The organism is Pseudomonas sp. N040 (genome assembly GCF_015637705.1).
Classification (GTDB): domain Bacteria; phylum Pseudomonadota; class Gammaproteobacteria; order Pseudomonadales; family Pseudomonadaceae; genus Aquipseudomonas.
On the sequence record NZ_JADOBE010000001.1, the window covers coordinates 341374 to 453601 of the forward strand.

The window sequence follows — 112228 nt, forward strand, 5'->3', positions numbered from 1 at the left end:
CTCTTGAGTCATTAAAAGCGGCTCTGTCGGGCGAGAGCTAAAAAACTAAAGGGGTCGGAGTGATTTATTTATATTCACTCCGACCCCTTTATGGACCGAGCTGCTGGAGCGCGGCGACACCCCACTGTTCAAGGTCGCGCGCCTGCTCGGCATCGACCTCGACCTTGTCCAGGCCGACACCCTCGCCGGGCTAATCTACGAGGCGCTGAACCGCGTTCCCGAGGAAGAGGAAGTGCTGGAAGCCGAAGGCCTGCGCATCATCGTGAAGAAGATGAAAGGCCCGAAGATCCTGCTGGCCAAGGTGCTCAGGCTGGATTGAAGCCACGGCGCCGGATTGCCCGGCCGTGACCGGTTGCCGGAAGCGGCCGCCGCGGGCCCGGCAGCACCCCTGAAGCGGCCATTCCAGAGCGGCCCGGCGCACTTCAAATAGCCACCTCCGGCAGCCCGCAGCACCTATACTGAGGCCGTCAGGTTGACTGTCGCGCGCAGGGGTTGGCTCAACTCCGTCTCTGCTTCCTGGCCATGGTTGGGTGACTGTTTTTCGACGGAGGCAAGCGCGTGCCGCGACTACTACAACGATTGCTTGCAGGCAGTGTCCAGGTTGGTCGCATCGGCCAGGGCCGGCCGGCCGCCGCTGGCGTGCTGCTGCTGGCCTTGCTGGGGCTGGGCGTGGCCGACCTGGCGCCGCTCCGGTCGGCACGCCTGGCCCTGTTCGACCACTACCAGCGCATGGCCCCACGGCAGGTGCAGGCGCAGCCGGTGGCAATCATCGAAATCGATGAAGCGACCCTCGGCGCACTGGGCCAATGGCCATGGCCGCGCAATTACCTGGCGGCGCTGATCGATGCGATTGCCGCGCACCAGCCCGCGGCCATCGGTCTCGACATCATCATGCCCGAGGCCGACCATGCCTCGCCGCAGGCGGTCGCCGAGTCGCGCCCGGATCTTCCCGAGCCGGTGCTGCAAGTCCTGCTCGATGCCGCCTCCAATGACCGCCTGCTGAGCAATAGCCTGGCCAGCGCACCGACCGTCCTCGGCGCTGCCGGGTTTTCCTTTCGCACCTCGGCCACCCTCGACGGATTGCGCACCCGGGTGCTGAACACGCCGGGCGAGAATCCGCTGCCCTGGCTGAAGAACTACCCCTATGTGCTGGCCAGCCTGCCGGAGTTCCAGGCCGCCGCGCGCGGCCAGGCCCTGATTTCCAGCGACCCGGAAGACGGCATCGTGCGGCGCATGGCGCTGCTGGCGGCGATCAACCACTCGGTGACCCCGGGCCTTTCCCTGGAAATGCTGCGCGTGGCCAGCGCCACCCCGCACCTTGTGGTGGAGAGCGGCCAACATGGCGTCGAGGCGGTGCGCGTCGGTGCCACGCGCATTCCGCTGCAAGCGGATGGCGAGGCCTGGGTGCACTTCGACCAGGGTTCGCGGCAGCGCTACATTTCCGCGCTCAGCCTGCTCAAGGGCGAGGTGGCCGGGCCGCGCATTGCCGGCAAGCTGGTGCTGGTCGGCCTGACCGGCCTGGGCCTGCAGGACATGATCACCACCCCGCTGGGTGACCGCCGCCCCGGCGTCGAAGCCCACGCACAACTGCTGGAAAGTTTCGCCGATGGTCACTTCCTGCGCCGGCCCTGGTGGATGCAGGGCGCCGAGCTGGGCCTTCTGCTGGGCGCCGGTGCAATGCTGATCGCCCTGTTGCCCGGCCAGCGCCGGCACCGCCAGCACCCGCCGCCGGGCGCCGGCAATGCGGCCCAGGCCGCAGCCGCAGCTGGCGTGGAAAAGCGCAAGCGCAGGCGCTCCAGTAGCCCTGTCCGCCCGCAACGCTTTGTCCTGGTCACGCTGTTGCTGGCGCTCCTGCTGTGGGGCAGCGGGCTCGCCCTGTTTCGCTGGAGCGGCCTGCTGTTCGATGGGCTGAACCTGTTTTTCGGGCTCGCCGCCGTGCTCGCCAGCCTGTTCTTCAGTGCCCTCATCGAGTATGAACAGCAACGCAAGGAAGCCGAAAGCGCCTTGCAGGAACAACGCCTCAAGGGCGCCAAGCTGGCCGGCGAACTGGAGGCGGCCCGACGCATCCAGCTGGGTACGCTGCCCGTGGCCAGCGAGCTGTTCGGGCAGGAAGCCCGCTTCCAGATCGAAGCCGTGCTGGAGCCGGCGCGGCAGGTGGGCGGGGACCTCTACGACTTCTTCATGCTCGATGAGCAGCGCCTGTTCTTCATGATCGGCGACGTGTCCGGCAAAGGCCTGCCGGCCAGCCTGTTCATGCTGGTGACCAAGGCCCTGACCAAAAGCACCGCCCTGCGCAGCAGCGCCGGCATTGGCAGCATCATCAACCAGACCAACCAGGAAATGGCCCGGGAAAACCCGGAGACGCTGTTCGTCACCGCGGTGGCCGGCATCCTCGACGTGCACAGCGGCAGCCTCGAACTGGTCAATGCCGGACACGACACGCCCTGGCTGATCGACCCCCGGGGCGGGGTGCGCAGCATCAGCGGCGCCGGCGGGCCGCCCCTGGGAATCATGGAAGACTTCGACTATCCGGTCATCCATCTGCAGCTCGCCATGGGCGAGACCCTGCTGCTGTTCACCGACGGCATTACCGAGGCGATGGACCGCGACAACCAGCTGTACGGGCTGGAGCGGGTCACCACCCTGCTGCAACGCGAGAACCGCAGCAATGCGCCGGACAGCCTGGCCGCCGCGCTGCGTGAAGATGTGCGCCGCTTTGTCGGCGACACCGAAGCCTCCGACGACCTGACCCTGCTGCTCGTCAACTGGAAGGGGACGGGCCTCTGCCCGGCCTAGCGGTCGGCCTGGCCGCGCCGGACAGCCGGCTTCGGCGCCAGCCTGCGCCGGCCTGGCTGGCGCCAGCCAGTCACTCGGTGCGCCAGCGTACGGCGAAGGTCAGCTGGTTGCGGCCCTCGCTGTAGCGATAGCTCAGGGCATCGGCAAAGGTGCGCATCATCGACACACCCAGGCCGCCAGGTTCGGCTTCGGCCAGCGACTGCGGGCGCGTCCTGGACGGCAGCCCCAGCGGATCGCAGGCAGTCCCCTCGTCGGATACGGTGATGGCGGCCTCCCGGCTGGCGGCAGCCTGGCGCACGGCAAAATCCAGCCGGATTGGCGCCGCCCGCGCGGCGCTGCCGCCGTGCTCCAGCACATTGGCCAAGGCTTCGTTGAGGCAGATATCCAGGCAGTTGAGTTGTTCTGCGGGCACGCCAAACTCCTCGCCTACGCTGGATACCCAGCATGCGGCGTTACGGATTTCAGCGGCAACCGCCTGGATGGTGAAGGTGGCAACAGCTTCAGCCACAGCGGCTCCTCGCGTGCGGTTCAGGCCAGCGCAGCCTTGTCGGCGTCGTCCAGGTCCTTGAACATGGGCAACAGCTGGTTGATGTTGGTGGTCTCCAGGATCCGCGCGATCAGGCCGTTGTCACCGACAAACAGCACCATGCGCCCGCCGCGGCGCTGCAGGTTCTTGGCATTGCTGATCAGCTCGCGGATGCCCATCGACGCCAGGAAGGTGACCGCCGTCAGGTCCACCACCACCCGGCGTTTCTCGCTGCAGGCCAGCTCGGCAAAGCGTGCCGAAATCTCGTCGATGCCCTGAATATCCAGGCGATTGGCCAGGAATACCCGGCGCAGGCTTGAGTCAACATCATGGTAATCAATGGTCATGGTCATTCAGCCAGAGTGAAGTGAGTCGAGCCAGCGGCTCGGCATGGGACAGCCGCTACTGCTCCGCCACGGCGTGCCGGACAGGCGACGGCCATTTACAGCATGGCCTTGAGATAACTGGAGCCCATGTTCATGCAGTCGAACACATGCAGCCCCAATTCATTGGCCAGATCGACACAGACTTCGATCCCGCGGCAGCTGTTGCCCCGCGCATCCAGCCGCGGCGAGTAGGTGGCGAAGCCGAGCTGGCGGTTGACCACGCTCATGACGCCACCACTGACCCCGCTTTTGGCCGGCACCCCCACCTTGTAGGCCCACTCGCCGGAATAGTCGTAGAGGCCGCAGGTGAACATGATCGAGAGCATGTCCTTGACCCGGTCGATGTCGTACACATCGACCCCGGTAAACGGATTCTTGCCCAGGTTGGACAGCGTGGCGCCCATCACGGCCAGGTCGCGGGTATTGACCAGGATCGAGCATTGCTTGAAGTACAGGTCCAGGGCCTGCTCGACCTTTTCCTCGACCATGCCGAAGTTGAGCAGCAGGTGGGCAATGGCCCGATTGCGGTGGCCGGTGCGCTTTTCCGACTGATAGACCGCCTCGTCCACGCTCAGCGGATGCCCGGCAGCCGCGCTGAACCTGGCCAGCAGCTGCTCCAGGGCCTCGTCGCCGTAGTGTTCGTAGAGCAGGGCGCTGACCGTGATGGCCCCGGCATTGATCATCGGGTTGAACGGCCGGTGCGAGTCCTTCTCCAGCTGGATGGAGTTGAACACATCGCCACTCGGCTCAACGCCCACCCGCGCCGAGACCTTCGCGTGGCCGTGCAGCTCGATGGCCATGCCGTAGGTGAAGGGCTTGGAGATCGACTGGATGGTGAACGGCCGGGTGGAGTCACCCGCTTCGAAGATCTGCCCGTCTGCCGTCGCCAGGCTGATGCCGAAATCATTCGGGTTGGCCTTGCCGAGCTCCGGAATATAGCTGGCAACCTCGCCAGCATTGTGCGGCAGGTGTTTGGCGTACATCTGATCAATAAGCGGCTGAAGCCAATCATTCTTCATGTTATGCCCACGCAGCAGGTCTGACTGTCAGTGAAAACCGCATGTTCCCGGGCCCGGCGCAACGCCACGCAGGCAACCGGGCAAGCTGGAAAACACGCCACTTTGCGCACTCCTTTTGTGCGCCACGCTCCCTTACCGTGCGTGCCGGTCCGCGCCGGTTCAGCGCAGATTGATTTCCACGCGGCGGTTCTTCGCCTCGGCGACCCCGTCGGCGCTCGGCACCAGCGGCTCGCGCTCACCCACCCCGACCACACTGAAATGCTGGTCAGACACGCCTTCAGCCACCAGCAGATTGCGCATGGCTTCGGCACGTTGCAGCGAAAGGGCATCGTTGTAGGCGTCATCGCCAACGCTGTCGGTATGACCGATCGCGGTGATTTCCGGCACCGCGCGCGCCTGCAGGTCCGCCTGCAAGCGCTGCAGGGTGAGCCTGGAGTCGGCCGTCAGCTGCACCTCGCCACTGACAAAATACAGCTCGTACGACGCCGGGCGTTGCGGTTGCGCAGCCAGGGCCTCGGCATAGGTCGCATTGACCGTCGCGGCGCCTTGCTCGGTCGCCAGCAGCTGCCCGTCGTCCAGCAGCACCGCAGCCGCATACGGCCGGTCCAGCAGCTGTTCGCCGGCGGCGGTTTTCACCAGCAGGGCGCTGGGGCTGCCGTCGCGGTTGGGCAACAGCACGATCTGCTCGGTCGCCGCCGGTGGCACGGCCTGGGGCGCACAGCCATTGGGCTGCACCGCGCTGCCGGTCGGGGTGTCGGCGCATTGATCGCGCCGATCGAAGACGCCATCGCCATCCTGGTCGCCGTCCTGGGCGTAGCAAATCAGGCCCAGCACCGTGCACAACGGCCAGTTGCCCTGATTCAGCCAGGCATTGCCCTCGCTGCGGGTGCTGCTGCAACCGGCCAGTGCCGCGCAGGCCAACAGCAGCGCGGCAGCCCCCCGGTAATCGCTAATTCTCGTGCTGAACAGGGGCATGGCAGACCTCATGGAAAGCTTCCGGACGGATGGGTGCTGGCAACTGCCAGCGCTACTGCGGCTTGGCCTGGATGACGAATTCGGTGCCGCGCACCCCGAGAATCGCTGTCGGGGTCCGGTAGGTCACCGCTTGCGGGGAAGCCTTCGACAACTTGCCGGAGACCACGGCCAGGGTGCCGCGCTTGAGCGAACTGTCCAGCTCGCCTTGACTGGTGGTGCTGTCAAAGACGAAGCGATTGATCGCCAGGGTCGATTGCGGGCCGGCCGAGAGCAGGGTGCCGTCCTGCAGGGTGATGCCGACCGCGCTATCCGCGCCGGTCACGATCACATCGGCCACCAGCACCGGGCTGCCGGCTTGCGCCTGCAGCGTCTGCCCGGCCCGCTGGATCGACACGGCCCCCTTGGTCGACTTGACCATTCCCGCAGCACCGGTTTCCGCAGCAAGGAGTGTGGGGACAAAGAGTGCAAGGCAGAGAACCGCACCCACTCCGCAGGCTGTAAGGCGCATGGCAAATCTCCCGTCTGAAAGCTGACCGGATATTCACAGCAATAAGCATGCCTTAACCCGGATAATCCTGCGGGAGGAGCGGGCGGATACCGCCCGGATCAAACCGGCTCGACAGGGATTGGCAGCGCGGGTTGCAGGACAGGGAGCGGGCAGCAAAGACTGTGGACATGCCCGCCCGGGGTTGGCGCATGGCATGTGCAGTCGGGGGCAATGATCGCTTTCGCGAATCAATCGGAATACCCTCCGACCCCATTAACGACCCCCCACTAACGTTTTCCGCTTGCCGGGCAGGTAACCGGCAGTATTCAATTCGCGGGCGGGCCCGGCAGGCACAGCTGGTGCATGCCCCAGGTTTTTGCCACCATCACGGAGCCTTGTATGCAAGCCTTGTTCAACCCCCTGCAGGTGGGCGCGCTGCTGCTGCCCAACCGTATCCTGATGGCCCCCCTGACGCGCACCCGCGCCGAAGCCGGGCATGTCCCCGGCGAGCTGATGGCCGAGCATTACGCACAGCGCGCCTCTGCCGGTTTGCTGATCGCCGAAGCGACCATGGTCATGCCGGGCAACTCGGCATTCAACACCGAGCCGGGCATTTATTCTGCCGAACAGATTGCCGGCTGGAAGAAAACCACCGATGCCGTGCATGCCGCCGGCGGGCGCATCTTTTTGCAGCTCTGGCACGGTGGGAGGGCCTGTCACCCACTGCTCAACGAGGGTGCCGAGCCGGTCGGACCCAGCGCCATTGCCATCACCAACGACGAACTGCATACCCCCTCAGGCAAGGTGCCGTATGTGCTGCCGCGGGTGCTGCGCGATGACGAATTGCCGGGAATTGTCGCCGGCTTCAGGCAGGCGGCGGTGAATGCCAAGGCCGCCGGTTTTGATGGCGTCGAAGTGCACGGGGCCAACGGTTACCTGCTCGATGAGTTTCTGCGTGACGGCAGCAACAAGCGCAGCGGTCCTTACGGCGGACCACTGGAGAACCGTGCGCGCCTGCTGCTGGAAGTCATTGAGGCGGTGAGCGCGGTGTATGGCAGCGACCGGGTTGGCGTGCGCATCTCGCCGCTGAACAGCTTCAACAGCATGCAGGACAGTGATCCGCTCGGGCTGACCGCCTGGCTGGCAGAGCGCCTGAATGATTTCCGGCTGGCCTATCTGCACGTCATGCGCGCCGACTTTTTGGGCCAGCAAAGCGGTGATGTGATGACCCCGGCGCGGGCACATTTCAAGGGCGTGCTGATCGGCAACATGGGTTACAGCCCTGCCGAAGCTGCAGAGGCGATTGCTGCCGGCAAACTGGATGCAGTGGCCTTTGGCGCCACCTACCTGGCCAACCCCGATTTGCCCGAACGCATCCGTGCCAGTGCCGCCCTCAACGCGCCTGATCCGGCCACCTTCTACACCCCGGGAGCAGCGGGCTACAACGACTACCCGAGGATGGTCGAGGGCAGCGCGGCCTAGCCAAAAGGAGCCAAAAGGGGGCGGAGTGATTTATTGTCTTCGCCTCTTTTGCCTGTCCCTTGCCAGGGCGGGTTGCCCCCGCCCTGCACCGCATTTTCATTCACGCCAGGCGCTTTGTTAGCCCCTTTGCCAGTTCGCCAGAGCGCCAGGTTTGCTGCAGGGCGCAGCGTTAACCGCGCCTGCCCCTCCGCGGGACTGCAGCAGGCGTTATCTGCATTTCTTCACGGCAGACTCGAGTCAACTTCGCCTTCTTCAGTCTTTTCGACGGGTGTAGCGAGTACCTTGTCAATTCGCTTGCCATCCATGTCGGCCACCTCAAACATCCAGCCGTCCCACTGTACGCGGTCGGTGGTTGCGGGAACCCGTCCCAAGAGCAACATGATCATGCCGGACACCGTGTGAAAGCGCCCTTTGTCCTCCTCGGGAACGGTCTTGAGCGCCAGACGATCCTTCATCTCGGGGATGGGGATGGCGCCATCGAGCAGCCAAGAACCATCGTGCCTTTGCACCGCCCAGGAGTCCTCCGCATTGTTGGGGGTGAACTCGCCGGTCACGGCTTCGAGGACGTCTTGCAGGGTGACGATCCCCTCTACTTCGCCGTATTCATCGATCACGAATGCCATCTGCATGCCGCTGGCGCGGAACTGCTCCAGCAACTCCATGCCGGTGAGGGTTTCCGGCACGTACACACAGGGGTGCAATTGCACGGTGAAGTCGGGTCTTTCCCCTTTGGCCAGGCAAGCAAAAGCCTGTTTGGCGTGGACCACGCCGAGCAAGTTGTTTAGCCCGCCATCACAGACCGGAAAGCGGGAGTGCTCCGACTCGATCATCATCTGGATGTTTTCTTCCGGCGTCTTGCGTACGTCGACATACACAAGGGCCGAGCGCGGGATCATCAGCGAGCCAAGCTGGCGGTCGTCCAGGCGGAACACGTTGCGCACCATCTCGTGCTGATGCTGCTCGATGACGCCGGACTCCGAACCCTCTTCGAGCATGGCGTGGATCTCTTCCTCGGTTACCCCGGAATTGCTGACCAGGCGTACGCCCATGATGCGCAGGATCGCGTGGGTCGACCAGGACAGCAGCAACACAAACGGGCGGGTCAGGAAGGCCAGGGTCACCATCGGTCTCGCCACCAGGCGGGCAATGGCTTCAGGGTTGAGTTGGCCGATGCGCTTGGGCACCAGTTCGCCGATCACGATGGACACGTAGGTGATTACGATCACCACCCCTGCAGTAGCGCCGATGCTGGCTGTGGCACTCGCCACACCAAATGTCTGCAGCCAGGTGGCTAGCGGCGCGGCGAGTACGGCCTCGCCGACGATGCCATTGAGGATGCCAATGGAGGTGATGCCGATCTGGATGGTCGAGAGGAATTTGGTCGGATCCTCGCCAAGCTTCAACGCCACGGCGGAGGCGGAATCGCCATCGGCAGCCAGCTTCATCAAGCGAGCCTTTCTGGCAGCGACAAGGGCTATTTCCGACATGGCCAACAGGCCATTGAGGACAATCAGAAAAGCCAATGCAAAAAGTTCCACGCTTGTTCTCCTGGCGCGTCTTCGGCGCACTAAACATTTATTCGAGCAGACCGATTACGGCGTCAATCGCCTTTGCCGTGCAATGCGCTCAAGCGCTGCGAGGCTAGCGTCTTGCCCGTCCAAAGCCAACATGAAAACCGGGGCGGCATTGCCGGCGCGCGGTTGCCCATCGGCTCGATGGGCCTTGAGCAGCTCAAGCACCCGCTGTTTCTTGGGGGCGAAGCACGGCGGGAGCCTGTCTTCGGGCGCTGTGCATCCAAGGAATTCGCCATGCAGGTCGCTCGTGAGTGCAGCACGCATGACGTCGTGGAAGCTGGCGAGATCAATGGGTCCGAAATGATCCAGCGGGGTGGTGCTACAACTGGGGGGCTCGGACGGGGAAGGCATTTGGATAAGTTGCTAACTGCGGGAAAAAAGCATAACTGCGATTGCCGCGTGAACCGCTGGCTTATTGTTTACAAGCTGTGTTCTTGCTTCATTTGCAGCACTAGCTGCGGGTCACAGAGCCATTCGGGTCGGCGTGACTTATTTCTATTCACCTCGCCCCCTTTGCCTGCTCGCTCGCCAGGGCGGGTGCAACCCGCCGCCCTGCACAAGCGGTCCGGCTGGCGACCAGCAAGCAACCCGGACGTTCGTCTGGCGGTAAAAGCTGCGCAGCTTCCCACCCTGCGAAAGTCTGGATGCCCCTAACAACGTTTACGTGTCCACCCGCTGCTGTAATTGACCCCTCCAGGCGTAACCAGCGCCCTCACCCCGTCGTGCGCGTCAGCTGCTCCAGCAGTTCCAGGTCGGTGTTCATCCCCGAGGTTTCGCGGATGCGCGCGAGGATCTGCCGCTTGAGGCCGAGGAACTCCGGCGCGAGCTTCATGTCCTGCTGCCGCTGCGCCGGCAGCGGCACCTCGTAGATGCTGTCGATGCGCCCGGGGCGCGGCGCCATCAGCACCACGCGGCCGCCGAGGTAGATGGCCTCCTCGACGTCGTGGGTGACGAACAGGATGGTGCTCTTTTCCAGGCGGTGCACATGGCGGATCAGGTCGTGCATCACCTCGCGGGTCTGCGCATCCAGCGCGCCGAAGGGTTCGTCCATCAGCAGGATCTGCGGCTTGGGCATCAGCGCCCGGGCAATCGCCACGCGCTGCTGCATGCCGCCGGAGAGCTGGTTGGGATAGGCCTCGCTGAAGGCCGACAGGCCCATCAGGCGCAGCAGGGCATCGGCGCGGCCGCAGGCCACCTCGATATCCGCATCGCTGCGCACGCTGTCGGACACCACCTTGAGCTGGCGGCAGAACTTGATGTTCTGCATCACCTTCAGCCACGGGTACAGGCTGTAGTGCTGAAAGACCATGGCGCGGTCGATGCCGGGACGGTCCACCGCCCGACCGTCGACGCGGATTTCACCGCTGCTGTGCTGCTCGAGGCCGCCGATGCAGCGCAGCAGGGTCGACTTGCCGCAGCCGGAGGCGCCGACGAAGGTGATGAACTCGTTGGCCTGGATATCCAGGCTTACCTCCTGCAGCGCCTGTACCGGCCGGCCCTGGCTGTGGAAGGTCTTGCTCACCTGGCGGATCTGGATCTTTGCAGTGCTCATCGGATTTACCTCTTCAGCCAGGGGAAGGCCGCGCGGCCGAGCCAGCGGAACGCCTGGTCGGTGAGCAGGCCGATGATGCCGATCAGGATGATGCCGGCGAAGATCTTGTCGGTGTGCATATAGCGCTGCGCCTTGAGGATGGCGTAGCCGAGGCCGGAGTTGGCGGCCACCAGTTCGGCCACCACCAGGTAGGTCCAGGCCCAGCCGCAGGTGATGCGCAGGGTGTCGAGCAGTGCCGGGCGCGCCGACGGCAACACCACCAGCTTGACGATTTCGCTGCGGTTGGCGCCCATGGTCTGCGCCGCCTCGATCTGCGCCATGGGCACGCGGCGCACATCCTCGGCAACCATCAGCACCATCTGGAAGAAGGTGCCGATGAAGATGATGAGGATCTTCGAGCCCTCGTCGATGCCGACCCAGAGCATCACCAGCGGAATGAACGCCACCGCCGGCATGTAGCGGATGAAGTCGGTCAGCGGCTCGAGGAACGCCTGCACCGGCCGGTAGGTGCCGATATACAGGCCCAGCGGCAGGGCGAGCAGCGCCGAGGCGCCGAAACCGCCCATCACCCGCCAGATGCTGATGCCGATATCGGCGAGCAGGCCTTCCTCGCTCCACCAGCGGCCGACCCGCGCCAGCACCGCTTCGGGGCCGGGCATGAACATCGGGTTGGCCAGGCCCAGCGCGGTATAGCCCCACCAGATCAGCAGCGGCAGGATCAGCCCGGCCGCCGCCAGGCTCCAGAGGGTGCTGCGCGGCAACTCGCCACGGATCACCCACCAGCGCGCCGGCGCCGCGCGTACGGCCGGCAGCGGGGTGGGCAAGGGTTGATGGGCGCTCATGTCAGGCACTCCTGCACAGGGAAAAATTCGGGAAGCTCGCGGCAGCGCCAGCCGCCTGCCGGCGGCCTGCCGCCGAGCGTGGACAGCACCGCCGCGCTGCGCAGCCGGGCGCTCTGGTCGGGGTCGATCCCGGCGGCCAGCAAGGCCTGGCCGGCGCGCCCGGGCAGGGTCGACAGCTCGATGCGCCATGGCTGCCGGCCGTGTCGGTGGCGGCCGAAGGACAGCTCGAAATCCAGCAGCGGCGCCGGCCCGGAGGCCTGCGCCAGCAACGCCTGCAGCGAGTCGGCGTGCGGCAGCGCCAGCGTGCGGCCGGCGGCAAACAGGAAGTAGTCGCCGGCCAGCAACAGGCAGCCCTGGCGACCATCGGCGGCCTGCAGCCATTGCCCCCAGTTGCGCCCGAGGGAATCCGGCAGGCGCTCCCAGACTTCGTGGTAGCTGCCGTCGAGGCCGTCCTCGAGCAGGTAGTCCGGGCGCTCGAAGTGCATGCGGCCGATATCGGCGCGCCCGCTGGGCGGCTGGAAATCGATCGCGCGGTGCCACTGGCAGTGCGCGCCGCTGACCTCGCTGATCCCGGCAAACCCGCCCTGGCTAGCCAGCTCGTCCGGGGTGCGCGGGGCCGGCCGGGGGATGCGCAGGTCGGCAAACAGCCGCGCGGTCTGCAGCCAGTAGACCTGCGTGGTGCAGTCGCGCAGGCCGGCGCCGGTAGTCAGGAGGGTGCGCTGCCAGACGCCCAGGTAGGCTTGCGGAACGCTGTTCATGCATGGAACTCCGGAAACTGCCGCAGGCCGCGGAAAAACGCCATGTCGTGGTTCGGCCAGAGCTCGGCGCCGGTCTCGCGGGCCAGCGCCTTGAGCTTGCGGATGCTGGCCAGGGCCAGATCCTCGCGCGCCTGCCAGAGGGTGCCCGGGGCGATTTCCTGGTCGAGGTTTTCCATCAGGTCCGCCGCATCGCCGGCGAGGATCACCGGCTTGCCCTGCGGCAGTTCGATCAGCAGCGACATGTGCCCGGCGGTATGCCCGGGGCTGTTGATGGCGCGCACCCCGGGCAGCAGATCGTATTCGTCGGTCTGCACCTTCCAGCGGTAATCAGCGGCAAAGTCATCGGCGAAATAGGCCTCGTCAGCCTGCGCACGGGCGGCTTCGAGTTCGGCGGCGTGCACATGCACCTCGGCGCCGCACACCTCGCAGAGGCCGCCGGCGTGGTCGAAATGCAGGTGGCCGAGGAACACCAGGTCGATGTCCGCCGGGGTCAGGCCGAGGCGGGCGAAGTGCGCCGGCAGGCGTTGCTCCTCGCTCATCTGCGGCGCGCCCATGGGGAAGTCGCCGTACCAGCGCTGGCGCAGCAGCGGGTCGGCGATCTTGCGGTAATCGCAGCCGACGTCGTAGAGGATCCGACCGTGGCGGGTCTCGATCAGGTAGGCGAGGATCGGCGCGTCGATCTGCGTGCCGTGGCCGCGCTGCCAGGTGGAAATCGACTTGTCATAGCGGTGGGTGGCGGTCAGCAGCGGCCACAGCCGGGTTACCTGGGTCATGTCTGCGACTCCCATTCGGCGAGGATCTGCTGGCTGTCACGCACACGGCCGAACAGCCCGCCTTCGACTTCGACCATGGCCAACGCCGCCGCATGCAACTCGGGGTAAGGTGAAGCGCAGGCATCACTGACCAGTGTGCAGGCATAGCCGCGCTCAACCGCATCACGCAGCGTCGAGGACACGCAGACCTCGGTGGTCACACCGGTGACCACCAGCGCCGTAATACCCCGATTACGCAGCAGCAAATCCAGATCGGTGCTGGCAAAGGCACTGTAGCCGGGCTTGTCGACCACCGGCTCGCCAGTCAGCGGCTGCAGTTCGTCGATCAGATCATGGCCATACTCGCCACGCACCAACAGCCGCCCCAGCGGACCCTGAGTGCCTATCGCTGCGCCCGCATTGGCGGCGCGCAAGCGCTTGCACTCGGTCAGATCGGACAAATCCGCGCGATGCCCCTCGCGGGTATGAATCACCAGCAGGCCACGCTCACGGGCCGCCGCCAGCAGGCGTTGCAAAACCGGAATCGGCGCGCGCAGCAGGCTCACATCCAGCCCTGCCAGATCGGCATAGCCACCGGGCGCACAGAAGTCGCGCTGCATGTCGATCACCAGCAGCGCCGCGTTCACAGCTTGAACTCCTTGCGCACCGCGGCGGCGATGCCGGCACAGATGTCGCCGGCCATGCGCGCACCTTTGGCGGCGGTCGAGCCCCTTGCCGAGGACAGCACGCCGGAGGCTGGCACCCACTCGGTGCGGGTCGGGTACATGTCGTAGGGCGGGAAATCGGCGGGCGGCTCGTCGGGAATCAGGTCGATGCGCACCAGCTGCGGCAGATAATGCAGCATCAGCGAGGTCTCGATCACTGCCGCGTGTTCCAGCGCGAAGCCGGGGAAGCCGTCGGGGAACACGGCAGCCAGCGTCTGCTCGGTGCAGAAGTCCCAGTGCTCCAGGCGCATGACTTCCAGCGCGGTGGCCTGACCCAGTTCACGCATGGCCAGCTGGATGCCTTCGGTGACGAACCACTGGTTCTCGTAATGGCCGTCGACCAGCACCAGCCGGGTCACGCCATGGCGGGCGAACTCGCGCACAGCATCACGCACCAGGGCGATCAGGGTCTGCCCGTCGAGGCTGGTGGTGCCGCAGAAATGCTGGCCGCCGCCGCACTTGGGTTGCGACTTGTAGCCGTAGGACAGCGCCGGTGCGACCAGCCCGCCGACCTGCGCGGCGACGTCCTCGCACAGCGCACTGGCCAGCAGCGCATCGGTACCCAGCGGCAGGTGCGGACCGTGCTGTTCGGTGGCGCCGCAGGGCAGAAACACCACCGGGGAATCTTCGCGCACACGGCGGGCGTATTCGACCCAGCTGAGCTGGTCCATGCGTACACAGGTCATGGTTTTGCCTCACAAGGAATCAGGGATTCTCGCGGCGGGCGCGCCGCCAGCAGCGCGGCCAGCAACACCAGTGCGCCGCCGCTCCATTCACGCAGGCCGAGCTCACGCTCGCCCAGCCAGGCGGCGCTGAGGACCGCCGCCAGCAGCTCGACCACCACCAGCACCGCTGCGCGGCTGGCCTCGACGTGACTGAAACCGTATTGCGCGGCGCCCATAGCGACCAGCCAGAACAGGCCGAACAGCGCGACCTGCCCCCACAGCAGCGGCGACATGGCGGGCAGGCTGACCTCCTGCAGCAGGCAGAACAGGGCACTGAACAGGGCGCTACCGACAAAGGCCACCACCGCCTTGCTCAGCAGCGGTACCTGTTCGGCGGCCCGCGTGGCCAGGTTGTTCAGGGCAAACGCCAGGCCGGCACTCAGCGCCAGCCAGTCGGCCGCTTGCAGCTCGGCAAGACTGTCGCGGCTGACGCCCAGGGTCAGGCCGATGCCGAGCATGGCCAGCAGCAGCGCGCCAACGCGCAGGCCGGTCAGCTGCTCGCCAAGCAGCAGCCAGCCGCCGAGCAGGCCCCAGACTGGCGCCAGATAGAACAGCAGCATGGCGCGCACCACATCGCCTTCGGACAGAGCGCCGACCAAGCCGGCCGTGGCCCAGCCGCCGAACACGCCGATCGCCAGCAAGCCGCGCCACTGCGCCCGCCAACCGGCGCGCTGCCAGTAAAGCAGCGGCAGCGCCAGCAGGCTGAGCAGGCCATAGGTGGCCAGCACCACCGGCATGCCGCTCAGGCCCAGTCCGGCAAAATGCTGCAGCGGCATCCAGCCCAGCCCCCAAATAATGGCGCCCAGCAGCAGGACAATTTCCGGCTTCAGCCAGCCCATGCTCAGCCCCCCATCCAGGCGCCGCCATTGGCGCCGAGCATCTGCCCGTGGAAGAAGCTGGCCTGCGGCGACAGCAGGAACAGCACGGCGGCGGCGATTTCCTCGGGCCGACCCAGACGGCCGGCCGGGATGGCGCTTTCCCGGGCGAGCATTGCTTCGCTCATGTTTTCCACCGAGACCATCGGCGTATCCACCGGCCCTGGCGCCACGCCGTTGATACGGATCGCCGGCGCGAACTCGCGGGCGAGTGCCTTGGTCAGGCCGATCACCCCGGCCTTCGCCGTGCAGTAGGCGGCATAGCGCTCACGCCCCAGCTGGCCGAGTTCGGAGGCGATATTGACGATGCGGCCACTGCCGCGCGCCTGCATGTGCCGCAAGGCCAGCCGGCAACAGCGGTAGACACCGCCCAGATCGACGCCGAGCACCTGCGCCCAGTCGTCCTCGTCGGTATCGACGAAGTCCTTTTCCAGAATGATGCCGGCGTTGTTGACCAGAATATCCAGCGGCCCGGCGGCGAGAATCTGCGCAAACATCGCGCTGACTTGCGCCGGGTCGGCGACATCGGCCGGCACCGCGGTGGCATGGCCTCCGGCCGCCTCGATCTCAGCCACCAGCCGCGCCGCCGCGTCAGCCTGCTGCAGATGGTTGAGCCACACCTGCGCACCGGCGCCGGCCAGTGCCAGCGCAATGGCCCGACCAATGCCCTGCGTCGCACCGGTGACCAGTGCGACCTGCCCCGCCAGCGGCGCGTTCAATGCATCACCTCGCCATGGCTGACCGACAACGCCTGGCCGGTCAACGGTGCGGCCAGCGGGCTGCCGAGAAACAGGAAGGTGCCGGCCAGATCCGCTGGCGTGAGCAATTCCGGCACCGCCTGCGCCGCCAGAATCAGCGCCAGCTCCTCGGCCTCGCTGCGCCCGCTGGTCCGCGCCATCACCCGCAGCGAACGCATGGCCGCCTCGGTGCCAATCCAGCCGGGGCATACCGCATTCACGCGGATGTGACGCGGGCCAAGCTCCCACGCCAGCGCGCGGGTCAGGCCGATCACCGCATGCTTGCTTGCCACATACGCGGAAAAGCCCGGCACACCCTTCAGGCCCCAGATCGAGGCCTGGTTGATCACGCTGCTGCCGGCCTTGAGCTGGTGTTGCAGCGCGCGGGTCAGGCGCAGCATCGAGGCCACGTTGTTGTCCAGCAGCGCCTGCCACTGCGCATCGGCGGCGCTGCCGATATCGCTCAGCGGCGTGACGTACTCGACGCCGGCGTTGTTGATCAGCACGTCGAGCCGCGTGTTGCCGCGCCGCGCGGCGAAGTCGGCAATCGCCACGCTGTCGCCCAGCTCAACCACTGCCGCGCTGACCCGGGTCAGCCCGGCCAGTTCGGCCGCTACAACGGCCAGTGCCTCGGCATTGCGGTCAAGCAGCTCGAGCGTCGCGCCCTGCTCGGCAAACGCCCGCGCCAGGCCGCGGCCGATGCCGCTGGCGGCACCGGTCAGGAGCACCACCTTGCCCTGATAGTCGAGGCTCATCCGCTCATACCGCCGTCAGAAAGGACACACCCACCGCCCCGTAGAAACCGTCGGCGCGCCCCGCACCCTGTTCCGCCACGCTGCCGTAATGGTCGTCGATGACCCGGCGCAGGCGATGCTGGTGAAAGCTCTTGAGCAGCAAATGCATGGGAATCACCTGCACGTAATCGCTGCCATACAGCTCGCGGTGCAGCGCCGGCAGGCGGTACCAGGGCGCCACCGGCTTTTCGTGGTGAGCGTTGTGGTAGGAGAAATTCAGCAGCAGCAGATTGAGCACCGGCCAGCGCAGCGAGACCACATTGCTGTAGGTGTTGTGCTGCTCGTAGGCACGGTCGCGCACTTTGTCTGCAGGGATGGCGCCGCCGTCCTCGAGCACCGCAAAGGCATCGTAGGTGTGCTGATAGGCATCGGCGAAGCGCAACACCGTGAGCATCAGCATCCAGGCCACGCCATACAGCAACAGGGCCTTGAGCGAGACACTGGCGACCAGCGCAAACAGCGCAGCGCGAATCAGCAGCACGCCCAGCACCTTGCCGCGGCGGGCGCGGTGCTTGGGGTTGTCGGTAATGAACGGCAGGGCGATCACATAGAAGTGCATGATCAACTCGACCGCCGGGATATAGGCCCACTCCAGCGCCAGCACCAGACGACGCAGCCAGGCCGGTCCCTGGTTGAGGAAGGCCTTGGTGTCGAAGGTGATCACATCGGCACGGTCGACGTGATGGCGCATGTGCTTGCGCCGCAAATCCTGAAAGCCGGCGTAGCAACTGCCACACAGCCAACTGCACAGCTCGCCGGCGCGCTCGTTGGCCTTTGGCTTGGCGAAGATGGTGCCGTGGGCGAATTCGTGGATCAGGTAGGCCGCCACCACCATGGCGTGGCCGAGCAGCAGGGTGCCGGCCGCGTTCAGCAACCCGTTAGCGGCAAACAGCAGGCTGCAGCCGAGGATGTAACCACCGAGGGCATAGGCCATGGCCAGGCTGTTGGCCAGCTTGCCATCGGCATAGCGAAATACTTGGCTGGACATGCTTCCTCCAGCAGCCCCTCACCAGCAGGTGGGAGGCTGCGGCAATGGCTTACTTGGCGAGGGTTTCGACAAATGACGCATCGAAGGTCTGGGCAAAATCCGGCACGGTCGTGATCTGGCCGTTGTCCTTGAGCAACTGGCCGATCACCGCGCCGCTGCCATAGAAGGACGAGGTGGCCGTCGATTCGGTGAAGTTGGCGCCCATCTCGGCCAGCGGAATGTTGTACACGCCGCTCATCTGTTCCCTGGCTTCAGCCGCCGAGACGCCGAGCACCTTGCCGATGATCGCGGCGGCTTCGTCCGGGTGGCTCTGCATGTAGGCCAGACCATCCAGATAGCCCTGGATCAGCGCCTTGATCTGCGCCGGTTGCCTGGCAATCACGGCCTCGTCGAACACCAGCACGTCGGTGATCAGCCCCGGCGCATCCTTGGAGGAATACACCACATGGAACTTGTCGCCGGGCATGCCGAGGATCTGCGAGACGTTGGGTTCGTAGGTGACGCCCACCGGCAGGCTGCCCGAGGCCATGGCGCCGGGAATGGCTTCCGGGGTCATGTTCACCGGGATGATGTCCTTGTCGCTCAGGCCGTTGCTCTTCAGTGCATAGGCCAGCAGGAAGTCGGAAGGCGACAGCGGGTTGAAGCCGACCTTCTGGCCCTTGAAGCCGGCCACCGAGGTGATCGACTTGTCCGCGACGATGGCGTCGCCGCCGTTGGAGAAGTCGATCGGCATCACCACGCGGTGCTTGAGACCCTTGGCCACCGAGCCGATCACCTGGTCATAGGTGAGCATGCCACCATCCAGCGCGCCACCGACCATCGCCGAGGGAATCAGCGCCGGGTCGTTGAAGAACTGCAGTTCAACCTTGAGGTCGTGGGCCTTGTACAGGTCCAGCTGATCGGCGACGTAGAAGGGCGCGTAGCCGGCCCACACCACGGTACCGATCTTCATCGTTTCGATGGCTTGGGCGGTCAGGGGGAGCAGCGCGGCAGCCGAGGCCAGACAGGCTCCGAGCAGGGTCTTGCGCAGGGAAAAGGGCTTGCAGCTGGACAGCATGGTGGTCATGGCAACGCTCCTACACAGTGAGAATCAGGCACGGGATGACAACGCGTCTCCCGGGCTTTTATCCCGCCGTGTAGCTTCAGTCCCTGAAGCCGGAGAACTCTCGGACCAGCCATCCACCGCAGTGGAGCGGAACCCTAGTTCGCCTCTGGTACAACTCCTGTGTGTGCTCGGTACGCCGGTCAGACCGGCGCGCTGCTGCATCCCGTTCAACAGGGATAAAGCAAGTCCGGTGCCAGTCTTCGACCGAGCCTCGAAGCCGACAATAAAACGCTTCCAATTCAGTGGGTTGTGCAGCAGGGCGGACGCCCTTCAGGTTGTCGCGGCGGGCGCCCCGCACCAGCACTAGGCGCGCCGCCCGCTTTCAGTGCGGCGCGCTCAGTCGCCGCCGACGGCGAAGTTGGGCAGGCTGTCGACCGGCTGGGCAAAGTCGAAGGGAATCGACTCCAGGGCCATGCCGACATTGCGCTGCACGACGAAGTGCAGGTGCGGGCCAGTGCTGTTACCGGTATTGCCGGAGCGCGCCAGCCGCTCGCCGAGCGCCACCCGCTGGCCCTCGCGGACCTGCACCGAGCCGCGCATCAGGTGCAGGTAGACGCCCATGGTGCCGTCGTCATGCAGCACCCGCACGAAGTTGCCGGAAGGATTGTTACCGCGACCACTCTGCTGGTTTTCAATCTTCACCACCATGCCACTGCGCGCGGCGACGATCGGTGTGCCTTCGGGCATGGCGATGTCCAGCGCGTAGCGGCCCTTGGGCGTGAAGTGGCTGTACTTGCCGTTGGCACCCTGGGTCAGGCGGAACGGCCCGCCACGCCACGGCAGCGGATAGGGATAGCTCTTCGGCAGCAGGCGCGGATCACCGAGCGCGTAGTGCAGCTTGGGCGTGTAGCGCAGCGGCTGTTGCGGGTCGCGCGGTGCCAGGGTCAGCAGGCGGATCTTGCTGCGCGGCGGCAGCACCCAGTGTACCGGCTTGGCCGGCACGCCAACGGCGTTGGCCACCCCGCTGAGTTCCAGCTCGATCTCCACCGGGGCGTACAGATCATTGCGCACCAGCAGGGTTTCGCCGGCTTCATGCTGCCTGGTTTCCAGCTTCACCTGCAGGTCGAGACGCTCGATCATGCGGTCGCGGAACACGAAGACCTGGGCGCCGGGCAGCGGCTGGTCGGTGTAGGTCACGTTGCCCTGCGGGTCGACGTGCTTGTAGACGGTCAGGGCAGCGGCCGGGCCGGCAACCAGCAGCAGCAGCAGGCAGAAAGTGCTCAGGCGAAATGTCATGGGGCAGGGGGCGTACTGATGATCCAGGCCCTGAAGACTAGCAGTGCCGCCCGCGGCAAGCGAGCCGGCAGCCTCCGGAGTGTGATCCAGTGCAGCGACCGGCACCGCGTGGCGTGGCGTTTTGACACGCAGGAGGGACGGACTAGGCTGAAAACAGGGCGCCCCGTGCGACCGCCTGCCGGTTCGCAGCGCCCGTCCCGCCAACTCGCGGAGGGTCACCAGCATGAACACCGCACCCTTGCACTCACCCTTGCACGCGCTCTTGATCGACCGCCCGCTGCGCGACATCTTCTGGCTCTACGGCGTGCTCCCCAGCAACCTGCTGTGGGCCGCCAGCCTCGCGGTGTATTTCAGCGCGGCGCCACTGGCCAGTGTGCTGCTCATGTTCAGCCTGCTGCTGGCCTACACCGTCTGGATCATCTGCGAGATCTGGCACTGCAGCGGCAACGTGAAAAACCCGCTCCACGGTGATATCGCCCGCCTGCTGACGGCAGCCTGGGCAATCAATACGCTGCTGCTGGTTGCCTTCCTGCTGCTGCAACGCCTCGGCTGAGGCCGCGCCTGCTGCTTGCGGCAGCCGCGGGCTGCGAGGAGAACACCGGTGCGCTCATTGCCGCTGGGAAAGGTCTACACCCTGCTGGAGCCTGGCCCGGTGGTGTTGCTGAGCACGGCGTTTGCCGGGCAGCGCAATGTCATGGCCATGTCCTGGCACTGCATGCTCGAATTCGAGCCGCCGCTGATCGGCTGCGTGGTCAGCGACGGCAACTACTCGCACGGCTTGCTGCTGCAGTCCGGCGAATGCGTGATCAATCTGCCGGGGGCGGCGTTGGCCGAGCAGGTGGTTGGCTGCGGCAACACTTGCGGTGCCGGGCTGGACAAGTTCGCCAGGTTCGGCCTGACGCCGCGGCCGGCCAGGTGCGTTGGCGCACCGCTGATCGCCGAGTGCTTCGCCAGCATCGAGTGCCGGGTGGTCGATACCACGCTGCTGGGCAAGTACTGCTTCTTCGTGCTGGAGGCCGTGCATGCCTGGATCAGTTCCGCGGCTGAACCGCCGCAGACCATCCATCACCGCGGCCACGGCAACTTCATGGTCGCCGGCGCGCAGCTGCACCTGCCATCCAAGATGAAATAGGCCGGACCTGCTGCCGGCCGTTACTCCGCGCTATCGTCAGGGCCGCTGGCCGGCTTGCTGCCCGCCAGGCTTTTGTGCCGCACATCGGTGCCGTGCACCATGTAGATCACCAGCTCGGCGATGTTGCGCGCGTGGTCGCCGATCCGTTCCAGCGAGCGCAGCGCCCAGATCACGTTGAGCACGCGGGAGATCGAGCGCGGGTCTTCCATCATGTAGGTGACCAGCTCGCGCAGGGCGCTCTTGTACTCGCGGTCAATGGTCTTGTCGTACTGCGCCACCGAGCGCGCCAGCTCGACATCGAAACGGGCAAAGGCGTCCAGTGCCTCCTGCACCATCTTGCGCACCTGGTCGCCGATATGGCGGATCTCGTCGTAGCCGCGGGTGGCGCCGTCGTCGCCGGACAGCTCCAGTGCGCGCTTGGCGATCTTGGTGGCTTCGTCACCGATGCGCTCGAGGTCGATCACCGACTTGGAAATCCCGATGATCAGGCGCAGGTCGGAGGCCGCCGGCTGGCGCCGGGCGAGAATGCGGATGCACTCCTCGTCGATCGACACTTCCATCTGGTTGATCTGGGCATCCGCTTCGCGGACACGCCCGGCGAGCGCGGCATCGGCTTCGATCAGCGAGGTCACTGCGTCGTTGACCTGTTTCTCGACCAGGCCACCCATGGCCAGCAGGTGGCTGCGCACGGCCTCGAGATCGGCATTGAACTGGGCGGAAATGTGCTGGGTGAGGCTGTCTTTATTGATCATGATTGAACCCTTGCAAACGGGTGGATGTTCTTGTCAGCTGGCCTATTCCGGCCCTTGGGAAAGCGTGTCGGGCAAGGAGGCGCCGCGCCTTTCGCGATCCCTTCGCTTCAGGCATTTCCCACATCCCTGTGGGTCACTGTACAACTCGTACGGCAAGCGGCGCCGACACAGCCCGGCGCGCTTTCCCATGGCCGGGGGCTAGCCATAGCGGCCGGTGATGTAGTCTTCAGTCTGCTTGGTCGACGGGTTGGTGAACAGCGTATCGGTGTCGCCAATCTCGACCAGCTTGCCCATGTACATGAACGCGGTGTAGTCGGACACCCGCGCCGCCTGCTGCATGTTGTGGGTGACGATGACGATGGTGAACTTGCGCTTGAGCTCGTGGATCAGCTCTTCCACCTTCAGGGTGGAGATCGGGTCGAGCGCCGAGCAGGGTTCGTCGAGCAGCAGCACTTCGGGCTGCACGGCGATGGTGCGGGCAATCACCAGGCGCTGCTGCTGGCCGCCGGACAGGCCCAGGGCGGAATCGTTCAGGCGATCCTTGGCCTCGTCCCACAGCGCCGCACCGCGCAGCGACTGCTCGACGGCCTCGTCGAGGATGCGCTTCTGGTTGATGCCCTGGATGCGCAGGCCGTAGGCAACGTTCTCGTAGATGCTCTTGGGGAACGGGTTGGGCTTCTGGAACACCATGCCGACACGCCGGCGCAGGTCGGCCACATCCACGTCACGGGCATTGATGTCCTTGCCGTCCATGCGGATTTCACCGTCGATCCGGCAGCCGTCGACCAGGTCATTCATGCGGTTGAAGCAGCGCAACAGGGTCGACTTGCCGCAGCCGCTCGGCCCGATAAAGGCGGTCACGCGCTGGCTGGGAATCTGCATCTTGACGTCGAACAACGCCTGCTTCTGGCCGTAATGCAGGTTCAGGCCGGGGACATCAATGCCCACGGTTTCATTGGCCAGATTCATGCTCTGCTGGTCGCGCTTCAGCGCACTGATGTTGATGCCGTGGGTATGCGGTTGCTGTTGCATGCTTCACTCCATTCAAGCCGTCTGCGGTTGGAACCTGTTGGGTAACCGGCAATAGGCTGATGTCTAGTGTTCCAGTGATTTGTATTTTTCACGCAGGTGGTTACGCAGGGTAACCGCCGAGATATTCAGCAAGGCGACCACCGCGACCAGCAGCAGCGCCGTGGCGTACACCAGCGGCCGCGCGGCCTCGACGTTGGGGCTCTGGAAGCCGACGTCGTAGATATGGAAGCCCAGGTGCATGATCTTCTGGTCGAAGTGCAGGTACGGGTAGTTGCCGTCCACCGGCAGTGCCGGCGCCAGCTTGACCACCCCGACCAGCATCAGCGGCGCCACTTCGCCGGCGGCGCGCGCCACGGCGAGGATCAGCCCGGTCATCATCGCCGGACTGGCCATCGGCAGCACCACCTTCCACAGGGTTTCCGATTTGGTTGCACCCAGCGCCAGCGAGCCTTCGCGCAGTGCCCGCGGGATCCGCGCCAGGCCTTCCTCGGTGGCGACAATCACCACCGGCACCGACAGAATCGCCAGGGTCAGCGACGCCCACAACAGCCCCGGAGTACCGAAGGTCGGCGCCGGCAAGGCTTCGGGGAAGAACAGGCGGTCCAGCGAACCACCCAGCACGTAGACGAAGAAGCCCAGGCCGAACACGCCGTAGACGATGGCCGGCACACCCGCCAGGTTGTTCACCGCGATGCGCACGATCTGGGTGAAGGCGTTCTGCTTGGCGTACTCGCGCAGATACACCGCCGCCAGCACGCCGAACGGGGTGACGATCACCGCCATCAGCATGGTCATCATCACGGTGCCGAAGATCGCCGGGAAAATCCCGCCTTCGGTGTTGGCTTCGCGCGGGTCATCGCTGAGGAACGACCACAGGTTGGCCACATAGCTGCCGATCTTGGCGAACACCGACATGGCATTCGGCTGCTGCGCCTGGACGATGGAGCCCAGGCTGATTTCCTTTTCCTGGCCGCTGACGTCACGCATCACCAGACTGTCACGGTCGACGTCGGTATGCAGGCGAATCAGCTCTTTTTCCAGCACCTCATAACGGGCCTGCAGCTCTGCGCGCTCGGCAGCGATGTCCGCCTGTGCGCCCGCATCCAGCTGCCCGTCTAGCTCCAGCTTGCGCGTCTGCAGACGCAGACGCTCGAGACCGTGATTGATCGCATTGATTTCTTTCTTTTCGATACGCGCCAGATCGGTGGCCAGATTGCTCGTACGCTCCAGCCGCTCCTGCAGCAGCGGCCAGACCTCGGCGCCTTCAGCCACCACTTTGCCGGCTTCCTTCAGGCTGACCGGATAGCCGTAGAAATTACCCCATTCGCGGCGTTCCAGCGCGATCAGGTCCAGCGGATAGCTCTTCTCGCTGAGCCACTCGCCGATCACCCAGGTGAAATCGCTGCCATTGATATCCCGATTGCCCACCTTGATCAGGTCGCGGGTCATGAATTCCGGGCCATCCGTGCCCACCGGGAAGCCGGCACCCTTGAGCCGCGCACGGCTGACTTCTTCCGCTTCAACCAGCTCACCGACCAGCAGGCGGGATTCCTGGCCGGGAATCGAATAACGCGCCTGCAGCAGATCCGCCGGCCAGAAGTGGCCGAGACCCCGATAAGCGATCAACAGCAACAGGCCGACGGTCATGATCACCGCAATGGATACGGCCCCACCGCTGATCCAGATGCCGGGAGCACCACTTTTGACCCAGGATTTCAGATTGTGCTGTTTCACCGAAACCTTCCTTCATCAAATTCGTTTACACGGCAGCCTTGCAGCTGCCGGGCGAGACAATTACAGGGAGGCATATTTGCCCCGCAGGCGCTGCCGGATCAGTTCAGCCAGGGTGTTCATGACAAAGGTGAACGTCAGCAACACCAGCGCCGAGAGGAACAGCACACGGTAGTGCGAACCACCCACCTCGGACTCCGGCATTTCCACCGCCACGTTGGCCGCCAGGGTGCGCATGCCTTCGAACAGGTTGAGTTCCATTACCGGCGTGTTGCCGGTGGCCATCAGCACGATCATGGTCTCGCCGACGGCGCGGCCCATGCCGATCATCAGCGCCGAGAAGATGCCCGGGCTGGCGGTCAGGATCACCACCCGCGTCAGCGTCTGCCAGGGGGTTGCACCGAGCGCCAGCGAGCCCAGGGTCAGGCCCTTGGGCACGCTGAACACCGCATCTTCGGCAATCGAGAAAATGTTCGGAATCACCGCAAAGCCCATGGCCAGACCGACAATCAGGGCATTGCGCTGATCGAACTGGATGCCCAGGTCGTTGGAAATCCACAGGCGCATGTCACCGCCAAACAGCCAGTTTTCCAGCTGCGGGCTGACGCCCAGGGCAAACCAGGCCACCAGCAACACCACCGGGATCAGGATCGCCGCTTCCCAGCCATCCGGCACGCGCTGGCGCAAGCCGGCCGGCAAACTGCTCCAGGCAAAGCCGGCCAGCAGGATGCCCAGCGGGGTCAGCAGCAGCAGGCTGAAGATGCCCGGCAGGTGGCCTTCGACATAGGGCGCGAGGAACAGGCCGGCAAAGAAACCGAGGATGACGGTGGGCAGCGCGCCCATCAACTCGATCACCGGCTTGACCTTGCGGCGCATGCCGGGCGCCATGAAATACGCGGTGTAAATGGCCGCGGCAACGGCCAGTGGCGCGGCCAGCAGCATGGCGTAGAAGGCCGCCTTGAGGGTACCGAAGGTCAGCGGTGCGAGGCTCATCTTCGGCTCGAAATCGGCCGTTGCTGCCGTCGACTGCCAGATGTACTTGGGCTCTTCATAGCTCTCGTACCAGACCTTGCTCCACAGCGAGCTCCAGGAAATCTCCGGATGCTCGTTTGCCACGGCGAACTTCAGTAACTGGTTGCCGTCTTCCAGCAGAATCCGGTTGGCGCGCGGCGACAGGGCGAACATCTCGGCGCCCTTGCCGGCAACCGTTTCGATCAGCAGGGTGCGCTGCGCGGTGCTGTGGAACACGCCCAGCTCGCCGCCAGCATTCAGCGCGACAAAGCCCTTGCGCCGCTCTTCCGGGACGATCTGGGTAATCGCCGCGTCGCCCAGCTGGAAGTCGCGGATGTGCTTGAGGCGCTGCTCGTCATCCGGGTCGCGGGCCATGAACCACTGCGCGATGCCGCCCTTGGAGTCACCGATGAGCAGCGAGATGCCCCCCAGCAACTGGCTGCTGGCCGTCACTTCCGTACTGGCATCGGTGGTCATTTCATAGCGGCCGTTGAGGGTGCGCTGGCGCAGGTTGAACACATCCATGTGCGCCCGGCCATTGAGCACGAACAGCCAGTTGCTCTGCACGTCGATGTACAGCGCCTTGATCGTCTCCTTGAGTTGCGGCAGGACAATCCGCTGCTGCTCGCGGGTGATCTCGCCGGTCATCATGTTTTCGCTTTCGCGCAGCTGCAACAGGTGCAGCTCGGCGCCGGTAGAGCCTGCCAGCAGCAGGTTGCCATCGGTTGCGGAAAGGTTCACATGCTCAAGCGGACGGCCTTTCGGATCGAGCTGGAACGGCGTTTCGCCATAGGGGTATTCGATCACCGGCGTGACGGTTTTCTGGTCGTTGGGATAACTGACCATGTAGTTGTGGCGCATGACCAGCGCTTCGCCACCGCTCAGGCCGGCAATCAGCAGCGCACTGCCGGGCAAGCCCTGTTGCAGCGACACCAGCTTGCGCTCGGCCGGGATCGGCAGCTTGACGCGCTTGAGCTCGGCGCCGGTCTTGGCATTGAAGAACACTGCCTGGCCCTGGGCGGAAACCCGCAAGGCGATTTCATTCTGCTCCTCGATCGCCAGCAGCAGCGGCTGGCCGGCCTCCTGCAGCCAGGCCGGGCTTTGCGTCTTGAGCGCGGTCAGCTCGGCGCCACGGAACAATGGCAGCACCACATAGGCCAGGTAGAAGAAGATCAGGGTGATCGTGGCCAGCACGGCGAGCCCGCCGACCAGCACGTACCAGTTGGTCAGGCGGTCTTTCAGGGCGCGGATGCGGCGCTTGCGCTGCAAGGCCGGGGTGTTGAAATCAATTCGCGATGCAGTGGGAGTAGTCATTGGAATTGCCATTCGATTAGCTGCCGGATCGATCATGCGCACACCCTAGCCGCGAAATATGACAGACAGATGACAATAGCGGCCCAAACGCTGCCGGAGAAATCACCCGCCGGAAATAGTCGAGGCCAGGATCAGACCTGGCCCCCTGCATGCGTCCTTGCCGCGGCGCCCAACTGAGCCGCCGCGCTTTCCTCTAAGTGACTTGCACAGACTTACTTGCTGAGTTCTGCCAGTGCCTTGGCGGCAACCTTGGCCGGCACCGGAATGTAGCCGTCCTTGACCACCACCTGCTGACCCTGCTGCGACAGCACCAGCTTGATGAACTCCAGCTCCAGCGGAGCCAGCGGCTTGTTCGGCGCCTTGTTCACGTAGACGTAGAGGAAGCGACCGAGCGGGTAGGTGCCATCCAGCGCATGGGCTTCATCGGCATCGACAAAGGTCGTGCTGCCGCGCTTGGCCAGCGGCAGGGCACGCACGCTGGAGGTCTTGTAGCCGATACCCGAGTAACCGATACCGTTCAGCGACTGGCTGACCGACTGCACCACCGAAGCGGAACCCGGCTGCTCGTTGACGTTGCCCTTGAAGTCACCCTTGCACAGGGCATCTTCCTTGAAGTAGCCGTAGGTGCCGGACACCGAGTTGCGCCCGAACAGCTGGATCGGCTTGTCGGCAAAATCACCGGTCAGGCCCAGGTCACCCCAGGTCTGGATGTTGCTGCCACCGCACAGGCGGTTGGCCGAGAAGATACCGTCAACCTGTTCCATGGTCAGGCCCTTGATCGGGTTGTCCTTGTTGACGAATACCGCCAGGGCATCGACTGCCACCGGAATCGCGGTCGGCTTGTAGCCATACTTGGCCTCGAAGGCCTGCAGCTCGACGTCCTTCATCTTGCGGCTCATCGGGCCGAGGTTGGCGGTGCCTTCGGTCAGCGCGGGTGGCGCGGTGGAAGAACCGGCGGCCTGAATCTGGATATTCACGCTGGGGTATTGCTTCTTGTAGGCTTCCGCCCACAGAGTCATCAGGTTGGCCAGGGTATCGGAACCGACGCTGGACAGGTTGCCGGATACACCGCTGACCTTGGTATAGGCCGGAATGGCCGGGTCGACATTGGCCATTGCGCTGGCGCTGACCGCGCCTGCGGCAACAAACGCCATACTGGTCATCAAACGCTTCAGTTTCATAGCATGCTCCTGGGAGTGTAGGGCCGGCCTGTTTTTCAGTCCGTGGCCGTACTCTACGAAGTGATTATTACAGTTGGATGACTGCTCGCACTTTTTTCGAGCCTTGCCTAAGCCACGCGGAGAACCCCATGCAACCAGTCCGTCTGCTACCCCTCGCACTACTCCTCGTCACCTGCACGGCCTGCGCGGAACAAGCCACCCTCAGCGTAGAGCAAGGCAGCGGCCCGCACCCGCAACTGCCACCACCGGTGCAGGGCGTGCTACCCACGGTGAATATCGCCAAGGCGGTCGGCTGGCCCGCCGAAGGCAAGCCGCAGGGCATCGCCGGCACCCGGGTCAATGCCTTTGCCGATGGTCTGGATCATCCGCGCTGGCTCTACCAGCTGCCCAATGGCGACGTGCTGGTAGCGGAAAGCAACAAGCCGACGCGCGACTCCGGCTTCAACTTCAGGGCCTGGATCGGCGACCTCATCATGACCCGCGCCGGCGCCGGGGTGGTCAGTGCCGACCGCATCACCCTGCTGCGCGACAGCGATCACGATGGCGTCGCCGAGCTGCGCACGACGTTCCTGGCCAACCTGTACTCGCCGTTCGGCATGGCCCTGGTCGGCAACGACTTCTACGTGGCCAATGCCGATGCGCTGCTGCGCTTTGCCTACCAGCCGGGCCAGACCGAGATCAGCGCCGCCGGCAGCAAGGTCACCGACCTGCCGGCCGGCCTCAACCACCACTGGACCAAGAACGTCATCGCCAGCCCGGACGGCAAGAAGCTCTACGTGACCGTCGGCTCCAACAGCAACATCGGCGAGAACGGCATGGACACCGAGGAAGGCCGCGCGGCGATCTGGGAAGTTGATCCGGCCACGGGCGACAAGCGCCTGTATGCCAGCGGCCTGCGCAACCCCAACGGCCTGGCCTGGGAACCGCAGACCGGGGCGCTGTGGGTGGCGGTCAACGAGCGCGACGAGATCGGCAGCGACCTGGTCCCCGACTACATCACCTCGGTCAAGGACGGCGGCTTCTACGGCTGGCCGTGGAGCTACTACGGCCAGCACGTGGATGAGCGGGTGCAGCCGCAGAATCCACAGATGGTGGCCAAAGCCTTGGTGCCGGATTACGCCCTCGGCCCGCACACCGCGTCGCTGGGCATTGCCTTCGCCGACCAGAGCAAGCTGCCCGGCCTGCAGCAGGGCCTGTTCGTCGGCCAGCATGGCTCGTGGAACCGCAAGCCGCACAGCGGCTACAAGGTGATCTTCGTGCCGTTCAAGGACGGCCTGCCGGACGGCCTGCCGGTCGACGTGCTGAGCGGCTTCCTGAATGCCGAAGGTCAGGCCCAGGGCCGGCCGGTGGACGTGCTGGTCGACCAGCAGGGCGCGCTGCTGGTCAGCGACGATGTGGGCAACACTATCTGGCGGGTCAGCGCCGAGCCGTAGGGTGGGCCTTGGCCCACCGCGGCCAACCTCCGGTTCGACCTGCTGTTTTGCGCTTTTGGTGGGCTGAAGCCCACCCTACGCCCACCCTAGGTCCGCCTTACGCCCACCCTGCGCCGCGGCGCCGGGTCAGCGCCCCTTGCTGCACAGGTACAGGCCGATGAGCAGCGCCAGCCCGCACAGCGCCGCCACGTAGTAGCCCGGCCCGAGCGGATCCCACTTGATCAGCAGCGACACCATCAGCGGCGTCAGGCCGCCGAACAGCGCATAGGCCAGGTTGTAGGAAAACGACAGCCCGGAGAAGCGCACCACCGGCGGAAACGCATTGACCATGACGAAGGGCACTGCGCCGATGGTGCCGACCAGCAGGCCGGTCAGCGCATACAGCGGGAACAGCCAGTGCGGATGCAGCGTGAGGCTGCTGTAGAAGGTCCAGGCGGACACCCCGAGCAACAGCCCGCCGACCAGCAGCACCCGCCCCGCCCCCACGCGGTCGACAATCGCTCCCGCCGCTACGCAACCGATCGACAGGAACACGATAGCCAGGCTGTTGGCCTTGAGCGCGGTGGCCGCATCGAAGCCGTAGAGCGTCTGCAGCAGGGTCGGGGTCATCAGGATCACCACCACGATGGCGGCCGACAGCACCCAGGTCAGCAGCATCGACAGCGCGATCGCCCCGCGGTGCTCGCGCAGCACCGTGCGCAGCGGCAACTCGGCGGCCAGCGCCTGGCGCTGCTGCAGCTCGGCGAACACCGGGGTCTCCTGCAGCATGCGGCGCAGATAGACGGCGCACAGGCCGAACACCCCGCCGAGCAGGAACGGCAGGCGCCAGGCCCAGTCCAGCACTTCCTGCGGGCTGTAGACACTGTTGATCAGCGTCGCGGTCAGCGAGCCGAGCAGGATGCCGCTGGTCAGGCCGGCGGTCAGGGTGCCGCAGGCAAAGCCGACATGCCTGGCCGGCACGTGCTCGGAGACGAACACCCAGGCGCCCGGCACCTCACCGCCGATCGCCGCGCCCTGCACGATGCGCAGCAGCAACAGCGCCAGCGGCGCCCAGATACCGATCTGCGCGTAGGTCGGCAGCAGGCCCATGGCCAGCGTCGGCACGCCCATCAGGAAGATGCTCAGGGTGAACATGCGCTTGCGCCCGAGCAGGTCGCCGAAGTGCGCCATGATGATGCCGCCCAGCGGCCGCGCCAGATAACCGGCGGCAAAGATGCCGAAGGTCTGGAACTGGCGCAGCCATTCCGGCATGTCCGCCGGGAAGAACAGCTTGCCGACCACCGCGGCGAAGAACACGAAGATGATGAAGTCGTAGAACTCCAGGGCGCCACCCAGCGCGGACAGCGAGAGGGTCTTGTAGTCGCTGCGCTGCAGCGGGCGGGTGGCGGCGGTGGCGCTGGAAAGCACGGAGGACATGGCGGCGGGATTCTCGCTGGGTTCTTGTTGGAATTCTGCTGTCGGACGGCCGGCAGCCGCTGCCGCACGATAGCAAACTGCGGCGGTCGCGAGCTATGCGCGCGCCCGATATACTGCGCAGCGCCCAGCCAACACAACAACAGGGCCGAGATCGTTGCGTCATGTATGAAACCGAACAAGATGACCCTGTCCCACAGGGCGAGCTGAACATGCAGATCACCGCCATGCCGCGCGAGACCAATGGTTTCGGCGATATCTACGGCGGCTGGCTGGTGGCGCAGATGGACCTGGCCGGCACCGCCATGGCCAGCCGGATTGCCGCGGGACGGGTCGCCACCGTGGCCATCGAGCGCATGGTGTTCCTGGTGCCGGTCGCGGTCGGCAGCCAGCTGTCCTTCTACACCCAGGTCATGGAGGTCGGGCGCAGCTCGATCCAGCTGCTGGTCGAGGTGTGGGACCGCGACCCGCTGTCCAGCCAGCGGCGCAAGGTCACCGAAGCGCAGTTCGTGTTCGTCGCCATCGACGCCCACGGGCGCACCCATCCGCTGCCCGTGCGCAGCTGACGGCCGCCCGCCATGCCTGCCAGCCCCGTGCATGCCTCGGTCAGCGCCAGCCTGACCCAGGCCGTGCTGCAGGCGGCCGAACGCCTCGGCGTGGCGCGCAGCGAGCTGCTCGCGTACTGCGGCCTCGGCGAAGCGCAACTGGCCGACCCGGATGCGCGTATCCCGTTGCCGGCGCAGCAGCTGCTCTGGCAGGCCGTGCAAGCCCGCGTGGCACATCCCGAACCGGGTCTGGCGATCGGCCTGCAGTTGGCGCCAGGGCCGTTCAGCGTGCTCGGCTACCTGCTGCAATGCAGCCCGACCCTGGGTGCCGCGCTGGAAACCGCGCAGCGTTACCAGCGCCTGGTCGGCGAGGGTGGCCAACTGCAGGTCAGCGATGACGGCGAGCGCCTGCAACTGATCTACCAGCCCAGCCACCCGGGACACCCGGCCAACCGCCCGCGCATCCTCGCCCTGATGGCCTGCTGGGTGCAGTGGATGCGCCCGCTGCTCAGCGACTTCCGGCTGCTGGCGGTGCGCCTGGCGCATGCGCCCCCGGCACAGCTGGAGACCTACCAGGCCTGCTTCGGCTGCCCGCTGGAATTTGCCGCCGCCGACTACGCCCTGGTGCTGCCGGCGGCGCAGCGCGAAACCCACCTGACCCAGGCCAACCCAGCCCTGCAGAGCCTGCTGCGCCAGCATGCCGAAGCGCTGCTGGCACGCCTGCCGAGTGAAAGCCTGAGTGCCCGCGTGGTCGCCCTGCTCAGCGCCCAGCTGGGCTTTGGCGAACCCGAGCGCGCAGGGCTGGCTGCCAGCCTGCAGCTGAGCGAGCGCACCCTGCAACGGCGACTGGCCGCGGAAGGCAGCAGCTACCAGCAACTGCTCAATGATACCCGCCGCCAGCTGGCCGAACGTCATCTGCGCGACGGCCAGCTACCGGCTGCGGAAATCGCCCTGCTGCTCGGCTACTCGGAGCCCAGCGTGTTCTTCCGCGCCTTCCGCCAGTGGACCGGGCTGACCCCCGGCGAATACCGCGCGCGCCTGAAACCTTGACTGCATCAGGTTTCCAGACTGCCCGCTGGCAAGTCCCGAGCTAACGGCTTTAGCTCTTCTGCAGGTTGATCCCGGGCCGTGTCTGGCTGTTTCGTCCAGTCTTCGGCTTTGCCTTGCACCTTGTCTACCTGTTCATTTAGCGCCTCGACGGACTCCCTGAGTTTTGCCTGCGCCAGTTCTTGCGCGGCCTGCTTGGCTTGACTCGCCAAGTCACGGGCAGACTGCTCCGCCGCATCACAACCGGCCAGACTGACCAGCGCCAGGCCAAGCAAACCCGCCAAAAACGTGTTTTTAAAGCTATTCATCCCAGACTCCTTTAACAAACCAGTTACCGCCGACCGCCCCGCCAGCTGATTGCTAGCGGGGTGGCGCAGCTTATTTGTCAGTGGCTGCATTGAGCTGCAGTGGTGGATCGTTGCGGGTTTTCCACAACGAGAACAGCACGCCGCCAGCCAGCAAGGTGAGGGTCACGCTCAGCGAAAATACCGGCGGGATCTTGCCGATGATGCCGACCAGGAAGATCTTCATGCCGACGAACACCAGGATCAGCGCCAGCGCATACTTCAGGTAAGCAAAGCGATGGATCAGCGCCGCCAGGGCAAAGTACAGGGCGCGCAGACCAAGGATGGCGAAGATGTTCGAGGTGTAGACGATGAAAGGGTCCTGAGTGATGGCAAAAATCGCCGGCACACTGTCGACCGCGAATACCAGATCCGCTAGTTCGATGAGAATCAGCGCCAGAAACAGCGGCGTAATCCACAGCACGCTCTTTCCGGTCGCATCCGGCTGGCGCACAAAGAAACGCTGTTCATGCAAACGGTCGGTTACCCGCAGGTGTTTACGCAGGTACTTGACCATGAAGTTGTCTGCCAGATTCGGCGTCTCATCGATCTTGGCAAACAGCATCTTCACGCCAGTGATCACCAGGAACGCGCCGAACACATACAGAATCCAGCTGTATTCATGAATCAGGGCGGCGCCCAGCGAAATCATGATGGCGCGCAACACGATCACGCCCAGGATGCCCCAGAACAGCACCTTGTGCTGGTACTGCCGCGGGATGGCAAGGAAGCTGAAGATGATCGCCATGAGGAACACGTTGTCCATCGACAGCGATTTTTCGATGAGAAAGCCCGTGTAGAAATCCATTCCGGCATCGCCGCCTTTCTGCAGCCACACCCACAGGCCGAACAACAGGCCAGCCGTGATGTAACCAGCAGACAGCAGCAGGCTTTCCTTGACGCCGATCTCGCGGTTATCGCGATGCAGCACACCAAGGTCAAACGCCAGCAGGGAAATCACAACAGTGATGAAAACCAGCCACAGCCAGGTGGTGGTGCCGAGAAAATCGGCCATTAAGAACGCGTGCAGAGCTTCCATGAGCCCCTCCTTAGTCGAAGTTGTACAAGCTGTAACTCCGACATGGCGGCGCTAGCCGTCAGAGGGGCCCGGTGTTACGCGACGCACCTTAGTAAATCCCAGCGCTGCACTCAACCATACAGATTTTGCAAAGTATTTCTGGCTGCCGAACCTGTGCTTATTCGGCAGAATGCGCGCCCTTTTCGCCTGACCGGTTTACGCGATGCCGCTGCTGACAACTTGCCCGCAACTCGCCTGTGAACGGCTCAAAGCCGGCGAACTGCTGGCGTTACCCACGGAAACGGTTTACGGACTGGCGGCCGATGCGCGCAACCAAAGCGCGGTGGCCAAGGTCTTTGCGCTCAAGGGTCGGCCGGCCAGCAACCCGCTGATCATCCATTTGGCCAGTGCTGAACAGGCACAGGAGTGGGCGCGCGATATTACTGCTGCTGCGCAACGCCTGATGAAAGCCTTCTGGCCCGGCCCGCTGACGCTGGTCCTGCCGGCGCATGCGCATGTTTCACGCAGCATCACCGCCGGGCAGGACAGCGTGGCCTTGCGCGTACCCGCGCACCCCCTGGCGCTGGAAGTGCTGCGCCGGTTTGATGGAGGACTGGTGGCACCCTCGGCAAACCGCTACATGTCCATCAGCCCGACCTGCGCCGCCCATGTGGGGCAACAGTTTGCTGACAGCGACCTGCTGATTCTGGATGGCGGCGAAAGTGCGGTCGGGCTGGAATCGACCATCGTCAGCCTGTTGCCCAACGATCAGCCCAGACTGCTGCGCGAAGGCATGCTCAGCCCCGGGCAGATAGAAGCAGTACTGGGCGCAATCCTGCTACGGGGGGCAGACAGCGCGGTGCGCGTACCGGGTCAGCACAAGAAGCACTATGCGCCGACCACACCCAGCTGGCGCTTTGCCCAGACACCCGTTGCAGACCTCGGTAACCCGCAGTACGCCTGGCTCTGGTGTGGCGAGGGCCTGGCCACTGCAGGGCCTTCCATCAGCCTGGGCAATGAGCCCAGCGCCTATGCCCAGGGCCTGTATGCCGCACTGTACCAACTTGACGGCCTCGGCCTGCAACGCCTATTGATCCAGCTGCCAACAGAGGCGCCTGCCTGGCTGGCCGTGCATGACCGACTGGCACGCGCCAGCCAGTTGCTCGCCTGAATCAGGCGACCGCCGCCTCAGATCCCAGACGCAACTGATACAGGTGCCAGGCGTCCTGATCGAGGCTGTTGATCGCGGTATCCACATAGGCGTAAGCCTTGGGGATTCCATCGCCGCTACTGAACAGGCGCAGTTGCACCTCTTGTTTGGGCAGGCGCGGATCGGTCGGCACCTCAACCCAGCAGCAAACGGTCTTGGTATAGGGCAAGTATTCGGCCTTGAGTAGCCGGTGGCCTGCAGGTAAGGACAGCGTCAAGCCATCGCGGTGATAAGGAACCTGATGCTTATGGACGGTTTTCATGGGCGCGCTCCTTGTGGGGGTACGAGTTGAAGCTAACCCTGAAGACTTATTACTGATAATCGATTATCAGGTAATTATGTATTGTCTTTAGACAATAGATCGGCTTCGCGCACAAATTGCGCAAAGGTTTCCGCCACCGGCGAAAGCCGCTTGGTGCGCCAGCGCACCAGATACCAGCGGTTGGGAATGGGAAACTGCTGCACGTCGAGCTCGACCAGATTCCCCGGCGCGGTGTGCAGCAGGGTGTGCCGCGACACAATGGAGATCCCCAGCCCGGCGGCTACCGATTCCTTGATCGCCTCATTGCTTTCGATGGTCATGCGCGGCGAACAGTGCCAGCCAAAGCGCGCAAAGTGCTCTTCGATGGCATGCCGGGTACCGGAGCCGCTTTCGCGGCTGATAAAAGGCTCGCCGGCCAGTGCTTCCCAGTTGATGGCGCGCTGGCCAGCCAACGGATGCCGCGCCGGGGCGATCACCACCAGCGGATTGTCGGCCAGCGGGATGGCGAGGATATCCAGCTGCTCGGGGGGCTGGCTGAACACATAGAGGTCATCCAGATTTTCCTGCAGACGGCGGATCACTTCCGAGCGGTTGGCGATATTGAATTGCACCTCGACCTCCGGGTACGCCTTGCAGAAAGGCCCGAGCAGGCGCGGCACCAGATACTTGGCGGTGGTCACCACGCCCAGCCGCAATTGCCCCAGCGTCATGCCGCGCATTTGTGCCAGACGCATTTCCAGGCTGTCCAGCGCACTGAAGATTTCCCGCGTGCCGGAGAGGACTTCTTCCCCGGCTTCGGTCAGGTAAAGACGCTTGCCAATCTGTTCGAACAGGCTGTAGCCCAACGCCTGCTCCATCTTGCCCAGCTGGGTAGACACCGAGGACTGGGCCAGATGCAAGTGGCGGGCTGCCTCGGTGACGCTCAGGCGCTCTGCCACTTCGCGGAAGATTTCCAGCTGGCGAAAGGTGGTCTGGCGGGTATGAAAGCGACTCTTTGTCATTGCTTATCCACGATGATTTATCGGTAACTAATCGATTATTAACAATAAATTGATTAATCGACAATGCGCCCGTCAACCTGAATCCGACGAGGCGCTTCATGTCCAGAACCCCCATCACCGTCGCCTATGGCGACGGCATCGGCCCGGCCATCATGCAGGCCACCCTGCGCATCCTCGAGGCCGCCGGGGCGCAGATCGAACCCGAGGTCATCGAAATTGGCGAGCAGGTCTACCTGCGCGGCAACAGCAGCGGCATTGCTGACAGCGCCTGGGAATCCTTGCGGCGCACCCGGGTGCTTCTGAAATCCCCCATCACCACGCCGCAGGGCAGCGGCTACAAAAGCCTGAATGTCAGCACCCGCAAGGCGCTCGGCCTGTATGCCAACGTCCGCCCCTGCGTGGCCTACGCGCCCTTTGTGCCGACCCGCCATCCGCAGATGAATGTGGTGATCGTGCGCGAAAACGAGGAGGACCTGTACGCCGGTATCGAACACCGGCAAACCGAAGAAGTCTTCCAGTGCCTGAAACTGATCACCCGCCCGGGCTGCGAGCGCATCGTGCGCTACGCCTTCGAATATGCCCGGCAGCAAGGTCGCCAGCGCGTGACCTGCTTCGTCAAGGACAACATCATGAAGATGACCGATGGACTCTTCCATCAGGTCTTCAACGAGATCGGCGCCCAGTATCCGGACATCGCCCGCGACAGCATGATCGTCGACATCGGCGCGGCGCGGCTGGCCGACACGCCCGAGCGCTTCGATGTGATCGTCATGCCCAATCTGTACGGCGACATTCTCTCGGATGTGGCAGCACAGATCGCCGGCTCGGTGGGCATGGCCGGTTCCGCCAATATCGGCGACCAGTGCGCCATGTTCGAGGCCATTCACGGTTCGGCACCGGATCTGGCCGACGATGTGGCCAACCCTTCCGGCCTGCTGCACGGCGCCATTCAGATGCTGCTGCACATCGGTCAGGCCGGGGTCGCCGAGAGCATTCACAACGCCTGGCTGCGCACGCTGGAAGAAGGGCTGCACACGGCCGACATCTTCCGCGCCGGCCAGAGCCAACAGCTGCTGGGCACCCGGGCCTTCGCTGACGCGGTGATCGAACGCCTCGGCGAGCTACCCAAAGTTCTGGCGCCGGTGACCTACAGCAACAGCGGCCCCTTGACGCTGCCCGAAGTGGTGCGCGCCAAGCCCAAGAAAAAGGATCTGGTCGGTGTCGACGTGTTCCTGCAGTGGCGCGAAGGGCCGCCGAATCAGCTCGGCCAGGCCCTCAAGCCACACGGCACGCAAGAGCTGCCGCTGCAACTGATCACCAACCGCGGCGTGAAAGTCTGGCCACAGGGTTTCCCGGAAACCTTCTGTGTCGACCACTGGCGCTGCCGGTTCAAGTCACCCGCCGAGCCGATCGGCTTCGATGATGTACTGGCCCTGCAGGTGCGCCTGCACGATGCCGGGTTCGATGTGGTGAAAACCGAGAACCTCTACAACTTCGACGGCGAAGCCGGGTTTGCTGCCGTGCACGGTTAGGGAGACAAAGATGCAGACACTGGCCTTTCTCACCAAACACGACAAGGCACCGCTGGTGGCTGACTGCCTGGCTGACATCGGCTTTGCAGTAAAGACCGTGGACAGCTTCGATACTGATCGGCTGGGTACTTTCAGCCGCGAAGTGGCGCGCACCGGCAGCGCCCATGAGACAGCCCTGACCAAGGCACGACTGGCCGCCCAACTGGCAGGAACGCGCTATGGCCTGGGCAGCGAAGGCAGCTTTGGCCGTGACCCTTACCTGCGCATGCTGCCCTGGGACAGCGAACTGCTGTGCTGGTGGGACGCCGAGCAGGGCTATGCGGTGTATGCCAGTCAGGGCGGCAGTGATACCAACTATGCCCAGCGCTGGGTCACCAGCCTGGAGGATGCCCGCGCATTTGCCAGCAAAGCCGGCTTTCCGGAGCATGCCCTGATCATCGGCCAGAGCGGCGATGGCGTTTTTTGCAAAGGCCTGCGGGACCCGGCGCAATTCGAGCAAATCGTCCTGGCCATTCTGCACACGCAGGACCGGGTCTGGCTGGAAACCGACATGCGTGCGCACCTCAACCCAAGCCGACAGGCATTGATCAAGCGCGCCGCCAATCAACTGGCCATGCGCCTGGCGATCAACTGCCCTGCCTGTCAGGCCGCCGGATATTCGGTGCAACAGCTGCAACCAGGACTGGCTTGCCTGGATTGTGCCCACCCGACCGCGCAGACGCTCAGCGAACTCTGGTTGTGCGGTGCCTGCGGTCACGCCGAGACACGTTACCGGACAGGGTTCGCCGAGCCTGGTCACTGCCCGCAATGCAATCCATGAATAAGGAAACCTCCATGCTCAAGCCCGCGCCAATGTCCTTCCCGCGCATGACCCACCTGCGCGCCCTGGAAGCCGAAGCCATGCATATCCTGCGCGAGGTCGTGGCCGAGAAGCAGAACCCCTGCCTGTTCTACTCCATCGGCAAGGACTCGACCGTACTCCTGCACTTGGCCCGCAAGGCGTTCTTTCCCGGTCCGATCCCGTTCCCGCTGCTGCACGTGGATACCACCTGGGAGTTCCGTGAAATGGGCGAATTCCGTGACCGGCTGGCAGCCAAACTGGGCCTGAACATGCTGGTGCATGTGAATCAGCAAGGCGTGGCGGCGGACATCAATCCGTTTTCGGTCGGCTCGGCCAAGTACACCGATGTGATGAAAACCGAAGCCCTCAAACAGGCACTGGATCACTACAAGTTCGATGCCTGCTTTGGTGGCGCCCGCCGCGACGAGGAAAAATCCCGTGCCAAGGAACGTGTGTTCTCCTTCCGCGACCGCCACCACCGCTGGGATCCGAAACAGCAACGGCCGGAATTGTGGAATCTGTACAACAGCCGGGTCGATCCGGGCGAGAGCCTGCGCGTATTTCCGTTGTCCAACTGGACCGAACTGGATATCTGGCAATACATCCATCTGGAGAATATCGAGATCGTCGACCTGTACCGCGCGGCCGAACGGCCGGTGCTGGAATGGCAGGGCACGCTGATCTGCATTGATGACGAACGCATCCTGCCGTACCTGAGCGCCGCCGAGCGCGCACGCATCGAAACACGCTGGGTACGCTTCCGCACGCTGGGCTGCTATCCGCTGACCGGGGCCGTGGAGTCAACGGCCCGCGACCTGCCGTCGATCATTCAGGAAATGCTCACCTGCACGACATCCGAGCGCCAGGGCCGGCTGATCGACCACGATCAGGACGGCTCAATGGAGAAAAAGAAAATCGAGGGGTATTTCTAAAGAGAGCGCGCGAGCGGCTGGCGGGCCGTTCAGGCGAGAAAATCGGCCATTAACAACGCGTGCAGAGCGTCCATGAGCCCCCTCCCTGGTCGAAGGTGTGCAAGCTGTAACTCCTACCTGGCGGTATCAGTGACCTGTGTGGTTAGTCCAGTTAGTCAATTTCGGCGTCCGCAGCCCCGATACTGCGTTACCGCTCCTCGCCATAGCCCTGCTATGCCTCGTCACGGAGCCTTGTTTCAGGACCACGGCCATCCGAACTTGAGTTAACCAACTAACCGTACAGGCCACTAACCGTCAGCGGGGCCCGGTGTTACGGGGCGAGCGCTGGTAAGCCCGAGCGTTTCACTGAACTACAAGATTTTTGCACGGTATGTCGCCCCGCCTAGCCGGCGCGCCGCGCATCCAGGCTGTAGGCCCCGGCGCCCTGCACGTAGAGCAGGAGAAAGCCGCCGGCGATGGCCAGGTTCTTCATGAACATGACCATCTGTACCTGGTCGGCGAAATTGCTGTGGAAGATCAGCGCCGCCAGCAGGCAGAAGCCGGCCAGCGCCAGCGCTACCCAGCGGGTCAGCCAGCCGATGATCAGCGCCAGGCCGCCACCAGCCTCCAGCAGGATCACCAGCGGCAGCAGCATGCCGGGCACGCCCATGCTTTCCATGTAACCCTGGGCGCCGGCATAGGCAGTCAGCTTGCCCAGCCCGGCCAGCAGAAACAGCTGCCCGAGCAACAGCCGGGCGAGCAGGGTGATTGCGTTGTTCATACACACCTCCAGTCACGGGAATGCCACTAGCAGTGGCCGGTTACCCCGGCCAGTACTCGACTGACCTTAGCAACAGCCTCGGCAGGCTGCGAATCAATGCAACCAGACTCAGGCGTAGCTGCGCAGCAGCCGCAAACGCCAGATCGCCAGCACAAACAGCAGCGACAGGATGCCACCCACCAGCAGCAGGCCATGATTAGCCGGCAGCACTTCCAGCAGCAGACCCGCACCCAGCCCGCCAGCGGCCGGAATCACCTGGCTGGTGACGGTGTAGATGCTCAGCAGGCGGCCGCGCAGTGCCGGTTCACTTTCATGCTGCAGCAGCGCTACCACCAGACTGATGGCGGTGCCGGCGCAGATGCCGTTCAGGCCCAGGCACAACAGCGCCGTGCCCAGGCTTTCACTGCTGGCCAGCAGGATCAGCCCGCCGCCGCTGATCAACGCGGCAATCAGCAGCACATGGCCCTGGCCAAAGCGTTTGGCCAGCGGCAAGGCGATGGCGCCGCCAATTAGGAAGGCCAGCGCCAGTGCGCCGAGAAACATGCCGCGCTGCATTTCCTGCAGATGCAGCACCTGCTGGGCAAAGCGCGGCAGCATGACCTGGATCGGGCCCATGGCCAGATAGATCAGGACGGCCGTGAGCAAAGCCTGCGTCAGCAACGGCGTACCCCGGGCATAGGCAAAGCCCTGACGGATGCGCTCGAACACATGGCCCTCGCCGCCCAGCGCCGGGACCTTGAGGCCGACCAGCATCAGGCTGGCCAGGCCAAACAGCAGCAAGCCGATCACCTGCACCGCGGTCCAGCCACCCTCGACCCGTGCCGCTGCCAGCAGCAAAGGCGCCAGACCAAAGCCAAGCATCACCAGCAGGTTGAACAGCACCGCCAGCCGGGCCTGTTGCAGGCCAGCCATGCGTCCGAGCAAGGCCATGCGTGCCGGCGCCAGCAGCGACCAGCCGATCCCGGTGGCGGTGGCGCCGAGCAGATACAGCTGCACGCCATAGACTTCGGCACGACTGGCTGCCGCCAGCAAGACCAGCGCGACAAAGAACGCGCCATGGGCAATCTGCGCAATGCGCTGCGGCGAGTACTGGTCGCACCAGGCCCCCGCCGGCCAGCCGAGCAGCAGCGGCACGCCAAAGCACAAACCAAAGCCGGCACCGGCCAGCGCATCACGCTGCCAGACATCCTGAGCAAACAGGATCACCGAATAGTTGGTCAGATGCCCGGCAAGAAAGCCGGCCAGACAGGAGATGAAAAAGCGCGTCAGTTCGGTGCGGCTGTAGGTCTGTGCAGGCAAGGGAGGCTCCGGGAATGAGTACAGCGCAGGGGTCACATGTAGGGTGGGTAACGGCGCAGCCTTACCCACCTTGCTCTGGTGGATAAGTCGCAAGCGACGTTATCCACCCTACAAATCTGGCTCCAGCGTTTATCGTCCCCTCACCCCTCCGGGGAGAGGGTTAGGGAGAGGGGAAAGCTGACCGGAGCCCCTCTCCCCAGCCCTCTCCCGCACGCGGGTGAGGGGGTTGGTGGCCAGTTACTTGCCGGGGGTGAGTTTGATCAGCGTCGGCTGGCCGTCTTCGATCTGCCAGCTGGGGAAGGCGCCGTTGGTTGTGTACACGCTGCCGTCTTTGGCAATTTCGATATCACGGGTAAAGGTCACCTTGCGCGTCATCGGGAAGGTCTCCCAGTCACCGCTGGCGATATCCAGCCGCATCAGGGTGTCGGAGGAGGTGCCGGTGACCCACACCTGCTGCCGCGCACGGTCGACGTTCAGCGCATAGGGCGTTTCCACGTTGTTCAGCGCGCTCGGCAGCGGGTAATCGGTGAAGCTGCCATCCGCCGGGGAGTAACGCACGATCTTGCCTTCCGGGAACGCGGTGATCCACACATCGCCCACGGCATCCACGCGCATGCGCCGCGGTGCCTGGAACGGCGTGTCGATGATCTGAACGCTGTCATCCTTGGGGTCGATCACGCCGATCGAATTGGCATGCAGGCGGGCGAACCAGACCTTGCCGTCCGGCGCGATATCGATGCCATAGGGCATCGGCATACCGGTGACACGCTGGTCGATCGGCAGCCAGTGCATCGGCAGGCCCCAGTTCATCAGCTTGCGCACCACATTACTCAGCGCCAGGCTGATCGATTCCTTGGTATCGCGCGCCGGCAGGGTATACAGGCGGAACTCGCCGGTCTTGCGGTCGAAGCGCGCCACCTGGTTGGACAGCGCCAGGGTGAACCAGACGTTGTCCTGCGCATCGATGCGCACGGTGTGCGGGTACAGGCCGTCTTCGAAGCGGTGCACCGTGAACGCCTTGGTTTCCGGGTCGAACTCGAACAGCCGGCGCTGCAGCGATGGCGTGATAAAGATATGGCCGTCCTTCGGCGATTCGGCGAAGGAGTGGATGCCGGCGGTGGTTTCCAGTTTCGGGAAGGTCTTCAGACGGCCGCTGAACATGCCGCCGATTTCATCGCCCGGATCAACCGGCGTCTTGTAGACCACGGCCTGGCCGGTCTGCGGATCAATCTCCCACAGGCGGTCCTGCAGGTTGTCGCCGACATAGATCTTGCCATTGGCCGCCAGTAGCAGGTCGTGCATCTGCGAGAAGGGGTCGCCGAGCGGCCATTCGGTGATGGTCGAGCCGGCCAGCTGGTCTTCCCAGGCCTTGGCCTTGAGCACTTTCTCCGGGTGCTCGCGCAGGTCGGTGTAACCCTTCTGAAAGGTCTCGATCAACAGCGGCTGCATCTCGCTGGAAGGCCGCGCGCCATAACCGATCATGCGTTGCAGAACCTGTTCCCACTCTTCCTTGCTGCGCTCGCGGCGCATAAAGAAGCTGCCCTGCTGGTGACAGAAGCCGCACTGCTCCAGCGCCGTTTTTTTAAGCTCTTCGTTGCCACCGAAATCCAGTGCGGCAAACCAGGCATTCGCCGGTTGCTGGGCGGCGAGGGCGGCTACATCGGTTTCCGCCTCCAGCTTCAGTTCCAGCCGCGCATTGCTGGCCACGGCGGTTTGCTGCAGATCCTTGTAGCCCGGCACCCGCACCCGCAGGTTCAGCGAACCCGGTTCCGGATAGGTGATGTGCAGCTGGCCATCGGGGCCGGCGAACCCGGTGATTTCCGGGCTGATGCGCTGCTCGGTGCGCTCGCGCGGGTAGCCATTATCGTCGGCGGCGGCGCGCAACGGCCGCTCGGCCTTGACGGTGACCATGGCCAGCGCCAGCGGCTTGCCGTCGGCGGCGGTGATGGTCAGATCCAGCGCACTGGCCGGCGCGGTGATGGCCAGCAAGGCCAGCGACAACAGACTCTTACGCATGTTTGACTCCCTGGGCATCAAGAAAGGCAATAAACGCCTCACGGCTGGTGTAGCGCGGGATGTAGCCGAACTCTTCCTTCAGTCGGCGGTTGGCCAACACCGGACGGTAGCGCAGGAAATCCAGCTGCTCCGGGCCGTACTGGGTCAGGCCGAGCGGCTTGAGCACGCGCAGGGCAAACTGCAGCAGGCCGGCGGGCAACGGGCGATAGGGCTTTTGCAATACACCGGCGATCTCGCGCAGGCTCAGTGCACCGTCACCGGCCAGATTGAAGATGCCGGAGCAGCCTTTTTCCAGACCCTTGGTGATGATGCTGACCACATCCTGGTCCCAGATGAATACGAAGCGGCTGTCGCTGCCGCTGATGCCCATCACCGCCTTCTTCTTGAACATGTCGGTGATCTGGTTGTTGACGTGCTTGCCGAGGATGGTACCCGGCCGCAGGATCAGCTGGCGCAGTTCGGGGTGCTTGACGCGGGCCGCAGCGAGCATCTCTTCCACTTCGCGCTTGTGCTTGGCGTAGGCGAACTGGTCATGCCCACGCAGCGGATCCTGCTCGTCGATCCACTCGGCGTTTTCCGGGTAATAACCGTAGGCCGCGCCGGAGCTGGTGACGATCAGTTGCTGCACACCATGCTCGACGGCTGCCTGCAGGATGCTGCGCGTGCCTTCGACGTCGATCTGGTGCAGCAGCGCCTCGCTCATGCCCGGCGGCGGGGTGACCACCGAGGCCAGGTGCACGATGGCATCCGGCTTGTGCCGGGCCACTGCGGCCATGACCGCTGCATGCTGGCTGATATCGAGCAGAATGCCCTCGACATTGCTGCGCAGGGCCTGCGCACTGAGCGGGCGAATGTCGCTGGCGATCAGCGTCCACTCCGGATGCTGCACGGCCAGGGCTTCCATAAGCTGACTGCCGATAAACCCGGCAGCGCCAGTGATCAAAACCTTCATGCCAAATGCTCCTTGTGTGGATGGGGCACGCGACCGCGCCAGATAAGAACCAGTAACAGACCGGAAACGATGTGCCAGGTACCCCAGAGCGCGGCGATCAACGCCATATCGGGCTGCGCGCCGAACTGGGTCAGAATCAGCCCCAGGGCCAGACCGGAATTCTGCATGCCGACCTCGATGGTCAACGCGCGGCGATCCGCTTCCGGCACACGCGCCAGTGTCGACGCGCCCCAGCCGAGCAACAGCGCTGCCGCGTTCTGCGCAATCACCAGCAGGAATACCAGGCCGATGCTTTCCACCAGCATCTGCCAGTTGGTATAGATGGCGATCCCCAGGAACAGCCCGAAGGCACTCATCGACAGGCGCTTGAACAACGGCAGGATCATGTGCGTGAAACGCGGAAACAGGTTGCCTACCAGCATCCCCGACAACAGCGGCAGCACCAGCATCAGGACCAGGCCCATGACAATGCCGCCGGAGTCGACGTTCAAGGCGCCCATCTCACCTTTGAGGAAAGCCGCCGTTTCCGGGTTGAGGCTGGAAATCAGCGCGAAATTCAGCGGCAGGGTGATGATCGCCAACAGGCTCGACACGCTGGTCACGCTGACCGACAGCGCGGTGTTACCGCGTGCCAGGTGGGTGATGATGTTCGACATATTGCCGCCCGGGCAGCACGCCACCAGCATCATGCCCAGCTCCAGGCCCGGCTTGAGGTCGAGGAACAGCGTCGCCAGCAGGGTCAGCCAGGGCAACAGCAGGCACTGGCAGACCAGCCCGATCAGCACCGAGACCGGGCGCTTGAGAACGAAGAGAAAGTGCGCCAGCTTCAGTTCCAGAGCCACGCCAAACATCATTGAAGCGAGCACCAGGCCAAGGACAACCTGCTGGCTTTCGTCGTAATTCATGGAAGGACTCTCGCGGGGGTATTGGCACTGCAGCAAGCGTAGTCCGCTCACACCAGCACCACAGTGGCCATAGCGGCCAAAGAGCATGGCCATTTGCGCCAGCCCCGGACAATACCGGCACCGTTAGTCGCGGCCCGGCACAACCATCTTCACGCCACGGCAGGCGCCCAGTATCCTGCCCACCCCCAACGGATTCCCTGCCCCACCATGCTGCACAAAGCCCCCTGGCTGGCGCAAAGCCGCCTTGCCATTTTCCTGCAGAAACAGCTGCTCGCCCTGATCGCCCTCAACCAGCGCTATCCGTGGGTGGTCGCCCTGTATGGCTTCCTCTCCGGGGTGGCGAGCTTCGTGATGGTCGACCGCCAGGCCCGGCTGGCCTCGCTGGTGGCCATCCTGATGCTGGCCAGCTGGCTGCTGCTGGTGCTGGAAAATGCCTTCAACCAGCACCTGGCGCGCTGGTTCGGCATCGAGCTGCCGTCCTGGCTGGCGCGCTTCGTCACCCAGATGATCCACCAGCAGAGCCTGTTCTTCGTACTGCCGTTCTTCGCCATGAGCACCACCTGGAACAGCGGCCAGCTGGTGTTTACCTGCCTGCTCGGCGCGGCGGCGCTGATCTCGATCATCGACCCGCTGTACTACGACTGGCTGGCGCCGCGCCGCTGGCTGTACCTGGCCTACCACAGCCTGACGCTGTTTGCCGTGCAGCTCACGGCGATGCCGATCATCCTGCACCAGACCACTGCGCAGAGTTACCAGCTGGCGCTGCTGAGCACCGTGCTGCTGGCGTTCCCGTCCCTGGTGGCCAGCCTGCAGCTACGGCGGCACTGGCGCTGGCTGGCAGTGCCGCTGCTGACCGCGGCACTGCTGCTGGCCGGCTGGCTGGCGCGGCCCTGGATACCGCCGGCGACGCTGCGCCTGAACGAGGTGGCGATCAGCCTGGCGCTGAACGACCAGGCCCGCGTACCGGGCCAGTCGCTGCAGCAGCTGAGTTCGGCCGACCTGCACCGCCAGGGCCTGTTCGCCTTCACCGCGATCAGCGCCCCGCGCGGCCTGGCCGAGCGCATCTACCACGTCTGGCGGCGCAACGGCGTAGAGGTCGACCGCATCGCCCTCGACATCCAGGGTGGCAGCAATGACGGCTACCGCGCCTGGAGCCACAAGCAGAACTTCCCGCAGCAGGCCGACGGCAAGTGGACGGTGGAAGTGGTCACCGATGCCGGACAGATGATTGGCGTGCTGCGCTTTGTGGTAAGCCCTTGACCTGCGTCAGTTGAGCGCAGCGCGCGCGGATTGCCGGCGCGCGTGCCGCTGGTAGACTGCGCCGATGTCGATGATCCGCCAGCAGCGCCCCGTGATTGCCCTGTTGCTGTACAGCTGCATGCTGTTCAGCAGCTTTGCCTGTGCGCTCGCGCATGGACAAAGCAGCGGCCTGCAACTCAGCGGCCTCGACCAGCGCCTGTGCAGCAGCAGCGATAGCGGCAACCCGCAACCGGCCCTGCCCGGCGCGCAGGCCATGCTCGAATGCCCGGCGTGCGCCAGCCACAGCCCGGTGCCTGCGGCCACGGGCGGCTGGATAGTCGATCTGCAGGCCTGGCGGCCGAGCCCGCCAGCAGCGTCCCCCACCCCGGTTGCAACCCTCCCGACAAGCGCCTGGCCCCCCGCCAGCCCGCGCGCGCCGCCGCTTTTCTAGCACCGCCCTGGCGGTCGCCGTGCGTCCGCCACCTCGCCCAGTCCCCGCTTGCGCCTGCCCGGCGACGCCCCTCCCGGCCGTCCCGGGTGCGCGCGCCACTGCGCGGCACTTCTGCTCCTGCACAGAGAACCAACCGATGAAATACCCGCTTTCCGCTTGCCCGGCCTGGCTGCTGGCCGGCCTGCTCAGCCCCCTGATCGAGGCCGCCGACCGCCTGCCGACGCCCCCCGCCACACCCGCCAGCACCGCCGAGGCAGCACCGCTGCTGATCACCCACGGTTCAGCCGCGGTGGACAAACCCCGGCCACCGGGCCCGCTGGCGCCGATCAATGCCCAGCAGGTCCCGCCCGCCACGTTGGACAGCCTGCGCCCGGCCAGCAGTGACAGCGCCACCCTGCTGCGCGATGTACCTGGGGTCAGCCTCAACGGTGCCGGCGGCATTTCCAGCCTGCCGGCCATCCGCGGACTGGGCGACGACCGCCTGCGCATCAAGGTCGACGGCATGGATCTGGTGGCATCCTGCCCCAATCACATGAACCCGGCACTGTCCTATATCGATCCGAGCAACGTCGGCAGCCTGACGGTGTTCGCCGGCATCACCCCGGTCAGCGTGGGGGGCGACAGCATTGGCGGCAGCATCATCGCCGACAGCCTCGACCCGGAATTTGCCGCACCCGGTGCGGACAGCATCAACCAGGGTGAAGTGGGCGGTTTCTACCGCAGCAACAACAATGCCCGCGGCGGCAATTTCTCCGCCACCCACGCTGAAGAAAACTTCAACATCAGCTACGCCAGCAGCTACAACAAGGCCGACAACTACACGGCTGGCGGCGACTTCAAGGTCAGCGAATCCACCGGCCGGGCCGGCAAGACCCTGCCACTGGATGAAGTCGGCTCGACCGCCTACGAGAACATCAATCAGATACTCAGCCTGGCCGTGCAGAACGACAACCACCTGCTCGAGCTGAAGGCTGGCGAACAGCATGTCCCCGAAGAGCTGTTCGCCAACCAGCGCATGGACATGACCGACAACACCCAGCAGTGGTTCAACCTGCGCAGCCGCAGCAACTTTGACTGGGGCGATCTGGAAGCCAGTGCCTACCACGAGAAGGTCGATCACTCGATGGACTTCGGCCCGGACAAGCGCTACTGGTATGGCGCAGCCTCCAACGTGGCCGGCGGCAACGGCAAGCCCTGCACGGTGTCCTACAACAGGATGACCTCCTGCGCCGCCGGCATGCCGATGGAAAGCGAAGGCAAGACCACCGGGGCCAAACTGCAGGCCAATATCGATCTGAGCGCCGCGGACCTCCTGCGCCTTGGCAGCGAATACCAGCGCTATCGCCTCAATGACTACTGGTCGCCCTCCGGCGCCGGCATGGGCCCGGACACCTTCGAGAATATCGACGACGGCGAACGTGACCGCACTGCGCTGTTTTCCGAGTGGGAATCCAGACCCGGCAGCGACTGGCTGACCCTGATCGGCGTGCGCTACGAAGCCGTACAGATGGATGCTGACGACGTCAACGGCTATGGCGCGCCGCCCATGGGCATGCCGATGGGCCCTGACGAGGCAGCCCAGGCCGCCGCCTTCAATGCCAGCGACCGTAGCCAGACCGACAACAACTGGGACTTCACTGCGCTGGCCGCCTACACCGTCGACAGCCATCTGGATGTGGAATTCGGCTATGCGCGCAAAGCGCGCTCGCCCAACCTCTATGAGCGCTACACCTGGGCCGGTGGCTCGATGGCGGCGATCATGAACAACACCGTCGGCGACGGTAACGGTTATGTCGGTGACATCGAGCTGAATCCGGAAACCGCCAACACCTTCTCCACCACCCTCGACTGGCACAGCGCCATGGGCGACCGCGAACTGCGCGTCACGCCGTTCTACACCCTGGTCAATGACTACATCGATGCCGTGGCCGCGCCTGACACGATGTGGGCCGCAGACCAGTTCAACGTCCTGCAATACGCCAACCAGTCTGCGCGCCTGTATGGCGTGGATGTCTCCGGCAAACTGCCACTGGCCAGCAACGAGCTGGGCAACTGGGGCTTGAATGCACTGGTGAATTACACCAACGGCAAAAACCGCGACACCGACGATGAGCTGTACAACATCATGCCGCTGAACGGCACCTTCGCCCTGACTCGGGAAGTCGCCGGCTGGAGCAACAGCTTCGAGGTGGTCGCGGTGGCTGCCAAGAATCAGACCTCGGACATCCGCAACGAAGTGCAGACGGCTGGCTACACGCTGTACAACCTGCGCGCCAGCCACAGCTGGGCGCAGGTGCGGCTGGATTTCGGCGTGGAAAACCTCACCGACAAGTTCTACTACCTGCCCACCGGCGGCGCCTATACCGGACAAGGCATCACCATGGGTATCAACAGCATTCCCTGGGGTGTAGGCGTACCGGGTATCGGCCGCTCGTTCTATACCGGGGTGAATGTGTCGTTCTGACGGCATGCACCGGTAGGGTGGAAAACGCCGCTCGCGGCTTTTTCACCGAGCGGGCAAATGGTGGATAACGCTGCGCGGCTATCCACCCACACGCCGCAATCGTTGCCTTGTTGGGCTTCGCTGCGCTCAACCCAACCTACGGAATCAGCGCGCCGGACGTAGATTGGGTTGAACCGCAACGCGGTGAAGCCCAACTGGCCGACATCACCGACGGTTCCGGATGACGGCACTCACACGGTGTTGCCGCTACTCAATCTCGGCTAACCTGTGCGCCATGCAAACTGTCACTCCCGCCGAACTGCTGCGGCTCGATCCATCCGGTGCTGCGCCCAGGCTGCGCATCAGCGGCGAATGGACCTTGCCCCATTACACCCTGCTTGAAGGGCAGATTGCTGCCTTGCGGCTGCCACTGCCTGCCGCGCAGACAATCGATCTGAGTCAATTACAAGCCCTCGATACCGCAGGAGCTGCGTTGCTGGTGCGCTTGCTCGGAGTCGAGCGTGCCCGCGCCTTGCTGAATCAACCCGAGAGCCTGCCGGCGGCGCGGCTGGCGCTGCTGGAAACGGTAGTCAGCGCACTGGAGAACGATCAGCCGGAGATGCCCGGCAAGCCAAGCCTGACGCCACTGCAAATGCTGGCCGATCTGGGCGCCAGCATGCAACGCTTTGCCGGGCAGCTGCTGGAGTTGCTCGGCTTTATCGGCCTGATCCTCGAAACCCTGCTGCGCAGCCTGCGCCACCCGCGGCGCTGGCGCGTCACGGCGCTGGTGGTGCAGATGCAGGCCACCGGCCTGAATGCGGTGCCGATCATCGCCCTGCTGACCTTTCTGGTCGGCTGCGTGGTGGCCTTTCTCGGCGCAACCGTGCTGGAACGCTTCGGTGCCAGTATCTACACCGTGGCGCTGGTGGCACTGGCATTTTTGCGCGAATTTGGCGTGCTGCTCACCGCCATCCTGCTCGCTGGGCGCACGGCCAGCGCCTTCACCGCGCAGATCGGCTCGATGAAGGCCAATGAAGAAATCGACGCGATCCGCACCCTCGGCCTCAATCCGATCGAGCTGCTGGTGCTGCCGCGGGTGCTGGCCCTGCTGGTGACCCTGCCGTTGCTGACCTTCGTCGCCATGCTCGCCGGCATCCTTGGTGGCGGTCTGGTCTGCCTGCTGACGCTGGATATTTCACCAACCCTGTTCCTCTCCATCCTGCACGATATCCCGGCACGGCATTTCTGGGTCGGCATCAGCAAGGCCCCGCTGTTCGCTTTCCTGATTGCCGCGATCGGTTGTCTGCAAGGTTTCCGCGTCCGCGGCAGCGCCGCTTCGGTCGGCGAGCACACCACCTCCAGCGTGGTGCAGTCGATCTTTGTGGTGATCCTGCTGGATGCCGTCGCCGCGCTGTTCTTCATGGAGATGCACTGGTGAACCCGCCCGCCGGCAACAACGTGATCGTCGAGGTGCGCGGCCTGTGCAACCGCTTCGGCCGCCAGGCGGTGCACGAGAACCTGGACCTGGATATCCGGCGCGGCGAGATTCTCGGCGTGGTCGGCGGCTCCGGGACCGGCAAGTCGGTGCTGCTGCGCAGCATCGTCGGCCTGCGTGCACCCAGTGCCGGCTCGGTCAGGGTGTTCGGCGAAAACCTGCAGGCCCTGGCTCCGCCGCAGCGCGCCCGGCTTGAACGGCGCTTCGGCGTGCTGTTCCAGCAGGGCGCGCTGTTTTCCTCGCTGAGCGTGGCGGAAAACATCGAACTGCCGCTGATCGAGCATGCCGGCCTGACGCGCCGGGACGCGGCCAGCCTGGCCCGGCTCAAGCTGCTGCTCGCCGGCCTGCCGGCCAGTGCCGGGGCCAAGTACCCGGCCGAGCTGTCCGGCGGCATGATCAAGCGGGCGGCGCTGGCCCGCGCGCTGGCGCTGGATCCGGACATCCTGTTTCTCGACGAGCCCACCGCCGGTCTCGATCCGATCGGCGCCGCCGCCTTCGACCAGCTGATCCTGACCCTGCGCAACGCGCTGGGGCTGAGCGTGTTCCTGGTCACCCACGACCTGGATACGCTGTACCGCATCACCGACCGGGTCGCCGTGCTGTCGCAGCGGCGCGTGCTGGTAGCCGATACGCTGGCGCGTGTCGCCGCCACCGACGACCCCTGGATCCAGGACTATTTCCACGGCCCGCGTGGCCGCGCCGCCGAGCAGGCAGCCGAACGGCTGCAGGAGCACAACTGAGATGGAAACCCGCGCCCACCACGTTCTCATCGGCCTGTTCACCCTGCTCAGCGCCGGCGCTGCCCTGCTGTTTGCCCTGTGGCTGGGCAAGTCGAGCCTGGACAGCAGCTATGACAACTACGTGATCGTCTTTCACGAAGCGGTCACCGGCCTGTCCAGCGGCAGCCCGGTACAGTTCAACGGGATCAAGGTCGGCGAAGTGGTGCGCCTGCGTCTCGACGCCGCCGACCCGAGCAAGGTGCTGGCGACCATTCGCGTCGCCGCCAGCACGCCGGTACGCAGCAACACGCGGGCCCGGCTGTCGCTGGCCGGGGTTACCGGTACGGCCTTCATCCAGCTCAGCAGCGGCGCCGGCGCCAGCCTGCCGCTGACCGCCGCCAAGGGCCAGCTGCCGCAGATCAGCGCCACGCCGTCGTCCATCAGCCGCCTGCTCAACGACGGCAGCGACCTGCTGGGCAAGATCAGCGAACTGCTGGACAACGCCAACCGGCTGTTCTCCGCGGAAAACTCGGCGAACTTCGGCAAGACCCTGAGCAATCTGGAACAGACCACCAGCGCCCTGGCTGCACAGCGCGAGGACCTGCATAAAGCCTTCGGTGACTTCGCCCGCGTCAGCGAGCAGGCCAGCAAGGCCCTGGAACAGGCGACCACGCTGCTGGCCAGCAGCAATCGGTTGCTGGAAGAGCAGGGCAGCAGCAGCCTCAGCGACCTGCAGCAGACCATGGCCGCCCTGCAGCGCAGCAGCGCCAGCGTGGAAAACCTGCTGAGCCAGAACCAGGGCGCGCTGAACCAGGGCCTGCAAAGCCTCGGCAGCCTGCAACCGGCGCTGGATGAGCTGCGCCAGACCCTGGCCAACCTGCGCGGCATCAGCCAGCGCCTCGAGGAAAACCCGGCCGGCTATCTGCTCGGCCGCGACCAAGCCAAGGAGTTTCAGCCATGACTGCGATGTCCAGCGTCCTGCGCCAGCTGGCTGCCATCGGCGCCCTGAGCCTGCTCGGTGCCTGCTCGATCCTGCCGAAAAGCCAGCCCGTGCAGGTCTACCTGCTGCCCGCGCAACTGACGGCGGCCAGCAAGGCCCCCGCAGTCAGCTGGTCGCTGCGCCTGAACACCCCGCAGGCCAGCCAGGCACTGAACAGCTCGCGCATCGCCGTGCTGCCCCAGGGCAACCAGTTCAGCACCTATGCCGCCAGCAGCTGGAGCGACCCGGCGCCGCGCCTGCTGCGCAACCACCTGCTCAACGCCTTCCAGGCCGATGGCCGGGTGCGCGCGCTGAGCACCGATGACGACAACCTGCAGGCCGACCTGCAACTGGGCGGCGAGCTGCAGGCGTTCCAGAGCGAATACCACGAGGGCAGCGTCAGCGTGGTGCTGCGCCTGCAGGCCCGGCTGGTCGACAACCAGCGGCGCATCCTCGCCAGTCAGCGCTTCGAGGTAATCCAGCCAGTCAGCGGCGACGCCGTTCCGGCGGTAGTCAGCGCCTTCGGCCAGGCCAGCGACCGGCTGGCCGCGCAGCTGCTGCAGTGGACGCTGGCGCAGGGCGCCGCTCAGCCAAAGAACCAGTAGCACACGCCGATTGCCGCCAGCACGCCGGCCAGGTCGGCAAGCAGGGCGCAGCCCACCGCGTGGCGGGCACGCTGGATGCCGACCGCGCCGAAATACACGGCCAGGACGTAGAAGGTGGTTTCGGTGCTGCCCTGGACCGTGGCCGCCACCAGCGCCGGGAAGCTGTCCACGCCGTGGGTCTGCATGGTCTCGATCAGCATGGCGCGCGCCGCGCTGCCGGAGAACGGTTTGACCAGGGCGGTCGGCAGGGCCTCGACAAAGCGCGTGTCCATGCCCAGCCCGCTGACCGCCCAGCGAATGCCGTCGAGCACTGCTTCCAGGGCGCCCGAGGCGCGCAGTACGCCCACCGCGCAGAGCATCGCCACCAGGTAGGGCAGCAGGCCCTTGGCCACCTCGAAGCCTTCGCGGGCACCTTCGACGAAGGCCTCGTACACGGGTACCTTGCGCAGCCAGCCACACAACAGGAACGCCAGGATCAGGCCAAACAGGGTGAGGTTGCCAAGCAGCGATGACAGGCTGGCCAGCGCGGTGGCGCTGAGGCCGGCGAGCAAGCTCATGAAGCCGCCGAGCAGCAGGGCGCCGGGCAGCAGGTAGGCCAGCACCAGCGGGTCCCACAGTTTCAGGCGCTGCATGAAGGCCACCGACAGCAGCCCGACCAGTGTCGAGGCGCTGGTGGCCAGCAGGATCGGCAGGAACACCAGCGTGGGGTCGACCGCACCCTGCTGCGCGCGGTACATGAAGATGCTCACCGGCAGCAGGGTCAGCGAGGAGGCGTTGAGCACCAGAAACAGGATCTGTGCATTGCTCGCCACGCTCGCACTGGGGTTGAGCTCCTGCAGCGCCTTCATCGCCTTGAGGCCGATCGGCGTGGCGGCGTTATCCAGGCCCAGGCCATTGGCGGCGAAGTTGAGGGTGATGAAGCCGAGCGCCGGATGGCCACGCGGCACGTCCGGCATCAGCCGCGCAAACAGCGGTCCAAGCAACCGTGCCAGCAGATCAACCAGGCCGGCTTTCTCGGCGATGCGCAAAAAGCCCAGCCAGAGGGTGAGGGTGCCAAACAGCAGGATCATCACCTCGACCGACAGCTTGGCCATGCCGAACAGGCTTTCCACCATGGCCGCCCACACCCCGGGATCACCACCGAGCCAGCGCGCCAGGGCGGCCACGGCGGCCACCACGAAAAAGCTCAGCCAGAGTCCGTTAAGCATGCCGGTTGACTCCCTTCAGGGTTGCCCTGCCGCGTTGAGGGCGGCGAGCAGGGCGGCGGTTTCTGCATCGGCCACGCCATCGTAGCGGGCCGGGCGGTATTTCATCTGGAACGCAGCGAGGACGTTGCGCGTCTGTTCGTCAAACTCGCCACTGAAGGCAATCGAGTAGCCGCTGGCTGCCAGTTGTTGCTGGAACCACAGGGCGTCTGGTAACGCCGTGGCGTATCCCGGCTGCAGCCTGGCCACCTGCTGCGCGTCCGGCCAGCGGATCAGCCCGGCGTCGGCCAGTTGCCGCCAGGGAAACAGCGGCCCCGGATCGACCTTGCGCTGCGGGGCAATATCGCTGTGGCCGACGATGCTGTCGATGGGCAGCTGGTGGCGCTGGCGGATGTCCTGGAGCAGGGCGATCAAGCGGTCGATCTGCGCCTGCGGGTAACCGTACCAGACGCGCCCCGCGGCGGTCTGGCGATAGCCCGGGTTGACCAGTTCGATGCCGATCGAGCTGGCATTCAGCCAGGTACGCCCGCGCCACTGGCTCTCACCGGCATGCCAGGCACGCCGCTCCTCGTCGACCAGACGGTAGATGGTCGGCGGCGTGGCGCCGATCAGGTAGTGGCTGCTGACGCCCTGGTCGGTGAGCATCTGCAAGGACTCCGGGAGATCGCTGGAGGTGTAGTGCAGCACGACGAACTGTACCCGGCTGTCCTGGCCGCGGGAGACATGCGTGGTGTCGATCGGCAAACCGCCACAGGCGGCGAGCAACAGCGTGCCCAGCGCGGCCAGCCGGACACGCCACGCGGGTGGCAGGCAGAACCGGCAGTGAGCGCGGGTGAGTTCAGCGGGCGGGGGGCTGGCAACGTTCAGCATGGGCTTGCCGCGGGTATCCATAAACAACGTCAAAACGATCCGAGCAGTCTAACTGGCCGGCCAGGCTTGTGCTGCGCCTCTTCAGCGCCAGGCTGCCGCTGGCGACCGCCGCGGGCCGGTCGATTCAATGGGCAGGCTGGAGTGCCCGGCGGGCAAACATGCTTTCCGGCAGGCGAATGTCCACCGCCACCGGCAGATGGTCGGAGATCGGCTGATCGAGCACGCGCACGCTTTCCAGGGTCAGTTCGGGGCTGAGCAGGATATGGTCCAGGCAGCGCTGCGGACGCCAGCTGGGGAAGGTGGCCGCCAGCTGCGGCGCCAGCAGGCCGAGGTCGCGCAGCGGCGAGTACAGCAGCAGGTCGGCCACGTGGGTATTCATGTCGCCCATCAGCACGATATGGCGATAACCGCCAATCAGCTCGCGGATGTAGGACAGTTGGCGGGTGCGCGCGCGACCGCCCAGGGCCAGGTGCATCATCACCACCGCCAAGGCATTGTCGCCCTCGCCCAGGCGCATGAGGATCGCCCCGCGTCCAGCCGGGCCGGGCAGCGGATGGTCTTCCAGCGCGGCTGGTTGCAGCCGGCTGAGCAGGCCATTGCTGTGCTGGGCGAAGCGTCCGTAGTTGCGGTTGAGCTGCTGGTACCAGAACGGGAAGTTGCCCAGCTGGGCGAGGCGCTCGACCTGATTGACGTAACCGGAACGCAGGCTGCCGCCATCGACTTCCTGCAAGGCCACCAGGTCATAATCGGCCAGCAACCCGGCGATCCGCTGCAGGTTGAGCGAACGCCCGGCATGCGGCAGCAGGTGCTGCCAGCCACGGGTCAGGTAATGATGATAACGCTCGGTACTGATGCCGACCTGGATGTTGAAGCTGAGCAGGCGCAGGTGCCCATTCGCCGGGAGCCCGCCCAGCGGTGTGCAGTCCGCGTTGATCCGGGCGCTGCACGGTGCAGCCACCCTTTCCGGCATCCAGCGTCGCAACATCGCTTGGCCCTTATTCCGCGGCGCGTTCCCGGTTGATCAACTGGTCAGCTACGTCCAGTGCCTGCTCAGGGCCACCTGCCATGCCTATATCGAAACGGTACTTGCCATTCACCACCAGCACCGGCACCCCGCTGATCTGGTAGGCCGCAGCCAGCTTCTTGGCTTTTTCCACCTGCGCCTTCACGCCAAACGAGTTGTAGGCCTTGAGGAAGGCGTCCTGATCAACGCCCTGGGTCGCCAGGAACTCAGCCATTTCTTCGGGGGTTGCGAGCTTCTTGCCGTCCTTGTGGATGGCCTCGAACACGGCCGCGTGGACCTGTTGTTCGACATTCATCGATTCCAGCGCCAGGAACATCTGCCCATGCACGTTCCACACGCCGCCAAACATGGCCGGGATGCGCACGAAATGTACGTCTTCCGGGAGTTTATCGACCCACGGATTCAGGGTTGGCTCGAACTGATAGCAATGCGGACAGCCATACCAGAACATCTCGACGACTTCGATTTTCCCCGGCACCGCTACTGGCACGGCACTGCCCAGCTCGATGTATTGCTTGCCTTCCTGGATTTCTTCGGCTTGCGCCGACAGGCCGAACAGACTGACACCCGCCAGGGCGAGGGAGAGGATCAATTGACGCATGGGGTACTCCTGATAAGTGGGTGCGGCTGACGGCAAGCTTGAGTGAGACAAAACCGCCGGGGAAAGGTTCGCTCATTCTAGGCGTTGTTAAATCCCGGATGCGAGCAATCCGCCAACTCGGTGCAATTCTTCTGGACAAAAAAAGGTGGCCGAAGCCACCTCTTTTGCTGCATCAGCAACGCTTAGTGCAAGCCCTGGATGTAGCTGGAGATCGCGGCGATATCCTTGTTGCTCAACTTCGCAGCGATGGCACGCATGGTCATGGTATCGCCATCGTTGGTGCGGTTGCCCTCGCGGAAATCCGTCAACTGCTTGGCCACATACTGGGCATGCTGACCGCCAAGACGCGGAAAGCCGGCCGGCGCATTACCCGCGCCATTCGGCGAATGGCAGCCGCTGCAGGCCGGCATGCCTTCGTTGAGCTTGCCGCCGCGATACAGCGCCTGGCCAGCCGCCAGCAGGGCCGGATCGGTTGCGCCAATGCTCATCGACTGGCTGGAGAAGTACGCCGCCATGTCTGCCATGTCCTGCTCGCTGACATTGGTCAGGATCCCGGTCATTTCCAGCACCTGGCGATTACCAGCCTTGATGTCCTGCAGCTGCTTGAGCAGATAACGCTCGCCCTGGCCTGCCAACTTCGGGAAATTCGGTGCAGCACTGTTGCCATCCGCACCATGGCAGCCAGCACAGACCGCCACTTTCGCCTGACCTGCAGCGGCATCACCAGCAGCCTGGGCCACGCCGGTGATGCCAAGGGTCAACAGCAGACTCACGAGTAGTTTGTTCATCAACTATTCCAACTACGGCTAAGGGTATGAATTCGGTTTGGAGGGACGCTTACTTGGACATCCAGGCAATCACTGCCTCGTAGTCTTCCGCGCTGCAGTCCATGCACAGGCCGCGCGGCGGCATGGCATTGAAGCCTTCGGTAACGTGCTTGACCAGCGTCGGCATGCCCTGCTGCAGGCGCGGTTCCCAGGCAGCCACATCGCCCTTCTTCGGCGCTTGCGGGAGCTGCCCGTTGTGGCACATGCCACAGGACTTGTTGAAAATTGCTTCTGGATCCGCTGCGGCCTGAACATTCGCAGCCAACAGCAAAGCACCTGCAGCGATTAGCATTTTTTTCATGGTCACACCTCATCGGGGGGAAGCAGAGAGATCCGGTTACTGCCGCGCAGGTCAGCCATTGCAGCGCTAGCACACAGGCTGTCGGGATAAAGCGCGCACAAATCCTGTGCCATTATATACTGGCCTCGCTTAAACGGAAACGAAACTACCCTCTGCGACGCTGCGTCGCATCCGCGGAACCCCAATGTCCATCAAGAATCCGATACTTGGCCTGTGCCAACAGGCCACTTTCATGATCAGTGCCGCCAAAGTCGACCAGTGCCCGAACGACGAGGGCTACGAAGTGGCTTTTGCCGGCCGTTCGAATGCCGGCAAGTCCAGCGCCCTGAACACCCTTACCCACGCCAGCCTGGCGCGCACCTCGAAGACGCCCGGGCGCACGCAGTTGCTGAACTTCTTCCGGCTGGATGACCAGCGCCGCCTGGTCGACCTGCCCGGCTACGGCTATGCCAAGGTGCCGATCCCGCTGAAACTGCACTGGCAGAAACACCTCGAGGCCTACCTGAGCAGCCGCGAAAGCCTGCGCGGGCTGATTCTGATGATGGACATTCGCCATCCGCTGACCGACTTCGACCGCCTGATGCTGGACTGGGCCTCGGCCAGCGGCATGCCCCTGCATGTATTGCTGACCAAGGCCGACAAGCTGGCGTTCGGGGCGGCCAAGAACGCCCTGCTCAAGGTGCAGCGGGACATTCAACAAGGCTGGGGCGAGGATGCCAGCGTGCAGTTGTTTTCCGCGCCGAAGCGCCTGGGCATCGATGAAGCCCTGGCGGTGCTGGCGAACTGGATGGAACTCGGCGCGGAAGCTGCTGCCGAGTAACCCGCAGCAATCCGCAGGCAAAAAAAACCCGAACTTCGATGGGGAGGGAAGTTCGGGCTTCAAAATCCGCACCGCCTGCGCGGTCGGAATCTGCCAACACATGAATCACCAAAGGAGAAACGAATGGCCTCAGCAGCCATTCAAAATTTCTGACCGGGGTTCTTTGTGCAAGTTCCGCGCAGCAGCGAATTATTTTGCCGAGCGCCCGTTCGACCACGCAGGCACTCAGTGCGCCTCATCCCAGTTCTGCCCGACACCCGCAGCCACCAGCAGCGGCACCGAGAGTTCGGCGGCCTGGCTCATCAATCGGCAGACACTTTCGCGCACCTGCTGCAGCAGATCCTCGCGCACTTCCAGCACCAGTTCATCGTGCACCTGCAGGATCACCTTGGCGTCCAGGCCGCTGTCCGTCAGCCAGCGATCCACGCTGACCATGGCGCGCTTCATGATATCCGCCGCCGTGCCCTGCATCGGCGCATTGATCGCCGTGCGTTCGGCGGCCTTGCGCAGGGCCTGGTTCTTCGACTGGATCTCCGGCAGATACAGGCGCCGCCCGAACAGCGTCTCGACATAACCCTGCTGTGCGGCCTGCTCGCGGGTGCGCTCCATATAGGCCAGCACACCGGGATAGCGGTGGAAGTACACGTCGATGTAGGCCTGCGCCTGCTTGCGGTCGCAGCCGATCTGCTTGGCCAAACCGAAGGCGCTCATGCCGTAGATCAGCCCGAAGTTGATCGCCTTGGCGCTGCGCCGCTGGTCGGGCGTGACCTGCTCCAGTTCAACGCCAAACACCTCCGCCGCGGTTGCCCGGTGCACGTCCAGATCGTGCCGGAAGGCGTACAGCAAGCCTTCGTCCTGGGCCATGTGCGCCATGATGCGCAGTTCGATCTGCGAATAGTCGGCCGCCACCAGCTTGTAGCCGGGCGGCGCGATGAACGCCTGGCGGATGCGCCGTCCTTCGGCGCTGCGGATCGGGATGTTCTGCAGGTTCGGGTCGCTGGACGACAGCCTCCCTGTGGCAGTGACCGCCTGATGGTAGGAGGTGTGGATGCGCCCGGTGCGCGGATTAATCTGTTCCGGCAGGCGGTCGGTATAGGTGCTCTTGAGCTTGCTCAGGGTGCGGTACTGCATCAGCACCTTGGGCAGCTCGTAATCCTGTTCAGCCAGTTCCGCCAGCACCGCTTCGGCGGTCGAGGCCTGGCCCTTGGCGGTCTTGCTCAGCACCGGCAGGCCAAGCTTTTCATAGAGGATGGTGCCGAGCTGTTTGGGCGAGCCGAGGTTGAATTCCTCGCCGGCGATGGCGAAGGCCTGGCGCTCCAGTTCGACCAGCTTGTCACCCAGCTCGACGCTCTGTTCGCCGAGCAACCTGGCGTCCACCAGGGCGCCCTGGCGCTCGATGCGCGCCAGCACCGGCACCAGCGGCATCTCGATCTCGGTCAGCACCCGGGCCAGCGGCGGCACGGCCTGCAGCTGCGGCCACAGCGTCTGGTGCAAGCGCAGGGTGATATCGGCATCTTCGGCGGCATAGGGCCCGGCCTGCTCGATGGCGATCTGGTCGAAGGTCAGCTGCTTGGCGCCCTTGCCGGCAATCTCTTCGAAGGAAATGGTCGTGTGATCGAGGTACTTCAGCGCCAGCGCGTCCATGTTGTGGCGGGTGGCGGTGGAGTCCAGCACATAGGATTCGAGCATGCTGTCGAAAGCCACGCCCTGCACGTTGATGCCATTGGCCGGATCGCCGCCAATCGCGCAGTTGGCCAGCACATTGATGTCGTACTTGGCGTGCTGGCCGAGCTTGGCCTTGTGCGGGTCCTCCAGCAACGGCTTGAGCGCATTCAGCACCTTGTCGCGATCCAGCTGCGCTGGCACACCCATATAAGAATGGGTCAGCGGCACATAGGCCGCCTCGCCAGCGGTGACCGCGAAGGACACGCCGACAATCTGCGCCTGCTGGGCATCCAGGCTGGTGGTTTCGGTGTCGAAGGCGATCAGTTCGGCCTGCTGCAAGCGGTCAAGCCAGAGCGCAAAGCGTTCGCCGTCGAGAATGGTTTCGTAGTGCTCGCTGACTGACCTGCTGGCAACCGCTTCCGCGGCAGCCGGCGCAGGTGCGGCAGCCTCCGGGCCGGGCGACTGCAACAGCTCGAACAGGCCCGCTGGTGGTGCTTGCGCGGCCTGCACCGGTGCCGCGAGCGCCTCCTGCGGCAAGGCCTCCAGCCAGCTGCGGAATTCCAGCTGGCGATACAGCTCGGCCAGCGCCGGCGCATCGACCGGGCCCATGTGCAGCGCCTCGATCCGGATATCCAGCGGCACATCCAGCTTGATCGTCGCCAGCTGGTAGGACAGGTAGGCCATCTCGCGCTGCTCGAGCAGCTTCGCCGGCAGGGTCTTGGCGCCGCGGATCGGCAGCTCGGGGACCTTGTCGAGGTTGGCGTAGAGCACATCCAGCCCGCCACCCACACCGACCAGCAGGCCCAGCGCGGTTTTCTCGCCGACCCCGGCGACCCCGGGGATGTTGTCGGCCTTGTCGCCCATCAGTGCCAGGTAGTCGATGATCAGCTCCGGGCCGACGCCAAACTTGCCCTTGACGCCCTCGACGTCGTAGACGCTGCCGGTCATGGTGTTGACCAGGGTGACCAGTGGGCAGACCAGCTGGGCCATGTCCTTGTCGCCGGTGGAGATCACCACCGCGCGGCCCTCGGCGGCGCACTGCCGGGCCAGCGTGCCGATCACGTCATCCGCCTCGACGCCCTCGATGCACAGCAGCGGATAACCGAGGCCGCGCACGCAGGCATGCAGCGGCTCGATCTGCACGCGCAACTCGTCGGGCATCGGCGGCCGATGGGATTTGTAATGCTCGAACAACTCGTCACGAAAGGTCGGGCCCTTGGCATCGAAGACCACCGCAAAGGGACTGTCCGGGTACTGCTTGCGCAGGCTCTTGAGCATGTTCAGCACGCCCTTGACCGCGCCGGTGGGCAGCCCTTTGGACGTGGTCAGTGGCGGCAGGGCATGGAACGCGCGGTACAGGTAGGAAGAACCGTCCACCAGGACGAGGGGCGCAAGACTCATGAGCGAGATCAACCATTCAGGGTGTCGGGAGGCTAGAATGCCAATATCAATCGTGGAGATGGAGCAAGGTTATCATGCGTTTACCTACCTACCTGCTGTTCAGCGGCCTGTTGGGCGCCAGTCTGCTGCTCGGCAGCCCGGCGGCCATGGCCGAAGACCCCACGCCTGGCGCCGAACCGGATGTAACCATCCGCACCGAGGGCGACAAGACCATCTCCGAATACCGGATCAATGGCTTTCTCTACGCCATCAAGGTGACGCCGAAGCAGGGCAAGCCCTACTTCCTGGTGCGTGCCGACGCCAGCGAGATGTGGATGCGCTCCGACAAGCCGGAAATGCTGGTGCCGGCCTGGGAAATCTTCAGCTGGTAACCCGCGGAGCCCGACATGTCGGTCTACACCCCGCTTGAGCGCGCTGAACTGGAGGCCTTCCTGGCCCCATACGGGCTCGGCCGGCTGAAGGATTTCCAGGGTATCGCCGAGGGCACCGAGAACAGCAATTTCTTCGTCAGCCTGGAGGCCGGCGAGTTCGTCCTGACCCTGGTCGAGCGCGGCGCTCACCGCGACCTGCCGTTCTGCATCGCGCTGCTCGAGCGCCTGCACCAGGCCGGCCTGGCGGTGCCCTATGCGCTGCCCACCACGGCCGGCGAGGCCCTGCGCCAACTGGCCGACAAGCCGGCCCTGCTGCAGCCGCGGCTGCCCGGCAAGCACATCCTGCAACCCAATGCCCACCACTGCGCGGAGGTCGGCGCCTGGCTGGCGCGCCTGCACCTGGCCACCCGCCAGCGGATACTCGAGCACCCCAGCGACCGCGGCCTCGACTGGATGCTCGACGAAGGCCCGAGCCTGGCCCTGCAACTGGAAGAGCCGGGGTTGTCGCACCTGCGCGGCGCCCTCAGCGAGATCGACCGGCTGCGCCCGCGCCTCGACCAGTTGCCGCGCGCCAACCTGCATGCCGACCTGTTCCGCGACAATGTGCTGTTCGACGGTCCGCACCTGTCCGGGGTGGTCGACTTCTACAACGCCTGCTCCGGGCCGATGCTCTACGACCTGGCGATTGCCCTCAACGACTGGTGCTCGCACGTCGATGGCCGCCTAGATGGTGCGCGCGGCCGGGCCCTGCTGGCCGCCTACGCCAGCCTGCGGCCCTTCACTGCGGTCGAGGCCGAGCTGTGGCCGATCCTGCTGCGCATCGCTTGCGTGCGCTTCTGGCTGTCGCGGCTGATCGCCGCCAGCGGCCCCCAGCGCCCCGGAGTGCTGGTCAAGGACCCTGACGAGTTCGCCCGGCGCCTGGCCTGGCGCCAGCGCAACGACCTGCCACTGCCGTTCGCCCTGTAGTCCGCCCGCGGCGATCAGCCGCGACAGCCCGCCGTGGCCGCTTCACCCGCAGCTGGAATGCCCGCAGTTGAGGCAACTGGCGCAACCGTCGAGCTGCACCACCGCGCGGCTGTTGCACTTGCCGCACAGCCGCGCCCCGGGCGGAAAGCCCTCGCCCGGCTCGGCCTGGCGCAAACCCTGGGTCGCCTCATAGGCGGCGCGCTGCTCCGCCAGCAAGCGCTGCTGTGCCGGATCTTGCGTGGCGTCCGGCAGCAGACCGATGCCGATCAGGTGCCGCTCCAGCACCGCGCCGATTTCCGCGACGATGGAGGGCATATACTGACCGCCCCGCTTGCGGTAGCCACCGCGCGGATCGAACACGGCCTTGAGCTCCTCGACCAGAAAGGTGCAATCGCCGCCCTTGCGCAACACCGCCGACATGATCCGGGTCAGGGCGACTATCCACTGGAAGTGCTCCATGTTCTTCGAGTTGATGAAAATCTCGAAGGGCCGGCGCTGTTCATGCGGCGTGCCGGGGTTGAGCAGGATGTCGTTGATGGTCACGTACAGCGCATGCTCGAACAACGGTGACTTGATCTTGTAGGTGGCGCCGTGCAGCAGGTCGGGGCGCTGCAGCGTCTCGTCCAGCTGCACCGGCGCGGCCGTTGCGGCAGCCCTGCGGGCCGGCTCGGGAGGCCGCTCGAGGACCTCGAAGGCGGTGATCTTCTGGTCGATCCGGGTGTGCATGGCAACTCCTCAATACTTGCCGTAATAGCCTTCCTTCAGGGCCTCGAACAGGTTGGCTGCGGTGTGCAACTCACCTTCGTACTCGACCTCCTGGTTGCCCGCGAGCTCGACCACGCTGCCGTCTTCCAGGTGAAAGCGGTAGCGGGTCAGCGCCAGGTCGGCTTCCTTGACCAGCACCCCCTGGAACGCCTGGGGATTGAAGCGGAAGGTCGTGCAACCCTTGAGCCCCTGCCGCCAGGCCTGCAGGTAGATGTCCTGGAAACGCTGGTAGGGGAAATCCGACGGCACGTTGACGGTCTTGGAAATCGACGAGTCGATCCACTTCTGCACCGCCGCCTGGGTGTCCAGATGCTCCTGCGGAGCGATGTCGTCGACCGTGACAAAGTAGTCCGGCAGGCTGTGCGCGCTGGCGCCGGTAGCGGGCAGAGCGTGCGCATCGACCAGCTGGCGGTAGGCCAGCAGTTCATAGCTGGACACCGTCACCTGCGCTTTGCTCTTGCGCCCCGGGCGAACCAGGTTGCGCGCGTATTGGTGGGCGAAACTCGGCTCGATACCGCTGGAGGCATTGTTGCCCAGACTCAGGCTGATGGTGCCGGTCGGGGCGATGGAGCTGTGGTGGGTGAAGCGCGCGCCACTCTGGGCCAGCGCCTCAACCAGCTCGGGCGCCACGCTGGCGAGCTGCTGCAGGTAGCGCGAATACCTGGCATGGAGAATCCGCCCGGGCACCAGGTCACCGACCCGGTAGCCATCGGTAGCCATCTCCGGACGTTTGCGCAGCATCTCGGCGCTGACCCGGAATTCCTCCAGCAGCAGGGGGGCCGGGCCCTTCTCCCGGGCCAGTTCCAGCGCCACCTGCCAGCCGACCAGCGCCATCTCGCGCGCCACTGCCTCGCTGAACTGGCAGGCCTGGGCACTGCCGTAGCGCATCCGCAGCAGCGTCAGGGCCGAGCCGAGGCCGAGAAAGCCCAGGCCGTGACGGCGCTTGGCGAAGAGTTCGTGGCGCTGCTGCGGCAGCGGCAAGCCGCTGATTTCCACCACGTTGTCGAGCATGCGGGTGAACACCCGCACCACTTCGCGGAAGCGCTCCCAGTCGAAGCACGCGGTTGCACTGAACGGTTCGCGGACGAACGCGGTCAGGTTGATCGAGCCGAGCAGGCAGGCGCCATAGGGCGGCAGAGGCTGCTCGCCACAGGGGTTGGTCGCGCGGATCTCCTCGCACCACCAGTTGTTGTTCCACTGGTTGACCCGGTCGATGAAGATCACCCCGGGCTCGGCGAAGTCGTAGGTGGAGGCCATGATCAGCTGCCACAGACGGCGGGCCTTGAGCCTGGCATACACCCGGCAGGCCACCAGACCGTCCTCACGCACCAGATAGCCTTCCTGCAGCGGCCATTCGCGCCAGATGACCTGGGCCGCATCCTGCAGGTCGAGCTCGGCACGCTCCCGGGCGTGCAACGGGAACAGCAACGGCCAGTCGGCATCCTGCTCGACCGCCTGCAGGAAGGCGTCGCTGACCAGCAGGCTGAGGTTGAACTGGCGCAGCCGCCCAGCCTCGCGCTTGGCGCCGATGAACTCGCGCACGTCCGGGTGCGCCACGTCGAAGGTGGCCATCTGCGCACCGCGGCGGCCGCCGGCGGAGCTCACGGTGAAACACATCTTGTCGTAGATATCCATGAACGACAGGGGCCCGCTGGTATAGGCGCCGGCTCCCCCGACATAGGCCCCCCGCGGGCGCAGGGTACTGAATTCGTAGCCGATGCCGCAGCCGGCCTTGAGGGTCATGCCGGCTTCCTGCAGCTTGCCGAGGATGTCCTCCATGGCATCGGGGATGCTGCCGGATACCGTGCAGTTGATCGCCGAAGCAGCCGGCCGCTGCGCCTGCGCGCCAGCGTTGGCGACTATCCGGCCCGCCGGAATGGCGCCGTTGCGCAAGGCCCAGAGAAAGCGCGGGTACCACTGCGCGCGCAGCTCGGCAGTCGTCTCGACCTCGGCCAGGGCACGGGCGACACGCTGCCAGGTGGCATCCACATCGGCTTCCAGCGGCTTGCCATCCGCGCCCCTGAGGCAATACTTGCGCGCCCAGACATCCTGGGCAACGGCCTGCAGAGCGAGGAGTTGACCCTCGGCCACGGCAGGCTTTGCGCGACTCCTGGCCATGCGCCGGCGACCTCTTTGTGGCTACTCTCCCTTACCTTAGCCGCTGCTGCCGTCGCCTGCCCGCGCTACAACTGCTGCAGGCAATCGCCCAGGGTCGCCGCCAGATTCTCCAGCAAGCGCTCGTAGCCGCGGGCATCGACAGCCACCGCGCTGCCCATGGCGTCCAGTTCGGCCAGGTGGACCGGCAGGCCGGCGCTGAGGGTCTGTGCCAGCCGCGGTTGCAGCGGCGGCTCGCTGAACACGCAGCTGGGGCCGGCCCGCTGCAGCTGCTCGCGCAGTTCGGCGACATGCCGGGCACCGGGCTGCACCTCGCTCTGGATGCCGAACACTCCGGCATGCTGCAGGCCATAGGCTTGCTCGAAGTAGTCGTAGGTCTCGTGAAAGACGAAGTAGGGCTTGCCCTTGAGTCCGGCCAGACGCGCGCCCAGCTGCTGGTCGAGGCTATCGAGGCGGACGCTGAAGGCGGCGAGGTTGCGCTGGTAGCGCGCGGCGTTGAGCGGATCGGCCAGCGCCAGGTCGGCAGCCATCCGCGCGGCGATCATCCGCGCATTCGCCGGCAGCAGCCAGAGGTGGGCGTCCAGGCTGCCGGGGCGATGCGCATGGTCGTGCGGGTCATGCCCGGACTCGCCAGCAGCATCGGCAAAATGCCGCAGCTGCAGGCCCGGCAGAGACTGCAGAGCCAGGCTCGGCCCACTGCGCGTCGCCAGCGGCTTGCCGAGAAAACCCTCCAGGTCCGGGCCGATCCAGTAGAACAGCGTGGCCTCCTGCAGGCGGCGCAGGTCCGACGGGCGCAGGCTGTGGTAATGCGGCGAGGCGCCGGGCGGCAGCAACAGCGCAGGCTGGCCGACGCCCTCCTGCACAGCGGCGGCGATCAGTTGCACAGGCTTGATGCTGGTCAGCACGCGGACCTCGGCGCGCGCCGATGCAACACAACAGAGCAGGAGCAGGGCAAAGAACAGGCGATTCACGGGATGCACCGAAAGCGGAAAAGGTTATAGAATAACGTCTCTTTTCGCCAGCGTCGCCCTGCCATGCTCAAGCCGCTTCCCGCCAGTACCCCGCTGGCCTGCCGCCCCCACGACCATTCGCGCTGTGTCAGCCACGCCCTGGCTGCCGCCGAAACGCTCTGTGCCGGTGCCGGCCTGCGCCTGACGCCCCTGCGCAAGCGCGTGCTGGAGCTGGTCTGGGACAGCCACAAGCCGCTCGGCGCCTACGACATCCTCGCCGTGCTGAGCGCGGCGGATGGTCGTCGCGCCGCGCCGCCGACGGTCTATCGCGCCCTGGACTTTCTCCTCGAGCACGGCCTGGTGCATCGGCTGGCCTCGCTGAACGCCTTCATCGGCTGCAACCACCCCGGCGAGGTGCACCAGGGCCAGTTCCTGATCTGCCGTCAGTGCCACACCGCCATCGAGCTGCAACACGGCGAGATCGCCACCGCGGTGCTGGCCAGCGCGCAGCGCGTAGGCTTCAGCGTGGAAGGGCAGACCGTGGAGATCGTCGGCCTCTGTGCCGGTTGCCGGGAGGCCGCATGAGTACGCCGCTGTTGCGCCTGCAAGGCATCACCGTGCAGTTCGCCGGGCAAGCGGTGCTGCAGGATGTGCAGCTGCAGGTCGACGCCGGCGAGATCGTCACCCTGATCGGCCCCAACGGCGCCGGCAAGACCACCCTGGTCCGCGCCGTACTCGGCCTGCTCAAACCCGACAGCGGCACGCTCTGGCGCAAGCCTCGCCTGCGCATCGGCTACATGCCGCAGAAGCTCACGGTCGACCCGACCCTGCCGCTCTCGGTATTGCGCTTCCTCCGCCTGGTGCCCGGGGTCGACCGTACCAGTGCCCTGGCGGCACTCGCCGAGGTCGGCGCCGAACAGGTGATCGACAGCCCGCTGCAGCGTATTTCCGGCGGCGAACTGCAGCGCGTGCTGCTGGCCCGGGCCTTGCTGCGCAAACCGGAGCTGCTGGTGCTCGACGAGCCGGTGCAGGGCGTCGACGTGGCCGGCCAGGCCGAGCTGTACCGGCTGATCACCCGCCTGCGCGACCGCTACCACTGCGGCGTGCTGATGGTCTCGCATGACCTGCATCTGGTGATGAGCACCACCGACCAGGTGATCTGCCTGAACCGGCATGTCTGCTGCTCAGGCCACCCGGAGCAGGTCAGCGGTGATCCGGCGTTTGTCGAGCTGTTCGGCCAGGACGCCAGGAGCCTGGCGATCTATCACCACCACCACGACCACAGCCACGACCTGCATGGCGCGGTGCGCCAACCCCATAGCCACGGCCCGGACTGCAAACACTGATCACCATGCCCGACTTTCTTCTCAACGCACTGCTCGCCGGCCTGGCGCTGGCGCTGGTCGCTGGCCCGCTCGGATCCTTCGTGGTCTGGCGCCGCATGGCCTACTTCGGCGACACCCTGGCACACGCCGCGCTGCTGGGCCTGGCGCTCGGCCTGCTGCTGGAGATCAGCCCGACCCTGGCGGTGACCTTCGGCTGCCTGTTGCTGGCCGTGCTGCTGGTGCGCCTGCAACAGCGCCAGGCGCTGGCCTCCGATACCCTGCTCGGCATCCTGGCGCCGACCACCCTGGCCCTGGGCCTGGTGGTCCTGAGCTTCATGCGCGACGTGCGCATCGACCTGATGGGTTATCTGTTCGGCGACCTGCTGGCAGTCAGCAGCAGCGATTTGCTGTGGATTGTCGGTGGCAGCGCGCTGGTCCTGCTGGCCCTCGTTGCGCTCTGGCGCCCGCTACTGGCGATTACCGTGCATGAGGAGCTGGCCCGGGTCGAAGGCCTGCCGGTCGCCGCACTGCGCCTGGCGCTGATGTTGCTGATTGCCGTGGTGATTGCGGTGGCGATGAAAATCGTCGGCGTGCTGCTGATCACTTCGCTGCTGATCATCCCGGCGGCGGCGGCCCAGCGCCATGCCCGCACACCGGAGCAAATGGCCATCGGCGCCAGCCTGCTCGGCTTGCTGGCGGTCTGTGCCGGGCTGGCGCTCTCGTGGTTCGAGGACACCCCCGCCGGCCCCTCGATTGTGGTCTGCGCCGCGTCCGGCTTTGCCCTCAGCCTGGCTTTACCCCGGCGTTCGCGCTAACCGCCAGGTTCCCCTGTGTTTTTACCACTGGCCGTTAGGGTAAACTGCCGGCCTTTGTCAGCCCGGCCGTTGCCGGGCACTACACACTCAACCCGGTCACCCCCTACATGAACGCTATACGTCCCTGCATTATCTCTCTCAGCGCCGCCGCCTTGCTCTCCATCACCCTTGCTGGCGTGGCCGCAGAAGCAATCGATGAAACCGTCCTGGCGCTGCGCAATCTGGATCAAAGTGTCGCCAGCAATCAGCTGGATCAGGCAGAAAAGCAATTGCAGGCACTGCAACAGCGCATTCCGGGCGATACCCGCCTGGAACAGGCGCAGCGTGAAATCAGCGCCAGCTATCTGCGCCAGGGTGAAAGCGCCTTGCAGAGCGGCAACCTGCCCGCCGCCACCCAGGCGCTGCAGCAGGCACAGCGGGTGATGCCGGTCGGCAATGCGCAAGCCAGCGCACTGGCCAGCGCCATCCAGCAGACCGAGGAGCAGCAAGCCGCGGCCCTTGCCGCCCAGCAGGCAGCGGAAGCCCAGGCTGCGCAGGAGAAAGCCGAGCAGGCCCGGCAGCAAAAACTGGCGGCCGAACGCAAGGCCGAGGAAGCCCGAAAAGCCGCGCAAGCGGTCGCCCCGGCAACCGCTGCTGGCGCCACCGAAGCGCCAAAGGCGGCTGTCGCGCAACTGATTGACCCGCTCGCAGCCAGCTCCACGATTGCCCTGCCCATGCTGGCAGACAAGGACAGTGATGCACTGCGCGACCTGCTGGACAAGGTCGCCGCCGACGTAGTCGCGTTCAACTGCAAGGTGAGCATCGGAGTACAACAGGGCAAGGACTATCCGTGGGTGGCGGCCCTGCTGTCGGCACGGGTGAAGAAACTGGATCCGGCGTTCGAGCTGCAAGCAGCGCAGGTGATTGATCCGGCCAAGGAGCCCGAGCTGGTGCTTAGCCCGCAGTCCTGATCGCTCAGCATTAACAAAACGCCCGCAGATCCGCGGGCGTTTTCATTGGTGGCGCAGTTACTGCTCCGCGGACAACAGCCCGGGTAGCTGCTCGAGCAGCTTCTGGTTGTTCAGCGGCTGCCGAATAAAGCCGCGTTGACGGCCGTCGGGGCCCAGCAGCACCAGATTGCCACTGTGATCGACCGTGTAGTTTTCCTGGCTGGTATCCGCCGGGATGAAAGGAATGCTGACCGCGTTGGCCAACGTCTGGATTGCCGGCAACTCGCCAGTCAGTCCGATAAAGCCGGCCTGGTAGAAGCCCAGGTATTGCTTGAGGTGCTCCGGCGTGTCGCGCTGCGGATCGATGCTGACGAATACCAGCTGCAGGTTGTCCCGCGCGGCCACTGGCAGCTTGCCGCGCAGCTCGCGCAGCTGCGCCAGGGTGGTCGGGCAGATATCCGGGCAGAAGGTATAGCCAAAAAACAGCAGGCTCCATTTGCCGTTGAGCTGTTGCAGCGCGAAGGGTGCACCATCGGTGCCGGACAGCTGCACCGCGGGTAGCGTCCGACTCTGCGGCAACAGCACGATACCCGCATCGAGCAGGGCCACCGGGTCACCCTCACCCTTGCCGTTGAGCACCTTGTTGACCGTCAGCCCGAGTACCAGGGCAATCAGCGCGGTCATCACCACCACAGTTTTTTGTACGCCAGTCATGATGTTCCTTATTGGCTGGAAGCTTGCCGACAGCAGCCGGTATCAGCTCAGAGGTTCAACAGCAGATAGTGATCAGCCAGCAAGGCGATGAACAGGGCGAACAGGTACATGATCGAATAGTGAAAAGTCTTGATCGCTGCGTGCGCGCGGCTGTCGCGGTACAGCACCCAGGCCCAGTACAGGAAGCGCGCCCCCAGCAGCACGGCGCAGGCCAGGTAGAGCAGGCCGCTCATGTGGATCGCGAACGGCAGCAGGGTCACCGCAATCATCATGCAGGTGTAGAGCAGGATGTGCACCTTGGTGTAATGCTCGCCATGGGTCACCGGCAGCATGGGAATGTCGGCCTTGGCGTATTCCTCCTTGCGGTGGATGGCCAGCGCCCAGAAATGCGGCGGGGTCCAGGCGAAGATGATGAGCACCAGCAACAGCGGCTCAGCGCTCAGCTGGCCGGTCACCGCGACCCAGCCGAGCAGGGGCGGAGCCGCCCCGGCCAGGCCGCCGATCACGATGTTCTGCGGCGTGGCGCGCTTGAGAAAGCCGGTATAGATCACCGCATAACCCAGCAGCGAGGCCAGGGTAAGCCAGGCCGCCAGCTGGTTGGTGAAGGTCAGCAACAGGGCCATGCCGGTGACTGCCAGCAGCAACGCAAAGGTCAGGGCCGCGGCCGGTGACAGCCGGCCTGCGGTAACCGGCCGCTTGTAGGTGCGCGCCATGATCGAGTCGATGCGCCGGTCGACCACATGATTGACCGCCGCCGCCGCACCGGCACACAGGCCGATGCCCAGGTTGCCGAACAGCAGGACCGTCCACGGCACCCCGGCACGGGTGGCGAGGAACATGCCCACCAGCGAGGTGATCAGCATCAGCAGCACCACGCGTGGCTTCGTCAGTTCTAGATAGTCACGCCAGAGGGCGCGTTCCTGCTGGGCTTGCAGCACTGTAGTCACGGGGTTCTCCCTTTATTGTTCTGTTCCGCCGCGCCGCCGCGAGAGGGGTGCAGGTTGGGGTCGGGTCTAGGCCGGACTCGCGTCCGCCCTGACTGCTGTCGGCTCACGCAATGCGCCAGGCGCCCGCAGACGGTAGTTGATTAGTACCAGCGTCAGCAACAGGCAGGCACCCCCAATGTTATGCGCCACCGCCACCGCCAACGGCAACTGCAGAAGCACATTACTGATACCCAGGCCGACCTGCACGGCCAGTGCCAGCAACAGCAGCCCGGCGAGTCCGGCCAGCCCCTGCTGGCGCAGCCGCCAGGCCAGCGGCAGCAGGACCAGCACGACCAGCAGGGCGCCGAGCCGGTGGGTGACATGGATAGCGGTGCGTGCATCGCTTTCGAGCTGGCCGCCCAGGTAATTCGGGCCGATGTGCTGGGTCAGGTGAAAGCCGTTGGCGTAGTCCATGGCCGGCAACCACTGGCCATGGCAGGTCGGGAAATCCGCACAGGCCACCGCCGCATAGTTGGAGCTGACCCAGCCGCCTAGGGCGATCTGCGCGATGACCAGCAGCAATCCGCTCAGCGCCAGGTAACGCAGACTGGCCGGTAGCCGCCGTGGCGGAAATCTGCCGGACAGGCGCAAGCTGAGGAGGAACAGCAAGGCGAGGGTGGTGAAACCGCCCAGCAGGTGGGCGGTCACTACCTGCGGCCAGAGCTTGAGGGTCACTGTCCACATGCCGAATGCCGCCTGCGCCAGCACGACGCCGAGCAGCAGCAAGGGCAATTTCAGCGGCTGTTGCGCGCGGCTGCGCAGGCGCAATGCCTGCAGTGCCAGCCCGAGGATCAGCAGGCCGAGAGTGCCGGCAAAGTAGCGATGGACCATTTCGTTCCAGCCCTTTTCCTCCTCCACCGGCGCCTGCGGAAAATGGGTTTCGGCATGTGCCAGCTGGGCCTCGCCCTGCGGCACACCGATAAAGCCATAACAGCCCGGCCAATCCGGGCAGCCCAGGCCGGCATGGGTCAGGCGGGTATAGGCCCCCAGCAGGACCACCAGCAGGGCCAGCAGGGTCGCCAGAACGGCCAGTCTGTAGCCGGGCTTGTGCAGTTGTATGGTCACGCTTGTTCCTCTTTGCACCCGCAAGTCCGGGCGTCTATTGATCAGCCAATATTCGACAGTTTGAGCAGATGGCGCAGGTCATTGAGGATCTGCTTGCCGTTGGCGTCCGCCGGGTAGCGCAGGACCAGATTGCCCAGCGGGTCGACGATCCACAGCTGGGCGGCCGGGTTGTCCTGCACCGCACGCGCATAGACGTCGGGATCCAGCGGATAACGCAGCAGCTGCGGGTATTCCCGCTGCAGGCGCTCGTTCAGTTCGGCCGATAGGGGGCTGGCCAGCGCCAGCGCGTGGTTCGCCCGCGAGGCGTCGCGGCCCAGGCCGATGTGAATCTGCCGCGCCAGATAGATCAGCTGCTGGCATTCGGCCGCGCAGTCCTGGGGCGCACTGACCAGCAATTGCCAGCCCTTGCCGGCGCTGAACGGCACGCCCAGCTCGACCAGGCTCTGCCGCCCGCCGATCAGTTCGCCGTGGTAGCTGCGGTCCTCGGGGATCCAGAATCGCCCGTAGAACATGGCCGTCGCCAGCAGCATCGGCCCGATGACCAGCGCCAGCAACAAGACCAGCTGCCAGCGTCCGGAACGGCGCTGTGCACTGCCTTCAGTCCGGTTCTGTGGAGAACTCGTCATTCCTTTCCCTCGCATTGCTAATACCCAGATAAATGAACAACCCCAGCAATGCCAGAGCAAGGGCAAACCACTGCACGGCATAACCGAGATGCTTTTGCGGATCCATCGCCACGACCGGCCAGTCTGCCCGATAGGCCAGCGGCCCCGGGTCCAGGCGCACCTCGAAAGACGCACCGCCACGGCCCAGCAACTGCCACAGGGCCGGGGCATCCACTGCATTGACCAGTTTCGGCCAGCCGGATGATTCGCCCTGCCCGAGCAGAAAGCCCTCCCCGGGCGGCAGGTAGACCCAGCCGGTCAGACTGAGCGGCGCCTCCGGGGTGCTGAACTGCGGTGCGATGCGCCGGTCCGGCCAGGGCAGCCAGCCGCGGTTGACCAGCAGCCAGAGGCCGCTCGGCTGGTCATAAAAAGGCTGCAGCAATTCGACCCCGGCGACCCCGGCGCGCGTGCGGCTGTCGAGCAGCACGCTATGCGCGGCATCAAAGCTGCCCTGCAGGCTGACCCTGGTGTAGGCCAGCTGCGCTTGCCGCTCCAGTGCGCTGACCGGGAGGGGCTCGGCCGCCCGCCGCGCTTCGGCGGCGGCCATCAGCACACGCTTGTCCTCGGCACGCTCGAGTTGCCAGAAGCCGAGCCAGACCAGCAGCGGGAGCAAGGCAAATACCACCAGCGAGGGCAGCAGACCCGGACGAAATCGGCTCATGCGGCAAGCCCGGAGAAGAACTGTTGCTGGTTATACTTCATACATCCCCATGTTGCGGAGCCACACCATGCTCAAAATAGCGATAGTCGTGCTACTGCTGGCCACCATCGCCAGCCTGTTCAGTGGCTTGTTCTTTCTGGTCAAGGACGAAGGGCACGGCTCGCGGCTGGTCAATGCGCTGACCGTGAGGGTGGTGCTGACCAGCATTACCGTGGCCCTGATCGCCTGGGGCTTTTACAGCGGACAACTGACCTCTTCGGCCGCCTGGTAAGCGGCGCCCGGCCCGCAGGCCCGGGCGCTAGCGGCTCACAGCACGTAGACGAAGACGAACAGCCCGAGCCAGACCACATCGACGAAGTGCCAGTACCAGCTGGCCGCCTCGAAACCGAACTGATGATCGGCGTCGAAGTGGCCCTTCATGATGCGCACCAGCATGACTGTCAGCATGATCGCACCCAGGGTCACGTGGGCGCCGTGAAAGCCGGTCAGCATGAAGAAGGTCGAGCCATAGATGCCGGAACCCAGGGTCAGGCCCAGCTCCTGGTAGGCCTCGACATATTCCGCCGCCTGAAAGCCGATGAAGGTCAGGCCCAGCAGGATGGTCAGCGCCAGCCACGCCTTGAGGGCACCACGCTTGTTGTGTTTCAGCGCATGGTGGGCAAAGGTCACGGTGAAACTCGAGCTGACCAGCAGGATGGTGTTGATCAGCGGCAGATGCCACGGATCTATGACCTCCTTGGGCGGGACAAAGGCCGCCGGATCAGGGTTCTGCAGCAACGGCCAGACGTACTCGAAGTTCGGCCAGAGCATGTTGGCAACCCCTTTGGCACCCTCGCCACCCAGCCACGGCCCGGCAAAGTGCCGGACGTAGAACAGGGCACCGAAGAAGGCGGCAAAGAACATCACTTCCGAGAAGATGAACCAGCTCATGCCCCAGCGGAACGAGCGATCCATCTGCGGACTGTACAGGCCGCCGCGGCTTTCCTTAATCACCGCGCCAAACCAGCCAAACAGCATGTAGGCCAGAAACAGCCCGCCAATCGAGAAGATCAGCGGCCCGCTGGACTCGGCACGCTGGGCGCTCATGTCATTGAACCAGGTGCCCAAGCCATAGAGGCTGGTCGCCATGCCGATGGTGGCAATGATCGGCCACTTGCTCTGGGCCGGAACGTAGTACTGCTCGTGGGTGGTCATTTTTTATTGTTCTCCTTATCGGCCCGCTACGGGAACAGGCGCTTGGCGCGCGGTGATATCGAACAGCGTGTAAGCCAGCGTGAGGTGATGCACATCCTTGGGCAGCTCACGGTCAACAATGAAACGTACCGGCATTTCGATCCGCTCGCCGGGTTGCAATACCTGCTGGGTAAAGCAGAAACATTCGGTCTTGTGGAAGAACGCCGCCGCCCTGGCCGGCGCGACGCTGGGGATGGCCTGCGCCGTCATCGGCTTGTCGGTCGGATTGAAGGCGACGAACAGCATTTCCTGGGTCGCCCCCGGATGCACGGTCACTTCATCGGCCTTGGGCCGGAACTCCCAGACCATGTCCGCCGAGTTGGTGGCGAGGAACTGCACGCGCACCTGGCGCACCTCGTCAGCCTGCTGGCTGCCCTCGTAGGCCTTGGCGGTCTTGCCGTTGATGCCGAAGGCCTGGCACATCGCGTCGTAGAAGGGCGGCAGGACGAACACGCCAAAGCAGAACATCACCACCACGACCAGCAGCAGGCGGGTGATCAGGCGGCGATTGTCCAGGGCTGCGCTCAAGGCCGTTCTCCTACTTCACTTCCGGCGGGGTCGTGAACGTGTGGTATGGCGCCGGCGAGGGCAGGGTCCATTCCAGTCCCTCGGCACCGTCCCACGGCTTGTCGCCGGCGGCCTTGCCGCCGCGGATGCACTTGATGACGATAAACAGGAAGAACAGCTGGGTGGCACCGAACATGAACGCACCCACGGTCGAAATCATGTTGAAGTCGGCAAACTGCAGGTTGTAGTCGGGAATTCGCCGTGGCATGCCGGCCAGGCCGACGAAGTGCATCGGAAAGAACGCCAGGTTCATGCCGACAAAGCTCATCCAGAAATGCAGCTTGCCCAGGGTCTCGTCATACATGTGTCCGGTCCACTTCGGCAGCCAGTAATAGACCGAGGCAAAGATGCCGAAGATCGCGCCCGGCACCAGCACGTAGTGGAAATGCGCCACCACGAAGTAGGTGTCATGGTACTGGAAGTCCGCCGGCGCAATCGCCAGCATCAGCCCGGAAAAGCCGCCAATGGTGAACAGGATGACGAAGGCCACCGAGAACAGCATCGGCGTCTCGAAGGTCATCGATCCGCGCCACATGGTGCTCACCCAGTTGAACACCTTCACCCCGGTAGGCACCGCGATCAGCATGGTGGCGTACATGAAGAACAGCTCGCCGGTCAGCGGGATGCCCACGGTGAACATGTGGTGCGCCCAGACGATGAACGACAGGAAGGCAATGCTCGCCGTGGCGTAAACCATCGAGGTGTAGCCGAACAGCGGCTTGCGCGCGAAGGCCGGGATGATCGAGCTGACGGCACCGAAAGCCGGCAGGATCATGATGTACACCTCGGGATGGCCGAAGAACCAGAACACGTGCTGGAACAGCACCGGATCACCACCACCAGCAGCACTGAAGAAGCTGGTGCCGAAGTGGATGTCCATCAGCATCATGGTCACGCAACCGGCCAGCACCGGCATTACCGCGATCAGCAGGAAGGCGGTGATCAGCCAGGTCCAGACGAACAGCGGCATCTTCATCAGGGTCATGCCGGGGGCGCGCAGGTTGAGAATGGTGGCGATGATGTTGATCGCCCCCATGATCGAACTGATGCCCATCAGGTGCACGGCGAAGATGAAGTAGGTGACGCTTTCCGGCGCATAGGTGGTCGACAGCGGCGCATAGAAGGTCCAGCCGAAATTCGGGCCGCCGCCTTCACTGAACAGGGTGCTGACCAGGATGGCAAACGCCGCGGGCAACAGCCAGAAGCTGAAGTTGTTCATCCGTGGCAAGGCCATGTCCGGCGCGCCCACCATGAGGGGCACCATCCAGTTGGCCAGGCCGACGAAGGCCGGCATCACCGCGCCGAAGACCATGATCAGGCCGTGCATGGTGGTCATCTGGTTGAAGAATTCCGGCTGCACGATCTGCAGGCCGGGCTGGAACAGCTCGGCACGAATCACCATCGCCATGCTGCCCCCCAGCAGGAACATGGCGAAACTGAACCACAGGTACATCGAGCCGATGTCCTTGTGATTGGTTGTCAGTACCCAGCGCATCAGCCCCTTGGCCGGGCCGTGATGGTGGTCATGGCCGGCATGGCCATGCGAATCGATCACTGCACTCATGTCCTTACTCCTTAGCCTGTTGGGCTGCCAGCACATCTTGCGGGGTCAGCATGTCGCCCATGGCATTACCCCAGGCATTGCGCTCGTAAGTGATGACCGCAGCGATATCGACGGGCGACAGTTGTTTGCCGAAAGCGGCCATGGCGGTACCCGGCTTGCCATGCAAGACGATGGACAGATGGTCAGCTATCGGACCGGTAGCGATTTTCGAGCCCTTGAGCGCCGGGAACATCGGCGGCAGGCCTGCGCCAGTCGGCTGGTGGCAGGCGGCACAGTTGGTCTGGTAGGCCTGCTCGCCGCGGGCATACAACTCATCCTTGGTCCACTGCTTGCTGGTCAGCTCTTTTTCGGCCAGGGCCGCCTGCTTGCGCTCGGCCAACCAGGTGGCGAAGTCTTCCTTGGACTTGACCTCGACCACGATCGGCATGAAGCCGTGATCCTTGCCGCACAACTCGGTGCATTGGCCACGGTAGATGCCGGGTTCCTCGACCCGCGTCCAGGACTCGTTGACGAAGCCCGGAATGGCGTCCTTCTTCACCGCCAGGGCCGGCACCCACCAGGAGTGGATCACATCGGCGGCAGTCACCAGAAAGCGCACCTTGGTACCGGCGGGAATGACCAGCGGCTGGTCGACCTCCAGCAGGTAGTGCTCATCCTTGGTGGTCTGGTTGTGAATCTGGCTTTGCGGCGTAGCCAGGTTGCTGAAGAACTCGACATCCTGGCCCAGATACTTGTACTGCCACTTCCACTGATAGCCGGTGATCTGGACATCCAGCTCGGACTCGGTGGTGTCGTAGATATCGATCAGCGTCTTGGTCGCCGGCACCGCCATCACCACCAGAATCAGCAGCGGCACAATGGTCCAGAGAATCTCGACAGTCGTGCTCTCGTGGAAATGCGCGGCCTTCTGGCCAAGCGAGCGGCGGTGAACGAGCATCGACCAGAACATCGCACCGAATACCACCACGCCGATGACGACGCATATCCAGAAAATAGTCATGTGCAGGTCAAAGACCGAGCGGCTGACCTCTGTTGCACCAGGCGCCATATTCACTGTCCAGGCAGCATGTGCCTGACCGAATACAGCCCACAGCATCAGGCCCATCCAAGCCCATGGATGTCGCTTCATTGCGGGTTCCCCTTATCGTTCTTGTTGTTCTTCCGGTTGCAGCTCTTCAGGCAACTGCACGGATACATCAGGTAACACACTTCGCAGACGAGTATATACAGCAAGTTCGGGTCGACAACTGTGCTTATTGCGAAAAAAACTGAAAGCTGTTTTCCCGATAGACGGCCGGCAGCCAGCCTCTCGCATACCGCCCGTTGATTTGCAGCCCATGGCCCGGCAACCCTGCTGATCGTCAGCCAATGCCGGGCGCGTCTTGAGCAAAGCCGAACCCCAGCTAAGGTTGATTGATATGCGTCTTCCGGAATGTCGGGGCAACAATGGACACGGCCAACCTGCGTCAATTGATCACCAGCGCCTACCAGCAGGAAGCAGCCACCGGTCAGCTGCGCAAGCTGCTCAGCGGTCAGCTGGACAAGCTGCACCCAGCTATCCGCCTGCCTGCAGAAAACGACCTGAGCGTGCTCACCGGGTTTGTCAGCGCCTACATCGAGCAGGTTCCGGATGTGCTGGATGCGGCCGCCAGTGTCGCCGCAGAGGCCGGCCTGGAAGCGCAGATCAAACCAATCCTGCGCATGGCCGAGGGCTTCTTTGTCCGGCCACCGGCAGTAATGGAAGGCCACTCCGGCCTGGAAAGCCTATTGGACGAGGCCTATCTGGCCCACCGCCTGGTCGAAGAGGTGAATGACCTGTTCATCACCCATCTGGGCCAGCCGCTGATTCCGCTGGATACCACCATCGCCAACCTGGTTGCCCACCGGCTGATAGGCGAACCCTTTGCCAACCAGCTGGATGAAGCCGTGCACGAGGCAATGCAGGGGTTGATCCACCAGCCGGCTTTCAGCAGCCCCGCGGTGCAAGCCTATCGGGAGATTCTCTGCAGTGCGCAAACCAGCTCCGCCTGGCAGCGCTGGCCGTGCCTGTCGCGGCAGCTCGGCATCGAACTGGAACTGGGGCAGACGTCCCGCTCAAGCCTGGCGCCGTGACGCAACGGGGGCCCGATCAGAACAGCCAATGCAGTGTGACTGCCACCAGCAAGGCCAGGCTGAAGGCGCGGTTGTGGTCGAAGGCAAAGGCCACCAGGTACAGCGGCCAGACACCGGCGGGCAGCTCCACTGGCGCCTGAGTCGGACGCGGCCGCAGGAATACCCGGATGGCCTTGATCAGCTTGGGCAGTGCCAGCCACACCAGCAGAAACGGCCAGCCGAGAATACCCAGCCACACCGCCAGGCTGATGCCTGTGTACTGCACCAGCCAGCAGGCAATGGTCAGCAGGCGGCTGGCACGCTCGCCGAGAATCACCGGCAGCGTATGCACGCGCTTGGCCCGGTCTTCCGCCAGCTTGTCGGTATGCTTGCCAAGCAGCACGGTGGTCGGTCCAAGGCCGTAGATCAGCGAGAAGCAGATCGCCGCCGCGCTGAGGGCACCGCCGGCCACATGACAGCTGCCGAGCACCATCAGCGGCCCCCAGACCAGCCAGACCGCCGGCTCGCCGAGGCCGATGTATTTCAGCGGCCAGGTGTAGAACAGCACGAAGAACATCCCGGCGAGCAGCAGGTAGAGGGTGAGCAGGTCCGTGCGCAGCACCAGCCACACGCCACAGCCAAACGCAGCCAGACCGGTCAGCAGCACGTAGCCGAGCAGCGCAGACTCGCTCAGCAAGCCGCTCTCCAGCGGCTGCGGACCGTAGCGGGTGCGAAAGTAGTTATCCCGGTCCACGCCCTTGCGAAAGTCCACCCAGTCGTTCAGCAGGTTGTTGGTGGCATGCGCAAGCGTCAGCCCGAGCAGCGCCAGCAACGCATTCAGCGGGTCAACGGCACCCTGCTGCGCCGCAAGGGCAATGCCCAGGCCGGCGGAAACCAGGGTCATGATGAACACCGCCGAGCGGCTCGCCACGAACCAGCGCTTGACCAGGCCCATGGCCTGCCAGTCCTGTGCGTCCAGGTGCGGCATGCGGGTCAGGATCGCGCCCCAGGACGGGATCACGGCGCCGGTTTCTTCAGTTTCGGGTTGGGGAAGAACTGCACCGTCTGCACCTTAGGATCCGCCGCCCTGGTGACCGGCTTGTTGACCCGCGTGCCCAGCTCGCCGGGTACCGACTGGCCCTGGGCGTTGAGCGTGTCGGCATAGCCGCAAGCCACGCACTCGCGATGCGGCACGCCATCGACGTCCCACATCATGATGCGGTCCATCGCGCTGCACGCCGGGCACACCGCCCCGGCGATAAAGCGCTTCTTTGGCGCGCTCATGCCGCCTCCTCGACCAGGCCGCTGTGGCGCAGCAACGCATCGATGCTGGGCTCGCGGCCACGGAAGTCGACAAACAGCAGCATCGGCTCCTGTGAGCCGCCGCGGGCGAGAATCGCCTCGCGGAAAGCCCGGCCGGTGTCGGCATTCAGCACACCCTCTTCCTCGAACCTGGAGAAGGCATCCGCGGACAGTACCTCTGCCCACTTGTAGCTGTAGTAACCGGCCGCGTAACCACCGGCAAAGATGTGCGCGAAGCTGTTGGCGAAGCGGTTGTAGGCCGGCGGCCGCAGTACCGAGACTTCGTCACGGATGCTTTCCAGCACCGCCATCACACTGCGGCCATCGCCGTGACTGGCGTGCAGCTCGAAGTCGAACAGTGAAAACTCGAGCTGCCGCATCATCATCAATCCGGACTGGAAGTTCTTTGCTGCCAGCATCTTCTCCAGCAGGTCCTGCGGCAACGGCTCGGCCGTCTCGAAATGACCGGAAATCAGCGCCAGGCCTTCGGGCTCCCAACACCAGTTCTCCATGAACTGACTGGGTAATTCGACCGCATCCCACGCAACCCCATTAATTCCTGATGCACCGGCGTGTTCAACGCGGGTCAGCAGGTGATGCAGGCCGTGGCCGAATTCGTGGAACAGGGTGGTGACTTCGTCATGGGTCAGCAGCGCCGGCTGGCCAGCCACCGCCGGAGTGAAGTTGCACACCAGGTTGGCCACCGGACTGATCAGCTCGCCAGTGGCGGTGCGGCGCTTGTCCCGGGCGCCGTCCATCCAGGCACCACCGCGCTTGTTGGCACGGGCATAGAGGTCGAAGAAGAAACGGCCGACGTGCTGGCCATGCTCGTTGATCTCAAACAGGCGCACGTCCGGATGCCAGCTGTCGAAACCGGACAGTTCCTTGATCTGGATGCCGTAGAGCTTCTCGACAATGGCAAACAGACCGGACAGCACCTTGTCGATCGGGAACCAGGCGCGCACCTGCTCCTGGGCGATGCTGTAGCGCTGCTGGCGGAGCTTCTCGCTGTAGTAGCCAACGTCCCAGCTGTGCAGCTCGCTCAGACCCTGCTCGGCAGCGAAGGCGCGCAATTCCTGCAAGTCACGGACCGCGAACGGCTTGCTGCGCACGGCCAGATCGCGGAGGAAATTCAGCACCTGCTCGGTCGACTCGGCCATCTTGCCGGCCAGCGACAGTTCGCTGTAATTGGCGAAACCGAGCAGCCGGGCCAGCTCCTGGCGCAGGTCGAGGATCTCGTTCATCAACGGGCCGTTGTCGAACTGGCCGGCGTTCGGCCCCTGGTCCGAGGCACGGGTGCAATAGGCAGCGTACAGCTCTTCGCGCAGGGCACGGTCGTCGGCGTAGGTCATTACCGCGTAATAGCTGGGGAACTCCAGGCTGATCAGCCAGCCGTCCAGTTCCTTGGCCGCCGCGGCCTGGGCCATCTGTGCCTTGGCCGAGTCAGTGAGGCCGGCCAGCGCCGCCTCATCGGTAAGGTGCTTGCTCCAGGCCTGGGTGGCATCGAGCAGCTGGTTGGAGAAGCTGCTGGTCAGCTCCGAGAGCCGCATCTGGATCGCGCCATAACGCTGCTGCCCGGCCGGCGGCAGGTCGATGCCGGACAGGCGGAAGTCGCGCAGGGCGTGCTCGAGGATGGTCTGCTGCGCCACGTCGAAACGGCTGGCTTGCGGACTGGCCGCCAGCGCCGCGTAGGCCTCGAACAACGGCTTGTTCTGGCCCATCTCGGTCCAGTACTCGGACAGTTTCGGCAGGCAGGCCTCGTAGGCGGCGCGCAATTCAGGACTGTTGCACACCGCATTGAGATGGCTGACCGGCCCCCAGGCGCGACCCAGGCGCGCGTTCAGTTCGTCCAGCGCCAACACCAGGCCCGACCAGCTTGGTGCGGCATGCTGGGCCTCGAGCAGCTGGCTGATGGCGGCCCGGTTGTCGGCAAGGATCTGGCTGATGGCTGGCTCGACATGCTCGGGGCGAATGGCGGAGTAGGGTGGCAGGTCGAAGTCCTGCAGCAGGGGATTACTGACAGTCACGGAATCATCCTTTGAGCGGTTGGCGCGGTGCAAACAGGCACCTGTATGGCCGCCATCTTAATTACAATCGGACAATCCCGCAGCCAGAAGGACTCTATCGTGGCAATCAGAACGTATCAGGGCATGACACCGACGCTCGGCCAGCGTGCCTTCGTCGATGCCAGCGCGGTGGTGCTGGGCGACGTGCAGCTTGGCGATGACAGTTCGGTGTGGCCGCAGGCGGTGGTGCGCGGCGACATGCAGCGCATCCGCATCGGCGCGCGGTCCAGCGTGCAGGATGGCAGCGTGCTGCACATCACCCATGCCGGGCCGTATAACCCGGATGGCTTCCCGCTGCTGATCGGTGACGAGGTCACCATCGGCCACAACGTCACCCTGCATGGCTGCACGCTCGGCAACCGCATTCTGGTTGGCATGGGCAGCATCATCATGGATGGCGCGGTGGTCGAGGACGAGGTGGTGATCGCCGCCGGCAGCCTGGTGCCGCCGGGCAAGCGGCTGCACAGCGGCTTTCTCTACGTTGGCAGTCCAGTCACCCAGGCCCGCCCGCTGAGCGACCGGGAGCGCACCTTTTTCAGCTACAGCGCCAGCAATTACGTGAAGCTCAAGGAGCTGCACCTGGCCGAAGGCTTTGACGGCTAGCCGGCCTTGTCCGCGTGCGGCTAGTCGGAATGCCGCTGGTAAATGATCTTGCGGCTGCCGTTCTCGCAACTGCCGACCACCGTGGCCTGATCCTTGACCTCGTCGTTCGCCACGATCTCGAGGGTATAGGAGGGTACCCCGGCGGCCTGGATCTTCGCCTCGATTTCAGCCTTGAGTTCGGCACAGGGTTTCGGTGCCGCCTGCGCCAGGCCGGTGCAGGCCAGCAGCAACAGGGTAATCAGGGTTCTCTGCATGATGGTATGTCCTGGAAAGAAAGCGCTGCGAAATGCGCCAGTCAGTGGCGCCCCGTAGCACAGTTTAGTCCAGCCGCCCGGTTGCTGCGGTGCGCGGCCAGCAGTTCGTGCAAGCGCTGCTGGCGAGCCGCCGGCGGCTGTTCCGCGAGGCGCTCCACCGCCGTGTAGAATGCCGGCCAGCGCCGTCCCGAGCGCTCGAACAGTTCGGCAAACGCCGGCACCCACTGCTCGTACAAGCCAAAGGGCAGCAGCTTGGCATTGTTCAGCGGCCCGTCGATCCAGGCGTCATAGCGCCCGTCACCCTGCCAGCGGGTGTCACGCAGCTGCCGGTATTCCGCCCGCAGCCGCTCGAACTCGGCCTGTTTGGCCAGACGCATCCGGGCTGCGGGTTGTCCGCTGGCATACACCCGTTCCAGCCGCGCCCGGGTATCCAGCACCAGCGTCGTCAGTTGCTGGCGGCGGCAGGCCTGCCAGGGATTGCCAGGGGCCTCTCCACGACTGGCCAGCCACTGCCGCAAGCCTTCCTGCTCGACAAAGCTGGCAAAGGATTCATTAAAGGCACTGTCGTCGCCGACATACAGCTGCTGGTGGGCCAGCTCGTGGAAGATCACTGCGGCAACGTGCTGATCGTCGCGCAGCAACATGCTGCTGAGCAGCGGGTCGTCGAACCAGCCAAGTGTCGAATAGGCTTCGACCCCGCCGATCCAGACATCCTTGCCGGCCAGCTGCTGCACGGCGGCGGCACCGCGGGCACGGCTCTGCTCATAGTAGCCGCGATAGGCCACGCAACCGGCGAACGGAAAGCACTGCTCCTCCGCTGAGAGGGAAAACTCTGCGGTGACGTAAACATTCCACAGCACCACCGGCCGCTGGATATCGGCAAACACGCGGTAACTCTGGTTATCCGGCAGGGCCAGCGCACTGCTGGCAAAACTGCGCGCCTGCAGCGCCAGCACCAGACGCTGGCGCAACAAGGCGTCGCGGGCGGGATCCGCCAGCACCTGCTCGATCGGTTCGCGCTGTTGCATCAGCTGCAAATGACCGCGGCTCACCTGGACGTAGTAATCCACTGTAGAGCAGCCGGCCAGCAGACCGCCCACAGCCAGCGCCGCAAGCTTCTGGCGGATCTGGCGTAGACCCGCTGCAATTCGGGGACGATACTTGTTGTTCATTGCACAACTGTCGTAGGCGGAGCCAGAGCATGCCACGAATACTTTTCTGCAGCCTCCTGCTACTGCTGACCGCCTGCGCCCAGGTGCGGCCGGCAGCGGATCCGGCCAAGGCCTGGATCGACCTCTACAGCATTGCCGGCAATCAGCTCAGCGCCCAGGAAGTGGATGGCCGCCAATGGAACGATGCACGCTATTTCGAAGTATCTCCCGGCAAGCACCGCCTGCAGGTACGCCTGCAGTTCGAGGTCAGTGGCGGAGGCGGGAGCGGCACCGAGAACAGCGGTGGAGGCGGGAGCGGAACACGCACCTGCATACTGGCCCTGGACTACGACCACTTCGAGGCCGGCCAGCACTACCGGCTCAAGGCGGGCACCGTTTCGCGGCGCGGCTGGCTGCGCCTGTATGACCGCGACGGCAATCTGCTGAGTCGTGGCCAGCAGCTGCGCTGTGGGGCGTTCTGATCGCGACGCGATCAGCTGTTGGCAATCCGGAAGCCGATTTTCAGGGTTACCTGGTAGTGCCCGACGCCACCATTGACGATATGCCCGCGGGTCTCCACCACCTCGAACCACTCCATCAGCTTGATGCTCTTGGCCGCCTCGGCCAGCGCACTGTTGATGGCGTCTTCGATGCTGAGTGGCGATGAACCGACCAGTTCGACTTTTTTGTAGGTGTGATGATTTGACATTGCCGTGCTCCTGCCGCGCCATGGTTCTTCAACGCTAGTCAAGGCGGCCTGTACAAGCAACTCTTGCAGGCGTGCAAGGCAGATTTTTCAGACAGTTCCTGCAATACTCAGAGCCTAGTCGCCGGCCTTGGACCGGCGTCAGCCGCTGCAAACACTCACCGGAATTTCGTCTATGACCGACACGCCTCCTGCCTTGCCCAAAGCCCGCGTCAAACCGGCCAGCAACTGGTCCGCCATCTGGGTACTACCGATCATCGCCCTGCTGATTGGCGGCTGGCTGGGCTGGAAAGCCTACACCGAGGCCGGGGTCGTGATCGACATCCAGTTCGACGGCGGTGACGGCCTGCAGGCCGGCAAGACCGAGCTGTTCTACAAGGGCATCGCGCTGGGCAAGGTGCAGAGCGTCAACCTTGACCAGAAAACCCAGAAAGTGCACGTCAGCCTCGAGGTGGATCGCCATGCCGAAGACTTCCTGCGCGAAAAGACCATTTTCTGGCTGGTGAAGCCGAATATTTCGCTGGCCGGGGTGACCGGACTGGAAACCCTGGTTTCCGGCAATTACATCGCCATCAGTCCCGGCGAAGGCAAACCCCGGCGCAAGTTCATCGCACTCAGCGATCCGCCGCCACTGGCCGATGCGCTACCGGGCCTACACCTCAAGTTGCGGGCCAAAACCCTCGGGTCGCTGACCGAGGGCAGCCCGGTCTACTACCGGCATATCCAGGTTGGCTCGGTGACCGGCTACGCCCTCGACAACAATGACCAGTCGATCCTGATCAAGGCGCATATCCGGCCTGAATACGCCCAGCTGGTGAATGCCGAGACACGCTTCTGGAACGCCAGCGGCTTCAGCGTAACCGCGGGGCTGTCCGGAGTGAAAGTGGATGTCGAATCCCTGCTCAGCGTCGCCGTAGGTGGTATCGCCTTCGACAACGACCCGTTGCCGCCTGGCGGTTTTAACCGGGAGGCCAGTAAAACGTCGCTGATGCCGCTGGATTACCCCAGCCATGAGTACCCCCTCTTTGAGAACTACCAGGATGCCCAGACGGGGGTAAGCATCGATGTGGAGCTGCCCAATTTTGCCGGCCTCGAGGCGAACAAGACCCAGGTGCGCTGGAATGGCTTCCCCGTGGGGTTGGTCAAGGGTGGCAAGGTCAGCAAAGACCTGAAGAGCTTCATGGCCGAACTGGATATCGACCCGCGAGCCAAGGCCTGGCTGACCGAGGACGCCGCCTTCTGGCTGGTGCAGCCGGAGATCTCGCTGAATGGCATCCGCGGGTTCGATGCGCTCCTGCGCGGCAACTATCTCGAGTTCAAACCCGGAGCACTGGACAAACCGGCACGCCGGCAGTTCACCGCGCTATCCGGGCCACCGGCGATCAACTTCACCACCCCCGGTCTGCACCTGATCCTGACCACCAAACAGGCAGCCTCGCTCAAGGCCGGCAGCCCCGTCATGTTCCGTCAGCTGGTGGTGGGCTCCATCACTAATGTGACACTGACACCCGACCATCAGGAAGTGCGGGTTGGTGTGCTGATCAACCCCGAGTACAGCCAGCTGGTCAACAGTTCCTCGCGCTTCTGGAATGCCAGTGGCGTCACCCTCAGCGGCGGGTTCTCGGGCTTTGAGGTCCGCAGCGAATCCTTGGCAGCCCTGGTTAACGGTGGTATCGCCTTCGAGACACCCGAGCCAAAGGCCGCTGCGGTGCATAACGGCAGCAACTTTGCCCTGCATGCCGATCAGGCCAGCGCCACCCGGGTCGCCGAAATGATCGAGCTGGAGGTGCTCAATGCCGATGGCCTGCGGGCCGGCACTCCCGTGCGCTACCGCGGCTTCCAGGTCGGCGAAGTCAATGGCGTCGAACTCAGCGCCGACCTGAAAACCCTGAAGCTGCAGATCATGCTTACCCAGGCCGCTGCACGCATTGCCCGCCAGGGCAGCACCTTCACGGTGATTCGGCCGGAACTCAGCCTGATGAAGGCCGCCAACCTGGACACCCTGATCACCGGGCCCTACATCGAGGTACAGCCAGCCAGCAACCCCGCCGCGGGCAAGCAGACCCGGTTCAAGGGTGAGGCCCTGGTCAGGGTTGAAGCGGAAAAGAAGGCCGGGCTGAACCTGAGCCTGAGCACCCTGCAACGCAAGTCACTGAAAGCCGGCATGGCGGTTACCTATCGCGGCATGGCCGTCGGCACTGTCACCGATCTTGAACTGAGCCCGGATGCTGCCAGTGTTCTGGTGCACATCCAGATCCTGCCGCGCTACGGCAAGCTGGTGTACAGCGGCAGCAAGTTCTGGAACGAAAGCGGCCTGAACGTCGACTTCTCGCTGTTCAAGGGCGCGCAGGTGCGCACTGACTCGGTGGAGTCCCTGCTGCAAGGCAGCATTGCCTTTGCCACTCCGGCAGGTGCGCTCAAGGGTGCGCCGGCGCACGCCGGGCAGGTGTTCGATCTGCACCCAGAGGCGCAGGACGAGTGGTTACAGTGGCGGCCAAGGTTCGCCCTGGATCGCTAGGCCCGGTTGCAGCCTGACGGCAGGCTAAAACCGCAAAGGGCCGGCAGGTATGCTGGCCTCTTGCGGTTTGTAGCGAGCAGAAAGCAACTCGCTCAATAGCTGTGCCCCTGCCGCAGCGATGGACTACCCAGCCAGCTCCCGACGCAACCAGTCCAGCAGGCGGCTGGCACGCGGGTCGGAACTACGTGCCGAGGTCCAGAAACTCAGGCGCGCCGGGCTCTCGACAAAGCCCCAGGGGGCCACCAGGCGACCGGCGGCCAGATCGTCCGCGACCAGCTGCTCCGGCGCGATGGCAATGCCCAGCCCGGCGACTGCGGCTTCCAGCAAGTAATACAGGTGCTCGAAGCCTTGTCCCAGACGCAAGGCTGTGGCGTCCAGCCCGCATAGCGCCAGCCATTGCGGCCAGGCCTGGGGGCGCGAAGTGGTGTGCAGCAGCGCTTCGCCCAGCAGCCGCGCTGGCGTCGCTGAGGCCAGCTCGGCAAAGCGCGGATGCCGGGGACTGAGCACCGGACCAATGCGTTCCGGCGCCAGTTCATGCACCTGCATGCTTGCCGGCCACGGCGGGGTGGCGAAGCACAGGGTGGCGTCCACCCCGGCGCGCAGCGGATCGAGTTCGCCGTCACTGGCCGACAGTTGCAGGCGCAGTTCGGGCAATTCGCGATGCAAACGGTCCAGCCGCGGAATGAACCAGCGCGCCAGCAGGCTGCCCGGACAACCCAGCACAAAGGGCGCATCGAGGGTTTGCCGTTGAATGCCGGCACACGCCGTGCGCAAGCGCTCGAACGCATCAAAAGCCACATCGCGCAGACGCACGCCAGCATCCGTGAGTTTTACGCCGCGCCCGTCCTTGACGAACAAGGTCACGGCAAGCTGTTCCTCCAACGCCCGTATCTGCCGGCTGACTGCACCGTGCGTGACATGCAGTTCATCGGCTGCAAGGCTCATGCTTTGCAATCGAGCGGCGGCTTCAAAGGCCTTGAGAGCATTCAGCGGGGGCAGTTCTCGGTTCATTTATATGTGAGTTTTTCTGACAGGTATGTGCAATCTAATCGCTTTTCTGTCTGGCTGCACGGGTTTAGTCTGCGTCCATCACTCGAATCCCTCTCCCCAGCTCCTCTCCCGCCAGGCAGGCGAGGGCAGCCAACTCCAGGAGTACGCCCATGACCTCATTCCGCAATGGCCCTGACGCCAAGGGCCTGTTCGGCCACTTCGGCGGCCAGTACGTCGCCGAAACCCTGATGCCGCTGATCCACGACCTGGCCCGCGAGTATGAAGCGGCCAAGCTCGACCCGGCCTTTATCGAAGAGCTGGCCTACTTCCAGCGCGACTACGTCGGCCGGCCCAACCCGCTGTATTTCGCCGAGCGCCTGACCGAGCATTGCGGCGGCGCGAAGATCTACTTCAAGCGTGAAGAGCTGAACCACACCGGCGCGCACAAGATCAACAACTGCATCGGCCAGATCCTCCTGGCCCGACGCATGGGCAAGAAACGCATCATCGCCGAGACCGGCGCCGGCATGCACGGCGTGGCCACCGCCACCGTGGCCGCGCGCTTCGGCATGGAATGCGTGATCTTCATGGGCACCACCGACATCGACCGCCAGCAGGCCAACGTGTTTCGCATGAAGCTGCTGGGCGCCACCGTGATTCCGGTCGTCGCCGGTACCGGCACGCTGAAGGACGCGATGAATGAAGCCCTGCGCGACTGGGTGACCAACGTCGACAGCACCTTCTACATGATCGGCACAGTCGCCGGTCCGCACCCCTACCCGGCAATGGTGCGTGACTTCCAGGCCATCATCGGCAAGGAAACCCGCGAGCAACTGTTCGAGAAGGAAGGCCGCCTGCCCGACAGCCTGGTGGCCTGCATCGGCGGTGGCTCGAATGCCATGGGCCTGTTCCACCCGTTCCTGGATGATGCCAGCGTACAGATGATCGGCGTCGAAGCAGCCGGCCATGGCATCGCCACCGGCAAGCACGCCGCCAGCCTGAACGGCGGCGTACCGGGGGTACTGCACGGCAACCGCACCTTCCTGCTGCAGGACGACGACGGCCAGATCATCGACGCCCACTCGATTTCCGCCGGTCTCGACTACCCCGGCATCGGCCCGGAACACGCCTGGCTGCATGAGATTGGCCGGGTCGAGTACTGCTCGATCAAGGACGACGAAGCCCTGGACGCCTTCCACCAGTGCTGCCGCCTGGAAGGCATCATCCCGGCCCTGGAAAGCGCCCACGCCCTCGCGGAAGTATTCAAGCGCGCGCCGAACCTGCCCAAAGACCACCTGATGGTGATCAACCTGTCCGGGCGCGGCGATAAAGACATGCAGACCGTAATGCATCACATGAACGAAAATCTGGAGAAGCACGCATGAGCCGCCTGCAATCGCGCTTTGCCGAGCTGAAGCAACAGAATCGCGCCGCCCTGGTCACCTTCATCACCGGAGGCGACCCGGACTACGCCACCTCGCTGGCGATCCTCAAGGGCCTGCCGGCTGCCGGCGCCGACGTGATCGAACTGGGCATGCCCTTCACCGACCCGATGGCTGACGGCCCGGCCATCCAGCTGGCCAACATCCGCGCCCTCGGCCAGCACCAGACGCTGGCCAAAACCCTGCATATGGTTCGCGAGTTTCGCGAAGGCAACAGCGACACCCCGCTGGTGCTGATGGGCTACTTCAACCCCATTCACCATTACGGCGTGCCGCGCTTCATCGAAGACGCCAAGGCCGCCGGCGTCGACGGCCTGATCGTGGTCGACCTGCCCCCCGAGCACAACGAGGACCTCTGCGATCCGGCCCAGGCCGCAGGCCTGGACTTCATCCGCCTGACCACGCCAACCACCGACGATGCGCGGCTGCCCACCGTGCTCAACGGCAGCTCCGGCTTCGTCTATTACGTCTCGGTGGCCGGCGTGACCGGTGCCGGCGCGGCAACCCTGGAACATGTCGAGGAAGCGGTGGCGCGCCTGCGCCGGCATACCGACCTGCCGCTGTGCATCGGCTTCGGCATCCGCACGCCGGAACATGCCGCCGATCTGGCCCGGCGTGCCGACGGCGTGGTAGTGGGTTCCGCGCTGATCGACCAGATCGCCCATGCCACATCGCCGCACCAGGCCATCGATGGCGTGCTCGGCCTCTGCCGCAAGCTGGCCGGCGGTGTGCGCGGGGCGCGGCTGTAGGTCTGGCGCCAGCGCCCGATCCTGAATGCTTGCACGCATGGATAGCCGTTCCAGCCGGAATGGCTGCAATGCCATGCCTGGGCGAAATTGGCCGTGGAACAACTGCAGGCAGGGCTGCGCAGACAGCCATGCCTGCGCGACCAACGGCAGCAAACGCCGCGCGCACTGCAGTCGAACCAACTACCCTGAGAGAAGGTCCGCCGCCATGCGTGTGCGACAGGATGCCTGCTGGAGATTTCTAGATGGCCAATGAAGAAAAACCCGAGTTTTCCTTTGCAGGGCTGAGCCTGCTGCCTCTGGAAGAGGACACGCCAGCCCCTGTCGCGCCAGCGGCCAAGCCACTGCTCGATACCCGCCACACGGCGGACCGGCGCAGCCTGCCGGATCGGCGCAGTAGCGTGCGTTTTCAGGAGTCCCGGCGCAGCGGCAAGCCGCGTCGTCCCGGGGATAATCCCTGGGCTCCGGGCAGTGGCGTCTGATCGTGGCTTTCAGCGCTGGCTGATTTGCGCCTGGCGAAGTTTCTGCTGCTTGTAGCTCAGCGCCGCCGCCGGCACTGGGCTGACCTTGCCGGTTTCCAGCCACTTCTTCAGGCGGTTGGCATCGGCCATGTGAGTGTATTTGCCGTAGGCATCCAGCACCACGAAAGCCACCGGCTTGCCGGCCATGCGGGTACGCATCACCAGGCAATGCCCGGCTTCGTTGGTAAAGCCGGTCTTGGTCAGCTGGATGCTCCAGTCGGGCTTGTACACCAGCCGGTTGGTGTTGCGGAAACCCAGACTGTAGGCCGGTTTGCGAAAATACGCGGTCTTTTCCGGGGTAGTGCTGTACTGGTCGATCAAGGGATATTGCTGGCTGGCCTTGAGCAGTTTGACCAGATCATTGGCGCTGGAAACGTTCTTCTCCGACAGCCCGGTGGGCTCGACATAATGCGTATGAGTCATGCCCAGTGCGCGCGCCTTGGCATTCATCGCCGCCACAAAGGCCGGCACACCCCCCGGATAATGATGCGCCAGACTGGCCGCCGCGCGATTCTCCGAAGACATCAGCGCCAGCTGCAGCATGTCCTTGCGGCTGATCTCGCTGCCAATCCGCACCCGCGAATACACCCCGCGCATTTCCGCCACATCGCGAATGATGATCGGCAGCTGCTGATCCATCGGCAACCTGGCATCCAGCGCCACTACAGCCGTCATCAGCTTGGTCACCGAAGCGATCGGTGCCACCTGATCCGGATTGCTGGCATACAGCACCTGGTTGGTTTGCAAGTCGACCACCAGGCCACTGCCTGAGGCGATCTGCTGCGTCACCGGGTTGGCCGCCTGCGCCGCGCCGCTAGCAAGAGCAAGGCTACTGGCGCAGAACAGCAGGGCCAGCAAGGAATGACGAATCTTCACGGCGACGGGCTCCGGCAGAGTGACAGGGAGGCCGCATTATACCCGGACGGTCGCGGCCGACGACCGGCAAAACAGCGTTTGCGCGCCGCTGGTCTGCCCGTATCCGGAAGTGGCCTTACAGAATCGGCACGTCCGCAATTTTTTCGCCACGCTCGTAAACCACGTTGGCGCGGCCGACGATCAGCGGATCGAGGCTGTCGATCTGCTTCAGGTCCTTGCCGGTATACGGCAGCTTGTGCAGCACGTAGCGCATGGCATTCAGCCGCGCACGCTTCTTGCAGTTGGACTTGATCACCGTCCACGGTGCATCGGCAGTGTCAGTGTAGAAGAACATGGCCTCCTTGGCCTTGGTGTAGTCGTCCCACTTGTCCAGCGACGCCAGGTCGATCGGGCTGAGCTTCCACTGCTTGAGCGGGTGCTTTTCGCGCTCCTTGAACCGCCGGCGCTGCTCGTCACGGCTGACCGAGAACCAGAACTTGATCAGGTGCACATTGTTATGCGCCAGCATGCGCTCGAATTCCGGCGCCTGGCGCATGAACTCCAGGTACTCGGCTTCCGTGCAGAAGCCCATGACCCGCTCGACACCCGCGCGGTTGTACCAAGAGCGGTCGAACATGACGATCTCGCCGGCAGTCGGCAAGTGCTGCACATAGCGCTGGAAATACCACTGTCCGCGCTCGACCTCGGTGGGCTTTTCCAGGGCGACGATGCGCGCGCCACGCGGATTGAGGTGCTCCATGAAGCGCTTGATCGAGCCGCCCTTGCCCGCCGCATCGCGGCCTTCGAAGAGAATCACCAGTTTCTGCCCGGTATCCTTGACCCACGCCTGCAACTTGAGCAGCTCGACCTGCAGGTGATACTTCTCCTGCTCGTAGCGCTTGCGCGACATCAGGTTCTTGTAGGGGTAGCCGCCCTGGCGCCAGTCCGCGGCCAGCTCGTCATCCGGATCCGCGTGGTGCCCATGAAACTCCTTGCCGCCCCTGGCGGCCAGCGCCTTGCCCAGCGCCTCGGCATCGTCGCCGGACAGGCCGGCCATGAAGGTCTGCAAGGTATCGCGCAAGCCCGGAGCATCCTGCGGGTCAATGTGCGTGAGGATGTCCTCCATCGCCACGGCGGTCATCTCGCGCGCCGCCTTGATCGAGTCATCCACCAGTTTTTCCTCCAGCTCGGCTCCGCCAAGGATGGCCCGGTCGGCTGCGGCAGGCTGCGCCGGCAGCGTCCTGCGGGAGCTGCGTGCCGGCGCAGCGGCCACGGGGAGCGTGGCGACGGAGGAGGCAATTGAGGGTGATTTCTCGTTCATGGAAGTCTCTCTGCTGGCTGATAGTGCCGGGGGCTGCCCAACCGAACAATTTTCCCGCTGCCCCTATGGACAAACATAGACGCAAGTCATGCCTGCGGCAGATTGCCTCGGCGGATTGTGCTCAGCTGGTTGCACTCAACTGGTTGCGCAGGATCTCGCGTACCGGGGCAGTCAACGGTCGCACGCCGCGCCAGAGAAAAAACGCCTCGGCCGCCTGTTCGACCAGCATGCCCAGCCCATCCAGCGTCTGCCGTGCACCCAGCGCGCCGGCCCAGCGGTTGAATGGCGTCGGTTCGCGGCCGTACATCATGTCGTAGCAACGGGTATGCCCCGGCTGGATCAGGCTCGCTGCCAGCGGCGGCACCTCGCCACCGAGGCTGGCCGAAGTACCGTTGATGATCAGGTCGACCGGCTCGTCCAGCCAGTCAAAGCCGCTGGCCAGCACCGGGCCGAGATCGGCGAACTCGTGCGCCAGCTGCTCGGCCCTGGCCAGCGTGCGGTTGGCAATCACCAGCGCCGCCGGGCGTTCCGCCAGCAGCGGTTCAAGCACGCCGCGCACCGCGCCGCCGGCGCCCAGCAGCAAAATACGCTGGCCGCGCAGGGGGATTCCGGCATTCTGCAGCAGGTCACGCACCAACCCGGCGCCGTCGGTATTGTCGCCCAGCAGGGCGCCATCCTCGAGTTTCTTCAGGGTGTTCACTGCGCCGGCGCGGCGGGCCCGCTGGCTCAGTTGAGCCACCAGCTGGAAGGCCTGCTCCTTGAACGGTACGGTGACATTCGCGCCCAAGCCACCGGCGGCAAAGAACCCTCGAGCGAACCCGGGAAAATCATCCAGCGGCGCCAGCAGTGGTTCATAGCTGAGCAGCTGGCCGGTCTGCTCGGCAAACAGGCGGTGGATCAGCGGCGACTTGCTGTGGCCGATGGGATTACCGAATACGCCGTAGCGGTCCATGGGTTGAACATCCTCAAATGCATTCGGGTGAGCGTAGTGGGCGTAGGGTGGGCTTCAGCCCACCGCTCAGAAGCAGTGGACTGAAGCCCATCTATGCCCTACGAGCACTGGCCTAACCAATCACGATCTTGCAGGAAGTAATCCGTCAGGCGTGCCTCCGGCGTGCCCGGCTCCGGCTTCCAGTCATAGCCCCAGCGCACCAGCGGTGGCAAGGACATCAGGATCGACTCGGTGCGCCCGCCGGACTGCAGGCCGAACAGGGTGCCGCGGTCGTAGACCAGGTTGAATTCGACATAGCGGCCGCGGCGGAAGGCCTGGAATTCGCGCTCGCGCTCACCATAGGGGGTCAGCTTGCGGCGCTGTACGATCGGCAGGTAGGCCTCGAGGTAGGCATCGCCTATCGCCCGCATAAAGGCAAAGCAGGTGTCGAAATCCCACTCGTTGAGATCATCGAAGAACAGCCCGCCAATCCCGCGCGGTTCGCCACGGTGCTTGAGCTGGAAATAGCGGTCACACCACGCCTTGTAGCGCGCATAGACCTGCGCACCGAAAGGTGCGCAGGCCGCGCGAGCCACCTCGTGCCAGTGCACACAGTCTTCCTCCACCGCGTAATACGGGGTCAGGTCGAAGCCTCCACCGAACCACCAGACCGGCTCCTCGCCGGGTTTTTCTGCACAGAAGAAGCGCACATTGGCATGCGAGGTCGGTACATGCGGGTTTTCCGGGTGGATCACCAGGGATACGCCAAGCGCCTGGAAGGTGCGTCCTGCCAATTCTGGCCGGTGCGCGCTGGCCGATGGCGGCAAGGCATCGCCAAACACATGGGAGAAATTCACCCCGCCTTTCTCGATCAGCGCACCCGCGCCAATCACCCGCGTACGGCCACCGCCACCCGCCGGGCGCTGCCAGCTGTCCTCGGCAAAGCGGGCCTGGCCATCTTCGTTTTCCAGCGCAGTACAAATACGCTCTTGCAGGTCGAGCAGGTAGGCCTTCACGGCCGCAATACGATCAGTCACGGTTTCACCTTATAGCGTCCCCTCTTGGGGCGGGCATCTTGGAGCAGGGCAGGGACAACTGGCGCAGGCTCGCCAGCGGCACAGGACACTACCATAACACCGCGCACCCGCCGACTGCCGGGCTGCACAGCTGCCCGGCCGCGTCAGGCCGGCCGGACAATCTCTGCCGTGGCCAGGTCGCGAATGGTGCTGGGATTCTTGCGCCCGCCCAGCGGGCCATTGAGCAGCCCATCCAGTTGCCGGCCAAAATACTGCTGGATGCGCAAGCGACTGCGCGCCGGTGGCCGCCCGGCCGGGTTGGCCGAGGTCGACACCAGGGGGCCGCACTCCCGGCATAGCGCCTGGACCAGTGGATGGTTGCTGACGCGCAGGGCCACGCTTTCATGCTCGCCGGTAATCCACGCGGGCAGCCGCTGCCGGTGCGGTACCAACCAGGTGTGCGGTCCCGGCCAGGTGCTGGCCAGCCGATCCAGCCAGCGCTCGGGCAGGTCATCCAGCAGGAAGTCGAACTGCTCCATCGACGCCGCCACCAGGATCAGGCCCTTGCCCGGATCGCGCGCCTTGAGCGCCAGCAGGCGCTCCACCGCCACCGCATTCCACGGGTCGCAGCCGAGCCCCCAGACCGCCTCGGTCGGATAGGCGATCACGCCACCAGCACGCACCGTGCGCGCCACCCTGTGTATCTGCCAACAACTAGCCATCGCTACCTCCCGAGCCTGTTGCCCGGCAGTGTAAAGCCTCAGCCGTGGCGATACACCCATAGCCCGGCCTCGCAACAGGCCTGACCGCGCAACTCCAGCTCGGTCAGCGCGGCCAGGGTCCGCCCCAGTGGCCAGCCCAGTGCCGCGGCCAGGCTTTCTGCCGCCAGTGGCGCCGCGCGCAACTGCCTGAGCAACGACGAAACCGGCGGCGAACTGGCAACCGCAGGCGTTGTCAGTTGCCAGCCCCGCAGGCCCTCCAGTACATGTTCGACAGTTTCCACCAAGGTGGCACCGTCACGGATCAACTGATGACAACCGCGTGCGCCCGGGTGATGGATCGAACCCGGAATGGCATACACCTCGCGACCCTGTTCCGCCGCCAGCCGAGCGGTGATCAGCGAGCCGCTGGCGGGGCTGGCCTCGACCACCAGCACGCCCAGCGCCAGGCCGCTGATGATGCGATTGCGCCGCGGGAAGTGGCTCGCATGGGCCGGGCTGTCCAGCGGCAGCTCCGACACCAGGGCACCGCCACTGTCGATGATGCGCTGCGCCAACTGCGTGTGCCGGGCCGGATACATCTGCTGCAGGCCGGTACCCAGCACCGCAATCGTCTGGCCCGCCACATCCAGTGCGCCCTGGTGCGCCGCGCCATCAATGCCCAGCGCCAGCCCGCTGGTGATGGCAAATCCGCCGGCGGCCAGGGCGCGGGCAAATGCCTGCGCGGTATCCAGCCCCGGCCGACTGGCGCGGCGACTGCCGACCATGGCCAGCTGGGGCTGCTCGAGTACCTCCGGCGCACCGGCGACAAACAACAGCGGTGGCGCATCTGCCAACTCGGCCAGCAGGGCAGGGTATACCGGGTCATCCCACATCAGCAGATGCTGCCCCGGCTGCGCCAGCCAGTCCAGGGCTGCGGCGCTGCGCCGGCGCACCGTCTCGCTGCGACGCGCCTCGGCACAGTGTGCCGGCAAGCCCAGGGAACGCCACGCGGCGGCAGGGGCGGACAGGGCTGAAGCCGCGTCGGCAAAGGCATCCAGCAGTCGATGAAAGCGCTGCGGGCCAATGTCCGGCAGGCAGTGCAGGCGCAGGCGCGCCTCCAGTTCGGCGGGAGAAACAGCGGGCATTCGGATCATCCTTGATCTCTGCGTGGGACATACAGCAGAACCCCCGCAAGGGCGGGGGTTCTGGGCTTACGGGTTAGCGACCTTGTCGCCTACGGAAAGCTGGCGGTGGGCCCTGAGCACCAGGGCATAACTGATCTTGTCGAACGCGCGGAACACCATCAGCACGCCGGCATTTTCATCCGGCATCTTCAGCGGCTGCCCGGTCTCCACATCCCGCACCGTTTCGCCGGTACGGAAGATCGCCAAGGTACTGCCGGGAACCAGCCCGTCGCGCGCCCCCTTGTTCAGGGTTACCACGTCCATGGCGCCGATGGTGGTTACCCCACGCGGCACATCGATGATCTGGCCGTCGATGGGCTGGCTCGGGGCACTGGGCTGGAACGACGAATTGACCGCGTACTCGAGGGTCTCGAACAGGCGGTCACCGCGACGCACTTCTTCATTGGACTGGGAGACATACAGGGTGGCCACCTCACCTTCAACAGCCTTGATCTCCGCAGTACCAATGTTGTTGGCATTGATGCCAAGAAACTCGTTGGTCACAGGATCCGAGTAGACCTTGCCCTGGCGGAAAATCCGCCGCACCGCGTCGGAGCCGGCAAAGGCGCCACGGGCGTAAATAGTATTGCCGGCACCATAGACGACACCCTGGCCTTCACCGGCGACCACATAGGGTGCCTCGTTGAACTGGGCTTCGCTGTCCATGATGCGGTTATTCACCAGAAAAGCATTGATTACCTCCAGTGGAATCGGCGGGATGGCCTCCGCCATGGGCGTACTGCGCACTTCCGGTGACAGCTTGATGGTACCCCGCGACTCGCCACGACTCAGTGACAGTTGAGGTTGCCCGTTGACATACACCAGGTTCAGGGTATCACCAGGGTAAATCAGGTCGGGGTTCTGGATCTGCGGGTTGGCATGCCAGATTTCCGGCCACTTCCATGGCTCGGTAAGGAATTTCCCGGAGATATCCCAGAGGGTATCGCCCTTGACCACGGTGTAGCTTTGCGGATGGTCGTTCCTGAGTTGCACTTCGGCCTGGGCCAGGCTGCCGGCGGCGAGCAGTAGCAGGGCGAGTAGTGATTTCCTCATGCGGTGAATCCCTTTATTATGTGTCTTCGCCTTGATCGTCCGCTCAAGACTCCCTGCGGAGCCGCGGAAACAAACCGTTTTTTCAATGCTGCTCATCATCTTAGCAGCGGATTTTGACTTTATTCCACAAGTGCATCACAAACGCATATGGCAATTCTGAACATCCTTGAGTTTCCTGACCCGCGGCTGCGAACCAAGGCCAAGCCGGTTCAGGTAGTGGACGATGCCCTGCGGCAGCTGATCGACGACATGTTCGAAACCATGTACGCCGCTCCTGGCATCGGCCTTGCCGCTACCCAGGTGAATGTGCACAAGCGCCTGGTGGTGATGGACCTGAGCGAAGACAAGAGTGCGCCGCTGGTCTTCATCAACCCGGAATTTGCCGTCCTCTGCGAGGAGCTGGAGCAGTATCAGGAAGGCTGCCTGTCGGTTCCCGGCTTCTATGAAGTCGTCGAACGCCCGCAGAAAGTCCGCATCAACGCCCTGGATCGTGACGGCCAGGCCTTCGAGCTGATTGCCGAAGGATTGCTCGCCGTGTGCATCCAGCACGAGTGTGACCACCTCAACGGCAAGCTGTTCGTCGACTATCTTTCCAGTCTCAAGCGCGACCGGATCAAGAAGAAACTGGAAAAGCAGCACCGGCAGCAAGCTTGAGCGCCGACTAACCGCCCGCTCCTCTGGCGCGGCCCGCCACCAGGCAGGTGCCGCGTCAGCCCTTAGCCCAAGAGCCACCATGACTGAACCACTGCGTATCGTTTTTGCCGGCACGCCGGAATTCGCCGCACGTCACCTGCAGGCGCTGCTGGATGCCGGCCAGCCGGTGATCGCCGTCTACACCCAGCCCGATCGTCCCGCCGGCCGTGGCCACAAGCTGATGCCCAGCCCGGTCAAGCAGCTTGCCCTGCAACACGGCCTCCCCGTATTGCAGCCAGCAACCCTGCGTGATCCGGCCGCCCAGGCCGAGCTGGCCGCACTGCAGCCCGACCTGCTGCTGGTAGTGGCCTACGGGCTGATCCTGCCGCAGGCCGTGCTGGATATTCCGCGCCTGGGCTGCATCAACAGCCACGCCTCGCTGCTGCCCCGCTGGCGCGGCGCGGCGCCGATCCAGCGGGCCATCCAGGCCGGCGATGGACACAGCGGGGTCACCCTGATGCAGATGGAAGCCGGCCTGGATACCGGCCCGATGCTGTGCAAGGTGAGCACCCCGATCGGCGCCGAGGATACCGCCGGCAGCCTGCACGACCGGCTCGCCGAACTCGGCGCGCAGGCACTGGCCGCCGCCATCGGCCCGCTGGTCCGTGGCGAACTGCGGCCCGAGCCGCAGGACGAGCAGCTCGCCACCTACGCCCACAAGCTGAACAAGGAAGAAGCGCGGCTGGACTGGCAACGCCCGGCACTCGCGCTGGAGCGCCAGATTCGCGCCTTCAATCCGTGGCCGGTCAGTCATGCCCTGCTCGACGGCGAGCCCGTTAAAGTCCTGGCCGCCAGCCTGGGCGAGGGCAGCGGCCAGCCCGGGCAAATCCTCGCCGCCGGCAAGGACGGCCTCACGGTCGCCTGCGGCACTGGCGCGCTGCGCCTGACCCGCCTGCAGTTGCCCGGCGGCAAACCACTGGCGTTCGCCGACCTCTACAACAGCCGACGCGAACAGTTCGCCTGCGGCCTGGTGCTGCAATGAAGGGAGCCCGGCGATGAACCCGCGCCTGGCCGCCGCGCGCGCGCTGACCGCCGTGCTGGCGGGCAAGGCATCACTGGGCAGCAGCCTGCCGCCGCTGCTGGACAAGGTCGAGGCGCGCGACCGCGGGTTGGCCCAGGACCTGGCCTTCGGGGCCGCACGCTGGCAACCCCGCTTGAGCCTGCTCGCCGACAAGCTGCTGGAAAAACCGCTGAAAGCCGGTGACCGGGACGTGGCCGCCCTGCTGCTGGTCGGCCTGTACCAGCTGCTGTACACGCGGATCCCGGCGCATGCCGCCATCGGCGAAACCGTCGGCTGTGCCGCCAGCCTGAAAAAACCCTGGGCCAAGGGATTGCTCAACGCCGTGCTGCGCGCGGCACAACGCGACGGGGCCGCATTGCTGCTGCAGCTGGAGCAGGATCCGGTTGTCCGCACCGCACATCCGCGCTGGCTGCAGAAACACCTCAAGGCCAGCTGGCCGCAGCACTGGGAAGCCATCTGTCAGGCCAATAACGCACATCCGCCGCTGATCCTGCGGGTCAACCGGCGGCTTGTCTCGCGGCAGGCTTACCTGCAGGAACTGCACGCCGCCGGGATTGCCGCAGACCCCTGCAGCTTCTCCACCGATGGCGTACGCCTGCTCAGTGCCCATGACGTACCCGGCCTGCCCGGTTTTGCCGAAGGCCGTGTCAGTGTGCAGGACGAAGCTGCGCAGCTGGCTGCCGGCCTGCTCGAGCTGGCGCCCGGGCAGCGCGTGCTGGATGCCTGCTGCGCACCCGGCGGCAAAACCTGCCACCTGCTCGAGCACCAGCCCGGGCTGGCCGGCGTGGTCGCCCTCGACCTCGAAGAAAAACGCCTGCAGCGGGTCCGCGAGAACCTGCAGCGCCTGCACCTGCAGGCCCAGCTGATTGCCGCCGACGGGCGTCAGACCAAGGTCTGGTGGGATGGCCAGCCATTTCAGCGCATCCTGCTGGATGCCCCCTGTTCGGCTACCGGGGTGATCCGCCGGCATCCGGACATCAAGATTACCCGGCAGCCGGCCGATATTGCGGCGCTGGCCGCGCTGCAGGGTGAACTGCTGGATGCGCTCTGGCCTACGCTGGAGGTGGGCGGCATCCTGCTGTACGCCACCTGCTCGGTGCTGCCGGAGGAAAACACGAACAACATTGCCGCCTTCCTGGGGCGCACTGCGGACGCCCGTGAGCTGCCGATCAGTGCGCCCTTCGGCCTGCAACAGCCACACGGCCGGCAGTTGCTGCCACAGCTCGATGGCCATGATGGCTTTTACTACGCCCGGCTGATCAAGGCCGCGGCGGACCCGACACCATTGCCGGGCGGGCACCGGCCCGCCCAACAGGCGGCGGACTGAGATCCGCCCGAAAGGAGTTACTGCGTGAAGATCATCATTCTTGGTGCTGGCCAGGTAGGCGGCACCCTGGCTGAACACCTCGCCAGCGAAGCCAACGACATTACCGTGGTGGATACCGATGGCGAGCGCCTGCGCGAGCTCGGCGACCGCCTGGATATCCGCACCGTGCAGGGCCGCGGCTCATTCCCGACCATCCTGCGCCAGGCCGGGGCCGATGATGCCGACATGCTGGTCGCCGTGACCAGCAGCGACGAAACCAACATGCTCGCCTGCCAGGTGGCCTACACCCTGTTCAATACACCGACCAAGATTGCCCGCGTGCGCGAGTCGGCCTACCTGACCCGCGCCGGCCTGTTCGGCAACGAGGCGATTCCGGTGGATGTGCTGATCAGCCCCGAGCAAGTGGTGACCAATTACATCAAGCGCCTGATCGAGTACCCCGGCGCCCTGCAGGTGATCGACTTTGCCGACGGCAAGGCCCAGCTGGTCGGCGTGCGCGCCTACTATGGCGGCCCGCTGGTTGGCCAGGAGCTGCGCCAGCTGCGCGAGCACATGCCGCAGGTCGATACCCGGGTCGCCGCCATCTTCCGCCGCAATCGCGCCATCATGCCCAAGGGCGATACGGTCATCGAAGCCGATGACGAAGTGTTTTTCATTGCCGCCAAGGCCCATATCCGTGCGGTCATGAGCGAAATGCGCCGCATCGAAGACAGCAACAAGCGCATCGTCATCGCCGGTGGCGGCAATATCGGCGAACGCCTGGCCGAAGCCATCGAAAACCGTTACCAGGTCAAGATCATCGAGCGGAGCCCGGCGCGCTGCCGGGCCCTGTCGGAGTCGCTGAACAATACGATCATCCTGCAGGGCAGCTCTTCCGACCGCGACCTGCTGGTCGAGGAAAACATCAGCGATGCCGACATTTTCCTGGCCCTGACCAACGATGACGAAGCCAATATCATGTCCTCGCTGCTGGCCAAGCGGCTGGGCGCGCGCAAGGTGATGACCCTGATCAACAACCCGGCCTACGTCGACCTGGTGCAGGGCGGCGAGATCGATATCGCCATCAGTCCGCAGCTGGCGACCATCGGCACCCTGCTGACCCACGTACGCCGCGGCGATATCGCCAGCGTGCACTCCCTGCGCCGCGGCGCCGCCGAAGCCATCGAGGCCGTTGCGCATGGCGATGCAAAATCGAGCAAGGTGGTCGGGCGCAAGATCGAGGATGTCGACTTGCCCCCCGGCACCACCATCGGCGCGATCATCCGTGACGAAGAGGTGCTGATCGCCCATGACAAGACCGTGATCGCGTCGGGCGACCATGTGATCCTGTTCCTGGTGGACAAGAAATACATCCGCGAAATCGAGCGGCTGTTCCAGGTCGGACTGACCTTCTTCTAGCGCTTGGGGCCTTTGCCGCGCGGCCTGTGCTGACAGGCCGCGGATGGGTCAGTGGTCAGTACCACTTGGCCTCGCCTGGCGGGCGCTTCTTGAAGCGCTTCATGCTCCACAGGTACTGGCTGGGATAAGCCCGCACGGACTTCTCGACCATGGCGCTCATGGCCGCGGTAGCGACCTGCAGATCCTCGCTGTACATCGCTTCCGGGGCGGGCTCGATGATCACCTTGAAGCCCGAGCCATCCTCCAGGCGAATGCCGTTGATGAAGAACGCCACCGCCTTGCCGCCGGCAAGCATGCCTGGAACGAACTTGCTGGTCAGTGCCTGGATGCCGCAGAACGGTACGAACAGCCCGGCCGAAAGGCTCGGCTCGGGATCCGCCGGAATGCCGACCACACCGCCGCGGCGGACTTCCTTGATCACGCTGAGAATGCCTTCCTTGGTCGACGGCGCCACCCGGTTGCCCAGCTGCACGCGCTGCTTTTGCAGTAAATCGTCGAGCGCCTTGAGCTTGGGTGGCCGGTAGAAAATGATCGGGTTGCACATCGAACAGAAGTAGTGATTGAGCACTTCCCAGTTGCCGATATGGGTCGCAATGCCGATCACGCCCTTGCCACTGGCCAGGGCCTGCTGCATCACCTCCAGCCCCTCGACCTGGCGTATCAGCTTGAGCGTCTTCTGCGCCGGCCAGATCCACGCGCACGCGCTTTCCGCCAGCAGCCGGCCAATATCCCGGTGGGTACGCCGCTCCAGCTGCTGCAGCTGCGCGGCCGTCAGTTCGGGAAAACACTTGCTCAGGTTGATGTGCACCACCTCGCGCGAGCGACTGGGGATTTTCCACATCAACCAGCCCAGGGCGGCGCCAACCGCCTGCACGGCACGCCATGGCAGCAAGGCAAACAACCGCAGGCAGCCTACGGCAAATGCGCCTTTTAACTTTTCCATAATCCACTCCAGAACTCTCTGCCCCTGCATTCTACGGGATCGGTTGGCGCGGCTGGCAGCCGTGCGGCGAAAACTGTAAGGTGGCCCGGTCAGCTCGGCCTATAACAAAAATTCCCCGCTCATGCCGATTCGCCTCCTGCTGCTGCTGTGCTTGTCCCTCCCGTGCATGGCCACGGAGCTGCGCGTGTGTGCGGACTACCGCAATGTTCCGCCGTTGAGCTATATCGGCGGCATGGGCGCAGCGCAGTACCTGCTGGCCAGGGCGGCGCAGAATCTCGGCATACCGCTCAGTATCAGCTATCGACCGCAGGCACGTTGCCTGCTGGAACTGGCCGACCAGCGCTTCGATGCCTTGCTCACCGTTTCGCCCAACCCACTGACCACGCCGCTGGTGGCTTTTCCCCTGGACAGCCAGGGGCAGATCGACACCTCCCGCGCTTACCTGCGCATGCGTATCGTGGCCTTTCGCATGAAGGGCAGCCAGGCCAGCTGGGATGGCCGGCAGTTTGTCCATCTGCACAAGCCGGTGCTCTTCGAAAACGGGGTTCCTGCGGTCAGCCTGCTGATGCAGAGACTCCCGGTGGCCTCGCGCTCCAGCGCGCGCACACCGGCGCAGATGATCGAAATGATGCGCCTGGGGCGCGCCGAGATTGCCGTTGGCCTGGAGCCCGCCATCCGCTTCGCCCTGCGGGGTCACGACCCGCAAGGACAGTTCGAGATACTCCAGCCGGCGCTGCTCGAAGCCGAGATGTACCTGGGGATCAGCAAATCCTTTGCCGCGCGCCATCCCGAACAGGCCAAACGCCTGTGGAATGAAATCTGGCGGATCAACCACAGCCCCGAATGGCTGCAGATCCGCGACCAGGTCATGCGCAACCAGCTCGCGCCCAGTGCTGTGTTCTCCGCGCAAGCGGTACTGGCTATTCAGCCGCCAGCCAGTGCGCCGTAACGATCACAGTCGGTGGTGTGATCCATGACCATCCCGGCCGCCTGCATGTAGGCGTAGCAGATGGTCGGGCCGACGAAGGTGAAGCCGGCCTTTTTCAGCGCCTTGCTCATGGCCTCGGCTTCCGCTGTGAGCGTCGGCATTGCGCGGCGATCCGCGAAGTGATTGATCTTCGGCGCCCCGTCGACAAACGACCAGAGCAGCGCCACCGGATCCTCCAGTTGCAGCCAGGCCTGGGCATTCTGCCGCGCGGCGCGGAGCTTCAGGCGGTTGCGGATGATCCCCGGATCCTGCAGGCGCTCCTCGATTTCCGCATCACTCATCTGCGCCAGGCGCTGCACATCGAAACCGAACAGCACCTCGCGATAGCGAGCGCGCTTTTTCAGCACGGTGATCCATGACAGCCCGGCCTGAAAGCCCTCCAGCAGCAGCAACTCGAACAACCGTTGCGGGTCGCGCAGCGGCACGCCCCATTCCTCATCGTGGTAGGCGATGTACAGGGGGTCGTCGGTACACCAGAAGCAGCGTGGCATAGGCTCTCCATGCGGTTTGCAGGGAATTGATCGGGTATACTCCGCGGCTTTACGCACAAGCCTCGACAGCGGTGAAATTCGTGACCCAGACTACGCCCGACGTTAGCACCTTCCAAGGATTGATCCTCGCCCTGCAAAGCTATTGGGCTGAGCAGGGTTGCGTGATCCTGCAGCCCTACGACATGGAAATGGGTGCCGGCACCTTCCATACCGCCACCTTCCTGCGCGCCATCGGCCCGGAGACCTGGAACGCCGCCTACGTGCAGCCGTCCCGGCGCCCGGCTGACGGCCGCTACGGCGAGAACCCCAACCGCCTGCAGCACTACTACCAGTTCCAGGTGGTACTGAAGCCGAACCCGGAAAATATCCAGGACCTGTACCTCGAATCGCTGCGCCGGATTGGCGTCGATACCCTGGTGCACGACATCCGCTTCGTCGAGGACAACTGGGAATCGCCGACCCTCGGCGCCTGGGGCCTGGGCTGGGAAGTCTGGCTCAACGGCATGGAAGTCACCCAGTTCACCTACTTCCAGCAGGTCGGCGGCGTCGAGTGCTACCCCGTCACCGGCGAGATCACCTACGGCCTCGAGCGCCTGGCCATGTACCTGCAGGGCGTCGACTCGGTGTATGACCTGGTCTACTCCGACGGCCCGTTCGGCAAGGTCACCTACGGCGACGTGTTCCACCAGAACGAGGTGGAACAGTCCACCTTCAACTTCGAGCACGCCAACGTCGACAAGCTGTTCGACCTGTTCGACTTCTACGAATCCGAGGCCAACCGCCTGATGGCCCTGCAGCTGCCGCTGCCGGCCTACGAAATGGTGATCAAGGCCTCGCACAGCTTCAACCTGCTCGACGCCCGCCGGGCCATCTCGGTCACCGCGCGCCAGCAGTACATCCTGCGCGTGCGCACGCTGGCCCGCAGCATCGCCCAAAGCTATCTGCTGGCCCGCGCCAAACTCGGCTTCCCCATGGCCACCCCCGAACTGCGTGATGAAGTACTGGCCAAGCTGGAGGCAGCAGAATGAGTGCGCAAGATTTTCTGGTTGAACTGGGCACCGAAGAGCTGCCGCCGAAAGCACTGAAAAGCCTTGGCGAAGCCTTTCTCGCGGGTATCGAAAGGGGCCTCAAGGCGGCCGGCCTGAGCTACGCCAAAGCGCGCATGTATGCCGCCCCACGCCGCCTGGCGGTACTGGTCGACGGCCTCGCCGCGCAGCAACCGGATCGTACGGTCAACCTCGATGGTCCGCCGCTGCAAGCCGCCTTCGACAAGGACGGCAAGCCGACCCAGGCCGCTTTGGGCTTCGCCAAGAAGTGTGGCGTTGACCTGGCGCTGGTGGACCAGAGCGGTCCCAAGCTGAAGTTTAGCCAGAGCATTGCCGGCCAACCGGCTGTCAGTCTGTTGCCGGGCATTGTTGAAACCTCACTCAACGATCTGCCAATTCCCAAGCGCATGCGCTGGGCGGCGCGCAAGGAAGAGTTCGTCCGCCCAACCCAGTGGCTGGTCATGCTGTTTGGCGACGCCGTGATCGACTGCCACATCCTCGCCCAGCAGGCCGGGCGGGTGTCGCGCGGGCACCGCTTCCATGCCAACCGCGAAGTGCGCATTTCCAGCCCGGCCAGTTATGCCGAGGATCTGCGCAGCGCTTACGTGATTGCCGATTTTGCCGAGCGCCGCGAGCTGATCAGCCAGCGGGTAGCCGAGCTGGCCAAGGCCGAGCAGGGCACTGCGATTATTCCGCCAGCCTTGCTTGATGAAGTCAGTGCACTGGTCGAATGGCCGGTGCCGCTGGTCTGCTCCTTCGAGGAGCGCTTCCTCGCGGTGCCGCAGGAAGCCCTGATCACCACCATGCAGGACAACCAGAAGTACTTCTGCCTGCTGGATGGCAATGGCAAGCTGCTGCCGCGCTTCATCACCGTGGCCAACATCGAGAGCAAGGACCCGGCGCAGATCGTCGCCGGCAACGAGAAGGTGGTGCGTCCGCGCCTGACCGACGCCGAGTTCTTCTTCAAGCAGGACCAGCGCCAGCCGCTGGAAAAGCGCAACGAGCGTCTGGCCAATGTAGTGTTCCAGGCCCAGCTCGGCAGCGTCTATGACAAGGCGGCACGGGTCTCCGACCTGGCCGGCTTCATCGCCGGGCAGATCGGCGGCGACGCCAGCCGCGCCGCGCGGGCCGGTATCCTCAGCAAGTGCGACCTGGCCAGCGAGATGGTCGGCGAGTTCCCGGAGATGCAGGGTATCGCCGGCTACTACTACGCACTGCATGACGGCGAGCCGGAAGACGTGGCCCTGGCGCTTAACGAGCAATACATGCCGCGCGGGGCAGGGGCAGAATTGCCGCAGACCCTCACCGGCGCCGCCGTGGCGGTGGCCGACAAGCTCGACACGCTGGTCGGCATCTTCGGCATCGGCATGCTGCCGACCGGCTCCAAGGACCCCTATGCCCTGCGCCGCGCCGCACTCGGCGTGCTGCGCATCCTGATCGAGAAACAGCTGGACCTCGACCTGGTCGAAGCCGTCGGCTTCGCCATCGGCCAGTACGGCGCCAGGGTCAACAGCGCCGGGCTGGCGCAACAGGTGCTGGACTTCATCTTCGACCGCCTGCGCGCGCGCTACGAAGACGAAGGTGTCGACGTGGCCGTGTACCAGGCCGTGCGTGCGCTCAGCCCCGCTGCGCCGCTGGACTTTGACCAGCGCGTGCAGGCCGTGCAGGCCTTCCGTCAGTTGCCGGACGCCACGGCCCTGGCGGCAGCCAACAAGCGAGTGTCGAATATCCTGGCCAAGGCCGAAGGCACGGTGCCGGACAGCGTGAACCCGGCCTTGCTGCAGGAGGCCGCGGAACAGGCCCTGGCAGCGGCCGTCGCGGCGGCGCAGCAGGCGGTCACCCCGCTGGCAGCAGCCCGTTGCTACCGCGAGGCGCTGGCACAACTGGCGGCGTTGCGCGGTCCGGTGGATGCCTTCTTCGAGCAGGTACTGGTGAATGCCGAGGACAGCGCCGTGCGCGCCAACCGCTACGCGTTGCTCAAGCAGCTGCGTGAACTGTTCCTTGGCGTGGCCGATATTTCGCTGCTGGGCTGATCACTCCGAAACGCAGGATGGGTTGAACGCAGCGATACCCATCCTCCCCGCAGACGCTGGATTCAGCCGATCCACGCCTAACCCATCTTGCGGAGCAGGCATGAAACTACTGATTCTCGACCGCGATGGCGTGATCAACCAGGACTCCGACGACTACATCAAGTCAGTCGATGAGTGGATCCCGTTGCCTGGCGCCATCGACGCGATAGCCCGGTTGAGCAAGGCCGGCTGGACGGTGGCGGTGGCCACCAACCAGTCCGGCCTGGCCCGTGGCTACTATGACGAAGCCACCCTCGAGGCCATGCACCAGCGCCTGCGCCAGCTGGTGGCCGAGCAGGGTGGCGAACTGGGACTGATCGTGCACTGCCCGCACGGCCCGGATGATGACTGCAACTGCCGTAAACCCATGCCCGGCATGCTGCAGCAGATTGCCGAACACTATGCGGCTGAGCTGCAGGGTGTATGGTTTGTCGGTGACTCCAGCGGTGACCTGCAGGCGGCGCTGGCCGTCGACTGCCAACCGGTGCTGGTGAAAACCGGCAAGGGCCAACGCACCCTGGCCAGGCCGATACCGGCACACACCCTGGTGTTCGACGACCTCGCCGCCGTCGCCACCCAACTGCTTGCTTGAAGGATTCCTGCCCATGCCGATTCTGCAATCCGTCCGCTCGCTCACCTTCTATCTGCTGCTGGCCCTGATGACGGTAGTGTGGAGTTCGTTCGGCCTGATTGTCGGGCTGCTGCTGCCCTTTCCGCTGCGTTACCGGCTGATCAATCAGGCCTGGGCATGGCAGGCCATCTGGCTGGCGCGCTGGGTAGCAGGGGTGCGCTACGAGCTGAGCGGCCGCGAGAACATTCCGGCGCGGCCCTGCGTGATCCTGGCCAAGCACCAGAGCACCTGGGAAACCTTCTATTTTTCCGCACTGTTTGCCCCGCTCAGCCAGGTGATCAAGCGCGAGCTGCTGCGCGTACCCTTCTGGGGCTGGTCGATGAAGCTGCTCAAGCCGATCGCGATTGACCGCGGCAACCCCAAGGCAGCCCTCAAGCAGCTTGCCAGCCAGGGGCATGAGCGGCTCACGGCCGGCTTGTGGGTGCTGATCTTTCCCGAAGGCACCCGCGTCCCCTACGGCCAGATCGGCAAGTTCTCCCGCGGCGGCGCGGCGCTGGCGGTGAATGCCGGCCTGCCGGTGCTGCCAATTGCGCACAATGCCGGCAAGTGCTGGCCGCGCGATGGCTGGCTGAAGCACCCCGGCACCATCCGGATTGTCGTGGGTCCGCCCATGTATGCCGAGGGCAGCGGCCCGCGGGCCATCGCCGAGCTTAACGAGCGCGCCTTCGCCTGGGTGCGCCAGGCGCAAATCGACCTCGGCGCCCTGCCGGCCGACGCGCAGGCCGCGACCGGGCTGCCGGAAGACTGAGGCGCGCGCAAGCCTGTACCCGCCCGGCTCAGGACGGGCGGCCGACGACAAAGCTGGCCACCGCGCTGAAGCTTCCGCCGATGTTCAGGCACGCCGCCAGGCGCGCGCCTTCGACCTGATAGCCTGCGGCTTTGTGCTCCACCTGGCGCCAGGCATCCAGCAGCATGCGCACACCGGTAGCCCCCACCGGATGGCCGCCACCGATCAGGCCGCCGCTCGGGTTGACCGGCAGGCGCCCGCCCAGCTCGATGCTGCCATCCTCGATCCGCTGCCAGCCCTGACCGGGCGAGGCCAGGCCGAAATGCTCCAGCGCCAGGTATTCGCTGATGGTGAAGCAATCGTGGGTTTCTATCAGGTCCAGCTGCCAGGCATCCGCCAGCCCGGCACGCTGCATGGCATCGGCAATGGTCCGCTGCAGGTGGGGAAACATCAGGCCGCGTTCGCTCGCCGCCGGCAGCTTTTCCGCCAGTGGCAAGGGCGAGCTGCGCTGGCCCCAGCCAAGGATCGCCGGGTAGCTTTCACTGCGCCCGAGCCTGCGCGCATGCTGCTGCGCAAACGCCTCCGAGCAGAGAAACACTGCCGCGCAGCCATCACTGATCTGCGCACAGTCGCGCCGGCGCAATTCGCCTTCCACGCGCGGATTTAATTCATCATTTGCCGCGAAATGTTCGGCCTGCAGTTGCCAGTCGCGGGTCTGCGCCAGCGGATTGCATTTGGCGTTGGCCAGATTGATCTCGGCAATCCGGCGCAGGTAGCGCGCATCCAGACCGTGCTGTTCGACGTAGCGCTGGCGCACCTGCTCGAACAGGTGTGGCCACAGGTATTTTGCCGCTTGCGCTTCGTGTCCGTGCCACGCGGCACAGCCCAGATTCTGCGCCGCCTGCTCGCCCGAAACATTGCGCATCTGCTCGATGCCAAGCACACAGACACACTCGGCACGCCCAGCTTCGATGCTGGCCATGGCCGCGAGAATGGCCATGCTGCCGGAAGCGCACGCCGCCTCGTGGCGCATGATCGGCAACTCTGCCCACGCCGGATCGCAGCGGGCCAGCAAGCCACCAAGCAAACCCTGATGACAGAACAGTT

The 112228-nt window shown here is 64.7% G+C and carries 112 protein-coding genes, 1 pseudogene and 1 riboswitch (2 of these 114 running past the window's edge); of the genes and pseudogenes, 44 read left to right on the plus strand and 69 right to left on the minus strand.

Features of this window, described 5'->3' with window-relative positions:
* The 3 genes and pseudogenes from ISX93_RS01570 to ISX93_RS01580 all read left to right on the plus strand — a co-directional run.
* Positions 1–41: the 3' end of a hypothetical protein gene (locus ISX93_RS01570; RefSeq protein WP_195776929.1), read on the plus strand. 544 nt of this gene lie to the left of the window's left edge; the window shows 41 of its 585 coding nt (coding positions 545–585); its start codon lies off the left edge, out of view; its stop codon occupies positions 39–41.
* A 56-nt stretch (positions 42–97) separates the two neighbouring features.
* Positions 98–319, plus strand: a pseudogene (locus tag ISX93_RS01575) (transporter associated domain-containing protein); the annotation flags it as partial.
* Between the two features lie 239 nt (positions 320–558).
* Positions 559–2796, plus strand: coding sequence for a CHASE2 domain-containing protein (locus tag ISX93_RS01580; RefSeq protein WP_195776930.1), 2238 nt, complete (start codon positions 559–561; stop codon positions 2794–2796).
* 70 nt (positions 2797–2866) lie between these two features.
* On the opposite strand, the gene ISX93_RS01585 is transcribed toward ISX93_RS01580, so the two are convergent.
* The 5 genes from ISX93_RS01585 to ISX93_RS01605 form a co-directional block, all read right to left on the minus strand.
* Positions 2867–3304: an ATP-binding protein gene (locus ISX93_RS01585; RefSeq protein ID WP_195776931.1), complete on the minus strand. Its 438-nt coding sequence runs from the start codon at positions 3302–3304 to the stop codon at positions 2867–2869.
* A 20-nt stretch (positions 3305–3324) separates the two neighbouring features.
* A complete protein-coding gene (locus ISX93_RS01590; protein WP_195776932.1) occupies positions 3325–3669 on the minus strand; it encodes an STAS domain-containing protein in 345 nt (114 codons plus the stop codon).
* Positions 3670–3764: 95 nt separating this feature from the next.
* On the minus strand, positions 3765–4727 hold the full coding sequence (gene glsA / locus ISX93_RS01595) for a glutaminase A (RefSeq protein WP_195776933.1): 963 nt from the start codon (positions 4725–4727) through the stop codon (positions 3765–3767).
* Between the two features lie 159 nt (positions 4728–4886).
* Positions 4887–5702 carry an OmpA family protein gene (locus tag ISX93_RS01600; RefSeq protein ID WP_195776934.1) on the minus strand — a complete coding sequence of 272 codons (816 nt, stop codon included), beginning with the start codon at positions 5700–5702 and terminating at the stop codon, positions 4887–4889.
* Positions 5703–5754: 52 nt separating this feature from the next.
* Complete coding sequence (locus ISX93_RS01605; RefSeq protein WP_219840970.1) at positions 5755–6120, minus strand: FecR family protein; 366 nt, start codon at positions 6118–6120, stop codon at positions 5755–5757.
* A gap of 468 nt (positions 6121–6588) precedes the next feature.
* Between ISX93_RS01605 and ISX93_RS01610 the strand changes: the two genes are divergently transcribed.
* On the plus strand, positions 6589–7671 hold the full coding sequence (locus tag ISX93_RS01610) for an alkene reductase (protein ID WP_195776936.1): 1083 nt from the start codon (positions 6589–6591) through the stop codon (positions 7669–7671).
* 221 nt (positions 7672–7892) lie between these two features.
* Here the strand turns inward: ISX93_RS01610 and ISX93_RS01615 are convergent, their stop codons facing one another.
* The 13 genes from ISX93_RS01615 to ISX93_RS01675 form a co-directional block, all read right to left on the minus strand.
* A complete protein-coding gene (locus ISX93_RS01615; protein ID WP_308705269.1) occupies positions 7893–9239 on the minus strand; it encodes a hemolysin family protein in 1347 nt (448 codons plus the stop codon).
* A gap of 718 nt (positions 9240–9957) precedes the next feature.
* A complete protein-coding gene (locus ISX93_RS01620; RefSeq protein WP_195776938.1) occupies positions 9958–10797 on the minus strand; it encodes an ABC transporter ATP-binding protein in 840 nt (279 codons plus the stop codon).
* A 5-nt stretch (positions 10798–10802) separates the two neighbouring features.
* Positions 10803–11639: an ABC transporter permease gene (locus ISX93_RS01625; RefSeq protein WP_195776939.1), complete on the minus strand. Its 837-nt coding sequence runs from the start codon at positions 11637–11639 to the stop codon at positions 10803–10805.
* Entirely contained in the window at positions 11636–12397 is a 762-nt protein-coding gene (locus ISX93_RS01630) for a hypothetical protein (protein ID WP_195776940.1), read from the minus strand. The genes ISX93_RS01625 and ISX93_RS01630 overlap by 4 nt, the downstream gene beginning before the upstream one ends.
* The gene (locus tag ISX93_RS01635) at positions 12394–13170 is read right to left on the minus strand and encodes an N-acyl homoserine lactonase family protein (protein ID WP_195776941.1); all 777 of its coding nucleotides are present in this window, start codon (positions 13168–13170) and stop codon (positions 12394–12396) included. Before ISX93_RS01635 ends, ISX93_RS01630 begins: the two co-directional genes overlap by 4 nt.
* Positions 13167–13796, minus strand: a complete 630-nt coding sequence (locus ISX93_RS01640; protein WP_308705270.1) for a cysteine hydrolase family protein — start codon at positions 13794–13796, stop codon at positions 13167–13169. Before ISX93_RS01640 ends, ISX93_RS01635 begins: the two co-directional genes overlap by 4 nt.
* A complete protein-coding gene (locus ISX93_RS01645; RefSeq protein WP_195776942.1) occupies positions 13793–14560 on the minus strand; it encodes a creatininase in 768 nt (255 codons plus the stop codon). The genes ISX93_RS01640 and ISX93_RS01645 overlap by 4 nt, the downstream gene beginning before the upstream one ends.
* Positions 14557–15438, minus strand: coding sequence for a DMT family transporter (locus ISX93_RS01650; RefSeq protein ID WP_195776943.1), 882 nt, complete (start codon positions 15436–15438; stop codon positions 14557–14559). The genes ISX93_RS01645 and ISX93_RS01650 overlap by 4 nt, the downstream gene beginning before the upstream one ends.
* 2 nt (positions 15439–15440) lie before the next feature.
* Positions 15441–16193, minus strand: coding sequence for an SDR family NAD(P)-dependent oxidoreductase (locus ISX93_RS01655; protein WP_195776944.1), 753 nt, complete (start codon positions 16191–16193; stop codon positions 15441–15443).
* On the minus strand, positions 16190–16966 hold the full coding sequence (locus tag ISX93_RS01660) for an SDR family NAD(P)-dependent oxidoreductase (RefSeq protein ID WP_195776945.1): 777 nt from the start codon (positions 16964–16966) through the stop codon (positions 16190–16192). Before ISX93_RS01660 ends, ISX93_RS01655 begins: the two co-directional genes overlap by 4 nt.
* A 4-nt stretch (positions 16967–16970) precedes the next feature.
* Complete coding sequence (locus ISX93_RS01665) at positions 16971–17993, minus strand: fatty acid desaturase family protein (protein WP_195776946.1); 1023 nt, start codon at positions 17991–17993, stop codon at positions 16971–16973.
* A 49-nt stretch (positions 17994–18042) separates the two neighbouring features.
* Positions 18043–19059 carry an ABC transporter substrate-binding protein gene (locus tag ISX93_RS01670; RefSeq protein ID WP_229731968.1) on the minus strand — a complete coding sequence of 339 codons (1017 nt, stop codon included), beginning with the start codon at positions 19057–19059 and terminating at the stop codon, positions 18043–18045.
* Between the two features lie 45 nt (positions 19060–19104).
* Positions 19105–19208, minus strand: a riboswitch (guanidine-I (ykkC/yxkD leader).
* A 226-nt stretch (positions 19209–19434) separates the two neighbouring features.
* Positions 19435–20334, minus strand: a complete 900-nt coding sequence (locus ISX93_RS01675) for a peptidoglycan DD-metalloendopeptidase family protein (protein ID WP_195776947.1) — start codon at positions 20332–20334, stop codon at positions 19435–19437.
* 223 nt (positions 20335–20557) lie between these two features.
* On the opposite strand from ISX93_RS01675, the gene ISX93_RS01680 reads away from it, so the two are divergent.
* Entirely contained in the window at positions 20558–20887 is a 330-nt protein-coding gene (locus ISX93_RS01680; protein WP_195776948.1) for a hypothetical protein, read from the plus strand.
* A gap of 48 nt (positions 20888–20935) precedes the next feature.
* On the plus strand, positions 20936–21466 hold the full coding sequence (locus ISX93_RS01685; protein ID WP_195776949.1) for a flavin reductase family protein: 531 nt from the start codon (positions 20936–20938) through the stop codon (positions 21464–21466).
* 20 nt (positions 21467–21486) lie between these two features.
* Here ISX93_RS01685 and phoU read toward each other — a convergent pair whose 3' ends face one another.
* From phoU to ISX93_RS01710, 5 genes are all read right to left on the minus strand, one after another.
* Positions 21487–22218 (minus strand): phosphate signaling complex protein PhoU, encoded by a 732-nt coding sequence (phoU, locus tag ISX93_RS01690; protein ID WP_195776950.1) that lies wholly within the window; start codon positions 22216–22218, stop codon positions 21487–21489.
* A 198-nt stretch (positions 22219–22416) separates the two neighbouring features.
* Positions 22417–23250: a phosphate ABC transporter ATP-binding protein PstB gene (gene pstB / locus ISX93_RS01695; RefSeq protein ID WP_195776951.1), complete on the minus strand. Its 834-nt coding sequence runs from the start codon at positions 23248–23250 to the stop codon at positions 22417–22419.
* 63 nt (positions 23251–23313) lie between these two features.
* The gene (gene pstA, locus ISX93_RS01700) at positions 23314–24984 is read right to left on the minus strand and encodes a phosphate ABC transporter permease PstA (protein WP_195776952.1); all 1671 of its coding nucleotides are present in this window, start codon (positions 24982–24984) and stop codon (positions 23314–23316) included.
* Positions 24985–25044: 60 nt separating this feature from the next.
* The gene (locus ISX93_RS01705) at positions 25045–27342 is read right to left on the minus strand and encodes an ABC transporter permease subunit (RefSeq protein ID WP_195776953.1); all 2298 of its coding nucleotides are present in this window, start codon (positions 27340–27342) and stop codon (positions 25045–25047) included.
* Between the two features lie 176 nt (positions 27343–27518).
* Positions 27519–28487 carry a phosphate ABC transporter substrate-binding protein PstS family protein gene (locus ISX93_RS01710; protein WP_195776954.1) on the minus strand — a complete coding sequence of 323 codons (969 nt, stop codon included), beginning with the start codon at positions 28485–28487 and terminating at the stop codon, positions 27519–27521.
* A 128-nt stretch (positions 28488–28615) separates the two neighbouring features.
* On the opposite strand from ISX93_RS01710, the gene ISX93_RS01715 reads away from it, so the two are divergent.
* Positions 28616–29920 (plus strand): PQQ-dependent sugar dehydrogenase, encoded by a 1305-nt coding sequence (locus ISX93_RS01715; RefSeq protein WP_195776955.1) that lies wholly within the window; start codon positions 28616–28618, stop codon positions 29918–29920.
* Between the two features lie 126 nt (positions 29921–30046).
* Here ISX93_RS01715 and ISX93_RS01720 read toward each other — a convergent pair whose 3' ends face one another.
* On the minus strand, positions 30047–31336 hold the full coding sequence (locus tag ISX93_RS01720; RefSeq protein ID WP_195776956.1) for an MFS transporter: 1290 nt from the start codon (positions 31334–31336) through the stop codon (positions 30047–30049).
* 161 nt (positions 31337–31497) lie between these two features.
* On the opposite strand from ISX93_RS01720, the gene ISX93_RS01725 reads away from it, so the two are divergent.
* Positions 31498–31899, plus strand: a complete 402-nt coding sequence (locus ISX93_RS01725; RefSeq protein WP_195776957.1) for an acyl-CoA thioesterase — start codon at positions 31498–31500, stop codon at positions 31897–31899.
* A gap of 12 nt (positions 31900–31911) precedes the next feature.
* Entirely contained in the window at positions 31912–32928 is a 1017-nt protein-coding gene (locus ISX93_RS01730; protein ID WP_195776958.1) for an AraC family transcriptional regulator, read from the plus strand.
* Positions 32929–32933: 5 nt separating this feature from the next.
* On the opposite strand, the gene ISX93_RS01735 is transcribed toward ISX93_RS01730, so the two are convergent.
* The gene (locus ISX93_RS01735; protein ID WP_195776959.1) at positions 32934–33233 is read right to left on the minus strand and encodes a hypothetical protein; all 300 of its coding nucleotides are present in this window, start codon (positions 33231–33233) and stop codon (positions 32934–32936) included.
* A 70-nt stretch (positions 33234–33303) separates the two neighbouring features.
* Entirely contained in the window at positions 33304–34308 is a 1005-nt protein-coding gene (locus ISX93_RS01740; protein ID WP_195776960.1) for a TerC family protein, read from the minus strand.
* 202 nt (positions 34309–34510) lie between these two features.
* Between ISX93_RS01740 and ISX93_RS01745 the strand changes: the two genes are divergently transcribed.
* A complete protein-coding gene (locus ISX93_RS01745) occupies positions 34511–35458 on the plus strand; it encodes an L-threonylcarbamoyladenylate synthase (RefSeq protein ID WP_195776961.1) in 948 nt (315 codons plus the stop codon).
* A 1-nt stretch (position 35459) separates the two neighbouring features.
* On the opposite strand, the gene ISX93_RS01750 is transcribed toward ISX93_RS01745, so the two are convergent.
* Positions 35460–35759, minus strand: a complete 300-nt coding sequence (locus ISX93_RS01750) for a DUF7352 domain-containing protein (RefSeq protein ID WP_195776962.1) — start codon at positions 35757–35759, stop codon at positions 35460–35462.
* A gap of 74 nt (positions 35760–35833) precedes the next feature.
* Positions 35834–36760, minus strand: a complete 927-nt coding sequence (locus ISX93_RS01755) for a LysR family transcriptional regulator (protein WP_195776963.1) — start codon at positions 36758–36760, stop codon at positions 35834–35836.
* A gap of 98 nt (positions 36761–36858) precedes the next feature.
* Here ISX93_RS01755 and ISX93_RS01760 point away from each other — a divergent pair, with 98 nt between their 5' ends.
* Genes ISX93_RS01760 through cysD form a run of 3 tightly spaced genes read left to right on the plus strand, consistent with a single transcriptional unit; the run spans position 36859 to position 40065 of the window.
* Positions 36859–38292 carry an NADP-dependent isocitrate dehydrogenase gene (locus ISX93_RS01760; protein WP_195776964.1) on the plus strand — a complete coding sequence of 478 codons (1434 nt, stop codon included), beginning with the start codon at positions 36859–36861 and terminating at the stop codon, positions 38290–38292.
* Positions 38293–38302: 10 nt separating this feature from the next.
* Positions 38303–39112 (plus strand): DUF6671 family protein, encoded by an 810-nt coding sequence (locus ISX93_RS01765; protein ID WP_195776965.1) that lies wholly within the window; start codon positions 38303–38305, stop codon positions 39110–39112.
* A gap of 32 nt (positions 39113–39144) precedes the next feature.
* Positions 39145–40065, plus strand: coding sequence for a sulfate adenylyltransferase subunit CysD (cysD, locus tag ISX93_RS01770; RefSeq protein WP_229732008.1), 921 nt, complete (start codon positions 39145–39147; stop codon positions 40063–40065).
* Positions 40066–40447: 382 nt separating this feature from the next.
* Here cysD and ISX93_RS01775 read toward each other — a convergent pair whose 3' ends face one another.
* The 5 genes from ISX93_RS01775 to ISX93_RS01795 all read right to left on the minus strand — a co-directional run bounded on the left by ISX93_RS01775 (position 40448) and on the right by ISX93_RS01795 (position 45997).
* Positions 40448–40825, minus strand: coding sequence for a DoxX family protein (locus ISX93_RS01775; protein ID WP_195776966.1), 378 nt, complete (start codon positions 40823–40825; stop codon positions 40448–40450).
* 108 nt (positions 40826–40933) lie between these two features.
* Positions 40934–42124: an MFS transporter gene (locus ISX93_RS01780; RefSeq protein WP_195776967.1), complete on the minus strand. Its 1191-nt coding sequence runs from the start codon at positions 42122–42124 to the stop codon at positions 40934–40936.
* A gap of 237 nt (positions 42125–42361) precedes the next feature.
* The gene (locus ISX93_RS01785; RefSeq protein ID WP_195776968.1) at positions 42362–44140 is read right to left on the minus strand and encodes a Vgb family protein; all 1779 of its coding nucleotides are present in this window, start codon (positions 44138–44140) and stop codon (positions 42362–42364) included.
* Positions 44133–45092 (minus strand): SDR family oxidoreductase, encoded by a 960-nt coding sequence (locus tag ISX93_RS01790; RefSeq protein ID WP_195776969.1) that lies wholly within the window; start codon positions 45090–45092, stop codon positions 44133–44135. The genes ISX93_RS01785 and ISX93_RS01790 overlap by 8 nt, the downstream gene beginning before the upstream one ends.
* Positions 45089–45997: a bile acid:sodium symporter family protein gene (locus ISX93_RS01795; protein ID WP_195776970.1), complete on the minus strand. Its 909-nt coding sequence runs from the start codon at positions 45995–45997 to the stop codon at positions 45089–45091. The genes ISX93_RS01790 and ISX93_RS01795 overlap by 4 nt, the downstream gene beginning before the upstream one ends.
* Positions 45998–46204: 207 nt before the next feature.
* Between ISX93_RS01795 and ISX93_RS01800 the strand changes: the two genes are divergently transcribed.
* The 7 genes from ISX93_RS01800 to ISX93_RS01830 all read left to right on the plus strand — a co-directional run bounded on the left by ISX93_RS01800 (position 46205) and on the right by ISX93_RS01830 (position 53928).
* The gene (locus ISX93_RS01800; protein WP_195776971.1) at positions 46205–47257 is read left to right on the plus strand and encodes a DUF5924 family protein; all 1053 of its coding nucleotides are present in this window, start codon (positions 46205–46207) and stop codon (positions 47255–47257) included.
* A gap of 64 nt (positions 47258–47321) precedes the next feature.
* Positions 47322–47687 carry a DUF2946 family protein gene (locus tag ISX93_RS01805; protein ID WP_195776972.1) on the plus strand — a complete coding sequence of 122 codons (366 nt, stop codon included), beginning with the start codon at positions 47322–47324 and terminating at the stop codon, positions 47685–47687.
* Positions 47688–47823: 136 nt separating this feature from the next.
* A complete protein-coding gene (locus ISX93_RS01810) occupies positions 47824–50151 on the plus strand; it encodes a TonB-dependent receptor (RefSeq protein WP_195776973.1) in 2328 nt (775 codons plus the stop codon).
* A 274-nt stretch (positions 50152–50425) separates the two neighbouring features.
* Positions 50426–51568, plus strand: coding sequence for an ABC transporter permease (locus ISX93_RS01815; RefSeq protein ID WP_195776974.1), 1143 nt, complete (start codon positions 50426–50428; stop codon positions 51566–51568).
* A gap of 20 nt (positions 51569–51588) precedes the next feature.
* The gene (locus ISX93_RS01820; protein ID WP_195777190.1) at positions 51589–52365 is read left to right on the plus strand and encodes an ABC transporter ATP-binding protein; all 777 of its coding nucleotides are present in this window, start codon (positions 51589–51591) and stop codon (positions 52363–52365) included.
* 1 nt (position 52366) lies between these two features.
* Positions 52367–53305, plus strand: coding sequence for an MlaD family protein (locus ISX93_RS01825; RefSeq protein ID WP_195776975.1), 939 nt, complete (start codon positions 52367–52369; stop codon positions 53303–53305).
* On the plus strand, positions 53302–53928 hold the full coding sequence (locus ISX93_RS01830; RefSeq protein WP_229731969.1) for an ABC-type transport auxiliary lipoprotein family protein: 627 nt from the start codon (positions 53302–53304) through the stop codon (positions 53926–53928). Before ISX93_RS01825 ends, ISX93_RS01830 begins: the two co-directional genes overlap by 4 nt.
* Here the strand turns inward: ISX93_RS01830 and ISX93_RS01835 are convergent.
* From ISX93_RS01835 to ISX93_RS01860, 6 genes are all read right to left on the minus strand, one after another.
* On the minus strand, positions 53910–55136 hold the full coding sequence (locus ISX93_RS01835) for a nucleoside recognition domain-containing protein (RefSeq protein WP_195776976.1): 1227 nt from the start codon (positions 55134–55136) through the stop codon (positions 53910–53912). The two genes, ISX93_RS01830 and ISX93_RS01835, sit on opposite strands and share 19 nt — an antisense overlap.
* A gap of 15 nt (positions 55137–55151) precedes the next feature.
* Entirely contained in the window at positions 55152–56003 is an 852-nt protein-coding gene (locus ISX93_RS01840; RefSeq protein WP_195776977.1) for an N-acetylmuramoyl-L-alanine amidase, read from the minus strand.
* 124 nt (positions 56004–56127) lie between these two features.
* Entirely contained in the window at positions 56128–56988 is an 861-nt protein-coding gene (locus ISX93_RS01845) for an endonuclease/exonuclease/phosphatase family protein (RefSeq protein WP_195776978.1), read from the minus strand.
* 10 nt (positions 56989–56998) lie between these two features.
* A complete protein-coding gene (locus ISX93_RS01850; protein WP_195776979.1) occupies positions 56999–57628 on the minus strand; it encodes a thiol:disulfide interchange protein DsbA/DsbL in 630 nt (209 codons plus the stop codon).
* Positions 57629–57810: 182 nt separating this feature from the next.
* Positions 57811–58416, minus strand: coding sequence for a c-type cytochrome (locus ISX93_RS01855; protein ID WP_195776980.1), 606 nt, complete (start codon positions 58414–58416; stop codon positions 57811–57813).
* A gap of 49 nt (positions 58417–58465) precedes the next feature.
* Positions 58466–58756 carry a c-type cytochrome gene (locus ISX93_RS01860; RefSeq protein WP_195776981.1) on the minus strand — a complete coding sequence of 97 codons (291 nt, stop codon included), beginning with the start codon at positions 58754–58756 and terminating at the stop codon, positions 58466–58468.
* Positions 58757–58940: 184 nt separating this feature from the next.
* On the opposite strand from ISX93_RS01860, the gene yihA reads away from it, so the two are divergent.
* Entirely contained in the window at positions 58941–59576 is a 636-nt protein-coding gene (gene yihA, locus ISX93_RS01865) for a ribosome biogenesis GTP-binding protein YihA/YsxC (protein WP_195776982.1), read from the plus strand.
* A gap of 225 nt (positions 59577–59801) precedes the next feature.
* Here yihA and polA read toward each other — a convergent pair whose 3' ends face one another.
* Positions 59802–62642: a DNA polymerase I gene (polA, locus tag ISX93_RS01870; RefSeq protein WP_195776983.1), complete on the minus strand. Its 2841-nt coding sequence runs from the start codon at positions 62640–62642 to the stop codon at positions 59802–59804.
* A gap of 74 nt (positions 62643–62716) precedes the next feature.
* Between polA and ISX93_RS01875 the strand changes: the two genes are divergently transcribed.
* On the plus strand, positions 62717–63013 hold the full coding sequence (locus tag ISX93_RS01875) for a DUF2782 domain-containing protein (RefSeq protein WP_195776984.1): 297 nt from the start codon (positions 62717–62719) through the stop codon (positions 63011–63013).
* Positions 63014–63028: 15 nt separating this feature from the next.
* A complete protein-coding gene (locus ISX93_RS01880; RefSeq protein ID WP_195776985.1) occupies positions 63029–63979 on the plus strand; it encodes a homoserine kinase in 951 nt (316 codons plus the stop codon).
* A gap of 42 nt (positions 63980–64021) precedes the next feature.
* Here the strand turns inward: ISX93_RS01880 and ISX93_RS01885 are convergent, their stop codons facing one another.
* The 3 genes from ISX93_RS01885 to ISX93_RS01895 form a co-directional block, all read right to left on the minus strand.
* On the minus strand, positions 64022–64705 hold the full coding sequence (locus ISX93_RS01885) for a TSCPD domain-containing protein (RefSeq protein ID WP_195776986.1): 684 nt from the start codon (positions 64703–64705) through the stop codon (positions 64022–64024).
* 9 nt (positions 64706–64714) lie between these two features.
* Positions 64715–66862, minus strand: a complete 2148-nt coding sequence (locus ISX93_RS01890; RefSeq protein ID WP_195776987.1) for an adenosylcobalamin-dependent ribonucleoside-diphosphate reductase — start codon at positions 66860–66862, stop codon at positions 64715–64717.
* A 65-nt stretch (positions 66863–66927) separates the two neighbouring features.
* The gene (locus ISX93_RS01895; RefSeq protein WP_195776988.1) at positions 66928–67830 is read right to left on the minus strand and encodes a zinc ABC transporter substrate-binding protein; all 903 of its coding nucleotides are present in this window, start codon (positions 67828–67830) and stop codon (positions 66928–66930) included.
* Positions 67831–67893: 63 nt separating this feature from the next.
* On the opposite strand from ISX93_RS01895, the gene ISX93_RS01900 reads away from it, so the two are divergent.
* From ISX93_RS01900 to ISX93_RS01915, 4 genes are all read left to right on the plus strand, one after another.
* Positions 67894–68394, plus strand: coding sequence for a Fur family transcriptional regulator (locus ISX93_RS01900; protein WP_195776989.1), 501 nt, complete (start codon positions 67894–67896; stop codon positions 68392–68394).
* Positions 68391–69155 carry a zinc ABC transporter ATP-binding protein ZnuC gene (znuC, locus tag ISX93_RS01905; protein WP_195776990.1) on the plus strand — a complete coding sequence of 255 codons (765 nt, stop codon included), beginning with the start codon at positions 68391–68393 and terminating at the stop codon, positions 69153–69155. Before ISX93_RS01900 ends, znuC begins: the two co-directional genes overlap by 4 nt.
* A 5-nt stretch (positions 69156–69160) precedes the next feature.
* Positions 69161–69949, plus strand: a complete 789-nt coding sequence (znuB, locus tag ISX93_RS01910; protein WP_195776991.1) for a zinc ABC transporter permease subunit ZnuB — start codon at positions 69161–69163, stop codon at positions 69947–69949.
* Positions 69950–70056: 107 nt separating this feature from the next.
* Positions 70057–70899 (plus strand): hypothetical protein, encoded by an 843-nt coding sequence (locus tag ISX93_RS01915; RefSeq protein ID WP_195776992.1) that lies wholly within the window; start codon positions 70057–70059, stop codon positions 70897–70899.
* A gap of 57 nt (positions 70900–70956) precedes the next feature.
* Here ISX93_RS01915 and ISX93_RS01920 read toward each other — a convergent pair whose 3' ends face one another.
* The 5 genes from ISX93_RS01920 to ISX93_RS01940 all read right to left on the minus strand — a co-directional run bounded on the left by ISX93_RS01920 (position 70957) and on the right by ISX93_RS01940 (position 74969).
* On the minus strand, positions 70957–71592 hold the full coding sequence (locus tag ISX93_RS01920) for an SCO family protein (RefSeq protein ID WP_195776993.1): 636 nt from the start codon (positions 71590–71592) through the stop codon (positions 70957–70959).
* Between the two features lie 47 nt (positions 71593–71639).
* Complete coding sequence (gene cyoE / locus ISX93_RS01925; protein ID WP_374987645.1) at positions 71640–72530, minus strand: heme o synthase; 891 nt, start codon at positions 72528–72530, stop codon at positions 71640–71642.
* A 75-nt stretch (positions 72531–72605) separates the two neighbouring features.
* Positions 72606–73643 (minus strand): COX15/CtaA family protein, encoded by a 1038-nt coding sequence (locus tag ISX93_RS01930; RefSeq protein ID WP_308705271.1) that lies wholly within the window; start codon positions 73641–73643, stop codon positions 72606–72608.
* Between the two features lie 41 nt (positions 73644–73684).
* On the minus strand, positions 73685–74269 hold the full coding sequence (locus ISX93_RS01935; RefSeq protein ID WP_195776995.1) for a hypothetical protein: 585 nt from the start codon (positions 74267–74269) through the stop codon (positions 73685–73687).
* Complete coding sequence (locus ISX93_RS01940; protein WP_195776996.1) at positions 74241–74969, minus strand: SURF1 family protein; 729 nt, start codon at positions 74967–74969, stop codon at positions 74241–74243. Before ISX93_RS01940 ends, ISX93_RS01935 begins: the two co-directional genes overlap by 29 nt.
* Positions 74970–75036: 67 nt before the next feature.
* On the opposite strand from ISX93_RS01940, the gene ISX93_RS01945 reads away from it, so the two are divergent.
* Entirely contained in the window at positions 75037–75240 is a 204-nt protein-coding gene (locus tag ISX93_RS01945) for a twin transmembrane helix small protein (RefSeq protein WP_195776997.1), read from the plus strand.
* 35 nt (positions 75241–75275) lie between these two features.
* Here the strand turns inward: ISX93_RS01945 and ISX93_RS01950 are convergent, their stop codons facing one another.
* From ISX93_RS01950 to coxB, 4 genes are read right to left on the minus strand one after another with little or no spacing between them, the layout of a single operon-like run.
* Entirely contained in the window at positions 75276–76163 is an 888-nt protein-coding gene (locus ISX93_RS01950; RefSeq protein WP_195776998.1) for a cytochrome c oxidase subunit 3, read from the minus strand.
* 15 nt (positions 76164–76178) lie between these two features.
* Positions 76179–76730: a cytochrome c oxidase assembly protein gene (locus ISX93_RS01955; protein WP_195776999.1), complete on the minus strand. Its 552-nt coding sequence runs from the start codon at positions 76728–76730 to the stop codon at positions 76179–76181.
* A 10-nt stretch (positions 76731–76740) separates the two neighbouring features.
* Positions 76741–78333: a cytochrome c oxidase subunit I gene (gene ctaD / locus ISX93_RS01960; protein ID WP_195777000.1), complete on the minus strand. Its 1593-nt coding sequence runs from the start codon at positions 78331–78333 to the stop codon at positions 76741–76743.
* A 4-nt stretch (positions 78334–78337) separates the two neighbouring features.
* Entirely contained in the window at positions 78338–79462 is a 1125-nt protein-coding gene (gene coxB / locus ISX93_RS01965; RefSeq protein WP_195777001.1) for a cytochrome c oxidase subunit II, read from the minus strand.
* A 317-nt stretch (positions 79463–79779) separates the two neighbouring features.
* On the opposite strand from coxB, the gene ISX93_RS01970 reads away from it, so the two are divergent.
* Positions 79780–80445: a hypothetical protein gene (locus ISX93_RS01970; protein ID WP_195777002.1), complete on the plus strand. Its 666-nt coding sequence runs from the start codon at positions 79780–79782 to the stop codon at positions 80443–80445.
* A 16-nt stretch (positions 80446–80461) separates the two neighbouring features.
* On the opposite strand, the gene ISX93_RS01975 is transcribed toward ISX93_RS01970, so the two are convergent.
* From ISX93_RS01975 to prlC, 3 genes are read right to left on the minus strand one after another with little or no spacing between them, the layout of a single operon-like run.
* The gene (locus tag ISX93_RS01975; RefSeq protein WP_219840971.1) at positions 80462–81445 is read right to left on the minus strand and encodes a prenyltransferase; all 984 of its coding nucleotides are present in this window, start codon (positions 81443–81445) and stop codon (positions 80462–80464) included.
* A complete protein-coding gene (locus ISX93_RS01980) occupies positions 81442–81708 on the minus strand; it encodes a YheV family putative zinc ribbon protein (protein ID WP_195777003.1) in 267 nt (88 codons plus the stop codon). The genes ISX93_RS01975 and ISX93_RS01980 overlap by 4 nt, the downstream gene beginning before the upstream one ends.
* Positions 81705–83753, minus strand: coding sequence for an oligopeptidase A (gene prlC, locus ISX93_RS01985; RefSeq protein ID WP_195777004.1), 2049 nt, complete (start codon positions 83751–83753; stop codon positions 81705–81707). The genes ISX93_RS01980 and prlC overlap by 4 nt, the downstream gene beginning before the upstream one ends.
* Before the next feature lie 99 nt (positions 83754–83852).
* Between prlC and ISX93_RS01990 the strand changes: the two genes are divergently transcribed.
* Positions 83853–84395: a gamma carbonic anhydrase family protein gene (locus tag ISX93_RS01990; protein ID WP_195777005.1), complete on the plus strand. Its 543-nt coding sequence runs from the start codon at positions 83853–83855 to the stop codon at positions 84393–84395.
* Between the two features lie 20 nt (positions 84396–84415).
* On the opposite strand, the gene ISX93_RS01995 is transcribed toward ISX93_RS01990, so the two are convergent.
* Positions 84416–84649 (minus strand): DUF1161 domain-containing protein, encoded by a 234-nt coding sequence (locus ISX93_RS01995; protein ID WP_195777006.1) that lies wholly within the window; start codon positions 84647–84649, stop codon positions 84416–84418.
* Between the two features lie 41 nt (positions 84650–84690).
* Positions 84691–85821 (minus strand): aminopeptidase, encoded by a 1131-nt coding sequence (locus ISX93_RS02000; protein WP_195777007.1) that lies wholly within the window; start codon positions 85819–85821, stop codon positions 84691–84693.
* Between the two features lie 29 nt (positions 85822–85850).
* On the opposite strand from ISX93_RS02000, the gene ISX93_RS02005 reads away from it, so the two are divergent.
* Complete coding sequence (locus tag ISX93_RS02005; RefSeq protein WP_195777008.1) at positions 85851–86282, plus strand: PA0061/PA0062 family lipoprotein; 432 nt, start codon at positions 85851–85853, stop codon at positions 86280–86282.
* 11 nt (positions 86283–86293) lie between these two features.
* On the opposite strand, the gene ISX93_RS02010 is transcribed toward ISX93_RS02005, so the two are convergent.
* Positions 86294–86509, minus strand: a complete 216-nt coding sequence (locus ISX93_RS02010) for a dodecin (protein ID WP_195777009.1) — start codon at positions 86507–86509, stop codon at positions 86294–86296.
* A 172-nt stretch (positions 86510–86681) separates the two neighbouring features.
* On the opposite strand from ISX93_RS02010, the gene ISX93_RS02015 reads away from it, so the two are divergent.
* Positions 86682–89024, plus strand: a complete 2343-nt coding sequence (locus ISX93_RS02015; RefSeq protein WP_195777010.1) for a PqiB family protein — start codon at positions 86682–86684, stop codon at positions 89022–89024.
* Positions 89025–89147: 123 nt separating this feature from the next.
* Here the strand turns inward: ISX93_RS02015 and ISX93_RS02020 are convergent, their stop codons facing one another.
* Positions 89148–90035: a LysR family transcriptional regulator gene (locus ISX93_RS02020; protein ID WP_195777011.1), complete on the minus strand. Its 888-nt coding sequence runs from the start codon at positions 90033–90035 to the stop codon at positions 89148–89150.
* Between the two features lie 149 nt (positions 90036–90184).
* Here ISX93_RS02020 and trpB point away from each other — a divergent pair, with 149 nt between their 5' ends.
* The 3 genes from trpB to ISX93_RS02035 all read left to right on the plus strand — a co-directional run bounded on the left by trpB (position 90185) and on the right by ISX93_RS02035 (position 92684).
* A complete protein-coding gene (gene trpB / locus ISX93_RS02025; protein ID WP_195777012.1) occupies positions 90185–91399 on the plus strand; it encodes a tryptophan synthase subunit beta in 1215 nt (404 codons plus the stop codon).
* Positions 91396–92205, plus strand: coding sequence for a tryptophan synthase subunit alpha (gene trpA, locus ISX93_RS02030; RefSeq protein WP_195777013.1), 810 nt, complete (start codon positions 91396–91398; stop codon positions 92203–92205). The genes trpB and trpA overlap by 4 nt, the downstream gene beginning before the upstream one ends.
* Before the next feature lie 242 nt (positions 92206–92447).
* Complete coding sequence (locus ISX93_RS02035) at positions 92448–92684, plus strand: hypothetical protein (protein ID WP_195777014.1); 237 nt, start codon at positions 92448–92450, stop codon at positions 92682–92684.
* Between the two features lie 9 nt (positions 92685–92693).
* On the opposite strand, the gene pbpG is transcribed toward ISX93_RS02035, so the two are convergent.
* The 7 genes from pbpG to ISX93_RS02070 all read right to left on the minus strand — a co-directional run bounded on the left by pbpG (position 92694) and on the right by ISX93_RS02070 (position 99784).
* A complete protein-coding gene (gene pbpG / locus ISX93_RS02040; RefSeq protein ID WP_195777015.1) occupies positions 92694–93599 on the minus strand; it encodes a D-alanyl-D-alanine endopeptidase in 906 nt (301 codons plus the stop codon).
* 115 nt (positions 93600–93714) lie between these two features.
* A complete protein-coding gene (gene ppk2 / locus ISX93_RS02045) occupies positions 93715–94635 on the minus strand; it encodes a polyphosphate kinase 2 (protein WP_374987646.1) in 921 nt (306 codons plus the stop codon).
* 385 nt (positions 94636–95020) lie between these two features.
* Positions 95021–95851 carry a shikimate dehydrogenase gene (gene aroE / locus ISX93_RS02050; RefSeq protein ID WP_195777017.1) on the minus strand — a complete coding sequence of 277 codons (831 nt, stop codon included), beginning with the start codon at positions 95849–95851 and terminating at the stop codon, positions 95021–95023.
* Positions 95852–95949: 98 nt separating this feature from the next.
* Entirely contained in the window at positions 95950–96867 is a 918-nt protein-coding gene (hemF, locus tag ISX93_RS02055; protein ID WP_195777018.1) for an oxygen-dependent coproporphyrinogen oxidase, read from the minus strand.
* Between the two features lie 143 nt (positions 96868–97010).
* Entirely contained in the window at positions 97011–97568 is a 558-nt protein-coding gene (locus ISX93_RS02060) for an L-threonylcarbamoyladenylate synthase (RefSeq protein WP_195777019.1), read from the minus strand.
* Positions 97569–97606: 38 nt separating this feature from the next.
* On the minus strand, positions 97607–98692 hold the full coding sequence (dprA, locus tag ISX93_RS02065) for a DNA-processing protein DprA (RefSeq protein ID WP_195777020.1): 1086 nt from the start codon (positions 98690–98692) through the stop codon (positions 97607–97609).
* Positions 98693–98758: 66 nt separating this feature from the next.
* Positions 98759–99784, minus strand: coding sequence for a LysM peptidoglycan-binding domain-containing protein (locus ISX93_RS02070; protein WP_195777021.1), 1026 nt, complete (start codon positions 99782–99784; stop codon positions 98759–98761).
* A gap of 147 nt (positions 99785–99931) precedes the next feature.
* Here ISX93_RS02070 and def point away from each other — a divergent pair, with 147 nt between their 5' ends.
* From def to trkA, 4 genes are all read left to right on the plus strand, one after another.
* A complete protein-coding gene (def, locus tag ISX93_RS02075) occupies positions 99932–100438 on the plus strand; it encodes a peptide deformylase (protein ID WP_195777022.1) in 507 nt (168 codons plus the stop codon).
* 79 nt (positions 100439–100517) lie between these two features.
* The gene (gene fmt / locus ISX93_RS02080) at positions 100518–101459 is read left to right on the plus strand and encodes a methionyl-tRNA formyltransferase (RefSeq protein WP_195777023.1); all 942 of its coding nucleotides are present in this window, start codon (positions 100518–100520) and stop codon (positions 101457–101459) included.
* 13 nt (positions 101460–101472) lie between these two features.
* Positions 101473–102825: a 16S rRNA (cytosine(967)-C(5))-methyltransferase RsmB gene (gene rsmB / locus ISX93_RS02085; RefSeq protein WP_195777024.1), complete on the plus strand. Its 1353-nt coding sequence runs from the start codon at positions 101473–101475 to the stop codon at positions 102823–102825.
* A 24-nt stretch (positions 102826–102849) separates the two neighbouring features.
* Positions 102850–104223 carry a Trk system potassium transporter TrkA gene (trkA, locus tag ISX93_RS02090; RefSeq protein WP_195777025.1) on the plus strand — a complete coding sequence of 458 codons (1374 nt, stop codon included), beginning with the start codon at positions 102850–102852 and terminating at the stop codon, positions 104221–104223.
* A gap of 55 nt (positions 104224–104278) precedes the next feature.
* On the opposite strand, the gene ISX93_RS02095 is transcribed toward trkA, so the two are convergent.
* A complete protein-coding gene (locus ISX93_RS02095) occupies positions 104279–105166 on the minus strand; it encodes a lysophospholipid acyltransferase (protein WP_195777026.1) in 888 nt (295 codons plus the stop codon).
* Positions 105167–105287: 121 nt separating this feature from the next.
* Between ISX93_RS02095 and ISX93_RS02100 the strand changes: the two genes are divergently transcribed.
* Complete coding sequence (locus ISX93_RS02100) at positions 105288–106115, plus strand: hypothetical protein (RefSeq protein ID WP_195777027.1); 828 nt, start codon at positions 105288–105290, stop codon at positions 106113–106115.
* On the opposite strand, the gene ISX93_RS02105 is transcribed toward ISX93_RS02100, so the two are convergent.
* Positions 106091–106645, minus strand: coding sequence for a DNA-3-methyladenine glycosylase I (locus ISX93_RS02105; protein ID WP_195777028.1), 555 nt, complete (start codon positions 106643–106645; stop codon positions 106091–106093). The genes ISX93_RS02100 and ISX93_RS02105 overlap by 25 nt on opposite strands.
* Positions 106646–106725: 80 nt before the next feature.
* On the opposite strand from ISX93_RS02105, the gene glyQ reads away from it, so the two are divergent.
* The 4 genes from glyQ to ISX93_RS02125 all read left to right on the plus strand — a co-directional run bounded on the left by glyQ (position 106726) and on the right by ISX93_RS02125 (position 111142).
* Positions 106726–107673 (plus strand): glycine--tRNA ligase subunit alpha, encoded by a 948-nt coding sequence (gene glyQ / locus ISX93_RS02110; protein WP_195777029.1) that lies wholly within the window; start codon positions 106726–106728, stop codon positions 107671–107673.
* Positions 107670–109724, plus strand: coding sequence for a glycine--tRNA ligase subunit beta (gene glyS, locus ISX93_RS02115; protein WP_195777030.1), 2055 nt, complete (start codon positions 107670–107672; stop codon positions 109722–109724). The genes glyQ and glyS overlap by 4 nt, the downstream gene beginning before the upstream one ends.
* Positions 109725–109824: 100 nt before the next feature.
* Positions 109825–110355 (plus strand): D-glycero-beta-D-manno-heptose 1,7-bisphosphate 7-phosphatase, encoded by a 531-nt coding sequence (gmhB, locus tag ISX93_RS02120; RefSeq protein WP_195777031.1) that lies wholly within the window; start codon positions 109825–109827, stop codon positions 110353–110355.
* 13 nt (positions 110356–110368) lie between these two features.
* Positions 110369–111142, plus strand: coding sequence for a lysophospholipid acyltransferase family protein (locus ISX93_RS02125; RefSeq protein WP_195777032.1), 774 nt, complete (start codon positions 110369–110371; stop codon positions 111140–111142).
* Positions 111143–111170: 28 nt separating this feature from the next.
* Here ISX93_RS02125 and ISX93_RS02130 read toward each other — a convergent pair whose 3' ends face one another.
* On the minus strand, positions 111171–112228 hold the 3' portion of the coding sequence (locus tag ISX93_RS02130) for an acetyl-CoA acetyltransferase (protein WP_195777033.1). It continues 175 nt past the right edge of the window; only the last 1058 of its 1233 coding nucleotides appear in the window; its start codon lies beyond the right edge, outside the window — the gene reads right to left on this strand; its stop codon occupies positions 111171–111173.

Bases quoted from the DNA above. Each gene is read 5' to 3' on its own strand.
- ISX93_RS01590 (WP_195776932.1), bottom strand. From the start codon at position 3,669: ATGACCATTGATTACCATGATGTTGACTCAAGCCTGCGCCGGGTATTC.
- glsA (WP_195776933.1), bottom strand. From the start codon at position 4,727: ATGAAGAATGATTGGCTTCAGCCGCTTATTGATCAGATGTACGCCAAA.
- ISX93_RS01600 (WP_195776934.1), bottom strand. From the start codon at position 5,702: ATGCCCCTGTTCAGCACGAGAATTAGCGATTACCGGGGGGCTGCCGCG.
- ISX93_RS01605 (WP_219840970.1), bottom strand. From the start codon at position 6,120: ATGGTCAAGTCGACCAAGGGGGCCGTGTCGATCCAGCGGGCCGGGCAG.
- ISX93_RS01610 (WP_195776936.1), top strand. From the start codon at position 6,589: ATGCAAGCCTTGTTCAACCCCCTGCAGGTGGGCGCGCTGCTGCTGCCC.
- ISX93_RS01620 (WP_195776938.1), bottom strand. From the start codon at position 10,797: ATGAGCACTGCAAAGATCCAGATCCGCCAGGTGAGCAAGACCTTCCAC.
- ISX93_RS01625 (WP_195776939.1), bottom strand. From the start codon at position 11,639: ATGAGCGCCCATCAACCCTTGCCCACCCCGCTGCCGGCCGTACGCGCG.
- ISX93_RS01630 (WP_195776940.1), bottom strand. From the start codon at position 12,397: ATGAACAGCGTTCCGCAAGCCTACCTGGGCGTCTGGCAGCGCACCCTC.
- ISX93_RS01635 (WP_195776941.1), bottom strand. From the start codon at position 13,170: ATGACCCAGGTAACCCGGCTGTGGCCGCTGCTGACCGCCACCCACCGC.
- ISX93_RS01645 (WP_195776942.1), bottom strand. From the start codon at position 14,560: ATGACCTGTGTACGCATGGACCAGCTCAGCTGGGTCGAATACGCCCGC.
- ISX93_RS01650 (WP_195776943.1), bottom strand. From the start codon at position 15,438: ATGGGCTGGCTGAAGCCGGAAATTGTCCTGCTGCTGGGCGCCATTATT.
- ISX93_RS01660 (WP_195776945.1), bottom strand. From the start codon at position 16,966: ATGAGCCTCGACTATCAGGGCAAGGTGGTGCTCCTGACCGGTGCCGCC.
- ISX93_RS01665 (WP_195776946.1), bottom strand. From the start codon at position 17,993: ATGTCCAGCCAAGTATTTCGCTATGCCGATGGCAAGCTGGCCAACAGC.
- ISX93_RS01670 (WP_229731968.1), bottom strand. From the start codon at position 19,059: ATGACCACCATGCTGTCCAGCTGCAAGCCCTTTTCCCTGCGCAAGACC.
- ISX93_RS01675 (WP_195776947.1), bottom strand. From the start codon at position 20,334: ATGACATTTCGCCTGAGCACTTTCTGCCTGCTGCTGCTGCTGGTTGCC.
- ISX93_RS01680 (WP_195776948.1), top strand. From the start codon at position 20,558: ATGAACACCGCACCCTTGCACTCACCCTTGCACGCGCTCTTGATCGAC.
- phoU (WP_195776950.1), bottom strand. From the start codon at position 22,218: ATGATCAATAAAGACAGCCTCACCCAGCACATTTCCGCCCAGTTCAAT.
- pstB (WP_195776951.1), bottom strand. From the start codon at position 23,250: ATGCAACAGCAACCGCATACCCACGGCATCAACATCAGTGCGCTGAAG.
- ISX93_RS01705 (WP_195776953.1), bottom strand. From the start codon at position 27,342: ATGATCGATCCGGCAGCTAATCGAATGGCAATTCCAATGACTACTCCC.
- ISX93_RS01710 (WP_195776954.1), bottom strand. From the start codon at position 28,487: ATGAAACTGAAGCGTTTGATGACCAGTATGGCGTTTGTTGCCGCAGGC.
- ISX93_RS01715 (WP_195776955.1), top strand. From the start codon at position 28,616: ATGCAACCAGTCCGTCTGCTACCCCTCGCACTACTCCTCGTCACCTGC.
- ISX93_RS01720 (WP_195776956.1), bottom strand. From the start codon at position 31,336: ATGTCCTCCGTGCTTTCCAGCGCCACCGCCGCCACCCGCCCGCTGCAG.
- ISX93_RS01725 (WP_195776957.1), top strand. From the start codon at position 31,498: ATGTATGAAACCGAACAAGATGACCCTGTCCCACAGGGCGAGCTGAAC.
- ISX93_RS01730 (WP_195776958.1), top strand. From the start codon at position 31,912: ATGCCTGCCAGCCCCGTGCATGCCTCGGTCAGCGCCAGCCTGACCCAG.
- ISX93_RS01735 (WP_195776959.1), bottom strand. From the start codon at position 33,233: ATGAATAGCTTTAAAAACACGTTTTTGGCGGGTTTGCTTGGCCTGGCG.
- ISX93_RS01740 (WP_195776960.1), bottom strand. From the start codon at position 34,308: ATGGAAGCTCTGCACGCGTTCTTAATGGCCGATTTTCTCGGCACCACC.
- ISX93_RS01745 (WP_195776961.1), top strand. From the start codon at position 34,511: ATGCCGCTGCTGACAACTTGCCCGCAACTCGCCTGTGAACGGCTCAAA.
- ISX93_RS01750 (WP_195776962.1), bottom strand. From the start codon at position 35,759: ATGAAAACCGTCCATAAGCATCAGGTTCCTTATCACCGCGATGGCTTG.
- ISX93_RS01755 (WP_195776963.1), bottom strand. From the start codon at position 36,760: ATGACAAAGAGTCGCTTTCATACCCGCCAGACCACCTTTCGCCAGCTG.
- ISX93_RS01760 (WP_195776964.1), top strand. From the start codon at position 36,859: ATGTCCAGAACCCCCATCACCGTCGCCTATGGCGACGGCATCGGCCCG.
- ISX93_RS01765 (WP_195776965.1), top strand. From the start codon at position 38,303: ATGCAGACACTGGCCTTTCTCACCAAACACGACAAGGCACCGCTGGTG.
- cysD (WP_229732008.1), top strand. From the start codon at position 39,145: ATGTCCTTCCCGCGCATGACCCACCTGCGCGCCCTGGAAGCCGAAGCC.
- ISX93_RS01775 (WP_195776966.1), bottom strand. From the start codon at position 40,825: ATGAACAACGCAATCACCCTGCTCGCCCGGCTGTTGCTCGGGCAGCTG.
- ISX93_RS01785 (WP_195776968.1), bottom strand. From the start codon at position 44,140: ATGCGTAAGAGTCTGTTGTCGCTGGCCTTGCTGGCCATCACCGCGCCG.
- ISX93_RS01790 (WP_195776969.1), bottom strand. From the start codon at position 45,092: ATGAAGGTTTTGATCACTGGCGCTGCCGGGTTTATCGGCAGTCAGCTT.
- ISX93_RS01795 (WP_195776970.1), bottom strand. From the start codon at position 45,997: ATGAATTACGACGAAAGCCAGCAGGTTGTCCTTGGCCTGGTGCTCGCT.
- ISX93_RS01800 (WP_195776971.1), top strand. From the start codon at position 46,205: ATGCTGCACAAAGCCCCCTGGCTGGCGCAAAGCCGCCTTGCCATTTTC.
- ISX93_RS01805 (WP_195776972.1), top strand. From the start codon at position 47,322: ATGTCGATGATCCGCCAGCAGCGCCCCGTGATTGCCCTGTTGCTGTAC.
- ISX93_RS01810 (WP_195776973.1), top strand. From the start codon at position 47,824: ATGAAATACCCGCTTTCCGCTTGCCCGGCCTGGCTGCTGGCCGGCCTG.
- ISX93_RS01815 (WP_195776974.1), top strand. From the start codon at position 50,426: ATGCAAACTGTCACTCCCGCCGAACTGCTGCGGCTCGATCCATCCGGT.
- ISX93_RS01825 (WP_195776975.1), top strand. From the start codon at position 52,367: ATGGAAACCCGCGCCCACCACGTTCTCATCGGCCTGTTCACCCTGCTC.
- ISX93_RS01830 (WP_229731969.1), top strand. From the start codon at position 53,302: ATGACTGCGATGTCCAGCGTCCTGCGCCAGCTGGCTGCCATCGGCGCC.
- ISX93_RS01835 (WP_195776976.1), bottom strand. From the start codon at position 55,136: ATGCTTAACGGACTCTGGCTGAGCTTTTTCGTGGTGGCCGCCGTGGCC.
- ISX93_RS01840 (WP_195776977.1), bottom strand. From the start codon at position 56,003: ATGCTGAACGTTGCCAGCCCCCCGCCCGCTGAACTCACCCGCGCTCAC.
- ISX93_RS01845 (WP_195776978.1), bottom strand. From the start codon at position 56,988: ATGTTGCGACGCTGGATGCCGGAAAGGGTGGCTGCACCGTGCAGCGCC.
- ISX93_RS01850 (WP_195776979.1), bottom strand. From the start codon at position 57,628: ATGCGTCAATTGATCCTCTCCCTCGCCCTGGCGGGTGTCAGTCTGTTC.
- ISX93_RS01855 (WP_195776980.1), bottom strand. From the start codon at position 58,416: ATGAACAAACTACTCGTGAGTCTGCTGTTGACCCTTGGCATCACCGGC.
- ISX93_RS01860 (WP_195776981.1), bottom strand. From the start codon at position 58,756: ATGAAAAAAATGCTAATCGCTGCAGGTGCTTTGCTGTTGGCTGCGAAT.
- yihA (WP_195776982.1), top strand. From the start codon at position 58,941: ATGTCCATCAAGAATCCGATACTTGGCCTGTGCCAACAGGCCACTTTC.
- polA (WP_195776983.1), bottom strand. From the start codon at position 62,642: ATGAGTCTTGCGCCCCTCGTCCTGGTGGACGGTTCTTCCTACCTGTAC.
- ISX93_RS01875 (WP_195776984.1), top strand. From the start codon at position 62,717: ATGCGTTTACCTACCTACCTGCTGTTCAGCGGCCTGTTGGGCGCCAGT.
- ISX93_RS01880 (WP_195776985.1), top strand. From the start codon at position 63,029: ATGTCGGTCTACACCCCGCTTGAGCGCGCTGAACTGGAGGCCTTCCTG.
- ISX93_RS01885 (WP_195776986.1), bottom strand. From the start codon at position 64,705: ATGCACACCCGGATCGACCAGAAGATCACCGCCTTCGAGGTCCTCGAG.
- ISX93_RS01890 (WP_195776987.1), bottom strand. From the start codon at position 66,862: ATGGCCAGGAGTCGCGCAAAGCCTGCCGTGGCCGAGGGTCAACTCCTC.
- ISX93_RS01900 (WP_195776989.1), top strand. From the start codon at position 67,894: ATGCTCAAGCCGCTTCCCGCCAGTACCCCGCTGGCCTGCCGCCCCCAC.
- znuC (WP_195776990.1), top strand. From the start codon at position 68,391: ATGAGTACGCCGCTGTTGCGCCTGCAAGGCATCACCGTGCAGTTCGCC.
- znuB (WP_195776991.1), top strand. From the start codon at position 69,161: ATGCCCGACTTTCTTCTCAACGCACTGCTCGCCGGCCTGGCGCTGGCG.
- ISX93_RS01915 (WP_195776992.1), top strand. From the start codon at position 70,057: ATGAACGCTATACGTCCCTGCATTATCTCTCTCAGCGCCGCCGCCTTG.
- ISX93_RS01920 (WP_195776993.1), bottom strand. From the start codon at position 71,592: ATGACTGGCGTACAAAAAACTGTGGTGGTGATGACCGCGCTGATTGCC.
- ISX93_RS01935 (WP_195776995.1), bottom strand. From the start codon at position 74,269: ATGACGAGTTCTCCACAGAACCGGACTGAAGGCAGTGCACAGCGCCGT.
- ISX93_RS01940 (WP_195776996.1), bottom strand. From the start codon at position 74,969: ATGAGCCGATTTCGTCCGGGTCTGCTGCCCTCGCTGGTGGTATTTGCC.
- ISX93_RS01945 (WP_195776997.1), top strand. From the start codon at position 75,037: ATGCTCAAAATAGCGATAGTCGTGCTACTGCTGGCCACCATCGCCAGC.
- ISX93_RS01950 (WP_195776998.1), bottom strand. From the start codon at position 76,163: ATGACCACCCACGAGCAGTACTACGTTCCGGCCCAGAGCAAGTGGCCG.
- ctaD (WP_195777000.1), bottom strand. From the start codon at position 78,333: ATGAGTGCAGTGATCGATTCGCATGGCCATGCCGGCCATGACCACCAT.
- coxB (WP_195777001.1), bottom strand. From the start codon at position 79,462: ATGAAGCGACATCCATGGGCTTGGATGGGCCTGATGCTGTGGGCTGTA.
- ISX93_RS01970 (WP_195777002.1), top strand. From the start codon at position 79,780: ATGGACACGGCCAACCTGCGTCAATTGATCACCAGCGCCTACCAGCAG.
- ISX93_RS01980 (WP_195777003.1), bottom strand. From the start codon at position 81,708: ATGAGCGCGCCAAAGAAGCGCTTTATCGCCGGGGCGGTGTGCCCGGCG.
- ISX93_RS01995 (WP_195777006.1), bottom strand. From the start codon at position 84,649: ATGCAGAGAACCCTGATTACCCTGTTGCTGCTGGCCTGCACCGGCCTG.
- ISX93_RS02000 (WP_195777007.1), bottom strand. From the start codon at position 85,821: ATGAACAACAAGTATCGTCCCCGAATTGCAGCGGGTCTACGCCAGATC.
- ISX93_RS02005 (WP_195777008.1), top strand. From the start codon at position 85,851: ATGCCACGAATACTTTTCTGCAGCCTCCTGCTACTGCTGACCGCCTGC.
- ISX93_RS02010 (WP_195777009.1), bottom strand. From the start codon at position 86,509: ATGTCAAATCATCACACCTACAAAAAAGTCGAACTGGTCGGTTCATCG.
- ISX93_RS02015 (WP_195777010.1), top strand. From the start codon at position 86,682: ATGACCGACACGCCTCCTGCCTTGCCCAAAGCCCGCGTCAAACCGGCC.
- ISX93_RS02020 (WP_195777011.1), bottom strand. From the start codon at position 90,035: ATGAACCGAGAACTGCCCCCGCTGAATGCTCTCAAGGCCTTTGAAGCC.
- trpB (WP_195777012.1), top strand. From the start codon at position 90,185: ATGACCTCATTCCGCAATGGCCCTGACGCCAAGGGCCTGTTCGGCCAC.
- trpA (WP_195777013.1), top strand. From the start codon at position 91,396: ATGAGCCGCCTGCAATCGCGCTTTGCCGAGCTGAAGCAACAGAATCGC.
- ISX93_RS02035 (WP_195777014.1), top strand. From the start codon at position 92,448: ATGGCCAATGAAGAAAAACCCGAGTTTTCCTTTGCAGGGCTGAGCCTG.
- ppk2 (WP_374987646.1), bottom strand. From the start codon at position 94,635: ATGGCCGGCCTGTCCGGCGACGATGCCGAGGCGCTGGGCAAGGCGCTG.
- aroE (WP_195777017.1), bottom strand. From the start codon at position 95,851: ATGGACCGCTACGGCGTATTCGGTAATCCCATCGGCCACAGCAAGTCG.
- ISX93_RS02060 (WP_195777019.1), bottom strand. From the start codon at position 97,568: ATGGCTAGTTGTTGGCAGATACACAGGGTGGCGCGCACGGTGCGTGCT.
- dprA (WP_195777020.1), bottom strand. From the start codon at position 98,692: ATGCCCGCTGTTTCTCCCGCCGAACTGGAGGCGCGCCTGCGCCTGCAC.
- ISX93_RS02070 (WP_195777021.1), bottom strand. From the start codon at position 99,784: ATGAGGAAATCACTACTCGCCCTGCTACTGCTCGCCGCCGGCAGCCTG.
- def (WP_195777022.1), top strand. From the start codon at position 99,932: ATGGCAATTCTGAACATCCTTGAGTTTCCTGACCCGCGGCTGCGAACC.
- fmt (WP_195777023.1), top strand. From the start codon at position 100,518: ATGACTGAACCACTGCGTATCGTTTTTGCCGGCACGCCGGAATTCGCC.
- rsmB (WP_195777024.1), top strand. From the start codon at position 101,473: ATGAACCCGCGCCTGGCCGCCGCGCGCGCGCTGACCGCCGTGCTGGCG.
- ISX93_RS02095 (WP_195777026.1), bottom strand. From the start codon at position 105,166: ATGGAAAAGTTAAAAGGCGCATTTGCCGTAGGCTGCCTGCGGTTGTTT.
- ISX93_RS02100 (WP_195777027.1), top strand. From the start codon at position 105,288: ATGCCGATTCGCCTCCTGCTGCTGCTGTGCTTGTCCCTCCCGTGCATG.
- ISX93_RS02105 (WP_195777028.1), bottom strand. From the start codon at position 106,645: ATGCCACGCTGCTTCTGGTGTACCGACGACCCCCTGTACATCGCCTAC.
- glyS (WP_195777030.1), top strand. From the start codon at position 107,670: ATGAGTGCGCAAGATTTTCTGGTTGAACTGGGCACCGAAGAGCTGCCG.
- gmhB (WP_195777031.1), top strand. From the start codon at position 109,825: ATGAAACTACTGATTCTCGACCGCGATGGCGTGATCAACCAGGACTCC.
- ISX93_RS02125 (WP_195777032.1), top strand. From the start codon at position 110,369: ATGCCGATTCTGCAATCCGTCCGCTCGCTCACCTTCTATCTGCTGCTG.